This is a genomic window from Kitasatospora sp. NPDC004614, from assembly GCF_042873675.1.
Classification (GTDB): Bacteria; Actinomycetota; Actinomycetes; order Streptomycetales; family Streptomycetaceae; genus Kitasatospora.
Genome location: NZ_JBIALR010000003.1, coordinates 245874 through 357801 on the forward strand (window position 1 = coordinate 245874; position 111928 = coordinate 357801).

Sequence of the window (111928 nt, forward strand, 5' to 3'; positions counted from 1 at the left end):
CCACTAGAGGCGACTGGATCTGTCACAGCCTGGACCCCATGGGATGCGGACGCCCCCTCCATAGCCTGCCATCGTCGCGGGTGCGGCATAGAGAACTGATCTCGGCGCAGGCGAAATTGATAGAGATCACTCGCCGCAAGAGGGAGCGAACAAGTCTGAATTCAGCGACAGCTGATGACCTCTACAACATCCTGTTGATGACGCTCGCCCGCGGCTCTCTCGCCAGCATCCCGCACATCTCGGAATCAGCAAAAACAGCATACGAGCGATTTTCGATCGCAAATGAGAGAGACGGCTGGCAATCGCTCATCTCAACTGTCGCGCGCCTACCTGCCGATCGTCGCCTACTTGAGGCCGCCATTCTCATGTCCGAACCAATTCTGACGGCAGATCAACCACTAGAAGCGGCCCGATCTATACTTCCCCTCGACCAAGGGGGAAACGGCCTCAACGCCATGTCTGACTGGGTCCATTCGAAATGGCAGGTCGAAGCACTACTTCACGGGAGCCACCGATTCGAACAACTTACGCAGCTCTGCCTCGGCTCCGCCAGTCTCGATCAAGTACCGGCTCGGGGCACGAAGAGGTATAGCGGCTGGCGCTCGCCAGTGGCCGAACCAGCCGACCGACGCCGCGCCGCCAAGCGATCAACAGCATCGCCTTATGGAGCGACTCCGCGAGCCTGACGCTCTCACCCCCGAAAACGGGAGCGGACCATGGGCGCGTGTTCTACGCCGTCTGATCGGTGGGGAGTGAGCGCTCGGCGACGTAGGCGAGACGCTTGGCGAAGACCTCGCCGGCGTCGGGGCGTCGGGTGCGGAGGGCGACCATCGCCGTCATGATCACGTCGCAGAGTTCGGCGTCGACATCGTCCCAGGTGTGGGTGATGCCCTTGCGCGGGTTCTGTCCGAGGACGCCGATGACGGCTTGGGCGACCTCGCCGACTTCCTCGGAGAGCTTCGCCACGGTCCGCATCACGATCTCGGCCTCCGGCGAGACCGTGCTGTTGGAATCGAGCCAGGCGACCAGGCGGCCGATCGTGTCCCACGTGTCAGGGGTCATGGCTCTGTTTCCTTGTCTTCGAGGGTTCAGGTGGCATCGGTAGTGGTGGCGGCGCGACGGCGATCAGAGCGGCACAGTCGACCCGGTAGAAAAGCGAGTCATCCTCATGGCGGCTGGGTCGCTCTCGAAGCCGACGGCACGGTAGAGCGGCGCGGAGCCGTCGCTCGCGTACAGCTCGAACAGGGTGCAGCCGTGTGCGGCGAGGTGCTCGACGACTGTCTTGACCACTGCTGTCGCGTACCCGCGGCGCCGGTAGTCCGGGGCTGTGGCCACGGCGTGGATGCGGGCTGCGAGTCCCTTCGGGTACTTGGCGGCCGGCAGGACGCGGTGGATGAGCGCGAGCGCGCATGAGGCCAGGCCCCCGTCGAGAGCATCGACGACGTAGGCGACGGCGTCGTTCTCGTCGGCCAGTCGCTCCGCCAACTGCTCGGTGCAGATCGCCAGCCACTCGGCGTCCATGGGAGCGGAGAGGATCAGCTCGGATCGGAGTCTGGCAATCTCGCTGGCGTCAGCGGGAGTTGCCCTGCGAACGATGGGAATCGGATGGGCAAGCGGTCCGCTCACGGCGTCGTCCTTTCGGTGTGCTGGTTGTCTCGCTGCGGCGGGACGGTCGCTCGGTCGTTCTGCAAGTCCCAGAGCTCGCGTAGGCGACCGGGTTGGTTGACGAGTTCGTCGAAGGTGCCTTGCTGGATGATCTGGCCGTGTTCGAGGACCACGATCCGGTCGGCGATGGACACATTCGCCAGCCGGTGCGTCACCAGGACCACGGCGCGGTCCTGGGCGAGTTCACGGAGGTTCGCGAAGATGCGGTGCTCGGCGCGAGGGTCCAGGGCCGAGGTGGGCTCGTCCAGGATCAGCAGGGGGGCTGGGCGGTAGAAGGCGCGGGCGAGGGCGATGCGCTGCCACTGGCCGCCGGAGAGTGCCTCACCGCCGGCCCAGTCGCGCGTGAGGAGGGTGTCGAGGCCGCTGCCCAGGTCGTCGATGACGTCGCCCGCGCCGGAGATCTCGCAGGCCTGCCGGATAGCCCTGTCGCCGCCCGGGAGCGGCTGGCCTTGGGTGATGTTCTGGCGGGCGGTGAACGGCCAGCGGGCGAAGTCCTGCGGGACGACCGCGGTGTGCTCCCACGCCGCGTGCGGGTCCATGTCGCGGGTGTCCACGCCGTCCCATCTCACGGCGCCGCCGGTGGGGAGGTAGAGCCCGGCGAGGAGCTTCGAGAGCGTGGTCTTCCCGGAGCCGTTCTCGCCGACCAGGGCGATCACCTCGCCTCGTTGAACGTTGAGGCTGACGTCCGTGAGGGCGTCGCGTTCGGCTCCGTCGTACCGGTAGCTCAAGCACTCGACCTGGACCTCGTGGACGCGGTCCACAGCGGTCTGACCGCGGTTGATCCGGTAGCCGCCGGCCTCCGTGAGAAAGTCCGACCAGTCCTGGAAGTACAGTCCGTCGCGGAACATGCGGGCTCCGGCGTTCGCGATGCCTCGCGTCCCCGAGGCGACGGACCGGAGCGCGAACGCCGCTGCCCCGCCGGACGCCGCGGAGAGCCGGCCGGTGGACAGCAGCCAGATCAGAACAGCCCAGACTGCTCCGGAGGCGACGCCGCCGAAGGCCGCGCCGATCAGGGAGGCTCGGGCCCCGAGGGCGGACGAACGGCGCTGCGACTCGTAGAGGCCCGCCGCGACCTGCCGGTACCGGCGCATCAGGAACGGCGTCATCGTCCCGGTGCGGATCTGATCGGCGGTCTCCCGGGCGGAGAGGTGCCAGCGCAGCATGTATCGCATTCGGCTGAGGCTCATGGTGCTGGTGAACGCCATGCGGGCCGCCCTGGCGGCGTGGATCTGCGCCCAGCCCTGCGGGATGCCGGCGATGACCAGGAGTGGCAGCAGAAGCGGGTGGAAGGCCGCCAGGACGACTGCTCCGGCCACCATGGAGGCCGCCGCGGCGATGAGGTTCTGCCCGGTGGAGAAGAGATCTCCGGCCCACTCGGCGCCCCGTTCGGCGGCGTCCTTGCGGTCGCGGAAGCCGGGGCTGTCGTAGGCGGACAGCTCGACGTTCAGCGTCGCCTCCAGGAACAGGATCTCGGCTTCCTGCTGGACGGCCGGGATGAGCCTGGACGACAGCCAGTTCGTAACGATGCCCAGAATCGCGTGCAGGCCGGCTGCGGACACCAGGATCAGGACCGACACCCACGCGGCCAACAAGTGCTCGACGATCCGGCCGGAGGAGAACAGAGCGCCGATCGTGCCAGCCATCGCGAGGAGGCCCGTTGCCTCCGCGATCCCGGACACCGCCTGACAGAGGAGCAGGCCGATGACTGCTGGCCTGTCGACCCGCCACGCCAGCACGACGGAGCGTGCCGTGAGGAGCGGCAGTCTCGTCGTCATCTGCCGGAACGTCATGGAAGCCAGGCGCTGCGAGTACTCGTCTCCCTCCTCGATCAGACCGATTTCATCGTCGTCGGTCATCTCCTGCGACAAGAACATCTCCTTCCGGCGAGGGTGCTGCGAGACGGCGGGGGCGGCTGGGGGCTTGTGCCGCCGTTGATCGGAGAGCAGGACGCTACGCCGGGTCCGCCGACGCCTCACCGGGTATCGCACATGCGTACCCGATGTGGTGAATTCGCAGATGCAGCAGGCGAGTTGCTCTGCCCATCAGCTCCGTTCTGTGTAGGGCTGCCGGGTCAGCGGTGGAGAGCGGTCGCCGTGGTGCTCTCCGTCGTCTCGGCTAGCACGGCGCGTGCGGCGGCGTGGGACAGCGCGGCCTGGAAGTCGGCGGACAGGCCGAGCCGGTTCCAGTGGAAGATCACGTGGTATGCCAGTACCTGGCGCAGGCCGCGTTCCAGCTCTCCCGCCCGTGACCCGGTTCCGAGTGCGGTTCCTGCCGCTCGGAATGCGTCGGCCCACGCAGCGGCGTAGGCGGCGGGGCCGTTGTTGTGGAACAGCGGGCCTTCTGGTGCGGTGTCGGCGAGGAGGAGCGGACGGATCTGGTCAGCGATCTGTTCGAGGCGGTGGTCCGGCAGATTGCTCGGGATCGGGCGTTCCCGGGCGACCTTCTGCCAGACGTCGCCCATCTCGTACCATTCCAGGCCTGCCGCGTGGAACATGCTGGCGCAGAGCAGCATGGACAGTTCGCGGCGGCCCAGTTCTTGCTGCTGGCCGATGGGGTTCTGGAGGATGAAGCCGCTGTCGGCGTGGAACAGCGTGTGCGCGGTGTTCATCGCCTGGACGCCGCCGAAGGCTGCCGTTTCGGGTTCGTAGAGGCCGCGCCACCATCGCTTGATCTCGCCGCTGGCGGTGAGCTCGTCCAGGAGGTCCGCGATCTCGGTACCAGGGTTGCCCCGGCTGGGGTCGTGGTGCAGACGCAGGCGCCAGCAGGGGTACTTCCGAATGAACCACCACGTCACGCCGTGCGGTTCGGTGCTGCGGAGTGTGGGTGCGAGGTGACGGGAGATGACGGTTTCGGCGGCTGTCCAGTCGGCGAACTCGATGTAGGCCTGCCAGCAGGTGTGGTCCGTCTGCTGGTGGAGCGCGTCGCGGCCGGCTTGCCGGTACAGGTCGACGGCGGTCGCAAGCTCTGTGGAGTCGAGGCAGGCGCTGTTGGCCGCGTCTTCGATCGGGGTGTCGGCGAGAACGCGAAGGACGGCGGCTTCGACCTGGGCCGGGCCGCGTGGGGTCAGTTGATGAGCAGGCATGTGTCCCATCCGGATGCGGGAGGCTGGTTCGTCGTGTGGGCGGCGAGGGCGAGTTCCGTCCCGGCGGTGCCGTTCAGGAAGCCCTCCCCGGTGGCCGGGGCCTGGCGCAGGTGCTCACCGATGGCGGCCAGGTGCTGGGCGAGGTCGTGGTTGGCAGCGTCCTGTGCGGCGTGCCAGACGGTCTGATGGAGTCCGGCCCAGCCGTGGCACAGGCCCGAGTCAGTGATCCGCCGGAGTTGTTCTGTGTCGGTGAGGCAGTCGTCGATGGCCTGTTCGTAGCCGTGTTGGCGACCGGTGTCGTCGAGTGCGATGGAGGCCAGCTGGCCTGCTCGGGCGATGCCGGGTGTCCCGTAGCACCAACTCGGTCTGCCTGGCTGCTTCTGCCGGGGGTGGCCTCCGGAGATCTCCGAGAGGTCGACCGTCTCCGGCCACCATGTTCCGGTTGGGCCGGTCTGCTTCCAACGGTCGAGCCACGTGGTGATGGTCAGGATGGCTTCAAGGTGGCCGGGGACGGTGAGGCCGAGGCGGGCGGCTTGGGCGAGGAGCAGCAGCGGTCCGGCGATGCCGTGTGCCACTCCGAGGTTGAGGTGTTCGGGACCGTGGTGGGCGCCGTCGTGCCAGTGGAAGCCGTGCCCGGCCCACCAGCCGGGCAGCCGCTCCTGGTGGCGCTGGATCGGGTGGGTCAGTTCGACGACGTAGGTCAGGACGTGTTCGAGGGCGGCGCTGCCCGGCTGGGTCCTGAGCAGGAGCGCACCGATCCCGGTGAGGCCGTACAGCAGGTCGTATTCGTGGAATCTGGTGGGCTGGCCTGCGCTGATGCGAGCCAGGCCGGCGTCGGCGCGCCGGTGGGCGATTGTGCGTACGTGCCGGTCCAGCTCGGCGCGGGCGCTCTGGTAGCGCTCGGGCGGCTCGGCGGCGGCGTGCAGGACGAAGGCGATGGCGGGTGCACCGAGGAACAGGCCTGCGCTGTCGCTCGCGTTCACGTCGTAGGCGATGGCGCGGCTGATCCAGGTGTGCGCTTGGCTCCAGTTGCTCTCACCGGTGCGGGCGCGCTCGGTGTGCAGCAGTGCCATTCCGGCGGCCCCGTTGTCGAGGCTCTGATCGGCCCACGGCGGATCTACACCGGCGGTGACGGTCACCGGGGCCTCCGGGAGGTGAGAGACAGCGCGCAGGATCTCGCGAGGCGGTCGGTCGCCTCTTCCCGGACCGGGTCCGCGGCGACGGCCCGAAGGTGATGGCCGTGGAGCAGGGACCGCAGCACGGTGGAGGGGTCTCGATCCTGCTGGCCGAGATGGTCCCGGTAGGCGGCAAGGGCGGTCGCTCGTTGCTGCCACGCCATGGTGATCAGGTCACCGCCCGGCAGGTCCAGCAGTGCCGGCGCGGGAGCGCCGGGGCTTGTGAACTTCTCGGTGGTCCTGCGGAGCTCAGCATCGGTCGGGCCGGTACGGCGCGGCAGCACCGTGCACAGCCATCCGAGGCCCTGGGCGGGATGAGCTGCGAGGGATGCCGCGATGTTGACCATGCTGGCAGCGGCCAGCGCCTGCGTGGGGACCTCGGCTGCCAGTGCGGCACGGATCTGGGCGACGGCAGCCGCACTGTCGGCGGCGAAGACCGCGTGTGCGGCGTCCAAGGCCTGGCCGTGGCCGTACCGGCCGGGCTGTGGCTGGTAGCCGGACACGTGAAGTTGAGCGACGAGCCGCTCAGTGCGCAGGCCTGCGGCCCATGTGCCGATCTCGCGCAGCACGTCGCCGTGCTGAGTGGGCGGAACGCGCCAGAACAGGTCGAGGAACTGGTCGGCGTCGGGCCGGGCGGTGTCCTTGAACCGCTGGAACCACCACTGCGTCGCGGAGCCGATGCCGACGAGGAGGGCCGGTACGTGGTTGATCAGGATCTCGTCCCATCGGTCCGGGTGGCCGAGAAGCCGGGCGTGCAGAACGTCGCCGTCCATCGGGAAGTCGACGGGTGCGCCGACGGCGGTGTGCCGCGGCGAGGCGCCACGGGTGGGCGTTGCGGCGCTGGGCCGGTGGTGGAACGCGAAGAGGATTTCGTGCGGTCGGCCGATCCACCCGTTGGCCTTCGCTCCCGGTGTCCCTCGCAGCTCGATGGGGCCGGTGGAGCGGGCGAGCCGTGAGCGCAGGAGTTGCCGGTCAACGGCCTGGGACAGGTCGAGCGGGAGCCTCTGATCGCCTTCGACGGCCGCCACCTGGTCGGGCATTCGCCAGCGCGCCTGCCAGTCGTTCAGTGCCTCGTCCCAGGCGTGATCGGGGGCCGTCGCGCCGGGTAGTGCGGACGGCGGCAGGAGCCAGCGGGGCTGGGCGAGGAGTGTGCGGCGGTAGCGGACTCCGGGCAGGTAGGGCAGCCGCGCCGCGGCGCCGAAGTCGAACATCCCGTAGGCCTGGCAGCGGGCTGTCGCCAGCTCGGCAATGAACCGTGCGAGCGGTGGGGTGTGTTTGCCGGCCTCCAGCGCGTGTGCGACGCGGGGTTCGATGGTCCGCCCGGTCGACAGCTCCACCAGGTGGAACTGCCGGGTGTCGATGGTGATGCCCAGGTCCGAGGGGCCGAGTACACCTGCGCCCTGCGGCTGGTGGTCCCCGAGGTTGATCACATCGGGCAGGAGTCGGGGGACACGTACCAGGACGTCGTCACGGCGGCGACGGGGCGCGAAGGAGAGCTGTGCCGCCGTCGCGTTCCCGCTGGCGGTGAGGCTGTCCGCCCATGGTCGGCGCTCGCCTTCGGTGAGGAGGTGGGCGAAGCGGCCGGCCATGCTGCTGGCGGGTCGCGGGGCCCCGGTGGCGGCGAGTTCGAATCGGCCGTGGCCCAGGGCGTGGAGGGTCGGCGCGTGGACCTCGAAGGCCATCTCGATGCGGCCGGGAGGGACGGGGTCGTCCTGCCAGTCGGCGAGTTCCTCGATCGTCTTGTCCGTCAGGACGATCTCGCGGCTTCCGTCCAGAACAGCCGCTTCGATCATCTCCAGCAGGAGGTGGTCGCGGTCCGTGGACGGTCGCGGTGCACTGCGGCGGTAGGAGCCGAGGAAGTCCGCAGGCATCCCGAGGCCGCTGTCGGCAACGAGCTCCAGCACAGGCACTACAGCACCGACGCCGTACTTGGCGCGGAACCGGGCGAAGTAGTCGCGCCAGCGCGCTTGTCCATACGGGTACGGTGAGAGGCGAACCAGTGCAGCGGCAGCGCCTTCGGCTTCACGGACCACTGCCTCGGGAAGCCGCGCCTGGGCGTCGAGCCGCGTGTCGAGCATCACCGGCACGGCATCGGCGTGCTGGAGCGACCGCATCCGGTCCGCCAGAGGCCCGGCTTGTGCGTCGGGTCGGCTAAGTTCCGCACGGATCTTGTCCAGCTCGGCGGCGAAGTCAGAGATCTCTTCGAGGTCGTCCGTGCGCGTTTGCGCCAGGACCGTGCACACGTGGTCCAGGGCGTCCGTGCAGGTGATCGGCGGCCAGAGTGCACTGATCAGGAAGTCCTGCGCGACGAGCCCCGCCAGCAGGGCATCGAACTTGGTCACCGGTACCGAGGGGTACTCCGCAGCGAGGCCGGCGCGGACCTGCTCGTACGGCATCGGCGCGGCGGCGAGCTCCAGCGCGAGCAGGACCGGTGTAGTGGCCCGCGCGGACACCTCGACCGGTGGCATCAGAATCGTGTCGCCGCCCGCTGGCACACCCGGCGCGACGAGCCGGCTCCCGCGCGCCATCAGGGTGTTGTTCGCCATGAGCGGCAGTCGCTCCAGGAGCCTGGGCTCGCTCTCCAACGTGGCGATGACGCTCGCGAGCCAGGCCCCGTCGGCCCGCAGAACGGCCGTGTGGTGCTGTCCCCACGCCACGGACGGCCCGCTGCCGACCTCGATGCCGGTAATGCCTGCGAAGGCGCCGAACGGTGTCGCCCGGCGCTGCCAGCGCGCCAGGTAGGCGAAGAGGGACAGCGCCAGGCGGCGAATCCTCTTCGGGCTTCCACCGCCGTGGATGGCGCGCTGGATCTCGGCCCCCAGAGCGGGGCTGGCGAGCAGGACGGCATCGCGGACCTGCGGCAGGTCCCACACCGAAGCCAGCCACTGCCGGGACCTGTCGACGGCGTCTTCGCCGGACAGGTCCGGTACGGCCGGAAGTTCCAGATCCGGCGGATAGGTGCTGGCGCGCAGCATCGCCGCGCCGCTCCAGCGGTAGACCGGTGGTGTCTCGCTCAACGGTTCCCCTCCTGACTGCACCGTTCTGTGAGCCGGTAACGGAACGGGGGTGGGCCGAAGGATGCTCCTCCGGCCCACCCCCGTCAGCGGGTCAGGACGGGTCCGCGACACCCGACGCGCAGGCGCTGGCCCCCGTCGAGCAGGTGCTGCCGCAGCCGTCGTTGGTGGCGCACATCAGCTTCCCGCTCGGGTGCGCGGCGACCACGACCCGGATGTCCAGGTCGAACGGGTCGCTCTCGGCGACCGGACGCTCAGCCAGCATGACCGACATGGCGATCACTCTCCTCACATGATGGTTGGGTGGTGCAGGACGCCTGGCCTGCTGCCTTACGCGGCAGGCCAGGAGATCGTGATCCGGCTGTTTCGCTTGTTCACGACGCGCTGGCCGGTCAGCTCGTCGTCGGGGGTGTCCGCCGGGAAGACCCGGAAGGTCGGACCGGCACCGTGTCGGCGATCGCGGTCCCAGTCCCGGATGAGGTCGGCGATCTTCTCGGCCAGGTCGGCGGCCTGCGGCCCGAGGGCGTGGACGCCGAACTCGATCCCCTTGCCGGCCCCTTCGGCGTCGAGCCGCTTCCAGGTGACGTAGCCGAAGGAGTTCCCGTCGACGTGCGCCATGGAGAACCACTTGTTCGCGGGGGCCACGATCCTGGTGTCCAGGTCTTCGCGGACGGTCATCGTGCAGAAGCCGTCGAGCTGGGTGGCCAGCCACATCTGCAAGGAGTCGAAGGGCTCCTGCGCGCCCAGTGTCACGCCGGTCCACGTCTCGGTCCTGGCGGTCTTGACGGCGTTGTCCAGGTGGCTGGGGTCGCCCATGATCTCGTCGTCGAACTTGAGGGCGATCTCTTCGGTCCCGGTCACCAGGAGAACCTGGGTATGGTGCGCGTCGGCTCCCTGCATCGGCACGAAGCCGCACACGCGCACCGACTCGCTCACCAGGTGGTCGCCGCTTCGGGTGAACGCGATCGACCGGGTCAGTCCCCTGACGCGCAGGGGCAGCACGAGCTTCCCGGCCTGGGCGAGCTGGTCGAGCCAGGCCGGCGCCACGTCCCACGCGCCGGCGGTCACGAGGATCACGTCGAACAGGCCGCCGCCCGGCACGGCCGCCGCGGCGTCGCCCGTCACCACGCTGACTCGGCCGTAGCCCTGCTGCTTGAGGAGCCGCTCGGCCCGGTCAGTGACATCGGCGTCGATGTCCATGGTGACGACCTGACCGTCCTCGCCGACCAGCTCGGCGATCAGCGCGGCGTTGTAGCCGCCGGAGCCGATCTCCAGCACTCGCATGCCGGGGGCGATGCCGGCCTGTTCCAGCATGAAGGCCTGGATCTGCGGCGCGGACACCGAGCTGGTGGCCGAGCCGCTGTCGGTGACCTTCGTGACCACGGCGTCGAAGGCGCTGTATGCCTCCTTCAACGACGCGCCCGGGGTGAACTCGTGTCGCTGGACCCTGCGCATGGCCTGCTCCACGGCGGTCGACGTGAGGTCGCCCGATTCCCTCAGCGTGGCGATCATCTGCTCGCGCAGCTCCTCGGCCTCGCTGGTCGTGGGCTGTGTACTCATGGGACTCCTTGCATAGGGGGAAGCGCCTAGTATGCGAGATCTGATTGGCCCTCATGTGCCTTGCCAGAAAGGGCTTATGGCCTGGTCACGAGTGGTGAAGGCGCCGTTCAGGACGCTCTGGCCGCCGTGAGCTCGCCGAGCCGGTGTTCGGCCTCGGTGAGCGGCTCAGGTCCGACCGTTGCCCAGATGCTCTTGCCGGATCGGCTCCGGCACCAGCCGCATGCGGTGGACGATGCAACGGTCAGAGCAAGGCCGCGCCCGGATTCGTCGGTGTCGCCAGCCTCTGTCAGCGTCGGCCCTACGGGGCTCGCGTCGGAGACGATCACGGTCACGGTCCCGCCGCTGGACCAGAGGAGGAGGTCGACCATGTCGAGTATCGGCTTGCCGTGGCGGAGGGCGTTGCCCACCAGCTCCGTCGCCAGGAGGCAGACGACGAACGCCTGTTCTGCGTCCTCGGGATACTCCCATTCGGTGAGCTTGCGCCGGACGTAGCCGCGAAGTCGTGTGACGCCGTCCTCCTGCTGGACGTCCACGCTCCAACGCGCCCAGGTGGCGCCCAGGGGTTGTACGGGTGGCGGCTGCTCGATCATGTGGACACCCCTTTCGGGCCGTGGCGGGCAGAGGAACTCCTCGGATCATTCCGGGCGTCTTGGCGGCCAACACAGTGAACCTCCGGCCGCATGCCGGCGGTATGGCCTCGATTCCGTGGCTCTGTTCAATCCGTTCAACGGGTTCAACCAGCATGAGCCGGTGGCGAATTGAAGTGATGAGCAGACAGAAGGACCGCGTCGGAGCCGCTCGGAGCACCGGTTCCTCAGCTGTACGGTTCGACGTCCCGGGAGGATGCCGGCGCCATGCCGTGAGGGCCCGTGCGGTGGTCGAGCTGGTTGTGCACGGAGACGCCCAGGAGGGTGATCACGGCCGCGTTGCCGAGCGCCCATAAGCCGGCAAGCGCCGTCCCCACAGGGTCTCGATGCCGTCCACGGTGCCGCCCGCAAGCGGTGAGGCCGCTGTCGATGGGTGCGGTACGGACTGGCACGGGCATGCGAATCACACTCCCCATGTACGAAGTTGGCTTGCCACGGATCGAGCGGGGAGGACTCGACTCATTGAGTCCACCCGCCCCCCGTGGCGTGACTCACAGTCAACTAGCCTGTGCGGTACGTACGGGAGTTGCCAGGCGTGTGCCAGATGTAGGCCAGGTTGTAGTCCAGGGAGTGGTGCGATGTCGGGGGGACGGCCCATCGCAGAGCAGATCGCCGAGGCCCGAGAGAAACGCGGCTGGTCCAAGGCGCGCTTAGCACGCGAACTCGGAGCCGCTGAGGGTCGCGGCGGCGACGGGCCCGGCCGACACGCAGTGTGGCGCTGGGAGAAGGGAGACGACCGGACTCCCGACTACTGGCTTCCCTACCTTGTCAAGGTCCTTGGGCTTCAACTCGAAGCCCCGCAGGGAAGATCCAGTGAAGATGCAAGCCCAGTACGGCCCGGCGATACCGTGGCCTCAGTGATCGAGCTGGGGAGGAGCGACGACGTGGACCGCCGTACGTTCATGACCGCATCGGGCGGATACGCCCTCGCCGCCCTCGGGCTGCCGGACCTCGACGGCATCACCCGCAGGACACGCGCGCAGAGCGAATCCGCGGTGAAGGTCGGCCGCGGCGAGGTCGCGGCGGTCCGGACCATGATCAAGTCACTGGGTGACGCGGCAGCGGAGATCGGCGGCGGCCACGCGCGCTCCACCGCCGTCTACTACCTGACCACCTCCGTCTCGAAGTGGCTCAGCGGCTCCTGGACCGAAGAAGTCGGGCGCGACCTGTACGGCGCCACGTCCCAACTGGTCCACCTGATCGGCTGGATGGCCCAGGACGAAGGAGACCACGGCTTCGCGCAGCGCTACTACGCCCACGCCTTCCGGCTTGCTGCCGAAGCCGGCGACGCCGAGCTCTCCGCGACCGCGTTGCGAGGACTCGCCGTCCAGGCGATCGACCTCGGCTACCGGGCCGCCGCCGTCCAGATCGCCGAGGAGTGCGTCGACCAGGCCAAGCGCTTGGACGACCCCAAGGCACTCGCCTACTACGAGACGACCCTCGCCGACGCCGCGGCCCAGGACGACGACCGCAAGACCGCCACGCAGATGCTCAGCGCCTCACAGGCCCACATCGAGCGAGCATCCACCGAGGCAGGCGACTCGTGGGCCTCGCACTTCAGCATCGGCCGGTGGGCCCACCACTCCGGCATGATCCTCGCGCGCCTCGGGGACTACGACGCAGCACAGGACCACCTTCACCACTCGCTCGACATCCACGGACTCGACCGCCAACGAAGCCGTGCCATCGTTCTGGCCGACCTCGGCACCGTCCAGTTCCGGCAGGAGAACTACGAAGCCGCCATCTCCACGTGGGGCGACTTCCTCGACTGCGCGAACGGGGTGAGGTCCATCAAGGTCTCCGACGCCGTTGACGACATGCAGGCGCGGCTCCGCCGCATCCGCGGCGTACACGGCGCCGAAGACCTCAGCGAGCGGGCCGCCAACATGACCTGACCCTCGCGGTCGCGCGCCGTGCGGTCCTCTCGACCCTTCAAGATCATGACGAGGTGAATCAGGTGACGGACGGCAACCCGCTGAACCTGGGCGTGGTGGTGTTGACCATGGGAAACCGCCCCGAGGAGCTGCAAGCACTCCTTGAGTCGGTCCGGTCTCAGGAAGGCGAAGGAGAAGTCACCACCGTTGTGCTCGGCCAAGGCGTCGAGCTTCCCGCGCTTCCTGACGGGGTTGCGGCAGTGGAGCTACCGGAGAACCTGGGCATCCCGGGTGGCCGCAACGCCGGCGTGCAGTGGCTCCGAGACCATGCCAAGCCAGACGTCGTCGTGGTCCTCGACGATGACGGCCTCCTCCCCGCCACGGACACGTTCAAGCTGCTGCGGGACGCCTTCGCCGAGAACCCGAGTCTGGGCATCGTCAGCTTCCGGATCGCCGACGAGGACGGCCGCACTCAGCGTCGACACGTCCCACGCTTCGGCTCCTCCGACCCGCTCCGCTCAGGCGAGGTCACCACTTTCCTCGGTGGCGCGCACGCCATCCGCATGCCGGTCATCGACCAGGTCGGTGACTTCCCAGCGGTGTTCTTCTACGCCCATGAGGAGACCGACTTCGCCTGGCGAGCCCTGGACGCCGGGTGGCAGATCCACTACCGGGCCGACCTGGTACTCCGCCACCCTCGCACCGACCCGGCCCGGCACGCCCTCTACTACCGGCTGACCGCACGCAACCGCGTATGGCTCGCCAAACGCCACCTGCCGGCCCCGCTGGTTCCGCTGTACCTCACCTCCTGGGCGCTCTACACGCTGGCAAGGCGACCGCCGATGTCCGGCCTGTCAGCATGGTGGGGCGGCTTCTTCGAGGGCCTGCGCGTCCCGTGCCCGCCGCGACGGCCGATCAGGTGGGCCACGGTATGGCGCATGACCAAACTCGGCCGTCCGCCAGTGATCTGACGCGCCGATCGAACACGATCCCGTTCAATCCATTCAAGATCATTAGGGGAGGCGCGAGTTGGCCGCCGACAAGGAGAAGAACGAGGGACTGACGTCCTTGATCGCGGAAGCCGGATGCACCTATGCCGCTCTGGCCAGGGAAGTTCGCCTCGTTGCGGCCGAAGCTGGCGAGACCGTTCGCACTGGGCCGCCTGCCGTGCACTTCTGGGTCTCAGGAGGCATCCCGAACCCGGCTACCGTCGGGTATCTCACCGAAGCGCTCAGCAGAAAGACCAAGCGCAAGGTCACCCCTGCCGAGATCGGTCTACGCTCCGAAGGAATCGGCGAGGCACTGTCCCCAGACCCACTGGCCACAGCCGTAGATCTCGGGAGACTCGTCATGAACCGCCGCCGCGACTTCCTCGCCCTCGCCTTCTCCGCCGCAGCCGTTGGCCTCCCCCTCACCTACGACCACACGGCGGCGGCCTCAAGCCTCCGGACAGCGAAGGCCGACGGAAGGATCAGCGCCGAGACGGTCGCCACGGTCCGGTTCCTGACCGAGAGCTTCCGGAGCGCCGACGAACGACTCGGTGGAGGCCACGGCCTGGCCATGGTGGCCTCCTACCTGGTCGACGACGTCATGCCGATGCTCAAGGCGAACTACACATCCGCCACCGTCCGCGCGAGCGCCTTCGGCGCCGCCGCCGAGCTGGCGACTCTGGTCGGTTGGAAGCACCACGATCTCGGACGTGAAGGAGCCGCCCAGCAGTTCTACCTGCTCGGGTTCCAGCTGGCCTCCGAAGCGGACTCGCAGGGCCACGCCGCTTGGATGATGCGGGCGCTCACACATCAGGCACTCGACCTCGGACAGACGAAGCACTGCGTCGACCTGGCGGAAGCGGCTCTCGCCATGGCCAGGGGGAAAGTCGACCGCGGGACCGAAGCCCTGCTGTTGGTGACTGCTGCCCGCGCGTACGGCGCAGGAGGACGGCCCCGGGATGCCGCCCGCGCCATCCTGGGTGCCGAGGACGCCATGGCCGCCAACGGGGATCAACTGCCGGCCTATGCCGCCGCATCGGGCCCAGTCGCCTCGACCGTTGCCTCGCACATGGGCAAGACCCTGACCGAGATGAAGGACCACCAGGCCGCGGAACGCCACTACCGAACCGCCTTGGACGGTCGACTCGCCGAGTCCTACCGCCGCGTCCGCGGCCTCACCGTCTCGAACCTCGCCAAGACCGTCGCCGCCCAAGGCCGGCACGAGGAGGCCGTCGGCCTATGGGGTGAAGGACTTGATCTGATGGACGGCGTCGCGTCCAAGAGGGCAGTCGCAGAACTTAAGTCAGTCCGGTCGACCATGGCCGTCTACTCTAGGCGAGGCATCCCAGGAGCCGCCGATCTCGGCCACCGCGCAGCATCCCTGATTCGACCGTGAGATGACCGCTACCGTCACCCGTCCCGCTCACCCCAGGTCGGGACGGCGTTCCCGGTCCTCCGGGCCGGGGTCCGCTGATCGGTGGACGTGGTGCTGGTAGTCACCCGATGAGTTCGGCGAAGAAGTCGTTGAGCATCCTCTCCGGACTCTCACTGGCCATGAACTCCCAACCACCGAAGCGGTACAGCTCGTAGCCTTGGAGGGTGAGGCGTCGGCTGTCTCGCGCCATCTTGGCGTAGGCCCTCGGATCGGCCCTTCCGTCCGAGGTCGCATGGTGCGTCCTGCCGTCGATTTCCAGGATGACTCGTCGTCCTCCGGGAAGGAACATCATAAAATCCCGGACCTGGCTGTCGAGAACACGGCGTCCTTCCTGATCCCGCTGCTTCTGAGTCACCGGGTCGTAGTGCAGGTATACCTGCGGCAGGATCGCCGGCATGCTGCCAAATCCCATAGATCGAGCCAACTGCCAATAGACGTAGAGAAGTTGGCGCTCCGGCTCGCTGTTGGGGCATGACTCCTCCAGGCGTACCTTCAACCGCGCCAGCCGGTCCCCCGGGCCGAGGATGATGTTCTCATCGCGGCACCCCCACCACTCGATCAGGTCCGCTGCGGTCAGGCCCTCGGCCGTAATCGCCCTGTCGTACAGGAGGCAGTGCTCGGCGTTCTTGGTGATGGCGATGATCCCCTTGGCGACATCGGTCATCACGATCTCCGGCTTGTACTTCGCAGCGAAGATCACGTTCCTCAAGTCGCCGTTGGGACCGCGATACCCGGCCGTTGACATCTGCCTTTCGTGATCCGCAAGCTCGGTCAGGATCGGCTCGCAGAGATCGGCGATGCTTCTCAGCTCGCCATGCTCCCGATCGAACTCCCAGTAGCCTCGCCGTGTCCGGAACGGCAGCCGGTGCGTGACCCCGAGCCGACCGAGGACCGCATCGAGGCAACGCAGGACGTCGGCAGCCTCCCGATCGTCGAGCTGACTGTGGGGCTCGCGGGTCTGTATCTCCTCCTCGATCAGGCAGACCATGTGGTACGCCACATCCGCGTCCGGGTGGGTGGCGACGGGTCCCCGCCGCAGCTTGTTCACCAGCTCACGGTTCAGGTGCTTGAGGGTCCCTTCGCCCCATCCGCTTGGCGTCATCACGAACAGGTCGTCCGGGTTCATCTCGGGCCCTTCCTCGGTACCTCGCGCAGCTCGATGAGGATACGCGGGAGGCCCGACAACCGGGCCCCTATGGCCGGATCGCAGCAACTACGGCTCAGGCCACGACAGCGGGTCCCAGGTGGTCAGGGGGAGTCCGTGAGCCCTGGACAGGTTCATGAATTCCATCTCCCTTGCGCTTTAAGGATCTTGACGGACTGTCAGTTCTCCGCAGAATGGTCGTCAATGTCAGACCACCGTCGTAGCCTTCTCTGAACCCCGCACAGCTCCTCCCCGGCCGGTACTCCCGCCGTACAGCACCTACGAGGCGATGACGCCAGACGAACGAGACGACCTCAACGACGCACGGGACGACCACCACAGCGCCCTCGCGCTCGTCCGGACCGCCCGCATGCAGGAGATCCACCAGGCGATCGACCAACGCATCCGTGTCAACCGGCACCAGGCAGCCGGTGCCCGCCGCGGCATTGTCATCGACGGACCACCGGCCATCGGGAAGTCCACGGCAGTGAAGTGATTCGCGGCCGACTTCGAGCGGCGCCTACGGCGCCGGCACCCGGAGCGGTTCGAGCCCGGCTACGTAGTCGACGGGTACATCGTGGACTACTGCCCCGTGGTGTACCTGAGCGTCCCCGCCGCGGCCACTCCCAAGGACCTCAGCAGCAGCCCCGCGCACTACCTCGCCATCCCCAACCCCACCAGGGGTACGAAGAGTTCGATCACATCCCGGGTCCTCGACGTCATGCGGCTCTGCGGCACGGAGCTGGTCATCATCGACGACGCGCACTTCCTCGACTTGTCAGCCCGAGAGGGCCGCATCATCAACGACCACCTGAAGGACATCGCCAACCACGTCGCGGCGACGTTCGCCTACACCGGCGTCGATCTGAAAAAGAGCGGCCTGTTCCTCGAAGGTCGTGGCGCGAGTGTCCGAGCTACCCAGACCAGTGGGCGCAACACCCTGCACTCGATGTCCCCGTTCAAGATCAACACTACTGCCGAGAAAACTGAGTGGGTCAAGATCGTCCTGGCGCTGGAGTCCGCCCTCTGCCTGTACCAGCACGAGGCCGGCAGCCTCGCCAAGCTGGCCCAATACCTGCACGACCGCACCGGCGGAAGTATCTGCGCTCTCTCCGACCTGCTCCGCGAGTCCGCGATCGTGGCCGTCCACACCGGCGAGGAGAAGATCACCCGCCCCCTCATGGAGACCGTGGAGATCAGCGACCTCGCCCAGTCCGCCTACCGGGTCACCGTGAAGGCGAAGAAGCTGGGTGAATCCGGAAGCCGCTCAGGCAGGGCTGTCGGCTGACCGTCTCCTCGACGCCGCCGCAGTCGAGAGCACGGAGAAGGTAGCTGGCGAGAACGATGCCGGACTCATGCTGACACACTGAACGTTTGCCTGCGCAGCCTTCTTCTGCGGCTGCGCAGGCAAACGTTCAGTCCGCTGGTGGCAGGTCCGGCAACTGAACGAATCGCCGACGTTCTACACGAAATAATCGGTCGAACCGAGCGCCTGCCCGGCCCTAACCTCGCGCCGTGACGAACACGACGACGGACCCGGTCGAGACCGCCGAGGACTTCCTCGCCCTGCTGCGGCGCCTGTCCGCGCACTTCGCGGGCCAGGGCCCGGACGTGGACGACGTCCTGCTCCGCTGGGCCGCCGCCCTCCCCGAGCAGGCCCCGGACCCGGGCTGGTCCGGCCTGGCCGACCAGTTGCTCGGCGCCCTCGCCGCACCACCGGCCGGGCCCGCCGAACCCGCCCCGCTGGGCGAGGAGCTGGACGTGGCCACCTCCGGCGAACTGCGGATCCTGCTGCGCGCGCTGGCCGCCGACTACGCGCGGGACCGCGCCTGGACGGCGGACCGGGTGGCCCGCGGTCTGTGGGCCGGCGACGGCGGCGGCTGGGCGAGCGGCTCGCTGGCCGGGTTCCTGACGTCCTGGGAGTCCTGGCTCGACTCCTCCCTCGGCCTGCCGCCGAGATTTTCCGACGCCCCGCCGATCGAACCGGTGACCTGGACGTCGGTCGCCTGGCAGCTCGACGCGGCCCGCGTCTACGAGTGACACCGACACGCCCCGCAGCGCTCCCGCCCCGCCGCCCGCAGCCACTACGGTGACGGCCATGTCAGGCGAACGCGATCTTCGACAGCTGCTCTCCGGCTTGAGCCCCGTCCTCAACCCCGGCCGCTACGTGTACTGCACACTGCCCGGCCGGGTTCCCGCCGGGCTGCGGCCGGTCGTCACGGTGGCCGAACCCGAGGGCGTGACCTTCGTCGTCCTCGAGGAGGAGGCCGACTCGCTCGGCCTGCCGCACGCGTTCACCGCCGCCTGGATCACCCTGCGGGTGCACTCCGCGCTGGACGCCGTCGGCCTCACCGCCGCGGTCTCCGCCGCGCTCGCCGAGCACGGCATCAGCTGCAACGTGGTGGCCGGTTTCCACCACGACCACCTGTTCGTCCCCGCCGACGACGCCGACCGCGCACTGGCCGCCCTCGACGCCCTAGCCCCGCAGCCCACCTGACGGCCCCTGGTCTTCGCCGTCCGGCGCGGGCGAGAATGCGGACCAGGGCCTGTCCGGACGAGAGGGATGCCGTGCAGAACTCCACGTGGAGCGCCGACACCGCCGCCGTCCTCGGCGCCGGCCTCGCCAGGTCCGTGGACGCCGGGCTGTTCCCCGGCGGGGTGCTGACCGTCGGGGAGGTGGGCGCCGGCCGGGTCACCGTCGGGCACGGCCTGGTCGCCCCCGAGTGCGGCGACGCCCGGCCCGGCCCGGGCACCCGCTACGACCTCGCCTCGCTCACCAAGGTGCTCGCCACCTGGCCACTGGTCGGCGCCGCCGTCCGCGCCGGCCGGCTCGACCTGGACGCCCCGCTGCGCGAACACCTGCCCGAACTGCCCTCCCCCGGCGGCAACTTGACCGCCCGGCAGCTGCTCTGCCACACCTCCGGCCTGCTCCCGTGGACCGGCCTGGCCGGCTACGAACACACCGGCCGACCACTGATCGAGCACCTGTGCGCCGAGCCGCTGGTCAGCCCGCCCGGCAGCCGGTACCGCTACATCGACCGCGGCTTCATCCTGCTCGGCCTGCTGCTGCCCGCCCTGCTGGGCAACCCCCTGCACCTGCTCGCCGACGAACTCTGGCGCGACCTCGGCCTGACCGCCACCGTCTACGGACCGCTGCCGCGCGACCCGCAGCTCGCCCCGACCGAACAGCGCCTGCGCGACGCACCCCGCACCTGGGGCGCGCCGCACGACCCGAGCGCCGCGCTGCTCGGCGGGGTGGCCGGCCACGCGGGGGTGTTCTCCACCGCCGCCGACCTCGCCGCCTACGCCGAGCACCTGCTGGCCGGGGCGAGCCCGCTGGCCGACTGGTTCACCGAGAGCCGCCGCCCCTGCGCCGCCGTCGAACCCGGCCTGCACCGCGGCCTCGCCTGGCTGGTCACCGCCGACGACTCGGTGGCCTACCACCACGGTTTCACCGGCACCAGCCTGTTCCTCGCCCCGCACACCGGCCGCTACGTGGTGCTCTGCACCAACGCCGTCTACCACGGCTTCGACCGGAACCGGCTGGCCGACCTGCGCGCACTCGCGCTCCGCTCGCTCGCCTCGTGACGGCCCGTCACCGGCGCAGCGGCTGCCACCGCCCGCCGGTCAGCGCCGTCAGCACCTCCCCGCTGCTCGCCTGCCCGGGGCGCGGCCGGGCGGGGGCGGCGGCGAGCAGCGCGATGTCGTCCTCGGCGGGGTCGGGGGCGCCGGCCAGCACCTCGTCCAGCAGCCGTTCGGGGCCGGCCCCGGCGGGCAGCCGCCGGGCGGTGAGCCGCTCCAGCGAGCGGTCGATGTCCTCGCCGCGGCGCTCCACCAGGCCGTCGGTGAACAGCAGCAGGGTGTGGTCGGGCGGGACCACCGCGTAGCTCGGGACGTAGCCGTTGTGACCGGTGGCGAGCGGCGGGCCGGGCGCCACCGGCAGCAGCGCCACCTCGCCGTTGGGCCGGACCACGGCGGGCGGCAGGTGGCCGGCGCTGGCGAAGCAGTAGCGGCCGCGGGCGGGTTCGGCGTACACCGCCAGGCAGGTGGACGGGCGGTAGTTGTGCACCTCGCCGGCCAGGCCGTCCATCCGGGCCAGCAGCCGGTCTGCGCTCGGCTCCAGCAGGGCCATCGCGCGGAGCATCGCCTGGTAGTGGCTCATGTCGGCGGCGGCCTCGATGCCGTGGCCCATCACGTCGCCGATGGCCAGCACGGTGCGGCCGTCGGGCAGCGCCACCGTCTCGTACCAGTCGCCGCCGATCAGGGCGCTGGTGCCGGCCGGGCGGTAGCGGAAGGCGACGGTGATGTCGGGGTGCGGGGTGCCGGGTTCGGCGAGCATGGCGCGCTGCAGGTCGACGGCGACGGCGTGTTCGCGGCTGTAGCGGCGGGCGTTGTCGAGGTTGATGGCGGCGCGCACGGCGAGGTCCTGGGCGGCGACGGCGTCGTCCTCGCCGAAGCCCGGGGAGGGGCCGGTGCGCAGCAGGGTGGCGGTGCCGATCCGGTGGCCGCGGGCGGTGAGCGGCACCACCATCGCGGCGTGGACGCCGAGCGCGCCGAAGTCGGCGATCCGGTCCGGGTTGGGGGCCGTGCGGCGCGCGTCGGCCTCGGTCAGTTGGTTCTCGATCACCGGGCGGCCCTCGGCCAGGCAGCGCGGCACGGCGGAGTCGGGCCCGTAGTCGACGTACTCGCCGCGTTCGCCGAGCACCCGGATCCGCTCCAGCAGGTCGGGCCTGGCGGTGACCGCGGTGCGCAGCAGGCGGCGGCCGCCGTCGGGGAGGGGGCGGGCGTGCTGGCTGTCGGAGTGCGGGAGCAGTTCGACGGTGGCGGCGTCGGCGAGGTGCTCGATCAGGAAGGTGGCGAGTTCGCCGCAGGTGGTCTCCACGTCGAGGGTGGTGCCGATCCGGGTGGCGGCGGTGTCGAGCAGGGCGAGCCGGGCCCGGGCCTGTTCGAGTTCGCGCTGCTGCCGGTGGCTGGCGGTGACCTCCAGCAGGATGCCGACCAGGCCGGCGGGCTGTCCGGCGGTCTCCAGCCGGTGGTAGGCGCCGTACCAGTAGCGGCGGTGCTGCGGGGAGCCGGCCCGGGTGTGGCCGCTGGAGGTGATCTCGCGGGGGCGGCCGTCGGCGAGCACCTCGCGCAGTAGGTCGTCGCGGGCGTCGAGGCCGGGGAACAGTTCGGCGACGGTGTGGCCGAGGTGGCGCTCGGCGGGGATGCCGTTCATCGCGGCCAGCGCCGGGTTGACGTAGCGGAAGCGCAGGTGGGTGTCGAGGACGGCGACGCCGGCGGGCGTGCCGTCCAGTACCCGGCGCAGCGGCTGCGGCAGGTCGTTCCAGCTGGTGTCGGCCATGGCTTCGGCACCTCCTCGCCGGGCGCCCGGGCACTGTGACCAGTAAACACAGCGCGCGCGGCCGGGGCGATCCGGTACGCGGCGGGGCCGTGGCGGGCGGGCCGGGGCGGGGGTGCGGGCGGCGGGGAGTCACCCGAACGGAGTCGCCGGGGTGCCCCGGCGGGTGGACGGGTCGAGGGTCGTCACAGGTCAACTTCGGCCAAGGAGGTCTCCCATGAGCTCGTCCGTCGGTCCGACCCCGGCAGCGCCCGGGCCGCCCGCTTCACCGGCCCCCGGGAACAAGCCCTGGGTGTCCGGGACTGTGCTGTTCGCCGGTGTGCTGATGCTGGTGAGCGGTCTGCTGGAGGTGTTCCGCGGGATCATGGCGATCGCCAAGGACGACATCTTCGTGACCACCCCCCAGTACGTCTTCCGCTTCAGCCTCACCTCGTGGGGCTGGATCCACCTGGTGATCGGCGCGCTGGTCGCGCTGACCGGCCTGTGCGTGCTCACCGGCATGCTCTGGGCCCGGATCGCCGGTGTGTTCTTCGCCGCGCTGAGTCTGCTGGACAACTTCCTCGACATCCCCTACTACCCCGTGTGGTCACTGGTGCTGATCGCACTGGACGTCTTCGTGATCTGGGCGCTGTGCGCCTACCGCGAACCCGAACGGCTGCCCCGCGGACCCGAGCAGGTGCCTCGCGAGGTCTGAGCCTCCGCGCAGCGCACCGACCGGGCCGGTGGCCCGCTCTTCCGGGAGCGGGCCACCGGCTCTGCGGCGCCGGGCCTCACTTGTTCAGCGCGGCAACCCCTGCCTGGGCGAACTGCTCGTCCTGGTCGGCGCTGGGGGCGCCGGCCACGCCGACGGCCGCGATCGGGGCGCCCTTCAGCTGGACCGGGGCGCCGCCGCCGAGGAACAGCGTGCCGGGGATGTCCTTCAGGTTCGGCGCCTGGGCCAGGCGCTTGACCAGCTCGGAGGTCGGGGCGTTCCAGGACACCGCGGTGTAGGCCTTGCGCTGGGCGGACTCGAAGGACTGCGGGCCGGCGCCGTCTCCGCGCAGCTCGACGATCACATTGCCGTTCCGGTCGACGACCGCGACGGAGATCTTCTGGCCGGCCTTGGCCGCGGCGTCCAGGCTGGCCTGGGCGGCCTTGGTGGCGGCCTCGACCGTCAGGTGCGAGGTGTCGAAGGTGTTCTTGTTCTGGACGTCGGACGAGACGGCGGTGGCGGGGGCCGCGTTCGGCGTCTCGGCGCTGGCGGAGACGGCGCCGACCACGCTCGCGCCGACCGCGGCCACCGCGACGGCACCAGTGACGACGCGGGTACGGGTGCTCAGCTTCTTCATCTTCGGCTCCTGGATCGGTGGTTCGGTGCCGGACTGCTGGGGTGCGCCGGCCTCGCTCTCCATGGTTCGCGGCCGGACCCCCACCGCGGATCGGCGAACCGGCTGGACCGGCGGAGCATGATGGACGACAACCGTGTCAGCCGATCGGTTGATGTGCGAACCGTGATCCGCGGGCACCATCCAAGTGCCGGCAGCGTGCCGGCCGGTGCCGACAGCGCGCGAAAGGAGGTCGGCCATGATGCGTCTCCCGCTCTCCCGGGCGGCCGACCCGGACGCGGGCTGGCTCGCGATGGTCATGCGGCTGGTCTTCGTGCTGCTGCTCGGCACCTCGCTGACGCGCTACCTGACGCACCACCTGGCCAGCCCGCTGACACCGTGGGTGATCGCGCTGAGCATCGCCCTCGCCGCCGGGCACCTGTCCGGTCTCTCCGAGCGCCGGCAGGCCTGGCTGGCGGCGGTGCTGGGAAGTTGGGCGGTGCTGGTGCTGATGGCGCCGAGCTTCGCCTGGTGCGCCGTCCCGCTGGTGTACACGGTGCTGCGGGCGTTCCCGCCGCGGACGGCGATCCCGCTGGTGTCGGCGCTCACCGCGCTGGTGATGGTGTCCCAACTGCGGCTGCCGGGCGCCGATCCGACGCTGGTGCTGCTGCCCCCGGCGGTCGCCGCGCTGGCCACCGCGGTGTTCCTGTACATGCAGCGGCAGGGCGCCCGGCAGCACAAGCTGATCATCGACCTGATCCGGGCCCGTCGGGAGCTGGCCGCTGTGGAGCGCCGGCAGGGCGCGCTGTCCGAGCGCGAGCGGCTGTCCGTCGAGATCCACGACACCCTCGCCCAGGGCCTGTCCAGCCAGCAAATGCTGCTGCAGGCCGCCGAGTTGACCTGGGAGCAGGATGCGGCGGCCGCCCGCGGCCATGTCCGGACGGCCGCCGCGATCACCGCCCGGAACCTCGCCGAGGCCCGCCGTTTCGTGCACGACCTCGCCCCGGCCGATCTCGCCGAACAGGGCACGCTGGAGGCCGCGTTGGCCGCCCTCGCCGAGCGGGAGGCCGCGGAGAGCGGCCTGCCGGTCCGCTTCCAGCTGGACGGCAGCCCGGCGCCGATGCCGGCCGCCGCGCAGTCCGCGCTGCTGCGGATCGCCCAGGGCGCGCTGGCCAACGTCCGGGAGCACGCCCGGGCCGGCCGGGCCTCGATCACGCTGTCCTACCTGGGCGACCAGGCGGTGCTGGATGTCGCGGACGACGGCCGTGGCTTCACCCCGCCACCCGGCGGCCGCGCCGCGGGCGGGCCGGCCGGCGCGGGCCGCGGGCGCGGCCACGGGCGCGGCCACGGGCGCGGCCACGGGCTGCCCGCGATGCGGGCCCGGCTACGGCAGTTGGGCGGCACGCTCACCGTCGAGTCGGCCCCGGGCGAGGGCACCGTGGTCTCGGCCGCCGTCCCGCTGGAGAGCCCACCGACCGGGAGTCCGTCACCCGAGGGTTCACCGCCCGAGAGCCCACCCTTCGAGAGCCCACCGGAGGCCCGCTGACAGCACACCGCACCGCCCGCACCACCCGCACCGCACGGAGGGTCCATGAACGACAACGACAAGGTCAGGCTGCTGATCTGCGACGACCACGCGATGGTCCGGGCCGGGCTGCTGGCGCTGCTGGCCAGCGACGGGGCGATCGAGGTGGTCGGCGAGGCCAGCACCGGCGAGGAGGCGGTGACGCTGGCCGCCCGCCTGCAGCCGGACGTGGTGCTGATGGATCTTCAACTCGGCAGCGGAATCGACGGGGTGGAGGCCACCCGGCGGATCCTGGCCGGCCCGGGCGACAGCCATGTTCTGGTGCTGACCACCTTCGACACCGACGCCGACATCACCCGGGCCATCAACGCGGGCGCGACGGGGTATCTGTTGAAGGCGGAGCGCCCGGCCGAGTTGTTCGCGGCGATCCGCTCGGCCGCGGCGGGCCGGCCGGCGCTGTCCCCGCCGGTCGCGTCCCGGGTGATGGCCCGGATGCGCTCCCCCCTGCCCCAACTCACCGACCGTGAACAGGACATCCTCGACCAGCTCGGCCAGGGCCTGGGCAACCGGGAGATCGCCCGGGCACTGTTCATCAGCGAGGCCACCGTCAAGACCCACCTCGGCCGGATCTACGCCAAGCTCGGCGCGGACACCCGCTCCGGCGCGGTCGCGATCGCCAAGGAGCGGCGCCTGCTGCGCTGACCGAAACCGGGCAGAAGCCCGGCTCCCCGGACAACTGAAGATCAATCGGACGCGTCCGAAGCCTTGCCACGCACAGTGATCGGAAGTCAGTATTCCTACCGGCCGGTAGACCTGACGGAACAACGGCTGCGCGAGGGCGCGGAACAGACAGTGACGGGGTGGCGACAGCCGTCCCCTCGGATGTGACGCGAACGCGTAAACTGCGCGACACCCTCCGCTCACCCTCTCCTCGCCGACCCGTCGTTCGAGGACGACACGGTTTGGCCGGAACCAACGTCACGAAAGGCGGACGCGCACCATGCCGACCGCATCAAGCCCACCCGAGCCACGGCGCCGTCTCGGCGAGCACGGGCTCGCCTGGGCCTTCCTGCTGCCCTCGGTAGTGGTCTTCGCGCTCTTCATCGTCTATCCGCTGGGGCGCACCTTCTACCTGAGCGCACACGCCAACGACCTGTTCGGTGCGCCCTCCAAGTACGTCGGCATGAAGCACTACACCGACCTGCTCTCCTCGGCGGACTTCCGCACCACGCTGGTCACCACCGCGCTGTTCGTGCTGTTCACGGTGGTCCCCGGAGTGCTCGGGGCGCTGCTGCTGGTCCTGCTGATGGAGGGTCGGATCCGCGGCGTGCGGCTGCTGCGATCCGCCTTCGCGCTGCCGTTCGCGTTCTCGGTGGCGAGCGCCTCGGTGGTCTTCTCGGTGTTCTACAACCCCGCCAGCGGTGTGCTCAACGGGCTGCTGTCGCACCTCGGTCTGGGCCCGGTGGGCTGGTTGACCGACTCCCAGTGGGCGCTGATCTCCGTCGCGATCTCCACGATCTGGATGAACCTCGGCTACAACGTGCTGGTGCTCTCGGCCGGCATCGGCTCGATCCCGGGCGAGATCACCGAGGCCGCCCGGCTGGACGGCGCGTCCGGCTTCCGGCTGGCCCGCTCGATCACCATTCCGATGCTCGGCCCCAGCCTGTTCTTCCTGGTGGTGATCTCCACCGTGAACGCGCTGCAGAGCTTCGGCCAGATCCACATCCTCACCAAGGGCGGCCCGGACGGCTCCACCCGCACCCTGGTCTACTCCGTGTACGAGAAGGCGTTCGCCTACGGCTCCAGCGACTTCGGCACCGCCAGCGCGCAGGCCGTGGTGCTGATGGTGGTCGTGCTGTGCTGCACCGCCGTGCAGTTCGGAGTCCTGGAGCGGAAGGTGCACTACGCATGACCACCCTCACCAAGACGCCCGCCGTCGCCGAGCCCGCCCGCACCGCCCGCCCGCCGCTGCGCGTCCGCGACACGCTGGGCCGGGTCGGGGTCTGGGCAGTGCTCGCCGTGGCCGTGCTGACGGTCGCCTTCCCGGTCTACTACGTCTTCGCCGGCGCCTTCATGCGCCCGGACGAGATCGCCAGCTACCCGCCCGCGATGATGCCGCACTCGCTCACCGGGGAGAACTTCTCCGGCGCCGTGCACGCCATCCCGCTGTTCCGCCAGTACGGCAACTCGATGCTGGTGGCGGGCCTGATCACGGTGGCGCAGCTGTTCACCGCGGTGCTCGCCGCGTACGCCTTCGTGTTCCTGCCGATGCGCGGCCGGAGCATCGTGTTCGGCCTGTTCCTGGCCACCCTGATGGTGCCGTGGGAAGCCATCATCATCCCCAACTACCTGACGCTGTCGGACTGGGGCATGGGCAACACCTACTTCGGCCTGGTGCTGCCGTTCCTGGCGTCCGGCTTCGGGACATTCATGCTGCGGCAGTCGTTCCGCCAGTTCCCGGGCGAGCTGCGGGACGCCGCCCGGATCGACGGGGCCGGCCACTGGCGGTTCCTGTGGCGGATCCTGGTGCCGCTGAACAAGCCGGCCCTGGCCGCGCTGGCCATCTACGTCTTCCTGTCGTCCTGGAACCAGTACTTCTGGCCGCTGATCATCACCCGCACCGCCAACATGCAGACCCTGCAGATCGGCCTGACCTCGCTGCGGGACTCCGAGATGACCGACCCCGGCCTGATCATGGCCGGCGTGGTGCTGTCGCTGCTGCCCACGCTGGCGCTGGTGCTGTTCGGCCAGCGGTTCATCGTCCGCGGCCTGACCGCGGGCGCCGTCCGCTGACGCACCGCCACTTCGCTCCGCCCGTACCACCGCTCCCGGTCCCAACCCTCGCAGAAGAGAGAGAACCCGTGAAGAGAAGTGCCCGCGCGCTCGCCGCGCTGCTGGTGTCCGGCCTGGCCCTGACCGCCTGCAGCTCGAGCGGCTCCGGCGGCTCCTCCGACGAGTCCGGCGCCCCGGCCGCCTCCGCGCTGGACCAGGCGTCCGGTGTGACCAGCATCGAGTTCTGGCACTCGATGACCGGCAAGAACGCCGAGCAGCTGACCGCCCTGGTCAACCAGTTCAACGCCGCGCACCAGGGCAAGATCGAGGTCAAGCCGCTGTTCCAGGGCACCTACGACGACCTGATCGCCAAGTACAAGGCCTCGGTGCAGCAGAAGGCCACGCCCGCGGTGGTGCAGGTCTACGACATCGGCACCCGCTTCATGATCGACTCCAAGCAGACCGTCCCGGCGCAGGCGTTCGCCGACAAGGACGGCTACTCGCTGGACGACCTGCAGGCCAACATCCGGAACTACTACTCGGTCGGCGGCAAGCTGCAGTCGATGCCGTTCAACTCCTCGATGCCGCTGCTGTACCTGAACGACGACGCGTTCAAGGAGGCCGGCCTCGACCCGGCCAAGCCGCCCACGACGCTCGCCGAACTCGGCGACATGGCCAAGCAGTTGACCAAGAAGGACGACAGCGGCAAGACCGTCCGGTACGGCTTCGGCGCGGCCATCTACGGCTGGTTCGTCGAGCAGCTGCTGGCCGAGAACGGCGCGCTGTACTGCGACGCCGACAACGGCCGCAGCGGCAAGGCCGGCAAGGTGGCCTTCGACTCCGCCAAGGGCGCCGAGATCGTCCAGTGGTGGGCCGACCTGGTCAAGGGTGGCTACGCGGCCAACACGGGCCGTCAGACCCCGGACGCGCAGGCCGCGTTCAAGGCCGGCACGGTCGCCATGCACCTGGAGTCCACCGGCGTGCTGCGCGGCTACACCGAGGCCGCCAAGTTCACCGTCGGCACCGCCCAGTTCCCGAAGACCGCGGCCGGCGACCAGGGCGGCCCGATCATCGGCGGCGCCTCGCTGTGGATCTCCGGCCCCGGCCACTCCGACGCCCAGAAGCGCGCCTCCTGGGAGTTCGAGAAGTTCCTCACCGCCCCCGAGCAGCAGGCCGTCTGGCACACCGGCACCGGCTACTTCCCGGTCAACTCCAAGGCGCTGGACCTGCCCGCCGACAAGGAGTGGGTGGGCAAGTTCCCGCAGTTCCAGACCGCGATCGAGCAGCTGAAGGCCACCAAGCCGACCACGGCCACGGCCGGCTGCCTGCTCGGCGTCATGCCGCAGGCCCGCAAGGGCGTGGAGACCGCGATCGAGCAGACCATCGCGGGCACCAAGACCGCCCAGCAGGCGCTCGCGGACGCCGCCAAGGAGCTCCAGCCCGCCATCGAGAGCTACAACTCCTCGGTGGGCTGACCCTCCGCCAGCATTGCCCGAAGAGCCCGTCCGCACTCGCGCGGACGGGCTCTTCGGCGCTGTGACGAAGGTCTGCTGACGATTCGTACGAATATCCCTCGCGAGTAACCCACCCCGCCTGCAACACTGTCCGCGGCTGGGTGTATGAATTCTCCGCTGGATTCATCACGGGCTCCAGCCATTTCTCTTCGAGGGGGGACCCATGCGTAAGAGCACGTTCACTCGTGCCGCCGCGCTGCTGATCGCAGCCGGTGCCATGACGGCCGTCGCGGTTCCGGCGGCCTCCGCCGCTCCGGCGCCCAAGGGCAAGATCAGCACCAAGGCCGTGAAGACCGCGTCGACCGCGCGCACCATGCCGAAGGTCGCCGCGCAGGCCAAGACCGCCAAGGCCGCCCCGCAGGGCGTCATCGTCACCCCGACCTACGCCCTGCTGAACCCGGGCGACAGCCTGAAGCCGGGCGACAGCGTGAAGGTCGGCTACAGCACCCTGACGATGCAGACCGACGGCAACCTGGTCCAGTACTTGACCGCTGACAACGGCAAGCAGATCCAGGTCCTGTGGTCCAGCAAGACCTGGGGCAACAACGGCGCCTCCGCCGTCATGCAGGCCGACGGCAACTTCGTCATCTACAAGCAGGACGGCGTGAGCGCCGTCTGGTCCACCGGCACCTGGAACAAGACGAACGCCGTGTTCGTCCTGGACGGCGGCGAGCTGCTGGTCGGCAACTCGAACGGCGGCACCCCGTACTGGCGGAACGACGCCGGCTTCTTCCCGGACTACGTGAACGGCCAGTACGTCGACTCGCCGGCCGACAACCTGAAGGGCACCGGGCAGTACGGCCAGGCGATCTTCGCGAACAACTGGCTGGAGTCCAGCACCACCATCCTGATCCAGCAGGCTGACGGCAACCTGGTGCTCTACCGCAAGAAGGACGGCGGCGTCATCTGGGCGGCCAACACCCAGGGGCACCCGGGCGCGCTCACGGTCCAGGACCCCAGCGGCGTCTTCGGCGTGGCCGACGACAAGGCCGCGTACTGGACCAACGGCACCTGGGACAACCCGGGCGCGTGGACCCGGATCCAGTCGGACGGCAACATGGTCACCTACCGCGCGGGCAGCACCCCGACCAACGGTAGCGCGCTGTGGTCCACCAACACCTGGGGCAAGGCCTGACCTACCCGCGGGCCCGCTGGGCCTGAGGCGGTCCGGTAGCAAGTGAGGGGCGGTCACCGAAAGGTGACCGCCCCTTCGCCGTGTCCGAGGTTGAAATGTCCGCGCCGAAACAACTCGACAGCGAATTGGCGGTACGCCGACGAATCGACATTCGGACAGCGCTTTGCCCATTCCGGAAAGCCGATGGCGAAAACACGGAGAGTTGGCACACGATCACGCGGGCACGCATTCGGCGTGCGGCGGAGAACCCGAAGGCGGCGGACGAGTCGGCCTGTACGCCGGGTTCTGTCTCCCGGGGTGCTTGCGCGGCCCGGGGAGGCGGCCATCCATCTAGGGCTGCCGTTGCCGACAGCCTCGTGCGGTCTACCCGCGAGCTCGGGCGAGCAGCCCTCGAACACCCGCGCACGACACCCGAGGGTGTCGATCTTGACCTTGCTCCGAGTGGGGTTTACCGAGCCGGCCGAGTCACCTCGGTCGCTGGTGGTCTCTTACACCACCGTTTCACCCTTACCCACCGCCGAAGCGGTGGGCGGTCTACTTTCTGTGGCACTGTCCCGCGGGTCACCCCGGGTGGGCGTTACCCACCACCCTGCTCTGTGGAGCCCGGACGTTCCTCGGCGGGCCCCCAGAAGGGACCCGACGCGACCGCCCGGCCGGCTCGTCCGCCGTAAGGGTCATGGTAGCCGCTCCACGGAGGCTCCCCGTACCCCGCCCGGGACCTGGCGGTCGAAGCGGGCCGCCACCCGGGCCGCCGTGCCGGCCGCCCACGGCGTGGTGGTGACCAGGCCGAGGACGAAGACGGTCAGGCCCAGGCCGGCCACGATCCACCAGCCGGCGTGGGTGGCGGGCGTGAAGCTCCCGGCCGAGGCGACCGCTCCGGCCACCACCGAGCCGATCACCGCGACGCCCAGCGACTGGCCGACCTGCCGGCTGGTGGAGGCCACCGCGGCGGCCACCCCGGCCTGGGCCAGCGGCATGCCGGAGACCGCCGAGTTGGTGATCGGCGCGTTCACCATGCCGAAGCCCAGCCCGAACAGCGCGTACGCGGGCAGCAGCAGGAGGGCCGAGGAGTCGGCCGTCAGCCCGGTCAGCAGCACCCCGCTGGCGGCGATCGCCGCACCCGCCACCAGCAGCGGCAGGCGCGGGCCGCGGCCGCCGACGATCCGGCCGGACAGCGGGGCGGTCAGCAGCGTCAGCCCGGCCATCGGCAGCGTCCACAGGCCGGCCACCACCGGGGTGTAGTGCCGCACGTTCTGCAGGTACAGGGTGTTCAGGAACAGGAAGCCCGCGAGCGCCGCGAACGCGCACACCGCCGTGACGGTGGCCCCGGTGAAGGGGGCGCTGCGGAAGAACCGCGGGTCGATCAGCGGCTCAGGCACCCGTCGCTCCCAGAACGGGAACACCAGCAGCGCGGCGAGCGCCACCCCGGCCAGCGCCAGGATGCCCGGCGAGGTCCAGCCGTGGCCCGGCCCCTCGATGATCGCGGCGGTGCCGCAGCCCAGCATCAGCACCATCAGCAGCTGGCCGACCGGGTCCAGCCGGCGGGCCCGCGGCGCCCGGGACTCCGGGACGTAGCGGTGCGTCAGCACGAAGGCCGCCAGCCCGACCGGGATGTTGATCAGGAAGATCGACGGCCAGCCCGCGCTGTCCACCAGGAACCCGCCGATCAGCGGACCGAGCGCCATGCTGATGCCGACCACGCCGCCCCACACGCCGATCGCCTGCGCCCGCTCCTTCCGGTCGGTGAAGGTGTTGGTGATGATCGACATCGCGACCGGGTTGAGCATCGACCCGCCGACCGCCTGCACCGCCCGGAACGCGATCAGCCAGCCCAGGCCCGGCGCCAGGCTGCACAGCAGCGAGCCGAGCACGAACAGCAGCAGCCCCGTCCGGAACACCCGGCGGCGGCCGATCCGGTCCGCGATCGACCCGGACAGCATCAGCAGCGAGGCCAGCACCAGCGTGTAGGCGTCGATCACCCACTGCAGGCCGGACGCGGGCGCGCCCAGGTCGCGCTGGATGGCGGGCAGCGCGATGTTCACCACGGTGTTGTCCAGGCCGACAATGAACAGGCTCAGACAGCAGATGGCCAGGACGATCAGCCGGCGGCGGCGGTCGGGAGCAGTGCTCGGTCGGCTCATTCCCCGATCATCGCACCGGCCTCGGCAGCCCCCGAAGGCCCTTGTGCGTCGGGCACCAGCGCGAACCGGACAGCCCGGGCGACCGGGTCGGCCAGGGTGAGCCGGACGGTCACCCGGCGGCCCAGCGGCAGCCGGTCGGCCGCGTCGCACTTGGCGACCACCGCGGGACGGCGCAGCTGCACCGTGCCGGTGCCCGGCCGGCGCTCGTCCACGTCGATCACCACCGCCCGGAAGTCCTCGCCCACCCGGCCGCGCAGCAGCTCCGCCTCCACCAGGTCCACGCAGGCGCGCTCCACCGCGTGCGCGCGGCGGTCGCCGCTGCTCATCCGCGCGGGCACCAGCGGCAGGGCGTCCCGCACCCAGCCCGGGACATCGGTGCCGCCGGCCACCGCGAGGCAGACCTCCAGCGCGTACCGGTCGCCGAGGCGGCGCAGCGGCGCGGTGCAGTGGGCGTAGGGGGCGGCCAGCGCGGCGTGCCCGGGGTCGGCGGGCGGGACGGTGCCGCGGGCGGTGTCGAACGCGTGGTAGCCCGCGCCGCGCAGCAGGCCGGTGCACTCGTTCAGGAACGCGGCGTCGGCGGTGCGGGCCGGGTCGAGGGAGCGGATCAGCTGCGGGTAGGGCAGCCCGTCCGGCCAGGGCACCTCGAGTGCGGCGGCGACCCGGCGCAGCCGCTCGAAGGCGGACTCGGGGGCGGTGGGCAGGGTGCGCAGCAGGCCGATCCCGGCGTCCAGCATCAGCTCGGCGGCGGCCATGCCGGTGAGCAGCGAGAGCTGGGCGTTCCAGCCGTCGGCGGGCCGGGGCGCCCGGTAGCGGAGCCGGTAGCCGCCGTTGACGGCCTCCACCTCCTGCTCGGGGATCGGCAGGCTGACCCCGCCGCGGGCCTCTTCCTGCGCCTCGCGGAGCCGGCCGATCTCGGCGAGCAGGGTGAGCTGCTCGTCCGCGCCGCCGGCGTCGATCCGGCCCTGGACGGTGGCGTAGTCCAGCCTCCGTCGTGAGCGGACCCGGGCCCGGCGCACGTCGGCCAGCAGCAGCGCGCCGTCGGCGTCCAGGTCGAGCTGCCAGAGCAGGGCGGGCCGCAGTTCGCCAGGCAGCAGGCTGGCCGCGCCCTCGGAGAGCCGGGCCGGGTGCAGCGGCACGTTGCCGTCCGGGAAGTACAGCGTCTGGACGCGCCGGCCGGCCTCGGTGTCGATCGCGCCGCCCGGCGAGACGTAGGACGCGACGTCCGCGATCGCGTAGTGCACCCGGTAGCCGCCGCCGCGGCGGGCCAGGTGGATGGCCTGGTCGAGGTCGCGGGAGCCCGGCGGGTCGAGGGTGAACAGGTCGAGGTCGGTGGCGTCGAACTCGGGCAGGCGGGGCAGCGAGGCAGCCCGCTCGGCCTCCGCGAGGACTTCCGGCGGCCAGTCGGTGCGGATCTCCAGAAGGCTTCTGAGGTCGGCGAGTTCGGTGTTGATCCTGGCGGTCTGGGCGGCCCGGACGCTGAGCTTTCGGCGCGGCATGGTCGCAGCGTAAGGCGCAGTAGCGTGGTTGGTGCACCCGGACCGGCCGTGAAACCGGCGGCGGTGCACGGGGATTGGCCGTGGGAAGGGGCGGGGCCGTGACAGCTCGGACGGACAAACGGCAGTGGGTGGCGCCGGGTTCGGAGTGCCGGTGCTGCGGGGACCGGACGGACGCGACCGGAGGCGGGCGCGGGGTGCGGGCCACGGCGACCGCCGTCGCGGGCACGCTGGCCGCCGTGGGCGCGCTGCACGCGGTGTGGTCCCGTTCGCCGTGGCCGTGCCGGGACCGCGAGCAGTTCGCCGACCTGGTGGTCGGCGTCGCCCCCGACCGACTCCCCTCCGCCGGAGCCTGCCTGGCCGTGGCCGGACTGCTCGGCACCGGCGCCTACCTGGTCGCCGCCCGCGGCGGAGTGCTGCCCCCGCTCGGCCCGCGCCGCCTGCGCACCGCCGGTGCGGCGGGCGTCGCCGGCGCCCTGCTGACCCGCGGCCTGGCCGGCCCGCTCGCCTTCACCCGCCGCACCCCGGACTTCGTCCGCCTGGACCGCCGCGTCTACGCCCCGCTCTGCCTGGCCCTCGGCACGGGCGCGGCGGTGGTGGCCGCCCGCGGGCGGTAGTTCGCCGGAGCACGGCGGCAACCACACCGCACCGCAGTGCGGACGGTCGCGGATTCGGGGTGCGGCCCCGCTGGTCGTTAGGGTTGACCGGTCTGTCGTGGGTCGTTGAAGGGTGTTGCCGTGCTGGTTCTGCTGCCGCCGTCGGAGGGGAAGGCCGCGCCGGAGGCGGGTGTGCCGGTGGAGGTGGCGGGGCTCTCGTTGGTGGGGCTGACCGGGGCGCGGGAGAAGGCGCTGGCGGCGCTGGTGGAGCTGTGTGCGGGGGACGAGGAGCGGGCGGCCGAGGTGTTGGGGCTGAGCAAGGGCCTGCGCGGGGAGGTGGCCAAGAACGCGGGGCTGCTGACGGCGGGGGCGCGGCCGGCCGGCGAGGTGTACACCGGGGTGCTGTTCGACAACCTGGGCCTGGCGAAGCTGGACGAGCGGGCGTACGCGCTGGCGGAGCGTTCGCTGCTGGTGTTCTCCGGCCTGTGGGGCGCGGTGCGGATCGGCGACCGGATCCCGCCGTACCGCTGCGCGATGGGCGTGAAGCTGCCGCCGCTGGGCGCGCTCGGCCCGTACTGGCGGACCGCGATGGACAGCGTCCTGCCGGAGGAGGCCGCGGACGGGCTGGTGCTGGATCTGCGCAGTTCGGCGTACGCGGCGGCGTGGAAGCCGGCGGGTGAGGTGGCGGGCCGGACGGTGACGGTGCGGGTGCTGCAGGAGCGCGAGGTGGACGGGGTGCTGAAGCGTTCCGTGGTCAGCCACTTCAACAAGGCGACCAAGGGCCGTCTGGTGCGCGACCTGCTGGCCGCGGGCCTGGAGCCGTCCTCGCCTGGCGAGTTGGTGGACGCGCTGGCGCAGCTGGGTTACCGGGTGGAGGTCGCGGCGCGCGGCACGGGCCGCAAGCCGTGGCAGCTGGACGTCGTGGTGACGGACGTGCACTGACCGTCCGCCACCACGACGACGTCAGCGCAGGTGCGAGGTGTCGTTGAGCAGCCGCAGCGAGGCGTTGCCGTCGCTGTAGTACTGGACGGCGCACAGCGAGGCCGCGGAGAGTTCCATCCGGTGCACGGCGTCCGGCGGGGCGCCGAGGGCGAGCCGGACCAGGGTCTTGATCGGGCTGACGTGCGAGACCACCAGGACGGTCTTGCCCGGGTAGCGGGCGAGGATCTTGTCGCGGGCCTGCCCGGCCCGGTGGGCGAGCGTGGTGAGCGATTCGGCGCTGCCGGTGGGCTTGGCCTTGGCGGATCCGAAGAAGGCGGTCAGGTCGTCGGGGTGGCGTTCCATCACCTCGGCGAAGGTGAGGCCCTCCCAGTCGCCGAAGTCGAGCTCCCGCAGGCCCTCTTCGATCCGCACGTCCAGGCCGAGGCGGCGGGCGACGGCCTCGGCGGTCTGCCGGGTGCGCAGCATCGGCGAGCAGACCACGGCCTGCACGGTGCCGCGGGCGGCGAGCGCCTCGGCGGTGCGTTCGGCCTGCCAGACGCCCTTCTCGGAGAGGCCGGGGTCGCTGCCGGTGCTGCCGGAGAACTGCCGGAGCGGGGTGAGCGGGGTCTCGCCGTGCCGGAGGAACACCAGCGTGGTGGGGGCGCCGAGGTCGGCGGGCGCGGCCCAGCCGGCCCGGGGTGCGGGTGCGGCGGGCAGCGGCTCGTCCACCACGGGGGCGGCGGCGGCGGCCCGGGCCTTGGGCTCCCACTGGCGGCCGTGCTTCCCGGCGTCCATCGCCTCGTTGGCGAGCCGGTCGGCCTCCTTGTTCTTCTCCCGCGGGATCCAGGTGTACTCGACGTTGCCGCGCCCGGCGACGCCGCGGGCCTCGGCGGCGAGCGGCTGCATGTCGGGGTGCTTGATCTTCCAGCGGCCGGACATCTGCTCGACGACCAGCTTGGAGTCCATCTCGACCAGGATCCGGGCGTCCGGGTCGAGTGCGCGGGCGGCCTTCAGCCCGGCGATCAGGCCCTTGTACTCGGCGACGTTGTTGGTCGCCCGTCCGATGAACTCGGCGGCCTCGGCCAGGATCTCGCCGGTGCGGGCGTCGAGGACCACCGCGCCGTAGCCGGCCGGCCCCGGGTTGCCCCGGGAGCCGCCGTCGGCCTGAACGATGAACCGGGCTCCGGCCACCGGGGTCAGACGCCCGACTCGCCGGTGCGGACCAGGATCCGGCCGCAGTTCTCGCAGCGCAGCACCTTGTCGGCCGGCTCGGCCTTGATCGCGTTGAACTCGGTGATGGAGAACTCGGTGCGGCAGCCCTCGCAGCGGCGCTGGTACAGGCGGGCCGCGCCGACGCCGCCCTGCTGCTCGCGCAGGCGCAGGTAGGCCTTCATCAGGTCGGCGGGGATGACGTTGGCGACGGCCTCGCGGTCGCGGCGGACCTTCTCGACCTCGCCGTCGATCTCGGCGAACTTGGCGTCGCGGCGGCCCTCGGCCTCGGCGACCACGACGGCGGAGTGCTCCAGGCGGGCGGTGAGCTCGGTGACCCGGGTCTGCGCGGACTCCAGGCGCTCCATCACCTCCAGCACGATGTCCTCCAGGTCGCCCTGGCGCTTGGCCAGCGAGGCGTTCTCGTGCTGGAGGTTCTCCAGGTCCTTCGGCGAGGTGACCGCGCCGGAGTCCATCCGCTGCTGGTTGCGGGCGGACCGGGCACGGACCTGCTCGACGTCCGCCTCGGCCTTGGTCTGCTCGCGGGTGGTGTCGCCGAGCTGGGCCTGGGCGGCGACCACCAGGTCCTTGAGGGCGGTGTGGTCGGCGGTGGCCTTGTCGATCTCGACGTGCTCGGGCAGGGTGCGGCGCCGGTGGGCCAGCTGGTCGAGACGGGAGTCGATGGCCTGCAGGTCGAGCAGGCGGATCTGGTCGGCGGGCGCGGCGTTCACGCGGGATGGCTCCTGTGTGTGGGTTCGACGGGTGTCAGGGGGCGTACGGCATCGGCGCGTGCGCCGTCCACGGGTCGGTGACCCGGGTGGAGATGCGGGTCTCCAGTGGCCAACCGCGGTCGGTGGCACGGCTGGTGAGCTCGCGGGCGGCGAGGTTGAGCCAGGGCCACTCGGTGGCCCAGTGTGCGGCGTCGACCAAGGCGACGGGTGCCGCCTCGGTGGCCTCGGACGCGGGGTGGTGGCGCAGGTCGGCGGTGAGGTAGGCGTCCACGCCGGCCTTGCGGGCCTCGGCGAGGAAGGAGTCGCCGGAGCCGCCGCAGACCGCGACCCGGCGCACCTGCTGCTCCGGGTCGCCGGCGGCCCGGACGCCCGCCGCGGTGGCGGGCAGTCCGGCGGCGACCTGGGCGGCGAACGCGCTCAGCGTCATCGGCTGCGGGAGTTCGCCGATCCGGCCGCTGCCGCGGCGTCCCGCCGGGTCGGTCGGGTCGGCCACCAGCGGGCCGGTGACCTTCAGTCCGACGGCCTCGGCGAGGGCGTCGGAGACGCCCGGGTCGGCATGGTCGGCGTTGGTGTGCGCGACGTGCAGCGCGATGTCGTGCTTGATCAGGGTGTGCACCACCCGGCCCTTGAAGCCGGTCGCGGCGACCGTGGTGGTGCCGCGCAGGTAGAGCGGGTGGTGGGTGATCAGCAGGTCGGCGCCCCACTCGACGGCCTCGTCCACCACGGCCTGCACGGGGTCGACGGCGAACAGCACCCGGCCCACCTCGGCCTCGGGATCGCCGCAGACCAGGCCCACCGCGTCCCAGGACTCCGCCCACTGCGGGGGGTAGATCTCTTCGAGCACGGCGATGACGTCGGACAGTTTCGGCACCTGTCGAGACTACCGCGTGCCACGGCCCCGCCCGGCCGGGCCCGTCCGCCACCCGCCCTGCGGACGACTCGCACACCTGAGCGTCAACACGATGACAAGCGGTAGGCGGGCGTCCGAACGGGCACTTCCGGGCGGTCGGCAGCGCCGGCGGGCCGGTGGGCGCGTGGAACGCCCTGCCCAGACCCGTCAGGGCGAACGTATTCGAAAACGAATCCCGATCACCCTTAAGAGTGAAGTGACTCGTCCGGTGTTGAGTCACCCCCTCCCCGAAAGTAACTTCAGTCCTGCGAACGAGAGTTGCCTCGACCGGGGGGTCGAAAAAGGCGACCGGCCGAAATTCCCGGCGGAATTCGACCGGCGCGGGCGAGCCTCTCGTGAACTTCCGCAGACCGCGATCGGTCGAGTCCACCACGAAGGGGTGTGAAGCAGATGGGGGCGGGCACACCGCTGCGCAGGACAGGGGGGCCGGTACCGGTCGACGACGAGCCGGGGGCGGACGGCACGTTGGTGGAGGTGGCGCGGGCGGCCGTGGCCGGCAGCCGGGCCCGGGGCGGAGACGGCGACTGGACGATCGCGGTCGAGGGCTTCTGGTGCACGGTCCGGCCGCCCGGCCGCGAACTGCCCGAACAGGGCTGGAAGCTGCACGTCGCCGCCGCCTCCCCGGTCGGGGCCGAGGTGCTGGCCGCAGTCGCCGCGGTGATCGCCGAAGACCCTTGCGCCTTCAAGTTCACCGCCGACCGGGAACGCCTGCACGAAATCAATTCCCGCAACAGCGACCGGGCTTCGGCCGGGAAATTCATCACCGTCTATCCGGACGGCGACGAACAATTCCGCCGGCTCGCCGAGGAACTCCACCGGGCCACCGAGGGAATGCCCGGACCGGCGATTCTCTCCGACCGCCCGTACCGCCCCGGCAGCCTGGTGCACTACCGCTACGGCGGCTTCGCCGGCCGCGCGCTGCTGGGCAACGACGGCGCGTACCGCTCGATGCTGCGCGGCCCGGACGGCGAGTCGGTCGAGGACGTCCGCACCGCGTCCTACCGCTGCCCGCCATGGGTGGTCGACCCCGTCGAGGGGGCGGGATCGACCACCAACACGGGGGCGAGGACGGGCGGGCGCCGGGCCGGCGTGCTGCTGGACGGCCGCTGGGCGCTCACCGCCGCGCTGCGGCACAGCGCCAAGGGCGGCGTGTTCCTGGGCACCGACCCGGCCACCGGCGCCGAGGTGGTGGTCAAGCAGGCCCGCGCCCACATCGAGGTCGACCGGGCCGGCACCGACGCCCGCACGGCACTGCGGAACGAGGCCGAACTGCTCGACCGACTGGCCGACACCGGGTTGACGCCACGGATGCACGCCCTGGTCGAGCAGCAGGACTCACTGTTCCTGGTCCAGGAGCGCATCCCCGGCCAGGCGCTCGGCAGCTGGGCGGCGGCCCGACTGCGGCGCGACGGCGCCCCCGACGTCCCGTGGGCCGAGGCCGGACCGCTGGCGCTGGCACTGCTCGACCTGGTGGAGCGCGTCCACGAGCAGGGGCTGGTGCTGCGCGACCTCTCCCCCGGCAACGTGCTGGTCCGGCCTGACGGCACCGTCCGCCTGGTGGACCTCGAACTCGCCGTGCCCGCGGGGACACTGGCCGGCACCGCCGGCACCCCCGGGTACCGCGCCCCCGAGCACGCCGGCCCGCAGCGCACCGACCTGGCCGACCCCCGCGCCGACCTGTACGCGCTCGGCGGCCTCTACTTCCTGCTCGCCACCGGCCACGACCCGCTGCTGCCGGACGACCGGCCGCTCGCCCGCCCCGTCGCCGAACGCCTCGGCCGCTGGCTGGCACCGGCCGCCCGCGAAGGCCTCACCGCACGCCGGCTGGCACCGCTGGTGCTCGGGCTGCGCGCCGAGGAGCCCGAGCGGCGGTGGAGCCTGGCCCGGGTCCGGAAGGAGCTCACCGCGCCCACCGGACAGGCCCACGTCCCGGGCCCGGTCGGCCCGGCCACCCCGCCACCGCTGGACCGGCTGCTGCACGACGGTCTGCGTCACCTGGCGGCCACCGCCACCCCGGAGCGGCGCGACCGGCTGTGGCCGGCCGTCACCTCCGGGCAGCTCACCGACCCGTGCAACGTGCAGCACGGCGCCGCCGGTGTGCTCGCCGTGCTGGCCCGGGCGAGCCTCGCGCCGCTGCCGGAACCCGTCCGCGAACAGGCCCGGGCCACCGCCCGGGCGGCCGCCGAGTGGATCGAACGGCGCTGCGCCGCCGAACCCGTGGTGCTGCCCGGCCTGCACTTCGGCCGCTCCGGCGCCGCCTGGGCGCTGTTCGACGCCGCCGACGCCCTCGACCACCCCGGCCTCGCCGAACGGGCCGCCGCGATGGCGATGAAGGTCCCGCTGGTCTGGCCCAACCCGGACATCTGCCACGGCGCCGCCGGGGCCGGGTTCCTCCAGCTGCGCGCCCACCGCGCCACCGGGGCACGCCAGTTCCTCGACCGCGCCGCGCACTGCGCCCGCACCCTGCTGGCCGCCGCCCGCGCCGAACCGTACGGGACGGTCTGGCCGGTGCCCGCCGACTTCGACTCGGCGCTCGCCGGGGCGGTGCACCTCGGCCACGCCCACGGGGTGGCCGGCGTGGGCGCCTTCCTGCTGGCCTGCGCCGAACGGCTGAGCGCCGACCCCGAACTGTCGGACTCCGCACGGGAGTTGATGGCCGGCGCGGAGCTGGCCGTACAGACCCTGGAAGCCACCGCGCGGTGGGACGGCGAGGCCGCGTGGTGGCCGCAGAGCCACGGCGACCCGGCGCACGTCCGGCTGGCGCACTGGTGCAGCGGCTCCTCCGGCGTCGGCACCTTCCTGATCCGGTTCTGGCAGGCCACCGGCGACGACCGGGCCCGCCGACTGGCGCGGGCCGCCGGCCGGGCCGTCTTGGACGGCCGCTGGCACAGCGGGGTCTCCGCCTGCCACGGCCTGGCCGGCAACGGCGAGTACCTGCTCGACCTGGCCCGGGCCACCGGCGAGAGCCGCTTCCGGCACGGCGCCCACGAGCTCGCCCGGCTGATCGCCGCCCGCGCCGCACTCCGCGACGGCCTGCTGGTCCTCCCCGACGAGACCGGCACCGGCTGCACCCCCGCGTACGGCACCGGCACCACCGGCCCGCTCGCCTTCCTGCTCCGCCTGCGCCACCCGGGGCCGCGCCTGTGGTCCGACCCGGAGCCGTACCGCGCAGGCACTTTGACGCCACCTCAACTCGACGCACCGGAGTTGAGCGGGACCGCGACGGGAGGGCGGCAATGAAGAAGTGCGCCGAGCCGCGGCTCGCCCTGCCCCGACGCTGTCCGGGCCGTCAACTCCCGCCCACCACCCGACCGTTGCGCCACCGTTCGGCAGGAGGTCCCCGATGAGCACGGCGACTGTGCGCACCGCGCCGCAGGCGTTGCGGCGACTGAGTTTCACCTTCGCCGGGGACGGCTCGCACGCGGCCTGCCTGGCGGCCGGGGCCGACGGCGCCTGGCAGGTGGAGAGTTGGCGACTGCCGGAGTACGGCGAGGCGGCGCCGGTGGTGCTGTCGGAGGGGCGGGCGGAGAGCCTGCGGTCGCAGCTGGCCGCACTGCCGGACGGGCGGGTGCTGGTGTGCCGGCACGACGGCGACCGGCACGCGCTGGTGCTGCTGTCGCCCGGGGAGCCCGAACTCCCGCTGGCCGCCATGCGGTTGCCGGGCCTGCGGATGCTGGCGATGCCCGGCCCGGCCGGGGCGGCGGGCGCGCCGGTCGCGGTGCTGCTCGGCACCGACACCCGCCCGGTGACCACGGTGTGGCTGCTGGCGGCGGACGGTTCGGCGCCCCGCGAGGTGGCCGAGCTGCCGGGGCTGCACGGCGGCGGGGTGTGGCTGGACGCGACCGGCCGGCTGCTGGCGCTCGACCGGGTGGCCGACGGGATGGTCAAGACCGTCGTACTGGATCTCCAACTCGGCTCCACCACACCACTGTTGGAGCTCGGCGGGACCAGCAACGACCGGCTGGTGCTGTTCGACCCGGCGACGGGCTTCGGGATGCTGCGCAGCGACGCGCCGGGCGCGGACCGGCTGGGCTGGGCGCTGATCGGCGGTGCCGAGCCGGTGCGCTTCCCCGACTGCCTGCACCAGCCGGGCCGACTGCTGCGGCCGATCGCGCTCGCCCCGCCCGCGCCGGGCGCGGAGCCCCGGGTGGTGCTCCAGGTCGATCACGGCGCGGCGTCCTCGCTGGTGCTGTGGCAGCCGGGCAGCGGGCGGCTCGACCCGCTGGCGGTGCCGCCGGGGCGGCTCGGCGCGGTCGGGCACTGGTCGCCGGCGGGCCTGCGGATGCCGTACTCGGCGCCGGACCGCCCGGCCGCGCTCGCCACCCTGGACGTGGACGCGCTGCTGCCGGGCACGGCACGGCCGGACGGCTGGCGGCTGGACGGCTCGGCCGGGCCCGGGGACGGCAGCCGGTGGCAGTCGGCGCGGTGCGTGGAGCTGGCCGGCCCGGCGGGGCCGGTCGAGGCGGTGGTGTACGGCGGCGAGCACTGGCTGTCCGCCCCGCACCTGGTGCTGGCGCTGCACGGCGGCCCGGCGGACGCCTGGCGGCTGGAGTTCGACCCGGCGCTCCAGCGGATGACGGCGCAGGGCCTGGCCGTGCTCGCCCCGAACCAGCGCGGTTCGACGGGCTACGGCACGGAGTTCGCGATGGCGATCCGCGGCGCGTGGGGCGGCCCCGACCTGGACGACGTACTGGCGCTGCTGGAGGGCGTGGCCGGGCAACGGGCCGCGCTGGGTCTGGAGCCGCCGGCCCTGTTCGGTGTCAGCTACGGCGCGTTCCTGGCGCTGCTCGCGGCGGCGCACGCCCCGGCGGGGACGGTGTCGCGGTGCGCGGTGGTGGCACCGTTCCTGTCCGGCGCCCGCCTGCTCGCGGAGGCCTCGCCCCCCGTCCGGGCGCTCACCACCCGGCTCGGCGGCGACCTGCCGATCGACGACGCCCGGGGCCCGCGCGACGTCCTGCTCCTCGCGCACCGGCTGCGCACCCCGCTGCTGGTGGTGCACGGGGACCGCGACGAGGTGGTGCCGGTCGGTCAGTCCCGACTGCTGCGGCACGAGTTGCTGCGGCTCGGCCGGGCCGAGGGCGCCGACTTCCGCTACGTGGAGGCGGCGGGCGCGGGGCACGAGGTGCTCGCTGAGGAGGGCGCGGCCGTGCTGCACGAACTGCTCGCGAGGTTCCTGCGCACCGGCAGACCCGCCTGACCCGCCTGTTCAGCAGAAGATTTCCCGCCGCGCGCGGGAGCCCGCCGGCCTGCCCGGCTGCGGCCCGGAGCGCGATCGGCGGGGCCGGACCTGCGACGGGATTTCCCGTCGCGGTCGTCGGACACGTCCGTGCCCGACGAAACAGATAGGGGAGGAAACACCATGGAGAACATGACCGCGTTCGAGACCGACCTCGCCGCCCTGCAGGAGCTGCCGGAGGTGGAGTCGGTCGAGCTGGGCGGCCACGGCGACGGGTGCCAGCTGACCTGCCTGGCGGTGACCTGCCTGCTCTTCACCATCGCCTGACGCCCAGGCGCCCGGCCCGGGTCGTGTCCGCTCCCGTTCGCGGGGGCGGGCACGGCCCTCGGCCGCCCCGCCCACCCGTCCTGGTTCCCTCACATCTGCCCGGAGTTGACTCGTGCGAGGCTGGTGGTCGGTCGCGCTGACGGTGTCGGTACCGCTGGAGGCGGCGACGGCACTGGCTCTGCCCGGGTCGGCAGGTGTGGTCCTGGACACCGTGGTGGCGGGGCGCCCCACGGGTCGGGCGATCGCCGGACTGGCGGCCCTGCTGGTGCTCGGGGCGGCCGCGTCGACACTGGCCCGGGCGGCCGGTCCGGCGGATCCACGAACTTCCTTGCTGCGTAAGGCAACGGCACCGGCCGCCTCGGCGGGCGCGGTGCTAGGGGCTGTCTTCAAACCCGCGTCGCAGCCCCGCGGCGTCTGCACGTCTTCGGACGCCATGGCCGGACGGCGCTGCTCCTCACGACGGTGGAACTGACGGTACTGGGCACGACCGGCCGGCTGGTGGCGGCCGATGGACTGCCCGTCGGTGCGGTCGCCGCGGCGACGGGCTGGGTGGCACTGGGCCTGGGCCTGGTCGACCGGGCAGGCCGGCGGTGGACGGACGGGGGCGTGTCCGATGGTGGCGAACGGGCATCCCGGACATTCAGGTCGATCGCCGAACGGATCGTTGCCGTCGGCCACTTGACGACGGCACCGCCGGGTGCGGGTTCCGGGGCGCGACGCGCATGGTTTGGGTAGGCTCCGATTCGATCCGGCCGTTATCGTGGCCCCGCGCGGGCCGACCACGATGGCGGCCTGCTTCCTGCTGTCCGGGTCCCTGGCACACCGGTGCGCCGAGGCGTACCGGTGCACCTTTTCGCAGAGACCGCCCATTCGCACGGAGAAGACTGACCAGATGTCCGAGTCCATCGACGACACCACCGAGCACGACCACCGCGCGCCCGGCGCCGACGAGAGCGCCGACGGCGTGGCTCACGGCCGGCACCGGGGCACCACCGCCAACGACGACAGCGCGGACGCGGACCCGCACGGCCGCCACCGGCGCTGACGTTCGGGCCGTCGCGGGCCGGACGGCCCGCCGCACGACCACCTCGCACCGCCGACGCCCCCGGCCCGTCACCGTCCTGACGAGCCGGGGGCGTCGGCCGTTCGAAAGCCGAAGGCCGTCAGTCGACCGTGAGCACCGTCCGCAGTGCCTCGCCGCTGCGCATCTGCCGGATCGCCTCGTTGACCTCGGTGAGCGGCAGCCGGTGGGTGATCATTCCGGCCAGGTCGAGCCGGCCGGCCCGCCACAGGTCGATCGCCCGGTCCGCGGTGCGGCGGACGTCGCCGCCGCCGTACATGGACGGCAGCAGGCGCTTCTCGTTGAAGAACAGTTCGCCCAGGCTGAAGGAGACCCGGTCGTCCGCCGCGCCCGCGCCGATCACCACCACCGCGCCGCCGCGCCGGGCGGCGTCGTAGCCGGCCCGGACGGTCTCGGAGCGGCCGACGGCCTCGAAGACGTAGTCGAAGCCGCCGCCGGGGACGCCGCGGGCGACGGACTTGAGGTCCTCGGGGGCGATCGCCTCGGTGGCGCCGAAGCCGAGTGCCCGCTCGCGGCGGGAGGCCACCGGGTCGACCACGGTGATCCGGGCGGCGCCGCAGATCCGGGCGCCCTGGACGGCGGCGATGCCGACCCCGCCCGCGCCGATCACGGCGACGGCCGAACCGGGCTCCACCCGCGCGGTGTTGACGGCGGCGCCGAGTCCGGTGGTGACGCCGCAGCCGATCAGCGCGGCCAGGTCGTACGGCAGGTCGGCGGGCACCGGCAGCAGGGTGCCGGCGGCGACCACCAGTTCCTCGGCGAAGGTGCCGGTGCTGTAGAAGCCGTACGCGTCGGTGTCGCCGCCGATCCGGAACGTCGGGGTGGAGAGCCGGCGGAGTGAGGCCACGCACAGGTGGCTCCGGCCGCTCCGGCAGGCGGGGCAGTCCCCGCAGGGCGGCATCCAGCACAGCACCACCCGGTCGCCGGGCGCGAGCCGCGTCACGCCCTCGCCGACCTCGACCACCTCGCCGGCGCCCTCGTGGCCCGGCACGAACGGCGCGGGCTGCGGCAGCACGCCGGACATCGCGGACAGGTCGGAGTGGCAGAGGCTGGCGGCGTGCAGCCGGACCCGGACCATGCCCGGTCCGAAGCCGACCGCTTCGACGTCGTCACGGACGTCCAGGGTGTCCTGTCCGGTCTTGTGCAGGATCGCTGCGCGCACGGGCTGCTCCTGGGGTGAGGGCCACCGCGCACGGGTGACGACCCGGCGGCGGCGAAGGGCGGACGAGGGGGGTGGAACACGTTCCACTGCGGGCCGCCCTCTGTATAGCGCATCGACCTCCCCGCGCGGCAGCCCACCAACGGCCACCAGGCCGGAAACCGCTTTCCCGCCGCCTCCCGCCCGTGGCATGATCCGCCGCCATGTCCACCACCGACGCCCCCGCCGACCGACCCGCCGCCGCCGGATCCGCCGAGCGCTGCCCCGACTGCCGGTCCGCGCTCGCCGTCAACGAGCGCTTCCCGACCTGGTGCCCGAGCTGCGAGTGGAACCTGCTGCCGCCCGAGCCGGCCCCCACGAACCGGACGCCACGTCAGCAGCGCGCGGCGGAGCGGGCCGAGCGCCGCAGGGAAGCCGCCCGGCGGGACGTCAGGGAGCGCTCCGAGCAGGTGTTCAATCTGGTGTCCGCAGGCGGCTCCGACCTGCGGGACGGCTCGACGACGGCGGCGTTCGCGCTGGCCGGGGTGGTGCACCTGATCTCGCTGACGGTGCTGCTGCTCGGGCTCGGCCTGGTCACCGGGCTGCTGCTGCCGGGCTGGCCGGGCCGACTGCTCGGGGTGATCGCGCTGGCCGTCGCCTTCCAACTGCGCCCCCGGCTGGGCCGCCCGGCCCGCGACGGGGTGCTGGACCGCACCGCCGCGCCCGCCCTGTACGCGCTGGTCGACCGGATCTCCGAGGAACTGGGCGCGCCGAAGGTCGACTCGATCGCGGTCGACGGCGAGTGGAACGCCTCGTTCGCCGTGCTCGGGCTGCGCCGCCACCGGCAGTTGACGATCGGCCTGCCGCTGTGGACGGCGCTCGCCCCGCAGCAGCGGGTCGCGGTGCTCGCCCACGAGATCGGACGCTGCGTCAACGGCGACCGTCGGCGCAGCCTGTGGAACGGCTCGGCGCTGGGCGCCCTGGTCGAGTGGTACCGGATGACCGTGCCGAGCCCGACCCGGACCCAGCGAGGCCTGATCGGCGTGCTGGTGGTGCTCGCCGAACTGGTCGCGAACCGGGTCCTGTGGGTGCTCAACCGGGCGGTGCACGGGCTGACGCTGCTGATGAACCGGCTGTGGATGCGCGCCGGACAGGCCGCCGAGTACCGGGCCGACCTGCTGGCCGTCCGGCTGACCTCGGTCGCCGACACCCGGGGCGCGCTGACCGCGTTGCTGCACCGGCAGACCTTCGAGACGGTGCTGAACCGTCAGCGCACCGTGCCCCCGCGGCGGACCGGCAGCGGCCGGGACGCCGCCCCCGACCTGTGGCAGTCACTGGCCGAGGCCGTCCGCACCGTCCCGCCGCTGGAGACCGAGCGCCGCCTGCGCGCGGCCGCCAGGCTGGCCGAGGCCGTGGACAGCACGCACCCGCCGACCTACCTGCGGCTGCGGATGCTCACCGCCGCCAAGCCCGAGCAGCACCGGCACCCCGTGGTGCTGGACTCCGGCCGGGCCGCCCTGATCGAGGCCGAGCTCGCCGCCCGCCGCGAGCGGATCGCCGTCGACCTGCTCTGACCGGTCGGCCCGCGAACGGGCGTTCCTACCATCCAGTAGGGTCCTGGTCAGTCCCCCACCAGCCCGGCAGGAGCGCCCGATGACCGACCTCGACCCCGCGGCCCCGGCCACGCCCGACCCGCAGGTGCTCGCCGCGTTCCGCGCCGCCACCGGCTTCATGCCCGAGGACGAGGGCCTGGCGCTGTACGCCGCCGCACTCGACGCCGCCGGACGCACCGGGCTGCCGGTACTGGAGATCGGCACCTACTGCGGACGCTCGGCGATCCTGCTGGCCGACGCCGCCCGCCGCACCGGCACGGTCGCCCTCACCGTCGACCACCACCGCGGGTCCGAGGAGCAGCAGCCCGGCTGGGAGTACCACGACCCGACACTGGTCGACCCGGAGGTCGGCCTGATGGACACCCTGCCGCGCTTCCGCCGCACCCTGCACGCCGCAGGCCTCGAACCGCACGTGGTCGCGCTGGTCGGCCGCTCCCCGCAGATCGCGGCGGTCTGGCAGGGCCGGCTGTCGCTGGTGTTCATCGACGGCGGGCACACCGACGAGCACGCCACCGGCGACTACCTGGGCTGGGCCCCGCACCTCGCCGAGGACGGCCTGCTGGTGGTGCACGACGTCTTCCCCGACCCGGCGGACGGCGGCCAGGCCCCGTACCGGGTGTACCTGCGGGCGCTGGACGAGGGATTCGAGGAGATCTCGGTGACGGGCTCGCTGCGGGTGCTGCGCCGCGCCACGTCCTGACCCACCGCGACCGACCCGCGATTCGCCGATTTTCCGGCCGTGACCGGGAACGATCACGGCCTCAGCGGCGTCGTCCACACCACGGCGCGTTGTTGCGGGACCGCCGTGACCCGCACCGCCGACGGCCGGTACGGTGTCGGGGCGGCGGACCACGGACGGCCGGTGCGGGGCGCGGGTCGTACGGCGGCAGAGCCATCGGCGGGTCAGTAGGCGGGGGCGAGGACACGGCATGACGGAGCAGGGCAAGGCCGCGCGAGCGGTGTGGGATCCGACCGCGAACAACGGCGCGGGCGGCTGGGTCCGCCGGCCGATGGCGGAGGACCCGGCGGCCGCCGGTCCGCCCACCACGGCGATCCCGCTCCCGAAGATCGCGCCCGGACCCGTCGCACCCGCCGCCCCGGTCCCTCCGGTCACCCCCGTTGCCCCCGTCGTCCCCCAGCCGCCGCAGCCCGAGGCGCCGCGCACCGCCGCGGCCCCCGGCCCGGCGACACCGCCGCCCCGCACGCAGCAGCCGGCCGCCCCCGCGCCGCCGACCGCCCAGCAGCCGCCCGCCGCGCCGCCCGTCCCGCAGCCACCGCAGCTCCCGCAGCAGACCTTCGGCGGGCAGCAGTTCCCGCCGCCGCAGCCGCCACCGCAGGGCCAGACGTTCGGTGGTCAGCAGCAGTTCGACCAACCGCCTTTCGCCCAGCAGCAGTTCGGCACCCCGCCGCCCCCGCCCGGACCGCAGCCCCCGCCGCAGACCTTCGGTGGGCAGCAGACCTTCGGCGACCAGTCCGGCTTCGGCGGCCAGCAGTTCCCGCCCCAGGGCCAGTCCTTCGGCGGTCAGCAGCAGTTCGACCAACCGCCTTTCGCCCAGCAGCAGTTCGGCACCCCGCAGCCCTCGTACGGCGGGCAGCAGACCTTCGGCGGTCAGCCCGGCTTCGGTGGCCAGCCGCAGTTCGCGAACGGCGGGTACGGCGGCCAAGAGCCCGACTTCGACTACGAGGAGGACCCGCGGCGGCGGCGCACCCCGGTGCTGATCGGCGCGGCGGTGGCACTGCTGCTGGTGATCGGCGTCGGCGTGGTGTGGGCGGTGAAGAACAGCGACAGCGGCACCTCGTCCGAGTCGAAGGGCGGCAACTCGGCCCCGGCGCACGATCCGTCGCAGGGCGGCACGGGCGGCGCCTCGCCGTCGGCCTCCGTGCCGAACACCGCCGGCCCGTCCCCGTCGAGCTCGGCCTCGGCCTCGGCCGGTCCGGACGCGGCGACCGAGGCGAAAGCGCTGGACGCGCTGCTGACGAAGGGCGAGAACGCGAAGGCGCCGATCGGCAACGCGGTGGCGAAGGTGCGCAGCTGCCCGCCGAAGACGGAGATCGACAACGCCGCGAAGGTGTTCGACACCGGCGCCCAGCAGCGTGACCAACTGATCGCCGAGCTGGCCCAGTTGCACACCGACAATCTGCCCGGCGGGGCCGACGCGGCGGCGAAGCTGAAGGACGCCTGGCAGGCGTCCGGGGACATCGACCGGGCGTACGCGGCGTGGGCGCGCACCGTCTCCAGCCAGGGCTGCGCCAACAACACGGCGCCCAGCACGGCCGATCTGACCCGTGCCAACGATCTCAACCCGCAGGCCACCCAGTCCAAGAAGGACTTCGTGGCGAAGTGGAAGCCGATCGCCGACACCTACGGTCTGACGGCGCGTACCTGGGACAGGATCTGAGGAACCATTGACCGGCCGTACCACCCCACCCCCCGTCGAGCCCGATTCCTACCCCGACGACGGCGACCCCGAGCGGCGCACCGCACGCTGGCGCCCGGCCGTGAAGCTGGCGAGCGTGGTGCTGCCGGTGTGTCTGATCGGCTGGCTGGGCTGGCAGGCGGTCGCGAACAGCTCGCGGGACGTCACCTCGCACCCGGCTGCCTCACCGCGCTACGCGGAGGGCGACCGGGTGGACGGCGCCGACCCGACGGACTCCCCCGCCCCGGACGGCAGTGCGTCCACCGGCCCGGCCGCGCCGGCCTCGCCGTCGGCCCAGGCCTCGGACGCCGGGAACCGCCCGCTGGCGGGGAAGACGGTGCTGCTCGACCCGGGCCACAACACCGGCAACGGCAAGCACACCACCGAGATCAACCGCCAGGTGGACATCGGCAACGGCCGCAAGGAGTGCGACACCACCGGCACCTCCACCGACGCGGGCTACTCGGAGGCCGAGTTCACCCTGGACGTGGTGCACCGGGCCCGGCAGATCCTCCAGGACCGGGGCGCGGCCGTGGTGCTCACCCAGGACGGTGACCGTCCGTGGGGTCCGTGCATCGACGAGCGGGCCCGGATCGGCAACGAGGCCAAGGCGGACGCCGCGGTCTCGATCCACGCGGACGGCGCGCCGGCGTCGGGCAGCGGCTTCCACGTGATCATGCCCGGCAGGGTGGTGGCCGGCCCGGCCGACACCGCCGCGGTCGTCGACCCGTCGCACCGGCTCGGCGTGCTGCTGCGCGACACGTTCAAGACCGGTACCGGCGAGCCGACGGCCGGTTATATCGGCCAGCAGGGCCTGGACACCCGCAGCGACCTGGGCGGACTCAACCTGTCGAAGGTCCCGAAGGTGTTCATCGAGTGTGGCAACATGCGCAACACCGGCGACGCGAAGCGGATGTCCGACCCGGAGTGGCGCCAGCGCGCCGCCCAGGCCGTCGCCGACGCTTTGACCAGCTATCTCACGGGGTGAGCCGCCAACCAGACCGTCCGTTCCGTCCCTGTCCTGTCCCCGTGCGGGACGCCCGTCCGACCTGTCCGGTTCGTGCCGGATCCGGAGGGCGCTGTGCACACGGCGTCGCGTTGGCCCTAGGCTTTTGCCCCGTTGTACCGCTCCGGTACTCCGGGGGCTCGGTCACCGCCCGCCGACCACGACTACACCAATGAGGGGAACGTCAGTGAATCTGCGCGCTCTCACCAGGGGAGACGCCGCCGTCGCCGGTGCGGCGGTACTGCTCCTGATTTCGTCCTTCCTGCCCTTCCGGAAGTTCGACTGCTCCGGCCTGGGCTGTACGGCCAAGACGGCCGACCTGTCATCGAACGCCTGGGCCTCGGGCCTGTTCCCGCTGCTGCCGTCGGTGGTGCTGACCGGCCTGGTCGGCGCGGTGCTGATCCTGCTGTTCCGGTTGCAGAAGGAGAACTGGGGCACCAAGCAGGTCGCCGGTCTGCGGCTGGACCAGTGGGGTACGGCGCTGGCCGTGCTCTCGTTCTGGGGCTGCCTGTGGACGCTGATCGGCTGCCCGGACCTCTACACCAACGGTGCGGGCGCCTACCTGTCCCTGCTCTCCACCCTGGTGCTCGCGGGCGCGGTGGTCGCCGGTCCGCTCGTCCCGGCCCTGCAGGGCCCGCTGATGCCCGCCACCCCGTCGGCGCCGACCACCCCGCAGCCGTTCCCCCCGTACGGCGGCCAGCCCGGCGCCCCCGGCCAGGTCGGCCAGCCCGGTCAGCCCGGTCAGCCCGGCGCGTACGGCTACCCGGGCGCGCAGCAGCAGCCGCAGCCGTTCCCCGGCCAGCCGCAGCCGCAGGCCGACCAGCCCGTGCCCGCCCAGCAGTTCGGCGGCCAGCCGGCCGGCGGCTACGGCTACCCGGCGCCCGCGCAGGCGGCCGCTCCGGCCCCGCAGCCGGCCTCGCAGCAGCCCACCGCCGTCCAGCCGGCCATCCAGGACCAGGTTCCGCCGCAGGCTGCCGCCGCGCCGTTCGCCCCGTTCTGGTTCGCCGTCCCGGCGGTCCGTCAGCTGGGCAACAAGGACAACCCGGCGGCCCCGCCGGTCGGTGAGCTGGTCCCCGGTACCTGGTACCTGGCGGTCGACCAGCGCGGTGCGGCGCTCGTCGCCCAGCTGCCCGACGGCACCCACGGCGTCCTGAACGACACCACGGGCATCCAGCGCGGCTGACGCCCGCCCAACGGGGGCGCGCAGGACTTCCCGCGCAACCCCGAACACGCCAAAAGGTCCGCCCGAGGAGGGAACTCCCCTCCCCGGGCGGACCTTTCGCTGTACCGACGACTCAGCAGCAGTCGCCGACCGCCAGCCCGGCCGGCAGGTGCTCCCCGCCGAACACGCTGACCGTCGCGTGGTCGCCGCCGAGGGCCGCGACGGCGAGCAGCAGCGCGCCGGCGGTCCAGGTGGTGCGCTCCTCGGGCCAGATCGCGTCGTCCTCGAAGACGTAGCCGGTCCAGTAGGAGCCGTCCTGGTGACGCAGGTGCTGGATCCAGCGGAGGATCTCGACGGCGCGGTCGGACTGTCCGGCGGCCCACAGCGCGAGCGCGAGTTCGGCGCTCTCGCCGCCGGTGACCCAGGGGCGGTCGCTGACGCAGCGGACGCCGAGGCCGGGGACGACGAACCGGTCCCATTCGGCGGCCAGCCGGGCCGTCGCCTCCTCGCCGCGCAGCGCGGTGCCGAGGACGGGGTAGTACCAGTCCATCGAGTAGCGGTCCTTGTCGAGGAACCGCTCGGGGTGGCGGGCGATGGCGTGCTGGAGGCGGCCGGCGGCGAGTTCCCAGTCCGGCTGGGGCCGGTCGAGGTGGTCGGCGACGGCGAGTCCGCAGCGCAGCGCGTGCAGGATCGAGCAGGAGCCGGTGAGCAGCGCGTCCGTCGCGGCGGTGCCGTCCTCGTCCTGGCGCCAGGCGATCGCCCCGCCGGGGAGGCTGAGCCGGACGGTGTGGTCGAGGGCGCGGCTGAGGGCGGGCCAGATGCGTTCCAGGAAGCGGTCGTCGCCGGTGGACAGGTGGTGGTGCCAGGCGCCGACGGCGATGTACGCGCAGAAGTTGGTCTCGCGGGCGCGGTCGGTGGCGGTGCCGTCGGCGATGCCGTCCTGCCCGTAGGCGTAGGCGGCGTACCAGGATCCGTCGGGGTTCTGCCGGTCGGCGAGCCACTGGTAGGCGGCTTCGGCGGCGGCGTGTTCGCCGGCGGTGTCGAGGGCCATCGCGGCCTCGGTGTGGTCCCAGGGGTCGAGGTGTCCGCCGTGGAACCAGGGGATCGCGCCGTCGGGCTGCTGGTGGGCGAGGATCGAGCGCACCGTGTCGGCGGCCTGGGCGGCGTCGAGGACGCCGTCCAGCAGCAGGGCCGCGGGGACGGCGGCGGTCACGCGCCGGTCCGGGGCTGGTGCGGCTTGCTGGCGTAGACGACGAAGGACTTGCCGAGCACCGGGTTGAGGGCCTTCTCGGCGGCCTTGGTGAGGGTGGAGATGACGGGGGTGCCGACGATGTCCCAGACCAGCAGCTGGTGGTAGGCGCGCACCGGCAGGGCCTTGTCGTTGTTGACGCCCATCGCGCACTTGATCCACCAGTACGGGGAGTGCAGGGCGTGCGCGTGGTGGTTGCCGTAGGGCTCCAGGCCGGCCCCGCGGACCTTCTCGATCAGTTCGTCGCCCTTGTAGATGCGGATGTGCCCGCCCTCGACCTCGTGGTACTCGTCGGACAGCGCCCAGCAGATCTTCTCCGGCAGGTAGCGGGGCACGGTGACGGCGAGCAGTCCGCCGGGCTTGAGGACGCGGACCATCTCGGCGAGCACGCCCTTGTCGTCGGGGATGTGCTCCATCACCTCGGAGATGATGATCCGGTCGAAGGTGTCGTCGTCGAACGGCAGGTTCAGCGCGTCGCCCTCCATGGCGGTGGCGCTGGCCCCGGCGGGGGCCTCGCCGGCCTGTTCCATGGCGGCGAACCACTTGCGGACCTCGGCGATCTCCTCGCCGTTCTGGTCCAGGGCGACCACGTTGGCGCCGCGCCGGTAGCACTCGAACGCGTGCCGGCCTCCGCCGCAGCCCAGGTCGAGCACCCGGTCTCCTGGGGCGAGCGGGAAGCGGGAGAAGTCGACGGTCAGCACTGCGGGGCTCCCATTCACGAGGGGTGGTACGGGTGTTGACGGTCTGTTGTGCCGGGCGGCCCGGTCAGCCGACGTAGCGCCAGCCTGGGCCGGAGCGGGCGGCGGCGCCCGCTCCGGTGGCGATGGCGGCCCGGTAGCGGTCGGCGGTGAGTTCGGCGGCCCGGGCCCAGGTGAACCGCTCCAGCACGCGGGCCCGTCCGGCCTCGCCGAGCCGGGCGCGCAGCGCGGGGTCGTCGAGCAGCCGGCCGAGCGCGGCGGCGAGCGCCCCGGCGTCGCCGGGCGGGACGGCCAGGCAGGTCTCGCCGTCGGGTCCGGCGACCTCGGGGATGGCGCCGCCGGTGGTGGCGACCAGCGGGGTGGCGGTGGCCATCGCCTCGGCGGCGGGCAGCGAGAAGCCCTCGTACAGCGAGGGGACGCAGGCGGCCTCGGCGGAGCGGTACAGGTCGACGAGTTCGGCGTCGGTCAGGCCGGTGCGGAACTCGATGTGGTCCTCCAGGCCGAACCGGCGCACCGCGTCGGCGACCGGGCCGTCGTCCTTCTGCGGCTTGCCGACCACCACCAGGTGGGCGTCGCGTTCGGTGCGGACCTTGGCGAGCGCCTCGACCAGGTGCACCAGGCCCTTGAGCGGGACGTCGGCGCTGGAGGTGGTGACGATCCGCCCGGGCACCCGGGCTATCGCGTCGGACGGCGACCACAGGCGGGTGTCCGCGCCGATCGGGACGACGGAGATGGCGTGCGGGGCGGCGCCGAGGTGTTCGGCGATCTCGCCGCGGGAGCTCTCGGAGACGGTGATGACCTGCTCCAGCCGGCGCGCCACCCGCTGCTGCATCCGGGTGAAGGCGTACCAGCGGCGCTTGCCGAGCCGCTCCAGCCGGCCGGTGGCCGCGTCGATCTCCAACTGCCGGTCCACGGTGACCGGGTGATGGACCGTGGTGACCAGCGGGAAGCCGTGCCGGGCCAGGCCGAGCAGGCCGTAGCCGAGGGTCTGGTTGTCGTGCACCACGTCGTAGCGGCCCTTGTGCCGGGCCAGGTACTGGCGGGCGCGCAGCGAGAAGGTCAGCGGCTCGGGGAAGCCGCCGGTGCGCATCACCGCGAACTCCAGCAGGTCCACCGGGCCGCGGAACTCGTCGGCGGCGGGGGTGCGGAACGGGTCGTCGGCGCGGTACAGGTCGAGGCTGGGCAGTTCGACCAGCCGCACCGAGCCGGGGCCCTCGACCTCGTCGAGCACCGGGTACGGCTGGGCGCCGATCACGTCGACGTGGTGGCCGAGCCGGGCGAGCTCCCGGGACAGGTGGCGCACGTACACGCCCTGGCCGCCGCAGAACGGGTCGCCGCGGTACGACAGCAGGGCGATCCGCAGCGACGGCGGCGGCAACGCGGTCATCCGGGGCCCCTCTTCCCTACTCACCGGGACCGGCGACGGACGCGGCCGCCGACCGGTAAAGTAGATCACGTTTCACAGTGGTGCAGGCTCGCCGTCGGGGAAAGCGGACAACGAGAGACCTCGAAGATTACCGGGCCGTAGCTTGCCGTCAGGAGCCCCGGCAGGTGATTCACGCCACGCCGCGCGACCACCTGACGCCACCCCGTCCTTCGATCCCCCGCCCGGGAGTGAACGTGACCGCGAACGCCACCGCCGACGGGACGCTGACGCCGCGCCAGGCCGAACGCCGCCGGGGCATCCTGCGGGCCGCCACCGCGCTGGCCGCCCGCGGCGGCTTCGAGGCGGTGCAGATGCGCGAGGTCGCGGAGAGCGCGCAGGTCGCCCTGGGCACCCTGTACCGCTACTTCCCGTCCAAGGTGCACCTGCTGGTGGCGGTGATGCGCGAGCAGCTGGAACGGCTGCACGACCAGGTACGGAGGCGTCCGCCGACCGGCGCCGACCCGGCGGCCCGGGTCGCCGAGGCACTCACCCACGCCTTCCACGCCCTCCAGCGCGAACCCCGGCTGGCCGAGGCGATGGTGCGGGCGCTGTCCTTCGCGGACCGCTCGGTGGGCAACGAGGTGGACGAGGTCGCCCAGGTCACCTCGGCGATCGTGCTGGAGGCCGCCTGCCTCCCCGGCCCGCCGACCGCCGGCCAGCAGGCGGCGCTGCGGGTGGTCGCCCACACCTGGCACGCCACCCTGCTGGCCTGGCTGTCGGGCCGCGCCTCGCTGGCCGAGGTCCGGGCCGACCTGCACACCGCCGCCCGGCTGCTCACCCTCGCCACACCGTTCCCGGACGGGGACGAACTGCAACCGGTTCCACCACCTGCCAGGGGTGCCGCGCCGGTCGGCGGCTAGAGTCTTGGAGGCGCGGGACGGCCCCCACCGGACCGCCGGACAACTTCACATCCGCCTCCGAGGCCGGGGAAAGCCGGTGCGATTCCGGCACTGACCCGCAACCGTGAGCCGCGCCGTTCCCCGGCGCGACGCAGTCGGACTGCCCGGCCGGAGACGAGCGGCCCTCCTCCGTCGTGGGTCTACGGGCGGCCCCCACGGGTTCGCTGCGACCGCTCCCGAAAGGCTTTCTCCCCAAATGCTGACCGCTGCCCGCCTGGGCGCCGCCGCACTGGCCGGCGCCCTGCTCGCCGGCGCCGCCGCCGCGCCCGCGCTCGCCGACCCCACCGACCCCGCCTCGGGCGCTCCGTCCGCCTCCGCTTCTTCCGACGCGTCCGCCTCCGGCTCCCCGTCCGGCTCGGCCTCGGGCTCTGCGTCCGGCTCGGCGTCCGGTTCGCCCTCGGTGTCGTCCGGGGTGCCCGCCGGGCTGTACGGCAAGGGCGACCCGCAGTACGACGGCGTGTGGCGGCAGTCGCTGGCGCTGATCGCCCTGCACCAGGAGCGGGTCGTACCCGCCGACGCGGCCGTGAAGTGGCTGCTCGACCAGCAGTGCGAGGACGGCGGCTGGCCGTCCTACCGGGCCGAGGGCGCGGCCTGCGTCCCCGCCGCCGAGGACTCCAACGCCACCTCGATGGCCATCCAGGCGCTCACCGTGCTCGGCGACCACCAGCAGCAGGTCACCCGCGGCACCGACTGGCTGCGCGCCAAGCAGACCGTCGACGGCACCTGGGCGTACAACCCGGGCACCCCCGGCGACGCCAACTCCACCGCCCTGGCGGTGAACGCGCTGCTGGCCGCCGGCATCGACCCGGCCACGACGTCCCTCCCGGGCGGGCAGTCCGCCTACAACGGGCTGGCCTCCTTCCAGCTGGGCTGCTGGACCGCCGCCGAGCAGCGCGGCGCGTTCGTCTACCAGCCGGTCTCCGGCGCCCCGGCCGCCCCCAACACGATCGCCTCCGCGCAGGCCCTGCTGGCCTCCGCGGGCGGGCACCTGCCGGTCACCACCGCCGACCGCAAGGACGCCGCGCCGAAGACCCTGACCTGCCCGGACACCCCGGGCGACGGCCCGGTCGCGCACGCCGACTCCGCCGAGGCGGACGCCGCCTGGCTGACCGGCAAGCTCGCCGCCGGCGGGCAGCGCCTGCTGCTGGACACCCCCGGCGCGGCCGCCACCGCCGACTTCAACTCCACCGCCTGGTCGGTGCTCGGCCTGATCGCCTCCGGCCACTCCACCGAGGCCAGGAGCGCCGCCGACTGGCTGGCCGGCAACGGCTACGCCTGGGCCGCGCAGGGCAAGAGCGGCACCGACCCGGCGGCCACCGCCACCCTGGTGCTCACCGCCAGCGCCGCCAAGCTCGACCCGTACAACTTCGGCGGCGCCAACCTGGTGCAGCTGCTGGTCGACTCCGGCCCCAAGCCGAAGGTCGGCCCGAGCGCCGGCGACCCGCAGGCCACCCGCGCCCCCGGCTCGGCGATCACCGAGCCCGACGAGAACAGCGGCTTCTCGGCCGGCTGGCTGATCGGCGTCGGCCTGCTGGTCGGCATCGGCGCGGGCATCCTGCTCAGCCTCAACCGCCGCCGCAACGCCGCCGCCGCCGCAGGCTCCCCGGCCGGTGACACCCCGTCGGGCGAGAAGCCGTCGAACGAGAAGCCGTCGGACGAGAAGCCGTCGGGCGACGGGCCGGAGCAGGGCCGGTGACCGGCCGCACCCCCGCAACCGGCACCGCCGCCGGGCAGCGCCCTGGCCCCGCCCCGCGAACTGCCGCCGCTGGCGACCAGGCACCGAGCGCCTCGGCCTGCCGCGACGCCGCCCGCCGCACGCCTGCCGCCCCCGTAACCGGCGCCCCTGCCCCGCATCCCCTCTGCCGTGCACCACGAGCTGCCGCCGCCGTCGGCGCCGTGTTCGCTCTGCTGGGCGCCCTCAACGCCCTGCTCGGCCCGGGCGCCGGGTCCGCGCACGCGGCGGACTACCGGTACTGGTCGTTCTGGAAGGGCAGCGCGGACGGCTGGGCGTTCCAGCAGGTCGGGCCGACCGGGAACGTGCCCGCGGACGGCGCGGTGGACGGCTGGCGGTTCGTGCTCAGCCCGGACGGCGGTCAGGACGCGCCCCGGCCGTCGCCGCCCGCCGACTTCGCCGCGATCTGCGCGAACACCGCGCCCAGCGGCGGCCACAAGCGGGTCGCCGTGGTGCTCGACTTCGGCACCGCGAAGGACGCCCCGAACGGTGAACAGCCCGCCGAGGCACGTTCGGTGTGCGCCTCGGTGCCGAGCGCCGCGAACTCGGCGGAGGTGCTGGCCGCGGTGGCCGCGCCGCTGCGCTACGACTCCGCCGGGCTGCTGTGCGCGATCGCCGGCTACCCGCGCGCGGGCTGCGGCGAGCAGGTCGCGGCGGGCTCCGGCTCCGGTGCCGGTCCGGGCGGTTCGGCCTCGTCCGACAAGGGCGACGGCGGCCCGGCCGTGGGTGTGATCGCCGGGGTCGGCGCGGTGGTCCTGCTGGGCGCCGGCGCGGTCTGGCAGGCCCGTCGCCGCCGCACCCGCTGACGATGTCCGTCGACCGTCTGCGCCGCACCGCTCCGACCGCCCCCGGGTCCGCGAACCCGGGGGCGGTGCACAGCCGTTCGCTGCCCCGGCAGCTGCACCCGGGCGCCTGGTGGCTGTGGTCGCTGGGCCTCGCGGCGGCGGCCAGCCGGACCACCAATCCGCTGCTCCTGCTGCTGATCCTGGCGGTGGCGGGCTTCGTCGTGGCGGCCCGGCGCGGCGACGCGCCGTGGGCCCGCTCGTACGCGGCGTTCCTGCGCCTCGGCCTGCTGGTGCTGGCCGCCCGGGTGGTGTTCGCGGTTCTGCTGGGCTCCCCCGTCGGCGGCACCCATGTCCTGTTCACGCTTCCCCAACTTCCGCTCCCCGCCTGGGCGCAGGGTGTCCGGCTGGGCGGTTCGGTGAGCCTGGAGGGCGTGCTGTTCGCGCTGTACGAGGGTCTGCGGCTGGCGGTGCTGCTGGCCTGTGTGGGCGCGGCGAACGCGCTGGCCTCCCCGTCGCGGCTGCTGCGTTCGCTGCCGGGCGCGCTGTACGAGGCGGGCGTGGCGGCCGTGGTGGCGATGACGTTCGCGCCGAACCTGGTGGCGGACGTCCGGCGGCTGCGGGCAGCGCGCCGGCTGCGCGGCCGGACCGACCGGGGCGTGCGGGCGGTGCTGTCGGTCGGACTGCCGGTGCTGGAGGGCGCGTTGGAGCGTTCGGTCGCGCTGGCGGCGGCGATGGACACCCGCGGCTTCGGCCGCACCGCCCGGGTGCCGCGCCAACTGGTGCGCACCGGTGGGGTGTTGACGCTTGCCGGGCTGCTCGGCGTGTGCAGCGCCACCTACGGGCTGCTCACCGCGGGCAGCCACGCCTGGGCGCTGCCCGTGCTGCTGGCCGGCGTCGCCGCGTCCGCCGCCGGGCTGGCCCTGGGCAGTCGGCGTTCCGTCAGAACCCGTTACCGGCCCGATCCGTGGGCGCTCCCGGAGTGGCTGACCACTCTGTCGGGCGCGCTGGTCGCGGCCGCCCTGATCTGGTACGCGGGCCGCTGGCCGGAGGCCCTGACGCCGTCGGTGGTCCCGCCGACCGCGCCGCGGCTGCCGCTGCTGCCCGCCGCGGCCGTGCTGATCGGCCTGCTGCCCGCCTTCGTCACCCCCGAGCCGCCCCGGAGCACCCGGTGATCACTTTCGAGCAGGTCGGCGTGCGGTATGCCGACGCCGCCGAACCCGCCCTTCGCGGCGTCGACCTGACCATTCCCGAGGGCGAACTGTGCCTGCTGGTCGGCCCGTCCGGCGCCGGCAAGTCCACCCTGCTGGGCACCGTCTCCGGGCTGGTGCCGCACTTCACCGGCGGCGTCCTGGAGGGCCGGGTCACCGTCGCCGGCCGCGACACCCGCACCCACCGGCCGCGCGACCTCGCCGACGTGGTCGGCACCGTCGGCCAGGACCCGGCCGGGCACTTCGTCACCGACACCGTCGAGGAGGAACTCGCCTACGGCATGGAGTCGTTGGGCCTTCCCCCGGCCGTGATGCGCCGCCGGGTCGAGGAGACGCTCGACCTGCTCGGCCTCGCCGACCTGCGCGGCCGCGCGCTCTCCGCGCTCTCCGGCGGCCAGCGCCAGCGGGTGGCGATCGGCTCGGTGCTGACCGTCCACCCCGAGGTGCTGGTCCTGGACGAGCCCACCTCGGCGCTCGACCCGGGCGCCGCCGAGGAGGTGCTGGCCGTCCTGCAGCGGCTGGTGCACGACCTCGGCACCACCGTCCTGCTCTCCGAACACCGCCTGGAACGCGTCGTCCAGTACGCCGACCAGGTCCTGCTGCTCCCCGGCCCCGGCGAGCCGCCCGTACTCGGCGATCCCGCCACCCTGATGGCCCGCTCCCCCGTCCGGCCCCCGGTGGTCGACCTCGGCCGGCTGGCCGGCTGGAGCCCGCTGCCGCTCACCGTCCGCGACGCCCGGCGGCGCGCGGCGACCCTGCGCGAACGCCTGCCCGCGCCCGCCGCTGCTCCTTCGGCGACTCCGTCGGCCCCCGCGATCGCCACGGTCTCCCGGCTGGTGGTCTCCCGCGGCCCCGTCCCCGCCCTGCGCGGCGTCGAACTCGCCCTGTTCCCGGGCCAGATCACCGCGCTGATGGGACGCAACGGCGCCGGCAAGTCCACCCTGCTGGGCAGCCTGGTCGGCCTGCACACCCCCGACTCCGGCACCGTCCGGGTCAACGGCCTCACCCCGCACAAAGCCCGCCCGAAGGACCTGATCCGCTCCGTCGGCCTCGTCCCGCAGGACCCGCGCGACCTGCTGTACGCCGAGACCGTCGCGGCCGAGTGCGCCTCCGCCGACCAGGACGCCGGCGCCGAACCCGGCACCTGCCGGGCCATTCTGGCCGCCCTGCTCCCCGGCATCGACGACCACTGCCACCCCCGCGACCTCTCCGAGGGCCAGCGCCTCGCCCTCGCCCTCGCCGTCGTGCTCGCCGCCCGCCCCCCGGTGCTCCTGCTCGACGAACCCACCCGCGGCCTCGACTACGCCGCCAAGGCCCGCCTCGTCGACATCCTGCGCACGCTCGCCACCGAGGGCCACACCGTCCTGCTCGCCACCCACGACGTCGAGCTCGCCGCCGAACTCGCCCACCGCACCGCGGTCCTCGCCGAGGGCGAGATCGTCGCCGACGGCCCCACCCCCGAAGTCGTCCTCGCCTCCCCGACCTTCGCCCCGCAGACCGCGAAGATCCTCCCCCCGTACCTCACCGTCCCCGAAGTCGCCGCCGCGCTCAGGGAGTTGCCGTGACCTCCCGGGAACTCGCCCGCCCCGTCCCGCTCGGGCGGCGCTCGATCGTCGCGCTCGCCCTGGTCTCCGCCGTCGGCGTCGCCGCGTTCGGCTGGCCGCTGCTCGCCGCCCGCGACTCCGACCTGGTCGGCCACTCCACCGACGCGCCGTGGCTGTTCGCCCTGCTGCTGCCGCTGCTGCTCGCCGTGCTGGTCGCCCAGCTCTCCGAGGGCCGCAACGCCACCGGCGCACCCGGCCTGGACGCCAAGGCCGTCGCCATGCTCGGCGTCCTCGCCGCCGCCGGCGCGGCCCTGCGCCCGCTCGGGGCCGGCACCGCCGGACTGGAGCCGATGTTCTTCCTGATGGTGCTCTCCGGACGCGCCCTCGGCCCCGGCTTCGGCTTCGTCCTCGGCGCGCTCTCCATGTTCGCCTCCGGCCTGCTCACCGGCGGCGTCGGACCCTGGCTGCCGTTCCAGATGCTCGCCATGGGCTGGGTCTGCCTCGGCGCCGGACTCCTCCCCGGCGCCGCCCGCCTGCGCGGCCGGCCCGAACTCCTGCTCCTCGCCCTCTACGGCGTCCTCTCCGCCATCGGCTACGGCGTGGTGATGAACCTCCAGGGCTGGCCCTACATCGGCGGCCTGGCCACCTCGATCTCCTTCGTCCCCGGCGACCCCCTCCCCGCCAACCTCACCCGCTTCGCCCTCTACTGCCTCACCACTTCCCTCGGCTGGGACCTCCCCCGCGCCGCCCTCACCGCCGTCCTCTGCCTCACCGTCGGCGGCCCCCTCCTGCGCACCCTCCGCCGCGCCACCCGTCGCGCGGCCTTTCACTGATTCGTGCACGTCACGTCCTTGGCGGGCAGCCGGCCCGTGGTCAGGTAGCGGGTGAAGGCGCCGTCCGCGCAGGACGGGCCGGCCACCACCACGCCGTGGCCCTCGCCACCGGCGACCGTGACCATCCGGGAGCCGTGCAGGGCCCGCCGCATGCCCTGGGCCATGGCGAGCGTCGCCTGCGGGTCCCACTGGTTCTGCACGATCAGCGCGTCGACCTCGTTGTTGACCACGGTCGCCGGCTCGACGGCCGCCGACTTCCAGAACGCGCACGGCTGGACGTTCGCCCCGAAATCACCCGCCAGCGGGTACCTGGCCCGGTCGGCGATCGCGTCGCGGCGGTACTGCTCGGGGTCGCGCGGCCAACTCCGGGTGTCGCCGCAGAACACCGCCCAGGTGACGGCCGTCATGTTGTCGTCCACGACGACCGGCGGGACGCCCGGCACGGCCGGCCCGCCCGCGGCCGCGGCCTTCAGCGCGACGATCCACGGGGTGACGGCCTCGACCTGCACGAACGCGCGGTACCCCGAACGGATCGCGGCGCCGTCCAGCCCCTTCCCGTCGTCGGTCGGAACGGGCGTCCGGTCGGCACGCTCCACCAGCTCCCAGTACGTCTTCCGCACCTCCGCGGCCGAGGCCCCCAGCCCGTACGTGGCGTCACGCTCGGCGGCCCACTCCGTCCACCGGGTGAACGCGAGTTCGGCCGCCGCCGACCAGCCCCGGAACGAATCCCGCCAGGCGAGCTTCGGATCGAGCGCGCTGTCGAGCACGATCCGGTCCGACCGCTGCGGGAACATCTGCGTGTAGACGGCGCCCAGGTACGTGCCGTACGAGTACCCGAAGTAGGAGATCCGCCGCTCGCCCAGCACCGCCCGGACGATGTCCATGTCCCGCGCCGTGTTGCGGGTGGTGATGTGCGGCAGCACGTCCCCCGCCTTCGCCCAGCACTTGTCGGCCACCGACCGGGCCCGCTCCACATCCTTCCCGAACGCGGCCGCGCTGTACGGGTGTTGGATGCTCCGCTCGTCCTCCGTCAGATCGCAGCCGATCGGCGAACTCCGCCCGACCCCGCGCGGATCGAACCCGACCAGGTCGAACCGCGCCCGCACCTCCGCCGGCAGCATCGGCTCGAACTCCACCGGCATCGTCAGCCCCTGACTGCCCGGCCCCCCGGGGTTCATCAGCAGCACCCCGTGCCGCTCCTTCGCACTGGCCGCCTTGACCCGCGATATCGCGATCTCGATCGTCCGGCCCGCGGGCTTCCCGTAGTCCAGCGGCACCTTCACCTTCGCGCACTCGAACGACGGCAAGCCGCCCATCTCGCAATGCTCCCAGCGGAGTTCCTGCTGCGCGTACCGCTGCAGCGGATCCCCCGCCGCGAACGCCGTCGCCGGAGTGAGCGCCGCCAGCACGGCCGTCAGCAGCAGAATCGTTCGCCCGTTTCGCAGAACCATGCCAGCCCTCTGTGCGGAACCAGTACCTCGAATTGCCTCCAGTCTCCGATCCGCCACCCCCGCCCCACGTACGGCCGCAGGATGGACCCGGCCTCCAACCTGCGGCGTACAACCCGGCACTGACGTCACGCCACACTCCCACCCGCGATCATCCGCTTGCCTCTCCCCCAGGGGCAGAGTGCACAGTGGCCCCGTGCAAGAGGAACTGATCAGCATCGGGGAACTCGCGGCCAGAACCAGGCTCAGCCTCAAGGCCCTACGGCTCTACGGCGACCGCGGCCTGCTGCCACCCACCGAGACCGATCCGCGGACCGGCTTCCGCCGCTACGGCCCCGCCCAGGTCGAACGCGCCCGCCGCATCGCCCTGCTGCGCGCCACCGGCATGCCGCTCGCCCTCATCGCGACCGTCCTCGACTCCCGCAGCCCGGAGCCGGCCGCACTGCTCGCCGCGTACTGGCGCGAACAGGAATCCGCCCACCTGGCCCGCCGGGACGCGGTGGGCTACGCCCGAGACGTCCTCACCGGAAGGAACCCCACCATGGACGAGATCGCCGAACGCGAAGTGGCGGAGCAGAAAGTCCTGTTCACCCGGCGCCACGTCACCGCCGCAGACCTCCCCGACTTCCTCGCCTCATCGACCGAACTGCTCCTCACCCACCTCCGCGAGAGCGGAGCATGCCTGTCCGGACCGATCTTCGCGGTCTACGACGGCCTGGTCAGTGAGGACTCCGACGGCCCCGTCGAACTCTGCGCCCCCACCCAGAACGCCGTCGAACCCACCCCGCAGATCGGCATCCGCATCGAACCCGCCCACCGCGAGGCCTACCTCACCCGCACCAAGAACCAGGCAGGCTTCGCAGCCATGGCCGCCGCCCACGACGCCCTCGGCACCTGGCTCACCGAACACGGCCACACCCGCAGCGCCGCCAACCGCGAGATCTACTACCCGAACTGGCCCACCGCCGCCCCGGACGACCACGTGGCGGACATCGCCATCCCGTTCACGTAGGCCGGCCTCCCCCCGATGACCGGCCCCGCTTCCCTACCTACGCCTTCGGCCCTGCCGACTGCACCACCTCGAACGACCACACCGACGACCCCGTCGCCGCCGGCTTCGGCCGGTCGCCGCCGCCCTGGTGCGCCGCCTTCATCGGACCCTCCATCCACGCCTGGAACGACTCCTCGTCCCGCCACCGCGTGTACACCAGGTACTGGTCCGTCCCCTCCACCGGCCGCAGCAGCTCGAACCACTCGAACCCGTCCGCACCCTCCACGGCCCCGGCCCGCGACCCGAACCGCTGCTCCAACACCTCCCGCTGCTCAGCAGGAACAGTCAGCACATTGATCTTCACAACGCTGCCCACACGACACCCCTTGAGTTGCACGGTCAGCCGGAATGGCGACCTCACCTTGATCACGCGCGAGCAGCCCTCGTACGAACGACAGCGCAAGCGACGTGAGGACGACTCCAAGGCATCGCCCTAGGCCCAGCGTACGAATACTGAGGCGCCTACGTACTCCCGGGGCCTGATGGGCGGGTCACGGGCGGCTCTCGCGGTAGGTGGCCCACAACTCTCCGCTACCGTCGGACAGCCGGTCATGCCCGAAGCGCTCGGACTCACCCAGGACGCGAAGCACTTCAAGGTGCAAGTCACCATCCATGGGCGCTACTCGGAACCTGAGCTGTACGCCGCCGACCACCTGCGACACCCGCACCTGCTCGCCCGTCAGAGCTACGAGCTGAGCAGCCGCGTCCCAGGCACGATCGAGAGCACCCGTCACCGCGCCAGGGCCGTACGCTCCGGCGGGGCCAGATCCTCAAGTGAGGTAACACCCTCCCGCCCGTCCCACAGGTGGCGGACGAACACCCCGCACTCATGGACGGCCATCACGCGCACGTCTCCGCCCGAGCGCCGGTCGTGGGCCGATTGCCCTTCCCGGGGCTCCCACTGATCAGTGGTCACACGCTCAACTCCCCTGCGACGACGTACACCCCGTCGCTCGGCAGCGCCGGCCTCACCCCGTGGTCGGCAAGTACACGGGCCACGAATCGCTGGGATCGGCCGTCGATGAGTCGGCCCGTCAGCCTGGCGTACTCCGTCAACACGTCGGCGAGCGCGCGAGCTGTGGCGGCGCTGCACCCCCCAAGGGAGACGTGAGCGCCGACGCTCAGGCCACGCCCACTCGTCACCGGCATCACGTTGGGCTCTGTCGGCAGTCCCGCGAGTCGCCACGCCGTCTCTACGGCGTCCGCTGCTTCCTCCGCCTCCGCGCGATAGGCACATCTCCGCGCCGTGTCGCTCTCCACCGCTGCCATCGTTGCTCCAAGTCACCTCGTGCTCGACTTTCCGTGACCAGCGTCGGCATTGGTCGGTAACCTGGACAGAGTTGACGGCACAGCAACTGCGCTGCTGAAACAGGGATATGACGTATGGCCAGTCCGAAGGACCTCGATCCGTCCGCCTCCCCGAGCGCGTTCTACGGAGCGGAGGTTCGACGCCTCCGCGAGGCAAAGGGGCTGTCCCAGAGCGGGCTGGGGGAACTGGTCTACTGCTCCGGTGCGTACATCGGCCAGATCGAAAGTGCGGTCAGGAGGCCGCAGGAAGATCTCTCGGAACGGCTCGATGCGGCCCTGGGCACCGGAGGCCACTTCGCGCGCCTCTTCCCCATGGTGACCCGCACACGGCATGCCGCCCACTTCGCTCCGGTTGCCGAGCTTGAGTCGCAGGCCAAGACGATCTCCCATTACGCCCCAACGCTGGTGACAGGGCTGTTGCAGACGGCTGCCTATGCGCGCGCCGTTGTCCGAGCAGCCAAGCCGTTCGCCTCAGCCGTCGCGGTGGATGACGCGGTGGCGGCCAGGCTTGAACGGGCCCGTGTCCTGACCGATCCAACAGCACCTCTGTTGTGGGTGATCCTCCACGAATCAGTGATCCGAACGCCTGTCGGTGGTGAACATGTGATGGCCGAACAACTGCGCCATCTCTTGACGCTGGCCGGGATGGGCAAACTCCTGGTTCAGGTACTGCCGTTCAGCGCGGGGGCACACGCCATGGTGGCAAGCTCGGTCTTCCTCATGACGTTCGCCGAGGCTCCGCCCGTGGCGTACGTCGAGAGCCTGCACTCGGGGCAGTTGCTCGACGATCCGGCCGTGGTCGCCCTTTGCGAGAGGTCATACGATCTAGCCAGGGCCGTCGCGCTGTCGCCGGAGGCGTCCCTGGCCCTGATCAAATCGGCGGCGGAGGAGTACGCACATGAGTGAAGGGCCTGACCTCAGCGCCTCCAAGTGGCGCAAATCGTCCTACAGCGATGGCGACGGCGGGGAGTGCATCGAAGTGGACGATGCCAACCCGGGAATGGTCCGGGACTCCAAAGACCCTGACGGCCCCCGCCTGACATTCTCCGCTGAGGTGTGGCAAGCGTTCGTCGCCAAGGTCAAGGCCGGACAGTTCCCCACCCCCTGACAGCTGCACGGGCTCGACACAGCTCCGGACCGGGCAACCTCCGGAGCTGATTTCCTATATGGGTGGCTTGACACGCCGAAACAACTGCAACGAGAACGCCCCGCCGGCAACAGGGAAACCAGCGAGGCGAACCGCAGACGCGCCGACCTACAGAACGCCCTCGCCCGGCTTGTCGAGCCAGCCGGCCGTGGTCACGGTGCCGGTCAGACGCATCTCCCCGGCAGCCGCGAAAACGTCTCCACCGGCCGCCGACGCACGATGCTCCTCGTGGCCGATCCACACCTTCGCGGCGCCCGCGGCCCCGGCCTGGACGGCCCGGACGGCCTGGGACGGAACGCCGTCGGACGACTTCACGCCCGCGTCGGCGAGCGCCGCACTGGCGCCGAGACTGAACAGCGCAGCTGCCGCCGCGACAACTACTGCACGCTTGATCATGATGGTTCTCCAGGACCTCGAAGGAGTCAGTGCTCCGAGTGGACCGGCCCAAGATGGACGTTTGATCGACGCCCGACCCGCGGCCGGGAAGGTCGTCCTTGATCGAGGTTCCCGGGTTCGTCACCCCCTGCGGATGCGCTCGATCAGCCGACGACCAGCTCCCACCTGACCTCCCCGTCCTCCCACTTGTCGGTGGGCACGAGTCCGGCCGCGGTCGCGACGGCGGCGGACGCCGCGTGCTCGGGGTGGATGTGGGCCACGACCGTGCGCACCGGGAGCTCCCGGATCCGGGCGACGAGGCCCCGGGCCGCTTCGGCGGCAATGCCGCGCCGCTGCCAGGCCGTTCCCACCACCCAGGCGATCTCCGCCGCCGCCCCGCGCTCGTCGGTGGTGACCGTCGCCTGGACCGTCCCCACCAGGCAGTCGTCGTCACGGAGCCGGATCACCCAGTTGCACCAGGACTCCCCAGGGTCGGGCGAACCGGCCACCCACCGCTCGTAGCGCGCTCGCAGAGCCTCCGCGCTGTCCGGCGCACCACCGATGAACGCGTGCAGACCGGGATCGCCCAGCACGGCGGCCATCTCCTCGGCATGCTCGACCCGCAGGGGCAGCAGGTCCAGTCGGTCGGTGCGGATCTCTTCGGGCTTGAACTGACTCACGCTGCCTCCGGGTTGGGATGTCCGACGAGTATCCGACTGACCGCCCACCCCCGAACAATGGGGGCTCCAACAGCACGGCGACGTCATCGCCCTCCCCACGGACTCCGCACTCACCAGCCGCTGCGCAGGTTCGGCCCGTTCCTGCTCGTCGAACGCCCAGTGCGGCAGGGCCTCGTTCCCGTAGTGGGTGGTGCAGCCCACGACCCCGGCCGTTTCGTGCTCCAGCGATCGACACGCCGGTGCGGCCCCGACACCTTGTCTCGTGGTGCCGGGGCCTCCATCAAGGGCCGGGTCAGGCCTGGTCGGACGGGATCTGCTTGATCTCGTTGACGACGGCGCGCTTCGTGACGGCGGCGGTGACGAGGACCGTGCCGGGCTTGGTCACGACCTGGCCCGGGGCCGGTGTGCCGACCTGGACGGTGCGCTCGCCGAGGAAGGCGAACGTCGACTTGTCGAAGATCCACTCGGAGCGCTGGCCGTTGGACTCCTTGGTCCGGGCCACCGCGACCCCGTGGCGACCGATGGCGTCGACCGCGTCGTCCACCACGACCACGCCGGGGATCTTGGCGGCGGCCTTGTAGAGCGCGGACATGACCGGGGCCGGGAGGTAGGTGTCGCGGAGGAGCGTGCCGATGGCAATGAACGCCTCCGCGTCCGGGCCACCCTGGCCTTCGTACGCGATCTCCTCGCGGATCTTCTTCAGCAGCGCGTCGGGGTCGGTGGGGAGGGAGGCCAGGTACTCGTAGGTCGGCCATTCGAGACGTCCGATTCGCAGCAGCTCCAGCTCGGCGTCCACGTGCTGCTGGGGCTCGGACAGCCAACCCCGGTGGTTGTCCGACGTCCACATCCGACGGGTGTGAAGGGGGGTGTCGAAGGGGGTGGGCTTCCCGTCGACGTCCTTCACGTTGACGCCGGCGACCTGCGACTCGAGGTAGACGTACTGACCCGGACGCACCGTCGGGCTCGGGGCCTCCGCGGCGGCCAGCGAGATCCGGTTGAGCAGCTGGACGGCTCCCTTCTGGTCGCCGTTGCCGAGGTCGCCGGTCAGGGCCGGGCCGGCGGCGGGCCGGGCCGCGTGGTCCTGCGGGATCAGGACCGCTCCGGCCGCCACGGCGCCCGCGAGGGCGAACCCCGCCGCGGGCAGCAGGATCGCGCGGCGAAGGAACGGGTTCCGTCGTACGGGGGCGGGAACGGCGTTGTTGAGGTCTTCGTGGATCTGGGCCATCAGTTGCTCCTTGTGGAACTGGTGGCGGCCCGCCGGCAGATTCCGCTCCGCGGTCGGCCGGAGGCCGTCGGTCTCCGGCCGGTCAGCCGGGTGCGGCTGGGAGGGGCTGGCGTTCATCGGTGTCCTTCCGGTACGGGCCGGACCGCGATTGCGCGGTCCCTCTCTGTCTGTCGGGTGCGGCGGGCGAGTTCCCGTCTTTCTGTCGCCAGTTCCGCGTGGGCGAGCTTGCGCAGTTTGGTGCGGGCGCGGGAGAGGCGGGAGCGGACGGTCCCGACGGGCACGCCGAGCGCCTCGGCGGCCTCGGCGTACTCCAGGCCTTCCCACAGGCACAGGATCAGCACCTCCCGCTCGGCCCGCCGCAACGCCCCGATCGCGGTGACGGTGGCGGCGATCCGCCGCCGGTCGTCCACCTGCCCGACCACTTCCTCGGCGTGGTCGGGCATCTCCACCACCGAGGGCCCGGTCGCGGCGAGCGCGGCGGCGGCAGCCCGGTAACGCCGGTTGCTGCGACAGTGGTTGCGCGCGAGGTTCGTCGCGATGCCCAGCAGCCACGGCCGCAGCGACCCGCCCTCCTCGGCCACCCTGTCCCGTAACCGCCACGCCTCCATGAACGTCGCCGACATGACGTCCTCGGCGACCGACCAGTCCGCGGTCAGCCGGAACGCATGGTTGTAGACAGTCCGGGCATACCGGTCGAACAGCTCCCCGAAGACGTCCGGGTCCCCGGCCCGCACCCGGGTTCGCATATCTGTGATCACTCCTATGAGCTGTCCGGCACCCGCCCACGGGTTCCCGTGACGCCCGTCTCGCCCGCCCCTCCGGACGAATATTCGCGAATCCGCGTCCTGTCCCGCCGGATGCCCGGGCATTCTGAGGCCGACCGCCCACAGGAGGGAAGCACAGACATGACCCGTCGCCTGCGCTACATCGGGAGCAACTCGGGGCACAGCGGATGCCCGACGCTGTACGAGGACGAGGAGACCGGGCAGGTGATCGTGCAGGGCGACCTCGTCACGGACCCGGCGGAAGTGGCCCAGTTCCGCAACATCAAGCCCGGCGAGGGATTTGTGACCGTGCCCCGCGTCCTGCTCGCGGACTTCGCGCCGCGTGCCGCCGAGTGCGAGCCCGTGATGATCAGCTACGACGAGTTCGAGTCGATGTTCCAGACCTTCCAGCACACGGCATTCCGGCTGGAGACCCGCCGCCAGTACCGGTCCGACGAGCAGACCGAGACCTACCGCCGGTTCGTCGCCGGTGAGGACCCCGGCTGGGACATGGACAACGACTGGGCCCGCAACCGCAGTGCGCAGTCCGCGCAGGGCAAGCGGTTCGAACGGGTGCGGATCATGGACAACCCGCCGACCCTCGGCCAGCGTTACCTGCTCGACAACGCCGAACAGATCGGCACGGTGGGCGAGGACGTCCGCTACCTGTGGCGGGAGGATGCCGACCGGCTGGGCCTTCCTCTGGAGGACGCCTGGGTGTTCGACTCCCGGGTGATCGCGCTGCTGCACTTCGACGCCAACGACGTGCTGACCGAGATCGAGGTGATCACCGACCCGGTCCGGGTCAACCGCGCCTGCCAGGAGCGGGACGCCGCCTGGCACTTCGCCGTGCCGCACCGCGAGTTCCGGGCTGGGGTACCGTCCGGCGAGTGACCACCGATTTCCAACAGGCCCGTTACGCCCTCGGTCTGCGGCTCCGCGAGCTGCGGACCGAGGGCGGTCTCACAGGTCGCCAACTGGCCGAACAGCTCGGATGGACGCAGTCCAAGGTCAGCAAGCTGGAGACCGGCCGCCAGACGGCCACCCACGAGGACCTTCGGGCCTGGGCGGACGGCGTCGGGCAGCCCGAGGCAGCGGCCGAGCTGTCGGCCAGGCTTCGCACCTTCGAGACGCAATCCCGTTCCTGGCGACGGCAGTTGGCCGCCGGTCATCGGCCGGTGCAGGACCGGCTGACGGTCGAATACGAGCGTTCGTCCGCCACTAGAGCCTGGCAGAACGCGATGGTCGTCGGCTTGCTCCAAACCCCGGACTACGCACGGCACATCTTCGAGGCCTACACCGCCCTCCACCGCTCCCCCCGCGACATCGACGAGGCAGTGCAAGCCCGAATCCGCCGCCAGGAGTTGCTGTACCGGCGCGGCAAGCGCTTCCACATCGTCATGTGGGAGGCCGCGCTCCGGGCGCGGATCTGCCCGCCGGGCGTGATGGCTGCCCAACTCGACCGTCTCAGCGGCGTGATCGGCCTCGACAACGTCACTCTCGGCATCGTGCCGTTCGACGCCCCGGTCGAACTGCCGCCCGCCAACGGCTTCTGGATCCACGACGAACGCCTGGTCATCGCCGAGGACTGGCACGCCGAACTCTGGCTGGACGCCCCCGACAGCGTGGCCCTCTACCTGCGCGTGTGGGAGTCGCTGAACCGTGCGGCCGTCCACGGCGCGGACGCCCAGCGGGTGATCGCCCGGTGCCGTCAAGCGCTGAACAGCAACTGAGCCCAGACCTGCGCCAGTCCGCGAATCCCTCCCTCCCTCTCTCTCCCTCCCTCCCGCAGCCCGACGAACTCGGCGGCTGGGCGGCGATGTTCGCGATCGGCGTCCGGGTGCCGGGGGTGTTTCCGCTGACGGAGCGGTACCCGGACGGGACATACACGCTCTGGTTGCACGACACGGCCGTCACCTCGTGGGCGACGGCCGATTGGGAGCCGGGACGGGCGGAGTTCGAGGTGGTGCAGTCCGGCCCACGCCGGCTGTGGGACGAGGTGGAGGCCGGGTGGCGGTGGTGGGATGCCCGGGGCCGCCCGGGGGTCGAACGGTTCGCGCTGACCGTCGCCCCGGACGGCGCACACGCCGTCCGGTTGGCGTGACCGGGGAGTCAGGAGTTGCGGCCCGACAGTGCGAGCGCCCAGGTCAGGCAGGCGAAGGCGGCGGTGGAGGTGATGGCGCGGACGACGTTCCAGCGGACCCAGACGTCTTCGAAGGCGGCGCGGACGGCGGCCGGGTCGGTGAGCTTGTCGGGGGCGCCGGCGGCGGCCAGCTTGTCGTTGAGGGGGACGTTGACGGCGCTGGTGATGACGAACATGGCGAGGTAGAGGACGGCGGCGGCGCCGATCCACAGCAGGACGGTACGGTTGCCGCCGCGCCACTGGAGGATGCCCGCGGCGACGATGAGCACCAGCGCGCCGAGGAAGCTGATCATGAACCAGCCGTTCAGGATGGCGACGTTGATGCGCTGCATGGTGTCGACGAAGGCCCGGTCCTCGACCTTGGCCAGGCCGGGCATCACCGAGCAGGCGTAGGAGTAGAACAGGCCCGCGCTGAGCCCTGCGGTGATGGTCGCGCCGATCAGCGTCACCGTGCGAAGAACTGCCATGCCGTGGGCCCCCGTTCGTGTGGTCATGACGGACAGTCAACCCATCAGGCGCTCCAAGATCCATGGCCCAGAAGCTCGTTGACATACGTGAGCGTCCACCCGGCCGCGCACCTGGCGTCTACGCTGGCGGCCATGGACGCGCTCACCGCACTGCTGACCGGCCCCCGGGCCCAAGGGGCGTTCCTGCTGCGGTCGGTGTTCGACCCGCCGTGGGCGATCCGGATCGCGGACCGGGCGCCGCTGACGGTGCTGACCACGGTGCGCGGCGACGGCTGGATCGTCCCGGACGACGGCCCGCCGGTGCCGCTGCGGACCGGGGACCTGGCGATCGTCCGCGGGCCGGAGCCGTACACCGTCGCCGACCGGCCGGAGACCGCGCCGCAGGTGGTGATCCATCCGGGGCAGGTGTCGACCACCGTCGACGGCGAGCGGATGTGCGAGGAACTCGACCAGGGCGTCCGGACCTGGGGCACCGCCAGGGACGCGGCGACGGTACTGCTCAGCGGCACCTACCAGCTGCACGGCGAGGTCAGCGGACGGCTGCTGCGCGCACTGCCGCCGGTGCTGCGACTGGCCGCCGAGGAGTGGAGCTCACCGCTGGTGGCCCTGCTGGAGGCGGAGATCGGACGGGACGAGCCGGGCCAGGAGGTGGTGCTGGACCGACTGCTCGACCTGCTGCTGATCTCCGCCCTGCGCTGCTGGTTCTCCCGCGACGCCACCCACGCCCCGGCCTGGTACCGGGCCCACACCGACGCGGTGGTGGGCCGCGCGCTGGTCCTGCTGCACACCGACCCGGCGCGCGCCTGGACGGTGCACGAGCTGGCCGCCGAGACGGGCATCTCACGGGCCGCGCTGGCCCGGCGCTTCACCGACCTGGTGGGCGAGCCCCCGATGGCGTACCTCACCAACTGGCGGCTCGCCCAGGCCGCCGACCTGCTGGCCGAACCGGACGCCACCCTCACATCGGTCGCCCGCCGGGTCGGCTACGGCAGCGGCTTCGCGCTCAGCGCCGCGTTCAAGCGGGTCCGCGGGCTCAGCCCACAGCAGTTCCGCGAGCAGGCGGGCGCCGCCGCCGGCTGACCGGCACCGGCGCCCGTCGCCTCGACCGGGGCGCACCCCGGCCCGGCCGTCCCTGTTGCCCCGTGGGATGGTCCTGCATAATCACTGCGTTCGTTTCCGACCCGAGGAGGACCGGCCGATGCCGGCAGACCGCTGCCCCAGCTGCGGCACCGTAGGGCCGGCCGGCAGCTGCGCGTGTCACGCCTTCTCCCCGGCCGAGCAGACCGCGGTCCTCCCGCCGCTGGACGGCCCGCACCTGGTGCGCCCGTACGTCGCCGACACCCCGGTGCTGATGGAGCCCGGCCACCCGGCCGCCGACCCGTTCGGTACCCAGGTCGGCCCGCCGCCGGTGCAACCGATCACCACCCAGGCCGGCCCACCGCCCGTGCAGCCGATCACCACCCAGGCCGGCCCACCGCAGCCGTCCGCTCCCGGAGCCGTCCCGCCACCGCCGCCCGGCCGGGCGCCGCACGTTCCGCAGGCCGCCAGCCCGTTCGCGCCGCCGGCAGCTCAGTCGGACGCCGCCGCTACACAGCTGCTGCCGCCCGTCCAAACACAGGGCTCGCCCGCCCCGTTCCAGCTCGGCCGGGTGGTCCCGCCGCCACCCCAGCCCGAGCCGCCGACCGCGCTGATCCCGCCGATACCCACCGACCCGGGGACGGCGGCCACCGCGCTGATCCCCCCGATACCCGCCGGCCCCGACCCGGCCACCACGCTGCTCCCTCCGGTCCCGGACGACCCGAAGCCTCCGCCGGCCGCCGACCTGGGCCTGTTCGGCTTCCACGACGACGAGTCGGCCGCGCCGGTCAGCCGGACGGAACGCCGTTCGCAGCGGCGGCGCAGTGCCGACCGCAAGCGGCTGGTGATCGCGGGCGGCGCGGTGGGCGTGACGGCGCTGGCCGTGAGCATGGCGATGCTGCTGTCCTCCTCGCCGGACAGCGTCGACCACGCGCTGCCGGCGCCGACCGGCCCGGGGGTGGCCTCGTCCGCCGCGACCACCCCGAGCGCGCCGCCGAGTGGCGAGGCCTCCCCGGACGCGTCCGCGAGCGCGGACAGCCCGTCGCCGACCCGCAGCTCCGCCCGCCCGTCCCAGAGCGTCGCCACCAAGCCGGCGACCGCCCCGACCACCGCCCCGCCCGAGCCGACGTCCGCGCCCCCGACCAGCCCGTCGTCCTCGCCCTCGCCCAGCGCGAACCGGACGCTGCGGCGGAACGACACCGGGCCGGACGTGGTGCAGCTTCAGCACCTGCTGATGAAGGCCGCCTGCATGCCGGTCAACTGGCTCGACGGGGACATCACCGACAAATACCAGCCGGGGTTCGGCGCCCAGACGCAGAGCGCACTGATGAATTTCCAGTGGAAGTACCGCAGCAAGCTGAAGGGCATCGAGCCGGGCGTCTACGACCCACAGACCCAGGCCCTGTTGCAGGAGATGGCCCAGAACCCCAAATGCTGAGCCCGGCCGCTGTCCGACGACGCGTCAGCCGGTGATCGCCTTGAACAGGCTGAACCCGGCCAGTGCGATCATCGCCAGCGCGGCGATCCGCACGATGACCTTCATCGGCACGTGCCGCAGCAGCTTCTGCCCGCCGACGATGGCGATGCCGCCGACCGCGCACAGCGCCAGCCAGGAGCCCAGGCCGACGGCCAGCGGATCGGCGTACTTGGCGGCCAGGTTGGCGGTCATGATCTGGGTGAGGTCGCCGAACTCGGCGACGGCGACGATCACGAAGCTGGTACCGGCGACCTTCCAGAACGAGTTGTTCGCGGGTTCCTTGGCCTCGCCCTCCTCGTCCTCGTCCTCCTTGTGCCAGAGCAGCATGCCCGCGCCGACCAGGAACAGGACGCCGGACACGCCTTCCACCCAGCGCTGCGGCAGCAGGGCCAGCAGGCTGCCGGCGACCAGGGCGAGCGCGACCTGCAGGGCGAACGCGGCGGCGATGCCCGCGAACACGTAGCTCGCCCGGTACTTGGTGCCGAGGACCAGGCTGGCCAGGGCGGTCTTGTCCGGCAGTTCGGAGAGGAAGATGATGCCGAACGTGAGCGCGGCGATGGTCAGGCTGTTCATCGGATGCGGGGGTCTTTCGGTCTCGTTGCCGCCGGCCCCGGGCACCCGTGGAAGGGGACGCCTCGGCCCGGCAGCACTGGTTCATGGTCACAGCGCTGCGGCCGAAGGTCTCGCCGACACCCCGTGAGGTGCCCCGGGCGCCGGGCTCGTCCGCGGGGGGACGGGCCGGTATGTCGACGGTCCGGTGGAGGGCTACTCCCCTTCAACAACCCGGCGAGTTTACCGGCTGCCGCCCGGGCCGCCGACCAGTCCCCGGCCGACCAGTTCCAGCACGGCGGTGACTGCGACCGCCTCCACCGCCAGCAGCGCGACCAGCACGAACAGTTGCACCGCACCGGCCTGGACGGGCGTCGCGCCGCCGAGCAGCATGCCGACGAACGCGCCGGGCAGGGTGACCAGTCCGACGGTGCGGGTCTGGTCGAGGGCGGGCACCAGCGAGGTCGCGGCGGCGGTCCGGCAGATCTCCAGCCGGGCATCGCGCTCCTCGAAGCCGAGGGCCAGCGCGGCCTCCACCTCGCCGTGCCGGAGCCGCAGTTCGTCCAGCGCCCGCCGCCCGGCCAGCGACGTCGCGGTGAGCGCCCCGCCGATCAGGATGCCCGCCACCGGGATCACGCTCAGGCCCTTCGGCGGCAGCAGCCCGGTGACGGCCAGCAGGAGCAGCACCGGCAGCACCCCGGCGGCGATCGGCACCGCCGCCCACGCCCACTCCCACCGCCCGCCGCGCCCGTCCCGGCCCTCGCCCATCCGTCGGCCCGCGGTGCGCACGGCGACGGCGAACATCAGCAGCACGAACAGCGCGGACGCCCACAACGAGCGCACCACCCAGGCGATCACCAGCGCGACGGCCGCCAGCTGCACGGCCGCCCGCGCCCCGGCGCGCAGCACCGCCCGCCCGTGCCCGAGCCCGCCCCGTCCGGCGACCAGCGCGGCCACCGCGAGCAGCACCGCGCACGCCACACCGAGCGGCCAGGTGACCGGCAGCAACTGCGAACCCCCGCCTGCGGAAAGCAACTTCACCTCAGATCCAACTGGTGAACCACATCCGCGCACGCCACTCGGACATCGGGATCACCTCCGCCGTGTACAGCGGATAGAAGTACGCGAAACAGCCGACGATCGCCAGCACGATCAGCCCGGCCCCGGCCGCGCCCCACCGTCGCCGGCGCGGCGCACTGCCCTCCGGCCCGAGCATCGCTCCGAGCAACTGCGCCACGGCCAGGCAGAGGAACGGCACCAGCAGCACCATGTAGAAGGAGAAGGTCGTCCGCTGCTGGTACTGGAACCACGGCAGGTAGATCGCGGCGACGCCGGCCAGGATCGCGCCGGAGCGCCAGTCCCGCCGGAAGAACCACCGGTACAGCGCGTACGCCAGCGCGAAGCACGCCGTCCACCACAGGAACGGGGTGCCGAGCGCCAGGATCTGGCTCGCGCAGCCCTCGGCGGAGTGGCAGCCGTGCTGCCCGTCCGGCACCTGCTGCCAGTACATGGACACCGGTCGGCCCTGCACCAGCCAGCTCCACGGGTTCGACTGGTAGGTGTGCGGGGACGACAGGCCGGTATTGAAGTCGTACATCTGCGCGTGGTAGTGCCACAGGCTGCGCAGCGGCGCCGGCACCCAGCTCATCGACACCTGCGGCAACGGGATGTCCACCAGCGGCGTCCGCGCGGGGGACAGCCCGGCCCGGCCGTCCGCCCACTGCCGGCCGTAACCGCCCGTGGTCGCCAGCCAGCCGCTCCACGCCACGACGTACACCACCAGCGCGCTGCCCACCATGGACAACGCGGCCGGCCACAGATCGCGCCGCAGCATCGCCCGCCACGCCCGGTGCGCACCGGCCGCCCGCCGCCCCGCCTGGTCCCACAGCAGAGCGAGGACGGTGAACACCGCCAGGATCTGCAAGCCGTTCCACTTCACCGCGGACGCCGCCCCCAGCAGTACCCCGGCACCCACCCGCCACGGCCGCACCCCCAGCCGCACCTCGTCCCCGGCCCGCCCGCCCTCCGCCCACGCCGCCCGCAACAGCCCGCGGACGCGGTCACGGTCGATCAGCAGGCAACCGAACGCGGCGAGCACGAAGAACGCGGAGATGCCGTCCAGCAGACCGACCCGGCTCATCACGAACTGCAGCCCGTCCACACCCATCAACAGCGCCGCGACGCACCCCAACAGCGTCGAGCGGAACAACCGCCGCCCAATCCTGGCCAGCATCAGCACACTCACCGAGCCCAGCACGGCCACCATGATCCGCCAGCCGAACGGGTGCAGACCCCAGAAGTGCTCCCCCACCGCGATCACCCACTTGCCGAGCGGCGGATGCGCGACGAACGCCGGCGCCTGGCTCAGCGGGATCACCTGCGGCACCCCGAGAATCAGCTGATTCGCGTTGTCCGGCCAGACCGCCTCGTAGCCCTGCTGCAGCAGCGACCACGCGTCCTTCGGGTAGTACGTCTCGTCGAACACGAACGCATTCGGATACCGCAGCCCCCACAACCGCAGCACCCCCGCGAACACCGCCACCCCAACAGGCCCCCACCACCGGAACCGGTCCCGCCCCACCGCGACCCCCACGACCGCCCGCCGCGACTCGACCGCCAGCGCCATACCCGCCCCGTCCGCCCGCCAGTTGACGACATGTCCGCAATGTCCCGATCCTAGCGGCCGCGAAAGGCAGGCGAGCGCGAAGACAGGGGCGCGTGGGGGCACCTCCCAGCCCGCTAGGGCTGGGGGAGAACTGCGCGAAGGGGAACGCACCCACGGGAAAGATCGCGACTCCCGACGATGACATGCACGTGCGGGCGACCCAGCAGCACTTCCGCCACAAGCCTCCCGGCTACCGTTTGACCCTCGACCAGGTCGAGGCATGAGTGTCTACCGCGTGGAGAACAGAATGCGCAGCATCGGCGAACTGGCCCGCGCCAGCGGCCTGAGTGTCAGCGCCCTGCGGTTCTACGACGGCGCGGGCATCTTCGTCCCGGCCGCCGTGGACCCGCACTCGGGGTACCGCTGGTACGCGGACGAGCAGCTTCCGGACGCCCGGCTGCTCGCCCGCCTACGCCGTGTCGGAATGCCGCTGGCAGGTCTCACCCGGGTACTGACCGGCACCCCGGCCGAGGCCCGTGCCGAACTGGACGCGCACTTGCGCCGGCTGGAGGACGGCCTGTCCGATGCCCGCCGTGAGCTCTCCACTGTCCGTGCACTGCTCGACTCGAGGGAGTTCCCCATGCCGCAGACCCGACTGACCGTCCCCGCCGCCCGCCTCGCCGCCGCGCTGGACGCAGTCCGTTTCGCCGCCCCGTCCGACACCGCCCTGCCCGCCGTGGCGGGGATCTTCCTGGACGCGGAGGACGGCGTCCTGCACCTGGTCGCCACCGACCGCTACCGGCTGGCGGTCGCCGACTGCCCGGCCACGCTGGACGGCCCGGCCGCCTCCGCTCTCCTGCCGACGGCTCTCGCGGACGCCGCCCGGGCCCTGCTCGCCGACGCCGACGAAGCCGAACTCGTGCTGGACGGGGCACAGTTCACCGTCCGCGCGGCCGGCCGCGAGCTCTCCGGCGAGCGCGCCGACCACGACTTCCCGGACTACCGCCGCCTGCTGCGCCTGGAGCCCACCCACCGCCTGACCCTGACGGCCGACCAGCTGCACAGCATGCTCGCCACCGCCGAGCCGTCCACCGCGACCCGCACCCAGGACGGCATCGACTTCCCCGTCACCGCCGTCACCGCCACCGCCGCCGACGCCCTCCCGGGCACCTCCCCCGCCGAGCTCCTGGTCCACGTCAACCGCGACTTCCTGCTGGAGGCGGTCGGCGGCGCCGACCAGCTGGTCCTCGAACTGACCGGCCCCATCGCCCCGTTGGCCATCCGCTTCCCGTCCCGCGAGGACACCTTCTCGCTCCTGATGCCCACCCGCCGCTGACCGCGCCGAACGCGAAGAAGGCCGCCCACCCGGGGAGATTCCCGAGTGGGCGGCCGGCGGCACGTCAGGCCACCGCCTCCAGCTCCCGCAGCTCGCGCTGCGGCACGTTCAGCACCCGGACGTTGTCCTGCGCGGGCGTCAGGAAGCCGCGCAGGCGGAAGGCCAGGGCGACGATCAGCAGGGTGCAGAAGGCCATCGAGGCCAGGTAGAGCGGCCAGGTGCCGGAGCCGACCAGCAGGACGCCGACGGCGGGGCCGACCGCGACGGCGGTCTGCTTCACCAGGGCGTAGCCGGAGTTGTAGGTGCCGAGCAGCCGGGCCGGGGCGAGGTCCGCGACGATCGGGCCCATGGTGGGGGCGAGCAGGGACTCGCCCACGCCGAACAGGGCGTAGATCGCGACGATGGCGACGGTCGCGGCCATCTGGTCCTCGCGGATCAGGCCGGCCACCAGGGCCATGCCCCAGGCGGCGAGCCAGACCACGCCGGCGGCGGCCATCGCGGTGGTGCGGCGGCGGCGCTCGGTGATCCGGACGACGAACATCTGGAGCAGCACGATGGTCAGCGCGTTGGCGCCGATCGCCAGGCCCAGCGTGGAGGGCGCGAGGCCGACGGTGGAGGTGGCGAATGCGGCGACGCCGGACTCGAACTGGCCGTAGCAGGTGAAGAAGATCAGCCCGGCGAGCAGGCACAGCCGCAGCATCGCCTTGTCGGCGACCAGCGTCCGCAGCCCGCCGTTCCTGCCGGCAGCGGCCGCGGCGGCCGGCTCGACCTCCGCGTCGGGCATCTTCGCGGTGCCGGTGACGGCGGCGAGGCCGAGGAAGGTCAGCGCCTCGATGGTGAACAGCCTGGTCATGCTGGCCGGGTCGGCGGTGTGGGCGATCAGGCCGCCGACCAGCGCGCCGACGCCCATGCCGAGGTTGACCAGGGTGAACTGCAGCGCGAAGGCGCGGGAACGCTCGGCCTTGCGGGTGCAGCGGACGATCATCGTGGCGAGCGCGGGCTGGCAGGTGGTGACACCGGCGCCGAACAGGAAGGAGGAGATCAGCAGCGTGGGCGTGCTCGCGGCCTGGCCGAAGGCGAACGCACCGGACGCGGCCATCGCCGTGCCGGCGAGCAGCACCGGGCGCGGGCCGTACCGGTCGATGCCGCGGCCGGTGAGCGGCAGCACGGCGAACGCGGCGAGCGCGAACACGGTGAACACCGCGCCGGCCGCCACGGAGCCAAGGCCACGCACCTTGTCCACGTACACGAACATGTACGGCAGCGTGAAGCCGCTGCCGAACGCGCTGAGCGCGTTGCCGATCTGGACGCGACGCAGTCGGCCGCCCCACTCCTTCACTTGGCACCCCTCGAAGACTCCGAAAGCCGGCCCCTGTGGCCGTCACTTCAACCCGTAAGATTTCAGAGCTAAAGTCTAAGCATAGAAACCTTAACGCGTCAAAGGCTTAACAGCTGCACGATGCGTGGAACAATGACCCCATGAGCGCACGCAGAGCGGAGCCCGACTCCGCCACCGAACTCGGCATCGCCGAACAGGTGGCCCTCTACCAGCGGGAGTTCCCCACCGTGGACCCCCAGGTGGAGACCATCGTCTCCACCCTCTCCCGGCTCAACCGCCGGATGAACGTGGCCTACAGCCGCCAGCTGGCCACCCTCGGCATCACCAACGCCGAGTGGGAGGTGCTCAAGGCTCTGGTGTTCAGCGGCAGTCCGTACCGGCTCGGCCCGGGCGAGCTCGCCAAGCGGCTCGGCCTGACCCCGGCCGCGATGACCCACCGGATCGACCGGATGGTCAACGACGGCCTGGTCACCCGCGAGCGCGATGAGGCCAACCGGGTCCGGGTGATCATCGAGCTCACGCCGACCGGCCGCGACAAGTGGATCGAACTGATGCGGATGGCCGCGGTCTTCGAGGCCGACCTGCTCCAGGACGTCTCCACCGAGGACCGCCCCGAGCTGGCCGCCACGCTGACCCGGATGCTGCGCCGGATCGAGGAGTCCCAACCGGACGCCCTCGGCCGCACCGACGACCTGACCTGCTGACGGCCGGTCGACCGGGGCGGGGCAACGCAACGAGGGGCGCATGGAGAGTGATCTCCCTGCGCCCCTCGTTCGTCGAGCGGGCTACTTACCGGTCAGCGGTCGGTCAGCACGGGCCGTTGTCGGTCCAGGTGCCCCACTGGCCGCTCAGGCTCGGGTCCTCGTTGGTGGTCCACCACTTGTTGGTGTAGTAGTGGCCCTTCCAGGAGACCTTGGTGGCCGTGGCGTACACGGTGGCCGCGTTCCAGCTCGGGGCGGCGGAGCAGGCACCGGTGGTCGGCGACTGCGACGGCGAGGCCGAGGTCGACGGCGAGGCCGAGGCGGAGGTGGACGGCGACGGGCTGGCCGACTGCGAGGCCGACGGCGACGGGGCGGCCGGGCAGTTCGCGGCGGAGCCGTTGGTCGCGCTCACCATCTTGTCGAACAGCGCGGTCTGGGTGCCCAGGTCGTACATCGAGAAGGCGAACGAGCCGCCGAGGCCGTTGCAGTGCGCGTAGTCCAGCTTGGCCTGGATCGACTGGGCGTTCTCGCCCGACCAGAAGGTGGTGCCGTCGTAGAAGTACGCGGCCTTCGCGGCGTCGTCCCAGTAGGTGTAGGCCGGGTTGTCGACGAAGCCGTTGAGCTCCTTGTACATCTTGATGCCGTTGACGTTGCCCGAGTAGCTGCCGCCGGCCGCCGGGCCGGTCGCCGGCTGGAACAGGCCGTGGCTGTTGCCGGCGGTGACGCCGGTCCAGCCGCGGTAGTAGAACGGGACGCCGACGTTGATCTTCTTCGCCGGGAAGCCGCCGGGGATGCCGTACTGCGAGTCACCCACGGTGTACGCCTTGATGGCGTTGTCCAGCGAGTACTTCCCGTTGCCGCCCGGAACCGGGTTCATCGGGTCGTTCGGGTTGGTGTAGATCGGGGCCTGGTGGTTGGTCGGGCCCTGGGCCTCCCAACCGCCGTGCATGTCGTACGTCATGATGTCGAGGAAGGTCAGGTACTGACCGATCTTGTCGGTCTCGACGTACTTGATCTTGTCCTGACCGGCGCCGACCGCCGCCGCGAGGCTGTAGGTCTTGCCGTCCGTCTTGCCCTGGGCGTCCAGCTGGCTGCGGAACTCGGCGAGCAGCGAGGTGAAGTTCTGCTTGTCGGCCGGGGAGGAGTGGTTGCCGGTGTGGCCGTTGCCGCCCGGGTACTCCCAGTCGATGTCGATGCCGTCGAAGATGCCGGCGCCGGTGCCCGGACCGCCGTAGCCGCCCTGCACGGGCAGGTTGCCCTTGATGTACAGGTCCATGCAGGAGGACACGAACTTCTTGCGGGACGCGTCGGTGGCCGCGGCGTCGGAGAAGTACTTCGAGTAGGTCCAGCCGCCGATGGAGAGCAGGACCTTGAGGTTCGGGTTCTTCGCCTTCAGCTTCTTCAGCTGGTTGAAGTTGCCGACGATCGGCTGGTTCCAGGTGTCGGCCACACCGTCGACCGAGGTCGTGGTGTCGAAGGTCTTCTGGTAGTCGGCGAAGGAGTCGCCCGCACCGTCACCCGCGTTCGGGTTGTTCTCGTCCTGCGAGGCGGCCTTGTTGGCCTCGAAACAGGTGAGGTTGGTGGGGTCGATGTTCCCGAAGTCGTAGATCAGGTAGTCGAGCTTCCCGGCGGCGCCGGTGTCGTTCATGGTCTTCAGGTAGTAGCCGTTGGTGTAGATCGACCACTGGTCGAAGTAGGCCACCTTGATGCCACCGCTGGTGGCCGGCGCACCGGTCGAGTTGGTGGGAGCCGCCTGGGCGGTGCCGCCGGTCAGGGCCAGGGTGCCGCCGAGCAGCAGGAAGGCCGCCGTGCCGGCCGCGAGCGCGGCCCAGCTCTTGGGGCGCCGCCGCGTGGGCGACTGGGGGGAAACGGAACGAAGCATGGCTGCGAGACTCCTGGTTGTGGGGGTCCTGACAAACCCGGATACGAACCGTGCGAGGTGGGGCCGCACAGCCAGGGGCATGACAGGGGGAATCGAGCGTTGGCCTGCACAAACGCCAGGGCCGGGATAAGCCGAACCGGCGCCGGTGGTCTGAACCACCGGCGCCGGCCCAGGGGCTCCCTGCACCTGCCAAGTAAAATGGACTAGACCAACTCGACCGTCAAGAGCGAGATCTGACGCTTACGCCACGCTTAAGGTTCGGTGTCCGATCAGTACCTCAGCGCATTCGCCACCACAGGCGTCACGGGAGCGTTCAGCGAACGGTTGCTGTGTGCCGTGGCCTGCGCAGTCGCCCCGGGCGCGACCTCCGGGACGTTCACCACGGTCGCGTCGAGCAGGTTTCCCGACGCGTCGTCGAAGTTGACCTGAATCGTGTACTTGCCCGCCTGGGAACCGTGGTTGGTGACCGTCACCGGCACCGAAAGCTTCCCGTCCGACCCGGTGGTCGCCATCCCGAGCGCCACGTCGCCCTTCACGTTCAGCCCGCCCTTGACGCTCGCCAGCGCGGAGGACGCGACGGCCTGCGCGGAAGACGCGGCGGCCTGCGCGGAGGCGCCCAGCGAGGCCGCCGCCGAGCCGAGCGCGGCGCTGGCCGATCCCAGCACCGACTGCGCCGCCGAGGCCGCAGCCGAGGCTGCCGCCGAGGTCGCCGCCCCGGACGTCTTGCCGCTCGACGTGCAGCCCGCCAGCGCCGCCGAACCCAGCAGGACCGCCGCCAAGCCCGCGGCCACCCGGATCTGTCGCTTCATCAGTGATTCTCCCTGTCTCGTCACGGCGCTCAGGAGAGCCCGGTGCCGTTCTCGCGGGCCGCCTCGTCCGCGGCCCTGGCCTCCCGCCTGCGCACCACGTCCTGGCGGCGCTTCACCACCGCGACGGCGCCCAGCGCGCTCGCCCCGAACGCCAGCACGCCCAGCCACGGGCGGCCCAGCGCGTGCCCGGAGGCGGCGTCCAGCGAGTAGCAGCCCGGGCCGGTGATCGCCAGCGCCAGCCCGCAGGCACCCAGCAGCGCCGGGTACTCGTAGCCGCCGCCGTGCGCGAAGAACCCCGCCGGGGCGTGCACCGCGATCGCGCCCGCCATCGTCCCGGCGACCACCGGCCCCGCCACCGGGGTGGCCAGGCCCACCGCGAGCAGCGCACCGCCACCCGCCTCGCCCAGGCCCGCCGCCAGCGCGTTGCGCTCGCCCGGCTCGAAGCCCATCTGCTCCATGGCGGCGGCGGTGCCCTCCAGCCCGCCGCCGCCGAACCAGCCGAACAGCTTCTGCGCGCCGTGCGCGAACAGGACACCGCCGACGACCGCGCGAAGTGCCAACAGACCGAGATCCTTGCGGTGCAGACTGGTCATGGTGTTGCCCCTGGTGTGGAAGAGAAGTCCGTAGGGCCCATCCCAGCGTGCGCACCGCCCCCGCTCGACCCGGCGAACCCATCCGGGCGACCCGCCCCACCCCGCAGGGAGACTCCCGATGCCCACCGCACCGCAGCCACCCGAGTACGTCCTGCACGGCGACCGGGTCACCGACGAAAAGACCTTCTGGGCCGAACTCGGCCACGCCGTGCACGCCCACAACGGCTACTACGGCAGCAACCTCGACGCCCTCGCCGACGTCCTGCGCGGCGGCTTCACCCCCGAGCCGCCGTTCGTGCTGATCTGGCGCGACGCCCTGGTCTCCGCCCAGGCCCTCACCCGCCGGGTCACCGGCCCCGACGAGGAGGAACGCTCCTACTTCGACGCCATCCTCGACGTACTGCGCCAGGGTGGCGTCACCGTCCGCCTGCGCTGACCGCCCATCATGGGCGCATGTCGGCGATCAACCTGAGCACCGTCTTCGTCACCTTCTTCGCCGTGGTCGGCCCGCCCAAGGTCCTGCTGGCCTTCGCCCAGCTCAGCCAGACCCGCACCCCGGCCGAACTGCGCAAACTCACCCTGGTGTCCTCGGCGGTCGCCGCCGTGGTCGGCCTGGTGCTGGCGTACAGCGCGGACGTCATGGCGGCGCTGTTCCACATCTCCGACCAGTCGCTGCAGATCGCCGGCGGGGTGATCTTCTTCATCTACGCCGTCGCGCTCGTGCTCGGCATCCATCTCGGCGGCGGCAGCAACGAGGGCCATCTCGACAACCCCCTCGCCGACGGCATCCGCCAGCTGCTGCTGCCGTACGTGGCCAGCCCGCTGGCGATCACCGCGCTGCTGGTCGAGTCGCTCACCCGGGACACCATCGGCTGGCACTCCACCGTCGCCGCCATGTACGTCGCGGTGATCGCCGTGGACTGCGTGTCCGTCCTGCTGCTCGCCCCGCTGCTGCGCGCCAGCCGGCGCACCTCGCTGGAGGTGCTGTCCCGGCTGCTCGGGCTGCTGCTGGCGGCCGTCGGCGTGGAGATGTTCCTGTACGGGCTGGAGAGCCTCGGGGTGCACCTGGCTCCCGCGAAGAACGAGTACTGACAGGCCCTCTCAGGACGCCTGGATCGGCCGCCACGGCACGGGGCTGGACAGGATCATCGAGCTGGTCGGCTGCCCGTAGCTGCCCAGCCTGTCGGTCAGCCGCTCGAAGGCCGGCATGTCGGGGACGCCGACCAGCAGGACGCAGCACGCGCCGCCGGTCACCCGGTGCAGCTGGAACACCTCCGGCCAGTGCGCCACCTCCGGGTCGCGCAGCACGCAGCGCGGGCCGTAGCAGCGCACCGTCACCAGGGCCATCACCGCCGCACCGGCCTTCGCCGGGTCCAGGTGTGCGTGGTAGCCGGTGATCACCCCGTCCGCCTCGAGCCGGCGCACCCGCTCGGCGACGGCCGGCGGGGACAGGTTCACCCGGCGGGACAGCTCGTTGTACGAGAGCCGCGCGTCGGCCTGGAGTTCGGCCAGCAGCAGCCGGTCCACCGCGTCCATCGTCGGCTCCTTTGCGTTCGTCAGGCGATCGGGGCGCAGCACCTTGCGAACGGCAGGCCATTGCCGCCAACCGGGCTACGACGCCCATTCAAGAGCAGGCCGCCGCGCCGCACAATGGTGGCGCCCGCCGCACCCCGGAGCGGGCGGAACCAGGAGGTACCGGCCATGACCGGGCAGACCCACCGGCCCCACCTGCGGTTCGGCAGCGAGCAGGACAGCGGCACGTCCACCCCCTACGCCCGGTACGTGCACCTGACGGAGCTGCACTCGCTCCAGCAGCCCCGCAGCTCGGAGCCCTCGGAGTACACGTTCATCGTCACCACCCAGGTGATGGAGCTGCTGTTCGACCTGCTGCACCGCGAGTGGACCACCGCCCGCGCCGCGCTGCGCGAGGACGACCTGACCGCCGCCCGCGACGCGCTGCGCCGCGGGCACCACGTGCAGGACGTGCTGGTCTCCTCCTGGGACCTGCTGGCCACCATGACGCCCGCCGAGTTCAACGCGTTCCGGCCGGTGCTCGGCGAGGCGTCCGGGTTCCAGTCCTCGGCGTTCCTGCGGCTGGAGTTCCTGCTCGGCAACAAGAGCGAACGCCTGCTGACCATGTACCAGGACTCCCCCGCCGAGTACGACGAGCTGTTCACCGAGCTGCGCACCCCCAGCCTGTACGACGAGGCGCTGGCCGTGCTGGCCCGCCGCGGCCTGGAGATACCCGCGGCCCCGCCCGCCGCCCGCCACGCCCACGACGACACCGTCGAGGCCGCCTGGCGGACCGTCTACACCGACCCGGCGCTGGCCGACCTGGCCCGCCTCGGCGAGGCGCTGCTGGACACCGCCGAGCGGGTCACCCGCTGGCGCCAGCGTCACTACTCCAGCGTCAAGCGCACCATGGGCGGCAAGCCCGGCACCGGCGGCTCCAGCGGCCTGAGCTGGCTCAAGCACACCGCCGACCAGGACGTCTTCCCCGAACTGTGGTCCGTCAGGAACGAACTGTGACAACTCGCACGATGTCTCCCACCCGCGACGAGTGCGTCGTCCGCGACGCCGCCGACCCGCTGCACCCGATGCGCGAGCACTTCGAGCTGCCCGAGGGCGTGCTCTACCTGGACGGCAACTCGCTCGGAGCGCTGCCCCGCCGCACCCCCGGCCACCTGGCGAAGGTGGTCGCCGAGGAGTGGGGCACCGGCCTGATCCGGTCCTGGAACGACGCCGGGTGGTTCCACCAGCCCGGGCGCCTCGGCGACCGGCTCGGCGCGCACCTGCTGGGTGCGGCGGCCGGGCAGGTGGTGGTCTGCGACTCGACCTCCGTCAACCTGTTCAAGGTGCTCGGGGCGGCACTGCGGCTGCGCCCCGGGCGCGGCGCGCTGGTCGCCGAGCGGCACGCCTTCCCCACCGACCTGTACATCGCGGACGGGCTGACCGGGCTGTACCCGGGCACCCGGCCGGTGCTGGTCGACTCGGCGGCGCAGCTGGACGCGGTGCTCGACGCGGACACCGCGGTGGTACTGCTGTCGCACGTCGACTACCGCACCGGTGAGCTGCTGGACATGGCGGCCGTCACCGAGCGGATCCACGCGGCCGGGGCGCTCGCCGTCTGGGACCTGTGCCACACCGCCGGGGCGCTGCCGATCCGGCTGGACGCGGCCGGCGTGGACTTCGCGGTCGGCTGCGGCTACAAGTACCTGAACGGCGGTCCGGGCGCGCCCGCGTTCCTGTACGCGGCGGAGCGCCACCACGCGGCCGCCCGGCAGCCGCTGACCGGCTGGTTCGGCCACGCCCGGCAGTTCGACTTCGAGCCCGGCTTCCGGCCCGCCGAGGGGATCACCCAGTTCCTCACCGGGACGCCGCCGGTGCTGGGCCTGGCCGCGCTGGAGGCCTCGCTCGACGTGTGGGAGCTGGCCGATCCGGCGGCGGTGCGCGCCAAGAGCCTGGAGCTCTCCGACCTGTTCCTGGAGCTGACGGCGGACCTGGACGTCGAGTCGGTGACGCCGCGCCGGCACGAGCTGCGCGGCAGCCAGGTGGCGCTGCGGCACCCGGAGGGCTACCGGATCGTCCAGGCGCTGATCGCCCGCGGGGTGATCGGCGACTTCCGGGCGCCCGACCTGATGCGTTTCGGCTTCACCCCGCTGTACCTGTCCCGGGCGGACGTCTACGACGCGGCGGCGGCGCTGCGCGAGGTGCTGGCCTCCGGGGAGTGGCGCGAGGAGCGGTTCGCCCGGCGCGGCGACGTCACCTGACCCGGGCTCTGGCCTCGGACAGGCCGAACGGCCGGGCCCCGACGGGGGCTCCGGCCGTTCTTCGGGTCGGGCGCGGGGCGTCAGCGGCGACGGCCGCGGCTCCGGCGTACCAGCACCGTCACCGCCGTGCCGAGGCCCAGGAGCACGGCCGCCGCGCCGGCGATCGGGCCGGCCGGGCCGCTGCCGGTGTTCGCCAGCGGGCCTTCGGGCTTGCGGCTCGGCTCGGGCACCGGTCGCTCGCCGTGGGTGGGCTCGACGCTCTCCGAGGGCTTCTCGCTCCTGGACGGCGACGGGTGCGGGCTCTTGGACTCGCTCTCCGAGGGCGACGGCGAGGGGCTCTCGGACTCGCTCGGCGAGGGCGAGGGGCTGGGGCTCTGGCCGCAGGTCGGCAGGTCGCCGTTGAACGGGTAGGCGTGCAGCTCCGTCCCGGCGGTGCCGCCCTGCACGAGGTTTCCGGCCAGGTAGACGCGGCCGTTGGTGCCCGGGTTGGACAGCGTGACGGTGCCCGCCGGGTTGCCGGCCATCACCGAGCCCTGGAACTGGGCGCCGCCGGTGATGGTCGCGTCGGTGGAGACGGGGAAGTTCCACATCAGCAGCGGCTGCATGTCGGTGAGCTGGTCGCCGGGGATGCCGCTGCCGGTGTTGGTGCGGATCAGCACCGGGTCCGGGCCGACCATGTTGACGATCACCGTGGCACCGGCCGGGATGCCGGCGAACACCATGTCGGCGGCGGCCGTGGCACTGCCGATGTTCCGGTTCACGTTGAAGACCTGGCGCGTGCTGTGGCCGTCACCGGTGAAGGTGTACAGGTTGCCGTTGACGGTCAGTTCGCCGGTCGCGGTCTGCTCGGCCATGCACGCCGAGTGGTCCTCGACGACGGTGGTGAGGCCGCGGAACGGGTCGATCGCCGCCGGGTCCTGGCGGGCCGCGCCGGGGCCGGAGAACTCCAGGGTGCCGCTCTCGGTGGTGCCGTAGGCCAGGTTGCCCCAGCGGGCCGGGTCGCCGCCGCCGAGCTGCACCCGGTTGCCGGTGACGACGTCCACCGCGCCGCCGACCGTCACGTGGTCGGTGCCGGGCGGCGGCGCGACCTGCGAGCCGACGCCGACCACGCCCATGTTGAACAGGCCGCCGCCGTTCTTGTCGACCGTGAGGTCCTTGACCGTGACGATCTTCCCCTCGGCCTCGGCGGAGCGGCCCTCCACCCGGTAGTTGCCGCCGACGAAGATGTTGATCGTGTCGTCGGTGCCGGCGGCGGGACCGTTGTGGACCGGCGGGAACGGGTTCGGACAGTCGCCGACGCACGGGCCGAGCGGCGGGGCGAGTTGGTCCGCCTGGCCGACCGACGCCAGAGTGACCAGCGGGGCGGCGGCGAGCGCCGTCACCGCCGCATACCGGATCAGCCGGTTCTTGGGACGAGCGCCGTGTCGCACGGACACCCCTTTCGTTGACGGTGGGGTCGGCAGGCAGCAGACCGCCGCCAGCCAAGTGGTGGCGCCGAACGAAAATCGGCCACCCGACAACCGACACCCCGAAAGATCGCTCGAACGGACTAAGTTGCTGGTGCACCGATGACAGCGCCCGCCCGGACAAGGAGACCTGTGTCGAACCACCCGCTCGCCCTGCTCGCCACCACGGCCGACGTCCTCGCCCGGCCGGACGCCGACGAACGGCTGCTCAACGACGTCGAACGCGAACGCGCCGACCGCTTCCGCCGCCAGGCCGACCGCGACGACTTCCTCGCCGCCCACCTGCTGGTCCGGTTCTGCGCCGCCACGCACCTCGGCATCGACCCCGCCGACGTCGCCTTCGGCCAGCACTGCCCCGGCTGCGACCGCACCGGCCACGGCCGGCCACTGCTCACCGACCGCCCCGGCACCCACCTGAGCCTGTCCCACACCGGCGGGATCATCGCCGCCGCGGCCGGCCCCGTCCCGATCGGCGTGGACGTCGAACACCTCGGCCCGCGCACCAACGACCCGGCCTCCCTGAGCCACGTCCTCAGCCCCGCCGAGGCCGAACTCGTCGCCAAGCACCCCGACCCGACCCGGGCCTTCCTCCGCCAGTGGGTGCGCAAGGAGGCGCTGATCAAGCTCGGCCTGGCCACCCTCGACAGCCTGCCCGACCTCGACCTGTCCGCCCTCCCCCTCGACCCGCCCCTCCAGCACCGGCACGGCGACCTGCACTACCTCGAAGTCACCACCGAACAGGTGGTGTTCACCGCCGCCGCCACCCTCCAGCCGACCCTGGGCACGCTCTGACCCAGCGGTCACACCTGCCGCAGCACATCCAGGAGTTCGGCGTGCACGCCGGGCGCTGCGGCGACGAAGGACGGTGCGTCGGGCGTCCAGGGGCGGCCGGTGGCGTCGGTGACGGCGGCGCCGGCCTCGGCGGCCAGCAGGGCGCCCGGGAGGAGGTTGGCCGGGTCGGCACCGAACTGCCAGAACAGCGCCAGGTGACCGGAGGCGACCTGGGCGATCTGGAGTGCGGTCGGGCCGAGGTTGCGCACCGCGAGGACGTGCGGGAGGACGGCGGTCAGCGAGGCGCCGGCGGCGTGCAGCGCGTGCGGGTCGCGGGCGATCAGCGGCGGCTGGGAGGTGGCCGCGACCGCGGTGGCGAGGGTGCGGCGGCGGGGCGCGCAGGGGCGGCCGTTCAGACGGGTGCCGCCGCCGGCGGTCGCGGTGTGGGTGGTACCGGCGAGCGGCGCGTGCACCACGGCCAGCACGGGCGCGCCGTCGCGCAGCAGCGTCGCGGTGAGCACCCACTGCGGCAGGGCGCTCAGGTACTGCACGGCGCCGTCGGTGGCGTCGCTCAGCCACCACTCGCCGTCGCGGGGCACGTCCCGCGCCCACTCGTCGTCCAGCCAACCGGCGCCGGGGCGCAGCGGGGTGAGGCGTTCGCGCAGCATCTCGCCGGCGGGCCGGTCGATCGCGTCGAACGCGGCGCGGGCCTGTTCGGGGGTGGCGGCGTCGACGGGCTCGGTGGGCTGCCGGTGCGCGAGCCATTCGCCGACCTCGCGCAGGGCCGTCTCGGTGCCGGCCAGGATGTCCTTCACGGTGCGTCTCCTTCGGTGCGGTGGGGCACCACAGGAGTACCGTCAGGGCGACGCTTCAGGACGTCACAGGCGCAGCATTCGACGGGAATCGGACAGCATGGACACGGACACGGCGGATCCCGCCAAGGTGCTGGACCCGCTCGACCGGCAGCTGGTGCACGCGCTGCAGGTCGACGGGCGGGCCGAGACCGGGCGGATCGCGCAGGTGCTCGGGGTGTCGGCGCGCACCGTGACCAGGCGGCTGGGCCGGCTGCTGGGCACCGGCACCGTCCGGGTGGTGCGGATGCCGGACAGCCGGGCGGCGGCGCTCGGCGCGCTGCTGCTGCGGGTGCGGGTGCTGCGCGGCCGGGTGGACGCGATCGCGCTGGCGCTGGCCGCCCGGGAGGACGTCCCGTTCGTGGACGTCATGCTGGGCGGGCAGGAGGTGTCGGCGGTGGTGCTGGGGGGCCCGTCCGAACGCGACCGCCTGTTGTACGGGCAGCTCCCGGCCACCGACGCGGTCGTGGAGTCCACCGCGCACGCCGTCCTGCACCTGTTCGCGGACGCCTCGGCGTGGCGCTGCGGCGCGCTGACGGCCGAGCAGGAGGCGCTGCTGGCCCCGGCGCCGCCCAGCGGGCCGCCGCCGGAGCCGGACGAACTCGACCACCGGCTGCTGGACCTGCTCGCGATGGACGCCCGCCGCTCGCACGCCGCGCTGGCCGCCGCCTCGGGCGCGCCGGAGTCGACGGTCCGGCGGCGGCTGCACCGGCTCGCAGAGGGCGGGCTGCTGCGCACCCACGTGAGCGTGGACCCGCGGCTGCTGGGCGCCGCCGTGGACGCCAACCTGTGGCTGGAGCTGCCGCCGGGGCGGCTCGCCGCGGCGGGCGAGGCACTGGCCCGGCACCCGCAGGTGCACGGGGTGCTGGCCACCGGCGGGCCGACGAATCTGATGTGCGCGGTGTTCTGCCCGGACCACGCGGCGCTGTACCGCTTCCACACCGAGGTGCTGGGCCCGCTCGGGGTGCGCCGCGCCGAGACGGCGATCGTGGCGCGGGCCGTCAAACGGGCCGGGGTGCGGCTGCGGCAACTGCCCGGCTGAGTGTCGGTGGGGGGGGAGCAGACTGGAGGCATGTGCCGAAGCATCAAGACGCTCCGCCCGCCGATGACGCCCGACGCCACTCCCGAGGACGTGCACGCGGCGGCGCTCCAGTACGTCCGGAAGATCTCCGGGTTCCGTGCTCCCGCCGCGCACAACCGGGAGGTGTTCGACGCGGCGGTGGCCGCCGTCGCGGCCGCCACCGCCGAACTGCTGGCCGGTCTCGAGGTGCGCGGCGTCACGCCCCGTTCGTCGACCCCGGCCGGATGACCATCAGCACCAGGACGACCATCCACAGCAGGTTGAACAGGCCCGCGGTCATCGGGAGCATCTTCAGCATGCCGGTGGCCCGGGTGGTCTCCGCCTCCTGGTTCTCGGTGGCGTCCAGTGCGTCCACGGTGGCCTGCTGACCGGGCAGCACGAACAGCAGCAGCACACCCGCGGCAACGGCCGTCAGCACGATCGAGGCGATCAGCCAGGCGTTGCCCAGCACGCCCATGGCCTGCGCCGTGCCGACGCCCAGCAGGGGCACCGCGATTCCGATCAGCGCGTACACGTTGCTGATCCGGTGCAGCAGCCGCACCGAGGCCTGCGCGTTCACCTGCTCCGGGCCCGCCACCAGCGCCGCCTTCGCCTTCCGCGGGAACATGCTCACCGCCACCGCGACCGGACCGACGGCCAGCACGGCGACTATCAGATGCAGACTCAGCAGGAACTTGGCCATCGCCGGCGCAACCCTTCAACCCACGGAACGAGATCGTCCGCCACGCTAGCAGCGCTTATCCGGGGCCCTTCCGGGCCCCGGACCGGAATCACGCGCCGGTGGGGAGCGACGGGATCCGGGCGAGGATCGCCGCCGTGTCGACGCCGGTGGGCAGGGTGCCGTAGGCCAGGCCGGAGTGGCCGGCGAGGCGGGTGGTGGTGAAGGCCTCGGCCACCGCGGGGTCGCCGTGGCGGAGCAGCGCGGAGGCCTGGAGGGTGAGGGCGAGGCGTTCGACCAGGTGGCGGGTGCGGTACTCGAGGTGCTCGGGGTCGGCGAGGTCCTTGCGGAGGTCGGCGACGGCGGTGTCGAAGTGCGGGTCGAGTCCGCTCGCGGCGTCGAGCTCGTCGAACACGGCGGCCACCGATTCGGGCTGGCGGGCCATCGCGCGCAGCGCGTCGAGGGCGGCGACGTTGCCGGAGCCCTCCCAGATCGACACCAGCGGGGCCTCGCGGTAGAGCCGGGGCATGCCGGACTCCTCGACGTAGCCGTTGCCGCCCAGGCATTCCAGGGCCTCGGCGGCGTGCCCGGGGCCGCGCTTGCACACCCAGTACTTGGCGACGGCCAGGCCGAGGCGGCGGAACCGGACCTCCTGCTGGTCGCCGGCCAGGGCGCGGTCGGTGGCCTCGGCGAGGCGCATGGCGATCGCGGTGGCGGCCTCCGACTCGACGACCAGGTCGGCGAGGACGTTGCGCATCAGCGGCTGCTCGACCAGCGGCTTGCCGAACGCGTGCCGGTGGCTCGCGTGGTGCAGGGCGCGCAGCGCGCCGTAGCGCATCGCGGAGGCGGCGCCGATGGTGCAGTCCAGCCGGGTCATGTTGACCATCTCGATGATGGTCCGCACGCCGCGGCCCTCCTCGCCGACCAGCCAGCCCACCGCGTCCTCGTACTCGATCTCGGAGGAGGCGTTGGACTTGTTGCCGAGCTTGTCCTTGAGTCGCTGCAGGCGCAGCGCGTTGCGGCTGCCGTCGGGCAGGACGCGCGGCAGCACAAAGCAGGAGAGTCCGCCGGGGGCCTGGGCGAGCGTCAGGAACAGGTCGGACATCGGGGCGGAGGTGAACCACTTGTGGCCGACCAGCCGGTACGTGCCGTCGCCAACGGGGACGGCACGGGTGGTGTTGGTGCGGACGTCGGAGCCGCCCTGCTTCTCGGTCATCGACATGCCGGCGATCAGCCCGCGCTTGCCGTGCGGCTCGCGCAGCCCGAAGTCGTACTCGCGGGCGGCCAGCAACGGCTCGTAGGCGGCGGCGAGTTCGGGGCTGGTGCGCAGGGCGGGGACGGAGGCGTACGTCATCGAGATCGGGCAGGTGTGTCCGGCCTCGACCTGGCCCCAGACGTAGAACTTGGCGGCGCGGGCGGTGTGCGCGCCGGGCCGCTCGTCCTGCCAGGGCGCGGCGTGCAGGCCGTGCTCGACCGCGGTGCGCATCAACTCGTGCCAGTACGGGTGGAATTCGACCTCGTCGATGCGGTGGCCGTAGCGGTCGTGGGTGCGCAGCACCGGCGGGTTGTCGTTGGCGAGCCGGGCCCAGTCGGCGGCCTGCTCGGTGCCGGCCAGGCGGCCGAGGGCATGCAGTTCGTCGGTGGCCCAGCCGGCGCCGGCCCGGTGCAGGGCGGCCAGCAGGGTGGGGTCCTCGGCGACGTCGTGGCCGAACGGGTCGGGGACCTGGTTGGTGACCTCGTGAGTGCTTGCCATCAGTGCCCTCCCAGGGCGCGCAGGGTGAAGGTGACGAGCTCGGGCAGTACGGTCTCCGGCGGCTGTCCGTCGGTGAGCGGGCCGACCAGTGCCTCGCCGACCGCGCCGACGATCGCGGCGGCGGTCAGTTCGGCGCGCTGGCCGGGGAGTTGACCGTTCGCCACGGCCTGATCAATGCGTCCGGCGATCAGGTCCCGGAACGCCCGCCGGAACACCAGGCGTTCGGCTTCGACCACCCGGTCCGCGGGTTCGGCGAGCAGCGCGTACGCCAGCCGGGGCGACTTCAGAGCACGGGCGGCGAAGGTGGCGACCACCGCGGCGACACCGTCCAGCGGGTCGTCGGCCCGTTCGGCGGCCTCGGTGACGGCGGCGATCTCCCGGCCGCAGACGGTGCGGAACAGGGTGACGGCGAGGTCGGCCTTGCCATCGAAGTGCTGGTACATGCTGCCGGTCGCGATGCCGGCCCGATCGGCGACGGCCGCCATCGAACACCCGGCGTACCCGCGCTCGGCGAGCAGGGCGACGGCGGCCCGCAGGACGGCCTCGCGCTGACCGTCGAGCCGGGCCTGGACGGCGGCGGTGCGTCGGTAGGCCACACCAAGAATTGAAGCACCGATTCAGTGCTTCAGGAAGAACTCGGGCGGGCCCCGGCATTTTGAACGCGTTCACTTTTCGCTACGCTCGCCCCCACCAGCAGCAATAGGATGATCAACGGGGCGCTGGGCGTTCCGCCGTTTCCGGTCCCCGCTTTTCACCGACCCCCGACCGCACGTAGCGCGAACGGCAGCAACCGATCCGCCGTGGCCTGCGCAGTCGCAGCATCCACCTGATCGGGCCGCGGCATCAGCAGAAAGCGGCTCATCAACGGACCGACCACCACCGCCCCGAGCAGGTCCACTTCCGCGACAGCCGCGATCTCACCCCGCTCCACAGCCCGCCGAACCGCCTCGACAACCCGCCGGTGCACCGGCTCCAGGAACGCGGTGGTGAGCGCGTCCGCCAACGCGACGTTCTGCGCCGCCTCGCCCACCAGCGCCTGCATCAGGCGCCCGGCCTCACCGGTGAGCGCGGCGGCCTTGTCGCGCAGCAGGACCCGCAGGTCACCCTCCAGCGTGCCGGTGTCGGGCTGGACGTGGATGTCCTCGACGTGGGTCGCGGCGGCGGCGATCACCAACTCGTCCTTGGAGGACCAGCGCCGGTAGAGCGTGGCGGTGGAGACCCCCGCGCGGGCGGCCACCGCGGCGGTGGTCAGCGCGCCGTAGCCGTTCTCGGAGAGGACGGCCAGGGTGGCGTCCAGGATGGCCCGGTCGCGTGCGGCGTCGCGGGGGCGGCCCCGGCGCGGGCCGTCCTGGGTGGCGGGGGGTGCGATGCGGGTCATGCGCCCCAGCCTACGGGTGAACCCAAAACGAAACGAAAACACTTCGTTTCGTTTATGCTCGGCAACATGAACGCTCCCACCGGCGTTTCCACGCCCACCGACACCGCCCAGCAGGCCGACGCGGCAGCGACCGTCTCCCGCCTGAACGCCACTTTCGCCACCGGCCGGACCAGGCCGCTCGCCTGGCGCAAGGCCCAACTCCGGGCGCTGCGCGACCTGTTGGTCGAGCAGGAGGAGACGTTCGCGGCCGCTCTCAAGGCCGATCTCGGCAAGAGCCCGACCGAGGCGTACGTCACCGAGATCGGGTTCACCGTCAAGGAGATCGACCACACGCTGCGCCATCTCGGCCGCTGGCTGCGCCCGCGCCGGGTCGCGGTGCCGCTCGCGCTGGCGCCCGCCCGGGCCCGGACGGTGCGCGAGCCGCTGGGTACGGTGCTGGTGATCAGCCCGTGGAACTACCCGCTGCAGCTGGCGCTGGCCCCGCTGGTCGGCGCGATCGCGGCGGGCAACTGCGTGGTGGTCAAGCCCTCCGAGCTCGCCCCGGCGACCTCCGCGGCGCTCGCGCACTGGCTGCCGCAGGTCCTCGACCCGCAGGCCGTGGCCGTGGTCGAGGGCGGCGTCCCGGAGACGACCGCTCTGCTGGAGCAGCGCTTCGACCACATCTTCTACACCGGCAACGGAGCGGTCGGCCGGATCGTGATGACCGCCGCCGCCCGCCATCTCACCCCGGTCACGCTGGAGTTGGGCGGCAAGAGCCCGGCGGTCGTCGAGCCCGGCGCCGATCTGGCCGCGGCGGCCCGCCGGATCGCCTGGGGCAAGTTCATGAACGCCGGCCAGACCTGCGTCGCCCCCGACTACGTCCTCGCGATCGGCGACGCCGCGCCCGCGCTGGAGACCGAACTGGCCGCCGCCGTGACGGAGATGTACGGCGAGGACCCGGCCGGCAGCGCGGACTACGGACGGATCGTCAACGAGCGCCACTTCGAGCGGCTGACGGCGCTGCTGGCCGACGGCCGGACCGTCACCGGCGGCGGGCACGACCGCGCCACCCGCTACCTCGCCCCGACCGTGCTGGCCGACGTCGACCCGGACGCGCCGGTGATGCGCGAGGAGATCTTCGGCCCCGTCCTGCCGATCGTCCGGGTGCCCGACCTGGACGCCGCGATCGCGTTCATCACCGCCCGGGACAAGCCGCTGGCGCTGTACGCCTTCACCGCCTCCGCCCACACCCGGCGCCGGCTGACCGCCGAAACGTCCTCGGGGGCGCTGGCCTTCGGCGTCCCGAACGCCCATCTGTCCGTCCCCGGGCTGCCGTTCGGCGGCGTCGGCGAGAGCGGCCAGGGCGGGTACCACGGCCGGTACTCGATGGAGACGTTCAGCCACACCAAGGCGGTGCTGTCCAAGCCGCTGGCGCTGGACACCCTGCGGCTCGCCTACCCGCCGTTCACCGCCGCGAAGTCCCGGCTGCTGCGCCGCTTCCTGTAGAACGCGGCGGAACGCGCGCAGCCACCCGCGGAGGGGACCCGGGTGGCTGCGCGCGTTCGGGCCCGGCTACGGGCGGGGCAGCACGCAGCCTGCCCGGGTCAGGTCGAGCACGTTGCCCGGGGCGAAGCAGTTCGGGATGGTGTAGGTCTCCTGGGCGTAGCCGATGCCGGGGTGTATGGTCACCGCGCCGTTCTGGTCCACCTCGCACGGGTTGTTGAGCGTGCAGGTCTGGCCGTCCTCGTTGCTGGTGTTGTTCACTCCGACGACCTGGCCGGTGTTGACGTCGACCACCGGGGAACCGGAGGTGCCGCCGATGATGTTGCAGCCGGAGGTGTAGCGCAGCGAGTCCTGGAAGGTCCAGCTGCTCTCCTTGAGGCGGTAGGCGAAGCCGTCCACGTTGCAGGAGTAGATGGTCTTCCAGTAGCCGGAGGGCACCTTGATCGCGCTGCCTGCCACCGGATGGGTGTTGGACATGGTCAGCGGCGAGATCCCGTAGGTGTTCTTGATGCTCGCGTAACTGGTGGTCAGCCGGTAGATGGTGACGTCGGTGTCGGTCATCGTCGAGTAGACGACCCGGTTGGCGCGCACCGTGCCGAGGCTGCTGCCGCTGCCGCTGAGCAAGGTGAAGCTGCGGGTGGACGCCTTGTTGGTGATCACCTGGCCGGGGGCCGGCATGCCGGATTCCAGGCAGTGGCCGTTGGTCAGGATCAGTCCGGGGTCGGTGTCCACGGAGTTGGGCATCCGGATCAGCGAGCCGGAACAGTTGCTGAGCGCGACCGTCCCGGCCAGGTTGACGGTGACGGCGGACGCGGGGGTGGCGGTGACCAGGGCGGTCCCGGCGAGCAGAACGGTGCCGAGCGCGCCGATGAGCGGCTTCTTCATGGGGGTTGCCTCTCAGGGATGCGGGGTCCCACTGGGGTTCCCTAAAATTGGCGCGCCCATGACACTATGTCAAGAGTGACCGCACCCCCGGATTTCCCTCAAGACGGTGCCAACCCGCCGTCAACTCACCTTCAACTCGCCTTCCAATGACGGCTTCCCAGCGTGATCAGCCGCAGCTGGGTGCGAACCGTGTCCGCGATCGCGACCCGCTCGGCGGGATCGGCCTCGACCAGCGCTAGCGCCGTGCTGACCATCCGGTCCACGTACAGCTCGGCCAGCATCCGGCGCTCACTCGGCGACCAGTCCGCGAGCTCCGGCCGCGGCGCCAGCAGCTCGGCCAACTCCTCCGCGAAGTGCCGCAATTCGGCACCGACCGCGTCCCGCACCGGCTTCACCCCGCCGTGCCGCTCGCGGGCCAGGAAGCGGATGTACGCGGCATGCTCGGCCACGTGCGCGTCGATCACCTCGACCGAACGGTCGATCAACTGCTCCGGAGCGCCACTGCCCACGAACACCGCGCGGACCATCTCGTGCAGGTTGGCCAGCGACTCCCGCACCAGCACCACGCCCAGTTCGGCCAGGTCGGCGAAGTGCCGGTAGAAGCCCGCCGGGGAGAGCCCGGCCGCCCGCGTCACCTCGCGCACGCCGAGGCCGCTCAGGTTCTGCCCCTCCAGCAGGGCGAGGGCCGCATCCAGCAGGGCGCGGCGGCTGGCCTGCTTCTGGGCCTGGCGGACGCCGGGGGCGGGGGTCGTGGTCACGGCGCTCAGTAAACAACTGTTTGCCGAAAATCTCCAGCCCCGCTACAGTGCTGACGGGGTTTCAGCGAACAGTTGTTAGCCGAAACGCCGCCCCGTCCCGTCGTCGCGTCGTCGCATCGTCGCAGTGTCGATGCACCGAAGCACCCGAACCGGAGAGGCCGCCATGCTGCTCCTCGCCCTGCTCGCCCTCGGCCTGCTCGCCGGGGCCGCCGCCCACCTGCCCGGGCCGGTCGCCCTCGCCGCGGCCGGCGCCGTCGCCACCTGGCTGCTGCTGTTCGGCGCCCGCGAGCAGCTCACCCGCACCCGCCGCCACTGACCCCGGAGCGCCCGCCATGTCCGCCCAGCACACCGCCCGCCCCGCCGCCCCGGAAGCCGACCAGCTGGCCGTCGCCTCGTTCGTGCTCGGCCTGCTCGGACTGCTGCTGTTCAACCTGGTCCTCGGCCCGATCGCCGTCACCCTCGCCGCCCTCGCCCTCCACCGCGGCACCGCCCGCCCCCACCGGGCCCGCCTCGGCCTGGTCCTCGGCCTCGCCGACCTGGCCGTCCTCGCCGCCACCCTGGCCACCGGCCACGGCACCCTGTTCCGCCTGGGCTGAGCAGCGCAGCCAGCGGGGGTGTCCGTTTTTCACCACGGCCTGTCGGCCCGGTACCTCGCCGACCGGCAACGGCCCGCCGTACGGTCGAGCAGCAGACCGAAAACGGCAACGAGGAGACACCCCCATGAGCACCATCACCCTGTACGGCGCCACCGGCACCATCGGCTCCCGCGTACTGGCCGAGGCGCTGCGCCGCGGCCACACCGTCACCGCCGTGGTCCGCGACCCGGCAAAGCTGACGGTCACCCACCCGGCGCTGACGGTGGCGGCCGGAGACGTGCTGGACCCGGCCTCGGTCGCCGAGCACGCCAAGGGGTCGGCCGTGGTGGTCAGCGCGGTCGGCGGCGGCGACGGGCCGGGCCACCAGGCCCTGATCGCCCCGTCCGCCGAATCCCTGGTGGCGGGCCTGCGCACGCTGGGCACCGACACCCCGCGACTGATCGCGGTGGGCGGCGCCGGCTCGCTCCGCACCCCCGACGGCAAGCAGGTCTGGGACACCGAGGGCCTGCCCGAGTTCCTGCTCCAGATCATGCACGCCCACGGCGACGCGCTGGACTTCCTCCGCACCGTCACCGACCTGCGCTGGACCAGCCTCTCCCCCGCCGCCACCATCGCCCCCGGCGAGCGCACCGGCACCTACCGCGAGGGCCTGGAGGACCTGCTGATCGGCACCGACGGCGAGAGCCGCATCTCCACCGAGGACTACGCGGTGGCCCTGGTGGACGAGATCGAGCGGCCGAAGCACATCGGCGAGCGCTTCACCGTCGCGTACTGAGGGTGGCAAACCAGCGGCGCTGGGGGTACCCCCAGCGAAGCGAGGGGGCGGAACTGCGCGAAACGGAAGGACCCGACCGCAAGATCGCGACGCAGGACAGTGACCTGCACTTGATCGCGACCTTGCGGACGGGCCGGCGCTTGTCGCGCAGCTCTCCCTCAGCTCACTCCGGGATCACCAGGGCCGGAGTGTCACGCGTAAGCACCTCGCCGCGGAAGAACGCGGGGCTGCGCCGCGTCATCACGGCCATCACGACCAGGCCGAGCGCCAGCAGGCCCGCGCCGACCACGAAGACGCTGCCGATGCCGAACACCGAGCTGCCGCTGCCGTAGGACGGGTTGATCATGTCGACCAGCGACTTGCTGAAGATCGCGGCCAGCGTGAGGCCACCGATCAGCGGGAAGACCACCTTGAGCACCGCGTCGCGGACCGAGTTGCGGAAGTCGCCGCGGAAGTACCAGGCGCAGGCGAACGCGGTCAGCGAGTAGTAGAAGCAGATCATCAGCGTCAGCGCAGCGATGGTGTCGGCCAGCACGTGCGAGCTGACCATGGTCATCACGGTGTAGAACGCGCCGGTGCCGACACCGGCGGTGATGATCGCCCGGCCCGGCGTCTTGTAGCGCTCGTTGACCTCGGTGAAGGAGGACGGCAGCGCCTCGTACACGCTCATCGCCAGCACGGTGCGGCTGACCGGGATGAAGGTGGTCTGAAGGCTGGCGGAGGCGGAGGCCAGCACGGCGACGAACAGCATCACGCCGAGGGCCGGGCCCATCACCGGGCCGGCCAGCACGGCGAGCACGTTGGAGGAGGTCTCCGGGTTGCCGAGGCCGGTGCCGGTGGTGCCGACGCCCGCGTACATCTGCACCGCGACGGCGGTGAACAGGTAGGAGCCGACCAGGACCACCATGGCGAGCATCGCGGCCCGGCCGGGGGTCTTCTCGCTGCCGCCGGTCTCCTCGTTGGCGCTCAGCGAGGCGTCCCAGCCCCAGTACATGAACAGCGAGAGCGACAGACCGGCCACGAACGCGGTGAAGGAGCTGGCCTCGAACGGATTGAACCAGCTCCAGGAGAAGTGCAGCGACCCGGCATCGCCGTTGCCGGTGGCCTTGACGATCGCCATCACGCCGAACACGGCGAGGACGACCAGTTGAAGACCCACCAGGGCGTATTGGACGCCCTTGGTGGCGGTCATGCCGCGGTAGCTGATCATGGTCGCGATCGCGATCAGCCCCAGGCAGGTGACCACGTGCACCAGCTTGTTGTCGTTGAGCGCGGCGACCGAGTCACTGCGGGTGATCTCACCGAGCAGCAGGTACAGGTACTCGGTGGCGACGCCCGCGAGGTTGGACAGCACGATGATCGTGGCGATCACCAGGCCCCAGCCGCACATCCAGCCGATCTTCGGGCCGAACGCCTTCACCGTCCAGGTGAAGGAGGTGCCACTGTCGGGGATCGCCTTGTTCAGCTCCCGGTAGGCGAAGGCCACCAGCAGCATCGGCAGGAAGCCGGCCAGGAAGAGCGCCGGCATCTGCAGGCCGACGGCGGCCACGGTGGTGCCCAGCGTCGTCGTCAGGCAGTACACCGGGGCGACCGTGGAGACGCCGATCACGGCGTTGCCGAGCAGACCTATCGAGTTGCTGTTGAGGCCCTTGGAGCGGACGCCGCCAGGGGCGTCCGAGCCGGTGGCGACGTCGGCGCCGGCTCCCGGGCGATTGTCGAGCTGAACCATGCGGGAACCGTAACCCCCACTGTTTCCGCAGCAGACCACGGCAGAAGCCCGCCGTTCACCTGCGTTTCGTCAGCTGATAGGCTCAATTTTCGTCGATTGCATGATCCTTTAGCGGCTAACGCCTTCGTTTCACCCCTGTAAACGGCGTATTAACCCGGGACGAAAACCGCAGCTCACCACCTTTCGACCCTTTCGGGCATCGGTATGAGAAACGACACATACCTGCCCGGGATCGGAACCGGCCGCCCGGACGACGCGTCAGCGACCGTTCGGGCACCTCTGGTTTCCCCCACCCGCAGGCCCCTATGGTTCCTCCGTCACTCCAGGGAGGGGACCGGTATGACCGGCACGCCGACGTCCGACGCCGAAATCCGCACCGTCCGGGCCGGCCGCCCCGGACCCGGGCCCGTCCGCTGCTCCGTCGGCGACCTGCTGCTCGCCGACCTCCCCGTCTCCGTGGTCCTCTTCCACGACCGTCCGCTCGACGCCGACGCCCTCGCCGACGGCCTCGCCCGCGCCCTCGCCCGGCTCCCCGAATTCGCCGGCCGCCTGCGCACCACCGCCGACGGCGACCTCTGCATCGACACCGACGACACCGGCGTCCCCTTCACCGTCGCCGACTCCCCCCACACCCTCACCGAGGCCTTCGACCGGATGGCGCTGCCCGCGAACGGCCTGGTCGACCACGTCCGCGCCACCGAAGCCCGCCGGACCCGCCTGCCGCTGCTCACCGTCCGACTCACCCGCCTCGCCGACGGCACCGGCGCCCTCGGCATCTCCTGGCACCACGCCGTCGGCGACATGCACACCTTCGCCCTGCTGCTGCGCACCTGGTCCGCCTGCACCGAAGGCACCGAGCCGCCCGCACTCTCCCCCACCGCCGACCGCGAACTCCAGCTCGACGCCCACCTCCCCGCCGAGGACAGCGGAGTCCCCTCCCTCCGGCTGCCCGACCCCGCCGAGGCCGCCGAACTGCAACGCACCATCGCCGCCGCCGGCCTCGCCAACCGCACCGTGCAGATCTGGTTCGCCCCCGCCGAGCTCCAGCGCCTGCGCGCCGCACTCACCGCCGAGGCCGGCCGCCCGCTCTCCGCCAACGACGCGCTCTGCGCCCATCTGCTGCACGTCCTGCGCGAACTCGACGGCCACCAGGACGCCGAACAGACCCTCACCCTCCCCGTCAACCTGCGCCGCCCCCTCGGCCTCCCCGACGGCGCCCTCGGCAACCTGCTCGGCGAGATCCGGCTGCCCTGGCGTCCCGGCACCACCCCCGCCCGCTACGCCACCGAGCTGCGCACCGCCGTCGAGGACTTCACCACCCGGCACCTCTCCCTGCGGAGCAACCAGCGCTTCCTCCAACACATCGGCCGCGACCGGATCACCGACTGCGTCCCCGCCGGCTTCGACCCCGCCCGCCGCACCCTCACCATCTCCAGCTGGTGCCGCCTCGGCCTGCACGACCTCCCCCTGGCCGGCCACCGCCCGATCGCCTTCAGCCCCGCCGCCACCCTCCAGCTCCCCTGGAGTTCCTGGCTGGTCGAGGGCCCCGGCGGCGAGGGCCTGCTCTGGACACTCGTGCTGCCGGCCCGCCTCGCGGCGAAGCTGCGCGGCGCGTCCGCCCTGCTGCACCCCTACCGCGACGCCTACGACTCCCCTCCTACTGTCGGCCCGCGCAAACTGCTCTGACTCGCGTCACTCCCTCACCGCGCCGTGCGGGACGGGCAGACCGCCCGGGTCAAGAAAGCGCAAGCTGCTCCGACTCGCGTCATTCCCTCGCCCTGGCCACCGCGTCCGTGTACAGCTCGATGGTCAGGTCCGCGTCCGCGACCCCGAGCCGGCGCAGCGCACGGCGGACGGCCGCCAGCGCGGACGGCAGCTCCGCCGCATCCGCCGCCGGGGTCTCCACCTCCAGGAACACCCCGGCCAGCTCCGGCACCTCCACCACCGTGGCCAGCAGCGGGCGGCCGTCCTGGGTCAGCTCCCAGTTCCGGCACCGCTTCTCGAAGGCGATCGTCTCCACCAGCCCGCTGCCGCGCAGGATCGCCCGCAACGCCACCGGATCGGCCACCAGCGTCTCGGTCTCCGGCTTCGAGCCCGACCCCGCGTCCACCGCCGCACCCTTGTACGTCAGCACCGTCCGCATCCCGGCCGGGCCCGTCACCGTTCGCACCCGCAGCTCGGCACCGACCGCCCCCAACTCCCCATCGGGCCGATCGAAGTACACGTCCCGGTACACCTCCACCCGCCCGGCCACCCCGGCCGCCGCTGTCAGCCGCGCCACCAACTCCGCCGGCTCCCGCACCCGGGCCTTCAGCTCCGCCTCGATCGTCATCGGCCCATCAACTCCAGCAGACACGCCAGCGCCTCGGCCGGATCGGTCGTCTCCAGCACCGTCTCCGCCCCCTGCCGCGCCGGCGCGGCCAGGACCCGGTAGCCGCCCTGCCAGGCGGCGACGGCCGGGAACGAGTCCTTCCCGAAGTCGCGGAAGTCCTGGCTGGTCGACAGGTGCAGCTCGTTCATCCCCGTCCACGGCCAGAACTCCGCCAGCCTCGGCTCGGCGAGAGCCAGCCGCAGCAGATCTCCCATCGAGGTCCCGATCCAGCCGTGATCCCTCGCCGGGCCCCAGCACTCCGCCAGGGCCGTCCACGCCGCACAGCGTTCCTCCTTCTCCTCCATCAGTCGCTGCTTTCCTGCCCGCCCAGCACCCGCTCCACCGCCCGCAGCGCGGCGTCCCACGGGAACGGGAGGGCGTCGCCGGTGCCCGGCTCGTTCGGGACGAAACCGTCCTCGCCGAGCAGGACGTGCACGCCCGCCTCGCGCAGCGTCGCCACGCTGCGGGCGAACTGGGGGTGCGCGGCGAGCGCGGTGTTCACGCACGGCATGACCAGCACCGGGATGCCCTTGCCGAGCGCCTCCGCCGCGTAACCGACCACCCAGGACGTGGTGAGACCGAGCGCCAGGCTGTTGAAGGAGTTGAACGTCGCCGGGGCGAACAGCACCACGTCCGGCACCGGCAGCACATCCGGCTGGCCCGGCCACCGGTACGCCGACTTCACCGGGTACCCCGTCAACTCCTCCAGCCCCGGCACCCGCGCCTCCAGCCACCCCCGCGCCGTCGGCGTCAACCCGACCGCCACCTCCCAACCCCGCCCCCGCGCCTCCCGAACCACCTCCGGCAGCCCGAAAACCGCCCCCGCCGCCGCCCCGAACAGATACACCACCGGCCGCCCGGCCCCACCAGTCTCCATCCCCCAATGCAACCGGCCCACCACCCATCGGCGCCAGGGCCCGTCTTCAAACTCGCGCCGTCCGGCCGGGACCTACCGCGGAGGCCGAGCTGACCGACGTTGACCAGCTCGGCGCGCGGTGCTGGACGGCGGCGGTCCGCCCGCCGAGCTGCCCCTTGGTCCACGTGGCTGCCGATCCGGCAGGCGGACCGAAATGGACCGGCAGCCAGGGACGGGCCGTACTTCCGGGGTGTACGGAGTCGTCGTTGAAGATTGAACGTGACGTCTGAATACCGCCGGACCCGCAAGGCGTTCCGATCTTGGATTGAGCGTGTCCAAGACCGGAACAAGGAGCTTTGCGGAGATGACGATGAACGGTGTGACGGCGCTCGACGGCAAGGTGGCGCTGGTGACGGGCGGCAGCCGGGGGATCGGGGCGGCGGTCGCGCTGCGGCTGGCCGAGGACGGCGCAGACGTGGCGTTGACCTACCAGGGCTCGGCCGAGTTGGCCGAGGAGGTGGTCGCCAAGATCACCGCGATGGGGCGGAGCGGCTGGGCCGTCCGCGCGGACAGCGCAGACCCGGAGGCGGTGTGCGGCGCGGTGGCGGCGGTCGCCGAGCGGTTCACGCGGCTGGACATCCTGGTGAACAACGCGGGTGTCGGCGCCGTCGGACCAATCGAGGCGGTGACGTGCAACCAGATCGACCGGGTGCTGGCAGTGAACGTTCGCGCGCCCTACCTCTATGCCCAGGCGGCGCTGCAGTACCTGGTGGAGGGCGGACGGATCGTGAGCATCGGCAGCTGCATCGCCCAGCGGGTGGCCTTCCCCGGAAGCGCGCTCTACGCGACCAGCAAGGCCGCTCTGATCGGCTTCACCAAGGGCATGGCCCGGGAGCTCGGCCCGCGCGGGATCACCGTCAATCTGGTCCACCCGGGCCCGATCGACACCGACATGAACCCGGGCGACGGCGACTCCGCCGACTTCCAGCGTGGCTTCACCGCGCTCGGCCGCTACGGCACGGCGGCGGAGGTCGCGGACGCCGTCTCATACCTGGCCGGCGAGAGCGCCCGATACGTCACAGGCGCGGAGCTGGCAGTGGACGGTGGCTTCGCAGTCTGAGCCCGCACGGTCCGACGCAGGCCAGGTAGTCCTTGGCGCTCAGTCCGCCACGGCGTCGACCCGTGATCTCGGGCAGTGGATCACGCCTCGCCGAACCCGGACCGGACGGTCGACTCACTGGCCGAACTCGCCGACCTGATCATCCGTCAGCGCGACTGACCCGTGACGGTTCGTCATATCCGGAATCAGCGAACGACCGGGAACCGCCCCGACCGCCAGTCCGACAGGCGCTTGCGGATGCTGGGCACCATCGGCAGGCTGTCGGTCTGCTCGGACGTGAACCAGGCCACCTCGAACGACTCGGCGGAGACTCGGAGTTGACCGCCGGTCGGCCGTCCGAGCAGGCAGATACTGAACTCCTGGCGGACCTCGCCGTCGTCGTAGGCGAAGACGTGCCCGGGGTTGGTGTAGGTGCCGACGATCCCGGTGATCTCGATGTCGAGGCCGGTCTCCTCCCGGGTCTCCCGGATGCCGCACCCGGCCAGGGACTCTCCGACGTCCATCCGGCCGCCGGGGAGGGCCCACATGCCGTTGTCGGTGCGGCGCTGGAGCAGCACCCGGCCGTCCTCGCCGACGACCACGACGCTTGCCGCCGGGACGAGGCTGTTGGCCTTCGGTGCGTTCGGGTCGTCCTCGTAGTCACGCCTCGGCACGGGCCACCTCCGTCGTCGGGGTCGTCCACACGTTACGGCCGCGCGCCCGGAGTTCGTCGGGGTGTGCGGCGAATCGGCCGAAAACACCATGCCCCGGGGCCGCCGCCCGGCGAGAGCCTGTGCGGTCACGGCTCCCGGGGCAGGGTCCAGGCCGGGGAGTCGGCGGGCGGCGGCGGTGTGATCAGCCAGGTGCTGCGGTCGGGGTTTTCTTCCCAGTACGGCACCGTCCCGCCCTGGTCCAAGCCGTCGCGGTAGTACATGCCGTAAGCCCAGTAGTCGGCGTCCTCGTGGCACATCAGGTCGGGATAGGGATCGAACGTCCGGTGACCCCAGGCACGGTTCACCCGGGCCACGGCCTCGGCCCGGGAGATGCCGAAGGTCTGGAGCACGTCGGCGATCTGGGAGAAGAATTCCAGCATCTCCTCGTCCGCCCTCATGAGGAACTCACTCACCGTCCGCGCCCTCCTGGTAGGTCCACCGAATGCAAAGGCCCCTCCACCGGCCGGCCGTCCAGTCTACGGTTCGGCCTGGCGGGAACCGCCCGAGCGGCGTCAGGCGTCAGGCGTCGATCGGACGCAAGACCGCGTAGTACGCGAACGGCGGACCGTACAGCCGGGCGACCCGCAGCCCGGCACCCTCCGCCAGGCTGATCAGCGAGGACGGCCGGATCTGATGCCTGTCGAAGAACTCGCCGACCACCAGCCGCCCGAACGGCTTCAGCACCCGGCGCAGCTCAGCCAGCGTACGCGCCGGATCCGAGATCTCGCCCAGCGCCGTCACCACGTAAGCCGCGTCGAACGAGCCATCCGCAAAAGGAAGTTCATGTGCGTCGGCGCAGTTCGGCACGATGTTGTCGACGCCCTGCTCCTTGGCCCGGCGGCCCACGTGGTCGAGCATCTCCTGCTGGATGTCCACGATGTCCAGCTGGCCGTTCGGGCCCAGCTGCGGTGCGACGTGCAGCGACTGCAGGCCGGTTCCGGGGCCTATCTCCAGGATCCTCTCGCCCTCCCGGGCCTGCAGCACGTGGTCCAAACGCTTCAGAGTCAGGAACGGCAGCGGCAGGTCGAGCAGCCAGCGCTGAGAGTACGGGTACGGCGCGGAGTCGGTGAACCACCAGGTGGCGACGGCGGCGGCAGCACCCGCGCCGATCAATGCCCGCGAATTCCTCATAATTCCTCCCCGAATATCCGACTGGACCATCGGAGCATCCCCGATGGTCAATCAGTTGTGTTTGTGTGCAATCCGTTTGGGCCGGCGCCGACTCTGTCGGCAGTCGACCCGAGCGGGCCGGACGAACCGCCCGTGGACCGCCGTTGCGGCAGGCCGGGGCCTTCCCGAAACGGACCGGACCGCAAGCGCCGTTCACGTCACGAGCTCTTCCGCTCAGCGGCCCGACCGAGGGAAGGTCCGGGTCGCGAGAACCGCGCAGGCCACCGCCAGCGGCAACTCGACGAAGACCGCCATCAGCACCGCCGGCTTGAAGCAGCAGGGGGAACGTCGAAGCGGCCGCGGCCTTCGGAAGGATCCGCGGGACACCGGAGCCCGGACCGGCGTCCACGCGGGCCAGAGGGAGCGAATGAACGCTGGTCAGCTGAGTGCTCGCCATGACACCTGGCTCCCTCCCGTGCCCGCCCCTCGGGCACGACATCAGCATGTCGTTCGCGCGCGCCCGAGGCAGTAGCGCTCCTATCCGACTTGCTGGTGGTGCTGGGTACACCTCCCGCATCCGGCGAAACTGAGCCAGGCCGCGTGGTTGCGGTGCGGCGAGGGCGGTGAAGAGACGTTGGATCTCGCCGCGGGCTGAAGGTCTCCTCCACCGTCCAACGGCGCCCGGCAATCCTGACCAGGGCGCCCAAAGGAACGCGTCCAGCCGAGTAGCAACGGTGGAAGGCGAGTTCGCCGGTGCGCCGGTTGCGTCGAATGAGCAACGACCGGTGACCCTCGCTGCTCGCCGGGCTGTCGATCTCTACTTGGGCTCAGTCGTCGTCCGGGTCGGCATCAGTCTCGGGAACATCGTCGTCAAGGACTTCCGCAAAGCCGAGATGCTGTCCGCCGACAGGCCAGGATCAAGATCTACAGGTGGTACTAGGTTCACCACGAGATCGGGTACAGGCTTCATGGCGCCGTCCTCCTGCGGTGCCCTAGCGTCGTGCCATGACGATTCCAGCTGGACTGAGACGCGCGGTCCTCCGGGCGCAGCGGGACACCGGTTTTCTTGCCGCCGGCGTGCTGCCGCACCTGGCGCTGGTGCCCGTGTGGGCCTGGGCGGCGACGACTACCGCCAGGACGGGGAACTGGCTCTTCACGGTTTCCGTGTCGACCGCCCTGGTCCTGCTCGGCACCCCGGTGCTGACGGCCGTTCAGCGGGTTCGCTACCGGGTGCTCATCGGTGTGAACGTCCCCCGGCTCACCCCCACCGCGCCGGAACAATGGACGTGGGCCTCGACCGCCCGGTGGCTCGCGGCGACGCGGCCTTGGCGCAAGATCGGCTACCACCTCGTGCTGGGCCCGCTGCTCGCGCTGCTGGAGCTGCTGGTGCTTGCGGTGGCAGCGGCATGCCTGGCGGGCGCCACCGCCTGCGCCTGGTCGTGGGCGCTGCCGACCGGAATCCGCCAGCACTGGTTCGGCTACCTGACCCAGCTGCCGGCTTACACGGCGGCCGGCCTCCTCCTGTGCGCCCTGCCCTGGACCGTGCGGGCAGTAGCCCGGGCCGAGGCGCGGCTGGCGTTTGGCCTGCTCGGGCCCAGCCAGGCGCAGCGGCTCCAGGAGCGGGTCGATCAGCTGGCCGTGAGCCGGACCGACTTGATCGAGGCCGTCGACGCGGAGCGCCGCCGGATCGAGCGCGACCTGCACGACGGCACCCAGCAGCGGTTGGTGTCTCTCGCGGTCAATCTGGGTCTGGCCATTGCCACCCGCCCGGACCTGCCGAGTGATGCCCGCGAGGTGATCGCCGGAGCGCACCTGGAGGCGAAGGAGGCGATCGCCGAACTCAATGACCTGGTGCGGGGGCTGCACCCGGCCGTGCTCGAAGACCGAGGTCTGGACGCGGCGTTGTCCGGGCTGGCTGCCCGGACGCCCCTGCCGGTGCGGCTGCGGGTCGATCTGGAGGAGCGGGTGGCGCCCAACGTGGAGTCGGTCGCGTACTTCGTGATCTCTGAGGCGCTGACCAATGCGACGAAGCACGCCAACGCGATGCAGGCGGAGGTGATAGTCCGCCAGGTCGGCGAGGTGCTGCGAGTGCGCGTCACCGACGACGGGCTGGGCGGTGCCGACGCCGCCTCCGGCACGGGGCTGACCGGGCTGGCCAAGCGGGTCGGCTCCCTCGACGGGGCCTTCCACGTCAGCAGCCCCGCCGGCGGGCCCACCACCATCACCGCGGAGCTGCCGTGCGCGCGGTGATCGCCGAGGACTCGGTGCTGTTGCGGGTCGGCCTGATCAAGGTGCTGGAGATCGGCGGGTTCCAGGTGACCGCCGAAACCGGCGATGCGGAAGGGCTGTTGGCGGCGGTGGCGGAGCACCGGCCCGAAC

110 protein-coding genes and 1 other RNA gene (2 of these 111 only partly in view) are annotated in these 111928 nt (G+C 72.2%); 58 read left to right on the top strand and 53 right to left on the bottom strand.

What is annotated here, in order from left to right; translation table 11 throughout:
• On the top strand, nucleotides 1-686 hold the 3' portion of the coding sequence (locus ACFYST_RS10530; RefSeq protein WP_387861574.1) for a TniQ family protein. Its footprint begins 472 nt before the window's first position; 686 of the gene's 1158 nt are visible here — the last part of the coding sequence; its start codon lies off the left edge, out of view; it ends in the stop codon at nucleotides 684-686.
• Between the two features lie 43 nt (nucleotides 687-729).
• Here the strand turns inward: ACFYST_RS10530 and ACFYST_RS10535 are convergent, their stop codons facing one another.
• From ACFYST_RS10535 to ACFYST_RS10575, 9 genes are all read right to left on the bottom strand, one after another.
• Nucleotides 730-1062, bottom strand: a complete 333-nt coding sequence (locus ACFYST_RS10535) for a MazG-like family protein (protein ID WP_387861291.1) — start codon at nucleotides 1060-1062, stop codon at nucleotides 730-732.
• A 63-nt stretch (nucleotides 1063-1125) separates the two neighbouring features.
• Nucleotides 1126-1626 carry a GNAT family N-acetyltransferase gene (locus ACFYST_RS10540; protein WP_387861293.1) on the bottom strand — a complete coding sequence of 167 codons (501 nt, stop codon included), beginning with the start codon at nucleotides 1624-1626 and terminating at the stop codon, nucleotides 1126-1128.
• Nucleotides 1623-3539 carry an ABC transporter ATP-binding protein gene (locus ACFYST_RS10545; RefSeq protein WP_387861295.1) on the bottom strand — a complete coding sequence of 639 codons (1917 nt, stop codon included), beginning with the start codon at nucleotides 3537-3539 and terminating at the stop codon, nucleotides 1623-1625. Before ACFYST_RS10545 ends, ACFYST_RS10540 begins: the two co-directional genes overlap by 4 nt.
• A 197-nt stretch (nucleotides 3540-3736) precedes the next feature.
• Nucleotides 3737-4747, bottom strand: coding sequence for a thiopeptide-type bacteriocin biosynthesis protein (locus ACFYST_RS10550; RefSeq protein WP_387861296.1), 1011 nt, complete (start codon nucleotides 4745-4747; stop codon nucleotides 3737-3739).
• The gene (locus tag ACFYST_RS10555; protein ID WP_387861298.1) at nucleotides 4729-5886 is read right to left on the bottom strand and encodes a lanthionine synthetase C family protein; all 1158 of its coding nucleotides are present in this window, start codon (nucleotides 5884-5886) and stop codon (nucleotides 4729-4731) included. Before ACFYST_RS10555 ends, ACFYST_RS10550 begins: the two co-directional genes overlap by 19 nt.
• On the bottom strand, nucleotides 5883-8939 hold the full coding sequence (locus tag ACFYST_RS10560) for a lantibiotic dehydratase (RefSeq protein ID WP_387861300.1): 3057 nt from the start codon (nucleotides 8937-8939) through the stop codon (nucleotides 5883-5885). Before ACFYST_RS10560 ends, ACFYST_RS10555 begins: the two co-directional genes overlap by 4 nt.
• A 91-nt stretch (nucleotides 8940-9030) precedes the next feature.
• Nucleotides 9031-9210, bottom strand: a complete 180-nt coding sequence (locus ACFYST_RS10565; protein ID WP_387861302.1) for an FxLD family lanthipeptide — start codon at nucleotides 9208-9210, stop codon at nucleotides 9031-9033.
• A 56-nt stretch (nucleotides 9211-9266) separates the two neighbouring features.
• A complete protein-coding gene (gene fxlM, locus ACFYST_RS10570) occupies nucleotides 9267-10496 on the bottom strand; it encodes a methyltransferase, FxLD system (RefSeq protein WP_387861304.1) in 1230 nt (409 codons plus the stop codon).
• 107 nt (nucleotides 10497-10603) lie between these two features.
• Nucleotides 10604-11086, bottom strand: coding sequence for an ATP-binding protein (locus ACFYST_RS10575; RefSeq protein ID WP_387861305.1), 483 nt, complete (start codon nucleotides 11084-11086; stop codon nucleotides 10604-10606).
• Between the two features lie 941 nt (nucleotides 11087-12027).
• Between ACFYST_RS10575 and ACFYST_RS10580 the strand changes: the two genes are divergently transcribed.
• The 3 genes from ACFYST_RS10580 (at nucleotide 12028) to ACFYST_RS10590 (ending at nucleotide 15402) form a co-directional block, all read left to right on the top strand.
• Complete coding sequence (locus ACFYST_RS10580) at nucleotides 12028-13038, top strand: tetratricopeptide repeat protein (RefSeq protein WP_387861307.1); 1011 nt, start codon at nucleotides 12028-12030, stop codon at nucleotides 13036-13038.
• 107 nt (nucleotides 13039-13145) lie between these two features.
• Nucleotides 13146-13988, top strand: a complete 843-nt coding sequence (locus tag ACFYST_RS10585) for a glycosyltransferase family 2 protein (RefSeq protein ID WP_387861576.1) — start codon at nucleotides 13146-13148, stop codon at nucleotides 13986-13988.
• A gap of 58 nt (nucleotides 13989-14046) precedes the next feature.
• Nucleotides 14047-15402, top strand: a complete 1356-nt coding sequence (locus tag ACFYST_RS10590) for a hypothetical protein (protein ID WP_387861308.1) — start codon at nucleotides 14047-14049, stop codon at nucleotides 15400-15402.
• A gap of 100 nt (nucleotides 15403-15502) precedes the next feature.
• Here the strand turns inward: ACFYST_RS10590 and ACFYST_RS10595 are convergent, their stop codons facing one another.
• Entirely contained in the window at nucleotides 15503-16567 is a 1065-nt protein-coding gene (locus ACFYST_RS10595) for a hypothetical protein (RefSeq protein WP_387861310.1), read from the bottom strand.
• A gap of 307 nt (nucleotides 16568-16874) precedes the next feature.
• Here ACFYST_RS10595 and ACFYST_RS10600 point away from each other — a divergent pair, with 307 nt between their 5' ends.
• The 5 genes from ACFYST_RS10600 (at nucleotide 16875) to ACFYST_RS10620 (ending at nucleotide 20173) form a co-directional block, all read left to right on the top strand.
• Nucleotides 16875-17081: a hypothetical protein gene (locus ACFYST_RS10600; protein WP_387861312.1), complete on the top strand. Its 207-nt coding sequence runs from the start codon at nucleotides 16875-16877 to the stop codon at nucleotides 17079-17081.
• Nucleotides 17082-17162: 81 nt separating this feature from the next.
• Complete coding sequence (locus tag ACFYST_RS10605; protein ID WP_387861314.1) at nucleotides 17163-17873, top strand: TniB family NTP-binding protein; 711 nt, start codon at nucleotides 17163-17165, stop codon at nucleotides 17871-17873.
• Between the two features lie 227 nt (nucleotides 17874-18100).
• The gene (locus ACFYST_RS10610) at nucleotides 18101-18625 is read left to right on the top strand and encodes a hypothetical protein (RefSeq protein ID WP_387861316.1); all 525 of its coding nucleotides are present in this window, start codon (nucleotides 18101-18103) and stop codon (nucleotides 18623-18625) included.
• A 58-nt stretch (nucleotides 18626-18683) separates the two neighbouring features.
• Nucleotides 18684-19082 (top strand): ACT domain-containing protein, encoded by a 399-nt coding sequence (locus ACFYST_RS10615; protein WP_387643399.1) that lies wholly within the window; start codon nucleotides 18684-18686, stop codon nucleotides 19080-19082.
• A 71-nt stretch (nucleotides 19083-19153) separates the two neighbouring features.
• Nucleotides 19154-20173, top strand: a complete 1020-nt coding sequence (locus ACFYST_RS10620; RefSeq protein ID WP_387861318.1) for a serine hydrolase domain-containing protein — start codon at nucleotides 19154-19156, stop codon at nucleotides 20171-20173.
• A gap of 7 nt (nucleotides 20174-20180) precedes the next feature.
• Here the strand turns inward: ACFYST_RS10620 and ACFYST_RS10625 are convergent, their stop codons facing one another.
• Nucleotides 20181-21929, bottom strand: coding sequence for a SpoIIE family protein phosphatase (locus ACFYST_RS10625; RefSeq protein ID WP_387861320.1), 1749 nt, complete (start codon nucleotides 21927-21929; stop codon nucleotides 20181-20183).
• Nucleotides 21930-22218: 289 nt separating this feature from the next.
• On the opposite strand from ACFYST_RS10625, the gene ACFYST_RS10630 reads away from it, so the two are divergent.
• Nucleotides 22219-22620, top strand: a complete 402-nt coding sequence (locus ACFYST_RS10630; RefSeq protein WP_387861322.1) for a hypothetical protein — start codon at nucleotides 22219-22221, stop codon at nucleotides 22618-22620.
• A 76-nt stretch (nucleotides 22621-22696) separates the two neighbouring features.
• Here the strand turns inward: ACFYST_RS10630 and ACFYST_RS10635 are convergent, their stop codons facing one another.
• Nucleotides 22697-23254, bottom strand: coding sequence for a heme-binding protein (locus ACFYST_RS10635; RefSeq protein ID WP_387643391.1), 558 nt, complete (start codon nucleotides 23252-23254; stop codon nucleotides 22697-22699).
• A gap of 235 nt (nucleotides 23255-23489) precedes the next feature.
• On the opposite strand from ACFYST_RS10635, the gene ACFYST_RS10640 reads away from it, so the two are divergent.
• The 6 genes from ACFYST_RS10640 to ACFYST_RS10665 all read left to right on the top strand — a co-directional run bounded on the left by ACFYST_RS10640 (nucleotide 23490) and on the right by ACFYST_RS10665 (nucleotide 30176).
• A complete protein-coding gene (locus ACFYST_RS10640; protein ID WP_387861323.1) occupies nucleotides 23490-24776 on the top strand; it encodes a sensor histidine kinase in 1287 nt (428 codons plus the stop codon).
• 45 nt (nucleotides 24777-24821) lie between these two features.
• Nucleotides 24822-25457 (top strand): response regulator, encoded by a 636-nt coding sequence (locus ACFYST_RS10645; protein ID WP_387643387.1) that lies wholly within the window; start codon nucleotides 24822-24824, stop codon nucleotides 25455-25457.
• Between the two features lie 298 nt (nucleotides 25458-25755).
• Nucleotides 25756-26667, top strand: a complete 912-nt coding sequence (locus ACFYST_RS10650; protein ID WP_387861324.1) for a carbohydrate ABC transporter permease — start codon at nucleotides 25756-25758, stop codon at nucleotides 26665-26667.
• Nucleotides 26664-27548 carry a carbohydrate ABC transporter permease gene (locus ACFYST_RS10655; RefSeq protein ID WP_387643384.1) on the top strand — a complete coding sequence of 295 codons (885 nt, stop codon included), beginning with the start codon at nucleotides 26664-26666 and terminating at the stop codon, nucleotides 27546-27548. Before ACFYST_RS10650 ends, ACFYST_RS10655 begins: the two co-directional genes overlap by 4 nt.
• A 68-nt stretch (nucleotides 27549-27616) precedes the next feature.
• A complete protein-coding gene (locus tag ACFYST_RS10660) occupies nucleotides 27617-29002 on the top strand; it encodes an ABC transporter substrate-binding protein (protein ID WP_387643382.1) in 1386 nt (461 codons plus the stop codon).
• 202 nt (nucleotides 29003-29204) lie between these two features.
• Entirely contained in the window at nucleotides 29205-30176 is a 972-nt protein-coding gene (locus ACFYST_RS10665) for a hypothetical protein (protein ID WP_387643380.1), read from the top strand.
• Between the two features lie 258 nt (nucleotides 30177-30434).
• On the opposite strand, the gene rnpB is transcribed toward ACFYST_RS10665, so the two are convergent.
• The 3 genes from rnpB to ACFYST_RS10680 all read right to left on the bottom strand — a co-directional run bounded on the left by rnpB (nucleotide 30435) and on the right by ACFYST_RS10680 (nucleotide 33813).
• Nucleotides 30435-30837: RNase P RNA component class A (gene rnpB, locus ACFYST_RS10670), an RNA gene on the bottom strand.
• A gap of 13 nt (nucleotides 30838-30850) precedes the next feature.
• Nucleotides 30851-32317 (bottom strand): MFS transporter, encoded by a 1467-nt coding sequence (locus ACFYST_RS10675; protein WP_387861325.1) that lies wholly within the window; start codon nucleotides 32315-32317, stop codon nucleotides 30851-30853.
• The gene (locus ACFYST_RS10680; protein WP_387861327.1) at nucleotides 32314-33813 is read right to left on the bottom strand and encodes an RNB domain-containing ribonuclease; all 1500 of its coding nucleotides are present in this window, start codon (nucleotides 33811-33813) and stop codon (nucleotides 32314-32316) included. Before ACFYST_RS10680 ends, ACFYST_RS10675 begins: the two co-directional genes overlap by 4 nt.
• A gap of 194 nt (nucleotides 33814-34007) precedes the next feature.
• Here ACFYST_RS10680 and ACFYST_RS10685 point away from each other — a divergent pair, with 194 nt between their 5' ends.
• Together ACFYST_RS10685 and yaaA are read left to right on the top strand one after the other, a co-directional pair.
• Entirely contained in the window at nucleotides 34008-34427 is a 420-nt protein-coding gene (locus tag ACFYST_RS10685) for a DUF3995 domain-containing protein (protein WP_387861329.1), read from the top strand.
• Nucleotides 34428-34547: 120 nt separating this feature from the next.
• Nucleotides 34548-35348 carry a peroxide stress protein YaaA gene (gene yaaA, locus ACFYST_RS10690; protein WP_387861331.1) on the top strand — a complete coding sequence of 267 codons (801 nt, stop codon included), beginning with the start codon at nucleotides 34548-34550 and terminating at the stop codon, nucleotides 35346-35348.
• A gap of 21 nt (nucleotides 35349-35369) precedes the next feature.
• On the opposite strand, the gene ACFYST_RS10695 is transcribed toward yaaA, so the two are convergent.
• From ACFYST_RS10695 to ACFYST_RS10705, 3 genes are read right to left on the bottom strand one after another with little or no spacing between them, the layout of a single operon-like run.
• Complete coding sequence (locus tag ACFYST_RS10695; RefSeq protein ID WP_387861333.1) at nucleotides 35370-36518, bottom strand: bifunctional RNase H/acid phosphatase; 1149 nt, start codon at nucleotides 36516-36518, stop codon at nucleotides 35370-35372.
• 5 nt (nucleotides 36519-36523) lie between these two features.
• The gene (locus ACFYST_RS10700) at nucleotides 36524-37267 is read right to left on the bottom strand and encodes a zinc ribbon domain-containing protein (protein ID WP_387643369.1); all 744 of its coding nucleotides are present in this window, start codon (nucleotides 37265-37267) and stop codon (nucleotides 36524-36526) included.
• Nucleotides 37268-37301: 34 nt separating this feature from the next.
• Nucleotides 37302-38138 (bottom strand): Nif3-like dinuclear metal center hexameric protein, encoded by an 837-nt coding sequence (locus ACFYST_RS10705; protein WP_387861335.1) that lies wholly within the window; start codon nucleotides 38136-38138, stop codon nucleotides 37302-37304.
• Nucleotides 38139-38567: 429 nt separating this feature from the next.
• Here ACFYST_RS10705 and lanL point away from each other — a divergent pair, with 429 nt between their 5' ends.
• From lanL to ACFYST_RS10725, 4 genes are all read left to right on the top strand, one after another.
• A complete protein-coding gene (lanL, locus tag ACFYST_RS10710; protein ID WP_387861337.1) occupies nucleotides 38568-41417 on the top strand; it encodes a class IV lanthionine synthetase LanL in 2850 nt (949 codons plus the stop codon).
• A gap of 103 nt (nucleotides 41418-41520) precedes the next feature.
• Nucleotides 41521-43374, top strand: a complete 1854-nt coding sequence (locus ACFYST_RS10715; protein ID WP_387861339.1) for an alpha/beta hydrolase family protein — start codon at nucleotides 41521-41523, stop codon at nucleotides 43372-43374.
• Between the two features lie 162 nt (nucleotides 43375-43536).
• Complete coding sequence (locus ACFYST_RS10720; protein ID WP_387643362.1) at nucleotides 43537-43680, top strand: VenA family class IV lanthipeptide; 144 nt, start codon at nucleotides 43537-43539, stop codon at nucleotides 43678-43680.
• An 892-nt stretch (nucleotides 43681-44572) separates the two neighbouring features.
• Nucleotides 44573-44725: a hypothetical protein gene (locus tag ACFYST_RS10725; RefSeq protein WP_387643360.1), complete on the top strand. Its 153-nt coding sequence runs from the start codon at nucleotides 44573-44575 to the stop codon at nucleotides 44723-44725.
• Nucleotides 44726-44843: 118 nt separating this feature from the next.
• Here ACFYST_RS10725 and ACFYST_RS10730 read toward each other — a convergent pair whose 3' ends face one another.
• Nucleotides 44844-45923: an alcohol dehydrogenase catalytic domain-containing protein gene (locus tag ACFYST_RS10730; protein WP_387861341.1), complete on the bottom strand. Its 1080-nt coding sequence runs from the start codon at nucleotides 45921-45923 to the stop codon at nucleotides 44844-44846.
• A 200-nt stretch (nucleotides 45924-46123) separates the two neighbouring features.
• Here ACFYST_RS10730 and ACFYST_RS10735 point away from each other — a divergent pair, with 200 nt between their 5' ends.
• The 5 genes from ACFYST_RS10735 (at nucleotide 46124) to ACFYST_RS10755 (ending at nucleotide 52118) form a co-directional block, all read left to right on the top strand.
• Nucleotides 46124-47473 carry a M48 family metalloprotease gene (locus ACFYST_RS10735; protein ID WP_387861342.1) on the top strand — a complete coding sequence of 450 codons (1350 nt, stop codon included), beginning with the start codon at nucleotides 46124-46126 and terminating at the stop codon, nucleotides 47471-47473.
• A gap of 79 nt (nucleotides 47474-47552) precedes the next feature.
• A complete protein-coding gene (locus tag ACFYST_RS10740; RefSeq protein WP_387861343.1) occupies nucleotides 47553-48212 on the top strand; it encodes a class I SAM-dependent methyltransferase in 660 nt (219 codons plus the stop codon).
• A 229-nt stretch (nucleotides 48213-48441) separates the two neighbouring features.
• Entirely contained in the window at nucleotides 48442-49911 is a 1470-nt protein-coding gene (locus tag ACFYST_RS10745; RefSeq protein ID WP_387861345.1) for a hypothetical protein, read from the top strand.
• 7 nt (nucleotides 49912-49918) lie between these two features.
• Entirely contained in the window at nucleotides 49919-50917 is a 999-nt protein-coding gene (locus ACFYST_RS10750; protein ID WP_387861347.1) for an N-acetylmuramoyl-L-alanine amidase, read from the top strand.
• 205 nt (nucleotides 50918-51122) lie between these two features.
• Nucleotides 51123-52118: a hypothetical protein gene (locus ACFYST_RS10755; protein WP_387861348.1), complete on the top strand. Its 996-nt coding sequence runs from the start codon at nucleotides 51123-51125 to the stop codon at nucleotides 52116-52118.
• Nucleotides 52119-52230: 112 nt separating this feature from the next.
• Here ACFYST_RS10755 and ACFYST_RS10760 read toward each other — a convergent pair whose 3' ends face one another.
• The 3 genes from ACFYST_RS10760 to ACFYST_RS10770 all read right to left on the bottom strand — a co-directional run bounded on the left by ACFYST_RS10760 (nucleotide 52231) and on the right by ACFYST_RS10770 (nucleotide 55431).
• Nucleotides 52231-53310, bottom strand: a complete 1080-nt coding sequence (locus tag ACFYST_RS10760) for a prenyltransferase (RefSeq protein ID WP_387861349.1) — start codon at nucleotides 53308-53310, stop codon at nucleotides 52231-52233.
• The gene (locus ACFYST_RS10765; RefSeq protein WP_387643345.1) at nucleotides 53307-54047 is read right to left on the bottom strand and encodes a class I SAM-dependent methyltransferase; all 741 of its coding nucleotides are present in this window, start codon (nucleotides 54045-54047) and stop codon (nucleotides 53307-53309) included. The genes ACFYST_RS10760 and ACFYST_RS10765 overlap by 4 nt, the downstream gene beginning before the upstream one ends.
• Nucleotides 54048-54111: 64 nt before the next feature.
• Nucleotides 54112-55431 carry a glycosyltransferase family 4 protein gene (locus ACFYST_RS10770; protein WP_387643343.1) on the bottom strand — a complete coding sequence of 440 codons (1320 nt, stop codon included), beginning with the start codon at nucleotides 55429-55431 and terminating at the stop codon, nucleotides 54112-54114.
• A 233-nt stretch (nucleotides 55432-55664) separates the two neighbouring features.
• Between ACFYST_RS10770 and ACFYST_RS10775 the strand changes: the two genes are divergently transcribed.
• The 6 genes from ACFYST_RS10775 to ACFYST_RS10800 all read left to right on the top strand — a co-directional run bounded on the left by ACFYST_RS10775 (nucleotide 55665) and on the right by ACFYST_RS10800 (nucleotide 62471).
• Nucleotides 55665-56330, top strand: coding sequence for a TetR family transcriptional regulator (locus ACFYST_RS10775; RefSeq protein ID WP_387861351.1), 666 nt, complete (start codon nucleotides 55665-55667; stop codon nucleotides 56328-56330).
• Between the two features lie 235 nt (nucleotides 56331-56565).
• A complete protein-coding gene (locus tag ACFYST_RS10780; protein ID WP_387861353.1) occupies nucleotides 56566-58065 on the top strand; it encodes a prenyltransferase/squalene oxidase repeat-containing protein in 1500 nt (499 codons plus the stop codon).
• Between the two features lie 200 nt (nucleotides 58066-58265).
• On the top strand, nucleotides 58266-58907 hold the full coding sequence (locus ACFYST_RS10785; protein WP_387861355.1) for an SCO2322 family protein: 642 nt from the start codon (nucleotides 58266-58268) through the stop codon (nucleotides 58905-58907).
• A gap of 2 nt (nucleotides 58908-58909) precedes the next feature.
• A complete protein-coding gene (locus ACFYST_RS10790; RefSeq protein ID WP_387861357.1) occupies nucleotides 58910-60058 on the top strand; it encodes an energy-coupling factor transporter transmembrane component T in 1149 nt (382 codons plus the stop codon).
• Entirely contained in the window at nucleotides 60055-61659 is a 1605-nt protein-coding gene (locus ACFYST_RS10795) for an ABC transporter ATP-binding protein (protein WP_387861359.1), read from the top strand. The genes ACFYST_RS10790 and ACFYST_RS10795 overlap by 4 nt, the downstream gene beginning before the upstream one ends.
• Nucleotides 61656-62471, top strand: coding sequence for an ECF transporter S component (locus ACFYST_RS10800; RefSeq protein WP_387861361.1), 816 nt, complete (start codon nucleotides 61656-61658; stop codon nucleotides 62469-62471). The genes ACFYST_RS10795 and ACFYST_RS10800 overlap by 4 nt, the downstream gene beginning before the upstream one ends.
• Here ACFYST_RS10800 and ACFYST_RS10805 read toward each other — a convergent pair.
• Nucleotides 62465-63922, bottom strand: a complete 1458-nt coding sequence (locus tag ACFYST_RS10805) for an alpha/beta hydrolase (RefSeq protein WP_387861363.1) — start codon at nucleotides 63920-63922, stop codon at nucleotides 62465-62467. The two genes, ACFYST_RS10800 and ACFYST_RS10805, sit on opposite strands and share 7 nt — an antisense overlap.
• Nucleotides 63923-64115: 193 nt before the next feature.
• Between ACFYST_RS10805 and ACFYST_RS10810 the strand changes: the two genes are divergently transcribed.
• Complete coding sequence (locus ACFYST_RS10810) at nucleotides 64116-64931, top strand: MerR family transcriptional regulator (protein ID WP_387861365.1); 816 nt, start codon at nucleotides 64116-64118, stop codon at nucleotides 64929-64931.
• Between the two features lie 37 nt (nucleotides 64932-64968).
• Here ACFYST_RS10810 and ACFYST_RS10815 read toward each other — a convergent pair whose 3' ends face one another.
• Complete coding sequence (locus ACFYST_RS10815) at nucleotides 64969-65286, bottom strand: antibiotic biosynthesis monooxygenase family protein (RefSeq protein ID WP_387643328.1); 318 nt, start codon at nucleotides 65284-65286, stop codon at nucleotides 64969-64971.
• Between the two features lie 596 nt (nucleotides 65287-65882).
• Entirely contained in the window at nucleotides 65883-66239 is a 357-nt protein-coding gene (locus ACFYST_RS10820; RefSeq protein WP_387861367.1) for a hypothetical protein, read from the bottom strand.
• A gap of 114 nt (nucleotides 66240-66353) precedes the next feature.
• On the opposite strand from ACFYST_RS10820, the gene ACFYST_RS10825 reads away from it, so the two are divergent.
• Both ACFYST_RS10825 and ACFYST_RS10830 read left to right on the top strand, forming a co-directional pair.
• Entirely contained in the window at nucleotides 66354-67184 is an 831-nt protein-coding gene (locus ACFYST_RS10825; protein WP_387643325.1) for a Scr1 family TA system antitoxin-like transcriptional regulator, read from the top strand.
• Nucleotides 67177-67386 (top strand): DUF397 domain-containing protein, encoded by a 210-nt coding sequence (locus ACFYST_RS10830; protein ID WP_387643323.1) that lies wholly within the window; start codon nucleotides 67177-67179, stop codon nucleotides 67384-67386. The genes ACFYST_RS10825 and ACFYST_RS10830 overlap by 8 nt, the downstream gene beginning before the upstream one ends.
• Nucleotides 67387-67533: 147 nt before the next feature.
• On the opposite strand, the gene ACFYST_RS10835 is transcribed toward ACFYST_RS10830, so the two are convergent.
• The 4 genes from ACFYST_RS10835 to ACFYST_RS10850 form a co-directional block, all read right to left on the bottom strand.
• Nucleotides 67534-67821 carry a hypothetical protein gene (locus ACFYST_RS10835; RefSeq protein WP_387861368.1) on the bottom strand — a complete coding sequence of 96 codons (288 nt, stop codon included), beginning with the start codon at nucleotides 67819-67821 and terminating at the stop codon, nucleotides 67534-67536.
• Between the two features lie 143 nt (nucleotides 67822-67964).
• Nucleotides 67965-68480, bottom strand: coding sequence for a GNAT family N-acetyltransferase (locus tag ACFYST_RS10840; protein ID WP_387861369.1), 516 nt, complete (start codon nucleotides 68478-68480; stop codon nucleotides 67965-67967).
• A gap of 292 nt (nucleotides 68481-68772) precedes the next feature.
• Complete coding sequence (locus ACFYST_RS10845; RefSeq protein WP_387861371.1) at nucleotides 68773-69822, bottom strand: CU044_5270 family protein; 1050 nt, start codon at nucleotides 69820-69822, stop codon at nucleotides 68773-68775.
• Nucleotides 69819-70451, bottom strand: a complete 633-nt coding sequence (locus ACFYST_RS10850) for an RNA polymerase sigma factor (protein ID WP_387861373.1) — start codon at nucleotides 70449-70451, stop codon at nucleotides 69819-69821. The genes ACFYST_RS10845 and ACFYST_RS10850 overlap by 4 nt, the downstream gene beginning before the upstream one ends.
• 159 nt (nucleotides 70452-70610) lie before the next feature.
• Here ACFYST_RS10850 and ACFYST_RS10855 point away from each other — a divergent pair, with 159 nt between their 5' ends.
• Genes ACFYST_RS10855 through ACFYST_RS10865 form a run of 3 tightly spaced genes read left to right on the top strand, consistent with a single transcriptional unit; the run spans nucleotide 70611 to nucleotide 72573 of the window.
• Nucleotides 70611-71363 carry a DUF6879 family protein gene (locus ACFYST_RS10855; protein ID WP_387861375.1) on the top strand — a complete coding sequence of 251 codons (753 nt, stop codon included), beginning with the start codon at nucleotides 70611-70613 and terminating at the stop codon, nucleotides 71361-71363.
• Nucleotides 71360-72202 (top strand): helix-turn-helix domain-containing protein, encoded by an 843-nt coding sequence (locus ACFYST_RS10860; RefSeq protein WP_387861377.1) that lies wholly within the window; start codon nucleotides 71360-71362, stop codon nucleotides 72200-72202. The genes ACFYST_RS10855 and ACFYST_RS10860 overlap by 4 nt, the downstream gene beginning before the upstream one ends.
• A complete protein-coding gene (locus ACFYST_RS10865) occupies nucleotides 72175-72573 on the top strand; it encodes a hypothetical protein (protein ID WP_387861378.1) in 399 nt (132 codons plus the stop codon). The genes ACFYST_RS10860 and ACFYST_RS10865 overlap by 28 nt, the downstream gene beginning before the upstream one ends.
• 8 nt (nucleotides 72574-72581) lie before the next feature.
• Here ACFYST_RS10865 and ACFYST_RS10870 read toward each other — a convergent pair whose 3' ends face one another.
• Nucleotides 72582-73079: a DUF1772 domain-containing protein gene (locus ACFYST_RS10870; RefSeq protein WP_387643306.1), complete on the bottom strand. Its 498-nt coding sequence runs from the start codon at nucleotides 73077-73079 to the stop codon at nucleotides 72582-72584.
• A 132-nt stretch (nucleotides 73080-73211) separates the two neighbouring features.
• Between ACFYST_RS10870 and ACFYST_RS10875 the strand changes: the two genes are divergently transcribed.
• Together ACFYST_RS10875 and ACFYST_RS10880 are read left to right on the top strand one after the other, a co-directional pair.
• Complete coding sequence (locus ACFYST_RS10875) at nucleotides 73212-74159, top strand: AraC family transcriptional regulator (protein ID WP_387861380.1); 948 nt, start codon at nucleotides 73212-73214, stop codon at nucleotides 74157-74159.
• A 118-nt stretch (nucleotides 74160-74277) separates the two neighbouring features.
• A complete protein-coding gene (locus tag ACFYST_RS10880; protein ID WP_387861382.1) occupies nucleotides 74278-75594 on the top strand; it encodes a hypothetical protein in 1317 nt (438 codons plus the stop codon).
• A 24-nt stretch (nucleotides 75595-75618) separates the two neighbouring features.
• Here ACFYST_RS10880 and ACFYST_RS10885 read toward each other — a convergent pair whose 3' ends face one another.
• The 3 genes from ACFYST_RS10885 to ACFYST_RS10895 form a co-directional block, all read right to left on the bottom strand.
• On the bottom strand, nucleotides 75619-76206 hold the full coding sequence (locus tag ACFYST_RS10885) for a TMEM165/GDT1 family protein (RefSeq protein WP_387643300.1): 588 nt from the start codon (nucleotides 76204-76206) through the stop codon (nucleotides 75619-75621).
• 219 nt (nucleotides 76207-76425) lie between these two features.
• Nucleotides 76426-77223, bottom strand: coding sequence for an ABC transporter permease (locus ACFYST_RS10890; protein ID WP_387643298.1), 798 nt, complete (start codon nucleotides 77221-77223; stop codon nucleotides 76426-76428).
• 1 nt (nucleotide 77224) lies between these two features.
• A complete protein-coding gene (locus tag ACFYST_RS10895) occupies nucleotides 77225-78808 on the bottom strand; it encodes a dolichyl-phosphate-mannose--protein mannosyltransferase (RefSeq protein ID WP_387861384.1) in 1584 nt (527 codons plus the stop codon).
• Between the two features lie 259 nt (nucleotides 78809-79067).
• Between ACFYST_RS10895 and ACFYST_RS10900 the strand changes: the two genes are divergently transcribed.
• Nucleotides 79068-80123 (top strand): MerR family transcriptional regulator, encoded by a 1056-nt coding sequence (locus ACFYST_RS10900; protein ID WP_387861386.1) that lies wholly within the window; start codon nucleotides 79068-79070, stop codon nucleotides 80121-80123.
• Between the two features lie 64 nt (nucleotides 80124-80187).
• Here the strand turns inward: ACFYST_RS10900 and ACFYST_RS10905 are convergent, their stop codons facing one another.
• Nucleotides 80188-81462, bottom strand: coding sequence for an MFS transporter (locus tag ACFYST_RS10905; RefSeq protein ID WP_387643293.1), 1275 nt, complete (start codon nucleotides 81460-81462; stop codon nucleotides 80188-80190).
• A 140-nt stretch (nucleotides 81463-81602) separates the two neighbouring features.
• Here ACFYST_RS10905 and ACFYST_RS10910 point away from each other — a divergent pair, with 140 nt between their 5' ends.
• A complete protein-coding gene (locus tag ACFYST_RS10910; RefSeq protein ID WP_387643291.1) occupies nucleotides 81603-82166 on the top strand; it encodes a MarR family winged helix-turn-helix transcriptional regulator in 564 nt (187 codons plus the stop codon).
• A 103-nt stretch (nucleotides 82167-82269) separates the two neighbouring features.
• Here ACFYST_RS10910 and ACFYST_RS10915 read toward each other — a convergent pair whose 3' ends face one another.
• The 3 genes from ACFYST_RS10915 to ACFYST_RS10925 all read right to left on the bottom strand — a co-directional run bounded on the left by ACFYST_RS10915 (nucleotide 82270) and on the right by ACFYST_RS10925 (nucleotide 85447).
• Nucleotides 82270-84045, bottom strand: a complete 1776-nt coding sequence (locus tag ACFYST_RS10915) for a glycosyl hydrolase family 18 protein (protein ID WP_387861388.1) — start codon at nucleotides 84043-84045, stop codon at nucleotides 82270-82272.
• A gap of 269 nt (nucleotides 84046-84314) precedes the next feature.
• Nucleotides 84315-84854 (bottom strand): FxLYD domain-containing protein, encoded by a 540-nt coding sequence (locus ACFYST_RS10920; protein ID WP_387861390.1) that lies wholly within the window; start codon nucleotides 84852-84854, stop codon nucleotides 84315-84317.
• Nucleotides 84855-84883: 29 nt separating this feature from the next.
• Nucleotides 84884-85447 (bottom strand): DoxX family protein, encoded by a 564-nt coding sequence (locus tag ACFYST_RS10925; protein WP_387861391.1) that lies wholly within the window; start codon nucleotides 85445-85447, stop codon nucleotides 84884-84886.
• Nucleotides 85448-85565: 118 nt separating this feature from the next.
• Here ACFYST_RS10925 and ACFYST_RS10930 point away from each other — a divergent pair, with 118 nt between their 5' ends.
• On the top strand, nucleotides 85566-85883 hold the full coding sequence (locus tag ACFYST_RS10930; protein ID WP_387643285.1) for a barstar family protein: 318 nt from the start codon (nucleotides 85566-85568) through the stop codon (nucleotides 85881-85883).
• A gap of 17 nt (nucleotides 85884-85900) precedes the next feature.
• On the top strand, nucleotides 85901-86539 hold the full coding sequence (locus ACFYST_RS10935; protein ID WP_387861392.1) for a MarC family protein: 639 nt from the start codon (nucleotides 85901-85903) through the stop codon (nucleotides 86537-86539).
• Nucleotides 86540-86548: 9 nt separating this feature from the next.
• On the opposite strand, the gene ACFYST_RS10940 is transcribed toward ACFYST_RS10935, so the two are convergent.
• Entirely contained in the window at nucleotides 86549-86983 is a 435-nt protein-coding gene (locus ACFYST_RS10940) for an Lrp/AsnC family transcriptional regulator (protein WP_387643282.1), read from the bottom strand.
• Between the two features lie 165 nt (nucleotides 86984-87148).
• Here ACFYST_RS10940 and ACFYST_RS10945 point away from each other — a divergent pair, with 165 nt between their 5' ends.
• Entirely contained in the window at nucleotides 87149-87976 is an 828-nt protein-coding gene (locus ACFYST_RS10945) for a tryptophan 2,3-dioxygenase (RefSeq protein WP_387643280.1), read from the top strand.
• Between the two features lie 11 nt (nucleotides 87977-87987).
• Nucleotides 87988-89217 carry a kynureninase gene (gene kynU, locus ACFYST_RS10950; protein WP_387861393.1) on the top strand — a complete coding sequence of 410 codons (1230 nt, stop codon included), beginning with the start codon at nucleotides 87988-87990 and terminating at the stop codon, nucleotides 89215-89217.
• A gap of 80 nt (nucleotides 89218-89297) precedes the next feature.
• Here the strand turns inward: kynU and ACFYST_RS10955 are convergent, their stop codons facing one another.
• The gene (locus ACFYST_RS10955; RefSeq protein ID WP_387861394.1) at nucleotides 89298-90647 is read right to left on the bottom strand and encodes a choice-of-anchor A family protein; all 1350 of its coding nucleotides are present in this window, start codon (nucleotides 90645-90647) and stop codon (nucleotides 89298-89300) included.
• Between the two features lie 168 nt (nucleotides 90648-90815).
• On the opposite strand from ACFYST_RS10955, the gene ACFYST_RS10960 reads away from it, so the two are divergent.
• Nucleotides 90816-91475, top strand: a complete 660-nt coding sequence (locus tag ACFYST_RS10960; protein ID WP_387643275.1) for a 4'-phosphopantetheinyl transferase family protein — start codon at nucleotides 90816-90818, stop codon at nucleotides 91473-91475.
• Nucleotides 91476-91483: 8 nt separating this feature from the next.
• Here the strand turns inward: ACFYST_RS10960 and ACFYST_RS10965 are convergent, their stop codons facing one another.
• Complete coding sequence (locus ACFYST_RS10965) at nucleotides 91484-92269, bottom strand: inositol monophosphatase family protein (RefSeq protein ID WP_387861396.1); 786 nt, start codon at nucleotides 92267-92269, stop codon at nucleotides 91484-91486.
• A 97-nt stretch (nucleotides 92270-92366) separates the two neighbouring features.
• Here ACFYST_RS10965 and ACFYST_RS10970 point away from each other — a divergent pair, with 97 nt between their 5' ends.
• Both ACFYST_RS10970 and ACFYST_RS10975 read left to right on the top strand, forming a co-directional pair.
• On the top strand, nucleotides 92367-93347 hold the full coding sequence (locus ACFYST_RS10970) for an Lrp/AsnC family transcriptional regulator (RefSeq protein WP_387861398.1): 981 nt from the start codon (nucleotides 92367-92369) through the stop codon (nucleotides 93345-93347).
• A gap of 30 nt (nucleotides 93348-93377) precedes the next feature.
• On the top strand, nucleotides 93378-93614 hold the full coding sequence (locus ACFYST_RS10975) for a DUF2277 domain-containing protein (RefSeq protein WP_043913756.1): 237 nt from the start codon (nucleotides 93378-93380) through the stop codon (nucleotides 93612-93614).
• Here the strand turns inward: ACFYST_RS10975 and ACFYST_RS10980 are convergent.
• From ACFYST_RS10980 to ACFYST_RS10995, 4 genes are all read right to left on the bottom strand, one after another.
• Entirely contained in the window at nucleotides 93583-94068 is a 486-nt protein-coding gene (locus ACFYST_RS10980) for a hypothetical protein (protein ID WP_387861400.1), read from the bottom strand. The genes ACFYST_RS10975 and ACFYST_RS10980 overlap by 32 nt on opposite strands.
• Before the next feature lie 88 nt (nucleotides 94069-94156).
• Entirely contained in the window at nucleotides 94157-95797 is a 1641-nt protein-coding gene (locus ACFYST_RS10985) for an isovaleryl-CoA dehydrogenase (protein ID WP_387861402.1), read from the bottom strand.
• Nucleotides 95797-96393: a TetR/AcrR family transcriptional regulator gene (locus tag ACFYST_RS10990; protein WP_387861403.1), complete on the bottom strand. Its 597-nt coding sequence runs from the start codon at nucleotides 96391-96393 to the stop codon at nucleotides 95797-95799. Before ACFYST_RS10990 ends, ACFYST_RS10985 begins: the two co-directional genes overlap by 1 nt.
• A 155-nt stretch (nucleotides 96394-96548) precedes the next feature.
• Entirely contained in the window at nucleotides 96549-97175 is a 627-nt protein-coding gene (locus tag ACFYST_RS10995; RefSeq protein WP_387861405.1) for a TetR/AcrR family transcriptional regulator, read from the bottom strand.
• Between the two features lie 66 nt (nucleotides 97176-97241).
• Between ACFYST_RS10995 and ACFYST_RS11000 the strand changes: the two genes are divergently transcribed.
• A complete protein-coding gene (locus tag ACFYST_RS11000) occupies nucleotides 97242-98660 on the top strand; it encodes an aldehyde dehydrogenase family protein (protein WP_387861406.1) in 1419 nt (472 codons plus the stop codon).
• Between the two features lie 66 nt (nucleotides 98661-98726).
• On the opposite strand, the gene ACFYST_RS11005 is transcribed toward ACFYST_RS11000, so the two are convergent.
• On the bottom strand, nucleotides 98727-99542 hold the full coding sequence (locus tag ACFYST_RS11005) for a serine protease (protein ID WP_387861408.1): 816 nt from the start codon (nucleotides 99540-99542) through the stop codon (nucleotides 98727-98729).
• A 131-nt stretch (nucleotides 99543-99673) separates the two neighbouring features.
• On the bottom strand, nucleotides 99674-100300 hold the full coding sequence (locus ACFYST_RS11010; protein ID WP_387861410.1) for a TetR family transcriptional regulator: 627 nt from the start codon (nucleotides 100298-100300) through the stop codon (nucleotides 99674-99676).
• Nucleotides 100301-100463: 163 nt separating this feature from the next.
• On the opposite strand from ACFYST_RS11010, the gene ACFYST_RS11015 reads away from it, so the two are divergent.
• From ACFYST_RS11015 to ACFYST_RS11025, 3 genes are all read left to right on the top strand, one after another.
• Nucleotides 100464-100616, top strand: a complete 153-nt coding sequence (locus ACFYST_RS11015; RefSeq protein ID WP_387643258.1) for a hypothetical protein — start codon at nucleotides 100464-100466, stop codon at nucleotides 100614-100616.
• Between the two features lie 16 nt (nucleotides 100617-100632).
• Nucleotides 100633-100896, top strand: coding sequence for a DUF4190 domain-containing protein (locus ACFYST_RS11020; protein ID WP_387861412.1), 264 nt, complete (start codon nucleotides 100633-100635; stop codon nucleotides 100894-100896).
• Nucleotides 100897-101020: 124 nt separating this feature from the next.
• Nucleotides 101021-101671, top strand: coding sequence for an NAD(P)-dependent oxidoreductase (locus ACFYST_RS11025; protein WP_387643255.1), 651 nt, complete (start codon nucleotides 101021-101023; stop codon nucleotides 101669-101671).
• Between the two features lie 163 nt (nucleotides 101672-101834).
• Here the strand turns inward: ACFYST_RS11025 and ACFYST_RS11030 are convergent, their stop codons facing one another.
• Nucleotides 101835-103400, bottom strand: a complete 1566-nt coding sequence (locus tag ACFYST_RS11030; protein WP_387643254.1) for an APC family permease — start codon at nucleotides 103398-103400, stop codon at nucleotides 101835-101837.
• 339 nt (nucleotides 103401-103739) lie between these two features.
• Between ACFYST_RS11030 and ACFYST_RS11035 the strand changes: the two genes are divergently transcribed.
• The gene (locus ACFYST_RS11035; protein ID WP_387861414.1) at nucleotides 103740-105086 is read left to right on the top strand and encodes an acyltransferase; all 1347 of its coding nucleotides are present in this window, start codon (nucleotides 103740-103742) and stop codon (nucleotides 105084-105086) included.
• Nucleotides 105087-105165: 79 nt separating this feature from the next.
• On the opposite strand, the gene ACFYST_RS11040 is transcribed toward ACFYST_RS11035, so the two are convergent.
• Genes ACFYST_RS11040 through ACFYST_RS11050 form a run of 3 tightly spaced genes read right to left on the bottom strand, consistent with a single transcriptional unit; the run spans nucleotide 105166 to nucleotide 106648 of the window.
• Entirely contained in the window at nucleotides 105166-105732 is a 567-nt protein-coding gene (locus ACFYST_RS11040; protein WP_387861416.1) for a class IV adenylate cyclase, read from the bottom strand.
• Nucleotides 105729-106076: a DUF6193 family natural product biosynthesis protein gene (locus ACFYST_RS11045; protein WP_387861417.1), complete on the bottom strand. Its 348-nt coding sequence runs from the start codon at nucleotides 106074-106076 to the stop codon at nucleotides 105729-105731. Before ACFYST_RS11045 ends, ACFYST_RS11040 begins: the two co-directional genes overlap by 4 nt.
• Nucleotides 106076-106648, bottom strand: coding sequence for a flavoprotein (locus ACFYST_RS11050; protein WP_387643248.1), 573 nt, complete (start codon nucleotides 106646-106648; stop codon nucleotides 106076-106078). Before ACFYST_RS11050 ends, ACFYST_RS11045 begins: the two co-directional genes overlap by 1 nt.
• A 343-nt stretch (nucleotides 106649-106991) precedes the next feature.
• Between ACFYST_RS11050 and ACFYST_RS11055 the strand changes: the two genes are divergently transcribed.
• The gene (locus ACFYST_RS11055; protein WP_387861418.1) at nucleotides 106992-107747 is read left to right on the top strand and encodes an SDR family NAD(P)-dependent oxidoreductase; all 756 of its coding nucleotides are present in this window, start codon (nucleotides 106992-106994) and stop codon (nucleotides 107745-107747) included.
• Between the two features lie 185 nt (nucleotides 107748-107932).
• Here ACFYST_RS11055 and ACFYST_RS11060 read toward each other — a convergent pair whose 3' ends face one another.
• The 3 genes from ACFYST_RS11060 to ACFYST_RS11070 form a co-directional block, all read right to left on the bottom strand.
• Nucleotides 107933-108400: an NUDIX hydrolase gene (locus ACFYST_RS11060; protein WP_387861419.1), complete on the bottom strand. Its 468-nt coding sequence runs from the start codon at nucleotides 108398-108400 to the stop codon at nucleotides 107933-107935.
• A 125-nt stretch (nucleotides 108401-108525) separates the two neighbouring features.
• Nucleotides 108526-108852 (bottom strand): hypothetical protein, encoded by a 327-nt coding sequence (locus ACFYST_RS11065; RefSeq protein ID WP_387861420.1) that lies wholly within the window; start codon nucleotides 108850-108852, stop codon nucleotides 108526-108528.
• 106 nt (nucleotides 108853-108958) lie between these two features.
• On the bottom strand, nucleotides 108959-109570 hold the full coding sequence (locus ACFYST_RS11070; protein ID WP_387861421.1) for a class I SAM-dependent methyltransferase: 612 nt from the start codon (nucleotides 109568-109570) through the stop codon (nucleotides 108959-108961).
• Nucleotides 109571-110554: 984 nt separating this feature from the next.
• Between ACFYST_RS11070 and ACFYST_RS11075 the strand changes: the two genes are divergently transcribed.
• Both ACFYST_RS11075 and ACFYST_RS11080 read left to right on the top strand, forming a co-directional pair.
• Nucleotides 110555-111799 carry a histidine kinase gene (locus ACFYST_RS11075; RefSeq protein WP_387861422.1) on the top strand — a complete coding sequence of 415 codons (1245 nt, stop codon included), beginning with the start codon at nucleotides 110555-110557 and terminating at the stop codon, nucleotides 111797-111799.
• A protein-coding gene (locus ACFYST_RS11080; RefSeq protein ID WP_387861424.1) for a response regulator crosses the window boundary here: on the top strand, nucleotides 111787-111928 show its 5' end (the start). It continues 509 nt past the right edge of the window; the window shows 142 of its 651 coding nt (coding positions 1-142); its start codon is at nucleotides 111787-111789; its stop codon lies off the right edge, out of view. Before ACFYST_RS11075 ends, ACFYST_RS11080 begins: the two co-directional genes overlap by 13 nt.

Coding starts and splice junctions, on each gene's coding strand:
- ACFYST_RS10535 (WP_387861291.1), bottom strand. CDS start 1,062: ATGACCCCTGACACGTGGGACACGATCGGCCGCCTGGTCGCCTGGCTC.
- ACFYST_RS10545 (WP_387861295.1), bottom strand. CDS start 3,539: ATGTTCTTGTCGCAGGAGATGACCGACGACGATGAAATCGGTCTGATC.
- ACFYST_RS10550 (WP_387861296.1), bottom strand. CDS start 4,747: ATGCCTGCTCATCAACTGACCCCACGCGGCCCGGCCCAGGTCGAAGCC.
- ACFYST_RS10565 (WP_387861302.1), bottom strand. CDS start 9,210: ATGTCGGTCATGCTGGCTGAGCGTCCGGTCGCCGAGAGCGACCCGTTC.
- fxlM (WP_387861304.1), bottom strand. CDS start 10,496: ATGAGTACACAGCCCACGACCAGCGAGGCCGAGGAGCTGCGCGAGCAG.
- ACFYST_RS10575 (WP_387861305.1), bottom strand. CDS start 11,086: ATGATCGAGCAGCCGCCACCCGTACAACCCCTGGGCGCCACCTGGGCG.
- ACFYST_RS10585 (WP_387861576.1), top strand. CDS start 13,146: ATGGGAAACCGCCCCGAGGAGCTGCAAGCACTCCTTGAGTCGGTCCGG.
- ACFYST_RS10595 (WP_387861310.1), bottom strand. CDS start 16,567: ATGAACCCGGACGACCTGTTCGTGATGACGCCAAGCGGATGGGGCGAA.
- ACFYST_RS10600 (WP_387861312.1), top strand. CDS start 16,875: ATGACGCCAGACGAACGAGACGACCTCAACGACGCACGGGACGACCAC.
- ACFYST_RS10615 (WP_387643399.1), top strand. CDS start 18,684: ATGTCAGGCGAACGCGATCTTCGACAGCTGCTCTCCGGCTTGAGCCCC.
- ACFYST_RS10625 (WP_387861320.1), bottom strand. CDS start 21,929: ATGGCCGACACCAGCTGGAACGACCTGCCGCAGCCGCTGCGCCGGGTA.
- ACFYST_RS10635 (WP_387643391.1), bottom strand. CDS start 23,254: ATGAAGAAGCTGAGCACCCGTACCCGCGTCGTCACTGGTGCCGTCGCG.
- ACFYST_RS10640 (WP_387861323.1), top strand. CDS start 23,490: ATGATGCGTCTCCCGCTCTCCCGGGCGGCCGACCCGGACGCGGGCTGG.
- ACFYST_RS10645 (WP_387643387.1), top strand. CDS start 24,822: ATGAACGACAACGACAAGGTCAGGCTGCTGATCTGCGACGACCACGCG.
- ACFYST_RS10650 (WP_387861324.1), top strand. CDS start 25,756: ATGCCGACCGCATCAAGCCCACCCGAGCCACGGCGCCGTCTCGGCGAG.
- ACFYST_RS10655 (WP_387643384.1), top strand. CDS start 26,664: ATGACCACCCTCACCAAGACGCCCGCCGTCGCCGAGCCCGCCCGCACC.
- ACFYST_RS10665 (WP_387643380.1), top strand. CDS start 29,205: ATGCGTAAGAGCACGTTCACTCGTGCCGCCGCGCTGCTGATCGCAGCC.
- ACFYST_RS10675 (WP_387861325.1), bottom strand. CDS start 32,317: ATGAGCCGACCGAGCACTGCTCCCGACCGCCGCCGCCGGCTGATCGTC.
- ACFYST_RS10680 (WP_387861327.1), bottom strand. CDS start 33,813: ATGCCGCGCCGAAAGCTCAGCGTCCGGGCCGCCCAGACCGCCAGGATC.
- lanL (WP_387861337.1), top strand. CDS start 38,568: ATGGGGGCGGGCACACCGCTGCGCAGGACAGGGGGGCCGGTACCGGTC.
- ACFYST_RS10715 (WP_387861339.1), top strand. CDS start 41,521: ATGAGCACGGCGACTGTGCGCACCGCGCCGCAGGCGTTGCGGCGACTG.
- ACFYST_RS10720 (WP_387643362.1), top strand. CDS start 43,537: ATGGAGAACATGACCGCGTTCGAGACCGACCTCGCCGCCCTGCAGGAG.
- ACFYST_RS10725 (WP_387643360.1), top strand. CDS start 44,573: ATGTCCGAGTCCATCGACGACACCACCGAGCACGACCACCGCGCGCCC.
- ACFYST_RS10735 (WP_387861342.1), top strand. CDS start 46,124: ATGTCCACCACCGACGCCCCCGCCGACCGACCCGCCGCCGCCGGATCC.
- ACFYST_RS10740 (WP_387861343.1), top strand. CDS start 47,553: ATGACCGACCTCGACCCCGCGGCCCCGGCCACGCCCGACCCGCAGGTG.
- ACFYST_RS10745 (WP_387861345.1), top strand. CDS start 48,442: ATGACGGAGCAGGGCAAGGCCGCGCGAGCGGTGTGGGATCCGACCGCG.
- ACFYST_RS10770 (WP_387643343.1), bottom strand. CDS start 55,431: ATGACCGCGTTGCCGCCGCCGTCGCTGCGGATCGCCCTGCTGTCGTAC.
- ACFYST_RS10780 (WP_387861353.1), top strand. CDS start 56,566: ATGCTGACCGCTGCCCGCCTGGGCGCCGCCGCACTGGCCGGCGCCCTG.
- ACFYST_RS10790 (WP_387861357.1), top strand. CDS start 58,910: ATGTCCGTCGACCGTCTGCGCCGCACCGCTCCGACCGCCCCCGGGTCC.
- ACFYST_RS10805 (WP_387861363.1), bottom strand. CDS start 63,922: ATGGTTCTGCGAAACGGGCGAACGATTCTGCTGCTGACGGCCGTGCTG.
- ACFYST_RS10820 (WP_387861367.1), bottom strand. CDS start 66,239: ATGGCAGCGGTGGAGAGCGACACGGCGCGGAGATGTGCCTATCGCGCG.
- ACFYST_RS10825 (WP_387643325.1), top strand. CDS start 66,354: ATGGCCAGTCCGAAGGACCTCGATCCGTCCGCCTCCCCGAGCGCGTTC.
- ACFYST_RS10830 (WP_387643323.1), top strand. CDS start 67,177: ATGAGTGAAGGGCCTGACCTCAGCGCCTCCAAGTGGCGCAAATCGTCC.
- ACFYST_RS10835 (WP_387861368.1), bottom strand. CDS start 67,821: ATGATCAAGCGTGCAGTAGTTGTCGCGGCGGCAGCTGCGCTGTTCAGT.
- ACFYST_RS10845 (WP_387861371.1), bottom strand. CDS start 69,822: ATGAACGCCAGCCCCTCCCAGCCGCACCCGGCTGACCGGCCGGAGACC.
- ACFYST_RS10850 (WP_387861373.1), bottom strand. CDS start 70,451: ATGCGAACCCGGGTGCGGGCCGGGGACCCGGACGTCTTCGGGGAGCTG.
- ACFYST_RS10855 (WP_387861375.1), top strand. CDS start 70,611: ATGACCCGTCGCCTGCGCTACATCGGGAGCAACTCGGGGCACAGCGGA.
- ACFYST_RS10870 (WP_387643306.1), bottom strand. CDS start 73,079: ATGGCAGTTCTTCGCACGGTGACGCTGATCGGCGCGACCATCACCGCA.
- ACFYST_RS10875 (WP_387861380.1), top strand. CDS start 73,212: ATGGACGCGCTCACCGCACTGCTGACCGGCCCCCGGGCCCAAGGGGCG.
- ACFYST_RS10880 (WP_387861382.1), top strand. CDS start 74,278: ATGCCGGCAGACCGCTGCCCCAGCTGCGGCACCGTAGGGCCGGCCGGC.
- ACFYST_RS10885 (WP_387643300.1), bottom strand. CDS start 76,206: ATGAACAGCCTGACCATCGCCGCGCTCACGTTCGGCATCATCTTCCTC.
- ACFYST_RS10895 (WP_387861384.1), bottom strand. CDS start 78,808: ATGGCGCTGGCGGTCGAGTCGCGGCGGGCGGTCGTGGGGGTCGCGGTG.
- ACFYST_RS10900 (WP_387861386.1), top strand. CDS start 79,068: ATGAGTGTCTACCGCGTGGAGAACAGAATGCGCAGCATCGGCGAACTG.
- ACFYST_RS10910 (WP_387643291.1), top strand. CDS start 81,603: ATGAGCGCACGCAGAGCGGAGCCCGACTCCGCCACCGAACTCGGCATC.
- ACFYST_RS10915 (WP_387861388.1), bottom strand. CDS start 84,045: ATGCTTCGTTCCGTTTCCCCCCAGTCGCCCACGCGGCGGCGCCCCAAG.
- ACFYST_RS10920 (WP_387861390.1), bottom strand. CDS start 84,854: ATGAAGCGACAGATCCGGGTGGCCGCGGGCTTGGCGGCGGTCCTGCTG.
- ACFYST_RS10925 (WP_387861391.1), bottom strand. CDS start 85,447: ATGACCAGTCTGCACCGCAAGGATCTCGGTCTGTTGGCACTTCGCGCG.
- ACFYST_RS10930 (WP_387643285.1), top strand. CDS start 85,566: ATGCCCACCGCACCGCAGCCACCCGAGTACGTCCTGCACGGCGACCGG.
- ACFYST_RS10935 (WP_387861392.1), top strand. CDS start 85,901: ATGTCGGCGATCAACCTGAGCACCGTCTTCGTCACCTTCTTCGCCGTG.
- ACFYST_RS10940 (WP_387643282.1), bottom strand. CDS start 86,983: ATGGACGCGGTGGACCGGCTGCTGCTGGCCGAACTCCAGGCCGACGCG.
- ACFYST_RS10945 (WP_387643280.1), top strand. CDS start 87,149: ATGACCGGGCAGACCCACCGGCCCCACCTGCGGTTCGGCAGCGAGCAG.
- kynU (WP_387861393.1), top strand. CDS start 87,988: ATGTCTCCCACCCGCGACGAGTGCGTCGTCCGCGACGCCGCCGACCCG.
- ACFYST_RS10970 (WP_387861398.1), top strand. CDS start 92,367: ATGGACACGGACACGGCGGATCCCGCCAAGGTGCTGGACCCGCTCGAC.
- ACFYST_RS10975 (WP_043913756.1), top strand. CDS start 93,378: ATGTGCCGAAGCATCAAGACGCTCCGCCCGCCGATGACGCCCGACGCC.
- ACFYST_RS10980 (WP_387861400.1), bottom strand. CDS start 94,068: ATGGCCAAGTTCCTGCTGAGTCTGCATCTGATAGTCGCCGTGCTGGCC.
- ACFYST_RS10985 (WP_387861402.1), bottom strand. CDS start 95,797: ATGGCAAGCACTCACGAGGTCACCAACCAGGTCCCCGACCCGTTCGGC.
- ACFYST_RS10995 (WP_387861405.1), bottom strand. CDS start 97,175: ATGACCCGCATCGCACCCCCCGCCACCCAGGACGGCCCGCGCCGGGGC.
- ACFYST_RS11000 (WP_387861406.1), top strand. CDS start 97,242: ATGAACGCTCCCACCGGCGTTTCCACGCCCACCGACACCGCCCAGCAG.
- ACFYST_RS11005 (WP_387861408.1), bottom strand. CDS start 99,542: ATGAAGAAGCCGCTCATCGGCGCGCTCGGCACCGTTCTGCTCGCCGGG.
- ACFYST_RS11015 (WP_387643258.1), top strand. CDS start 100,464: ATGCTGCTCCTCGCCCTGCTCGCCCTCGGCCTGCTCGCCGGGGCCGCC.
- ACFYST_RS11020 (WP_387861412.1), top strand. CDS start 100,633: ATGTCCGCCCAGCACACCGCCCGCCCCGCCGCCCCGGAAGCCGACCAG.
- ACFYST_RS11025 (WP_387643255.1), top strand. CDS start 101,021: ATGAGCACCATCACCCTGTACGGCGCCACCGGCACCATCGGCTCCCGC.
- ACFYST_RS11030 (WP_387643254.1), bottom strand. CDS start 103,400: ATGGTTCAGCTCGACAATCGCCCGGGAGCCGGCGCCGACGTCGCCACC.
- ACFYST_RS11035 (WP_387861414.1), top strand. CDS start 103,740: ATGACCGGCACGCCGACGTCCGACGCCGAAATCCGCACCGTCCGGGCC.
- ACFYST_RS11040 (WP_387861416.1), bottom strand. CDS start 105,732: ATGACGATCGAGGCGGAGCTGAAGGCCCGGGTGCGGGAGCCGGCGGAG.
- ACFYST_RS11045 (WP_387861417.1), bottom strand. CDS start 106,076: ATGGAGGAGAAGGAGGAACGCTGTGCGGCGTGGACGGCCCTGGCGGAG.
- ACFYST_RS11050 (WP_387643248.1), bottom strand. CDS start 106,648: ATGGAGACTGGTGGGGCCGGGCGGCCGGTGGTGTATCTGTTCGGGGCG.
- ACFYST_RS11055 (WP_387861418.1), top strand. CDS start 106,992: ATGACGATGAACGGTGTGACGGCGCTCGACGGCAAGGTGGCGCTGGTG.
- ACFYST_RS11070 (WP_387861421.1), bottom strand. CDS start 109,570: ATGAGGAATTCGCGGGCATTGATCGGCGCGGGTGCTGCCGCCGCCGTC.
- ACFYST_RS11075 (WP_387861422.1), top strand. CDS start 110,555: ATGACGATTCCAGCTGGACTGAGACGCGCGGTCCTCCGGGCGCAGCGG.